Below are 111340 nucleotides of genomic sequence, written 5' to 3'. Positions count from 1 at the left end.
TGCGGGACAGCCGCCATCCCACATAGGCCGCGACGGCCTGCCCGATCGCAATCATAAGCCCGAGGACAACGAAGTCCGTGGGGGTCCAATCGGTCGAATCTTCGGCGTTTGGGAAAAACCAATCGAGCACGGACACATAGGCCAGAAATCCGAAAAACATGATTCCGGCGGCGACGAACGCCACGATCGTCATCGACCAGACGATCTGTTTGTTCAAGCTGCTCTTAACTGAAGTCGCCAAGCCGATATCCTACTCCACGTACGCCACTGAGGAGGCTGCCGGCGCCGGCCAACTCAAGTTTTCGTCGAAGTTTGCTCATGTGACTATCGACCGTCCGGTCGAGGGCATCGCCCTCAGGCAGACATGCATCGACGATCTCGCCCCGTTCGAACGCCCGATTGGGTGAGGCGGCCATATACTCAAGAATTCTGAATTCAGTCCTCGTCAATTGGAGGATGTTCCGGCCCGCAGGGGTCTCGACTGTCGCAATGAACGCGATCGGATCTACGCTCAACCCGCCAACCCGGATCACCTTATTTGCGGAGCTTGCCGTTGTCCGTCGCAGCACCGCTTTGGCTCGCGCGACAACTTCCAACGGATTGAACGGCTTGACCACGTAATCATCTGCCCCGCCACGAAGCGCCTGGAGTTTATCCAGATCGTCTGCAAGGGCCGTTGCCATGATAACCGGCGTATCCCCTCTCTGCCGGATCGCCGCAAGCACGCCATAGCCGTCCATGCGAGGCAGGTTCACATCCAGAACAACGAGATCCGGCCGGAGCCTCTGGTGATGCGACAATCCCGTCTCCCCATCTCCGGCGGAAACCACGCGAAAACCTTCTCGCTCGAAATATCGCTCGAGGATTTCCGAGATTTCAGGCTCGTCTTCGATAATCAGTATGAGTGCGTTGTCCATTGAAAGCTCCTTGGACGCCATCTGATGCAGGGAGGCATAACCGGTCAACAGCTTCCGACGGTTGTGCACGAAGCCTCCACCGAGGCTCCACCAAATCACAACACAGCATCCCCACCCCACATTCCAATCCGATCCACCAAGTCACCACGAACCTTCGACGAAAGCGCAACGCTGCTGGTTGATCGTGCCTGCATGGAAAATTTCATCTTGGCCAGACGATTGATCGTCTTCTGCATTATGGCGGCGATGATTGCTGTCCTTTTTTCCAAAATAGTGATCTGGAGCCACGTTCAGTATGGCACGGACTTTATAAGGGCCTATCCAACCCTCGTGGAAAGCGTACCAGTCGAGAATGTCGGCGGGAACGATCGCCGCCGGGTTCCGCTTTAGGCTTGCTGTTGGCAGGCGCCTATGCCTGTGAGGCGGACCTCCAGCGCCCAGAGCCCTCCAGAACGCCGTCCGGACGCCTCGACCTTCTCACGCTGCTGCCTCTTTATATTCGGAAACCACGCGCTCATTCGGATGCCGGCGCTTCATGATGAGAACGCAAAACACTGGCACGAAAAGCACCGCCAGCACCGTGGCCGAAATCATGCCGCCCATAAGTCCGGTGCCGATTGCGTTCTGCGTTTCGGAGCTGGCACCCTTGGCGATGACCATGGGGACGATGCCGAGCGTGAAGGCTAGGGAGGTCATCACGATAGGCCGCAGCCGAAGGCGGGATGCTTCAACCACAGCGTCCGCCAGGCCTTTTCCATCTTCCTGAAGCTTCCTCGCGAACTCGACGATCAGCACCGCATTCTTGGCGGAAAGACCGATGAGCGTGATCAGCCCGACTTTGAAGAAGATGTCGTTCTCCAATCCCCTTAGATGAACGGCAATGACGGCTCCGAGGATACCCAGAGGCACCACGAGCATGACGGAAAGGGGAATTCTCCAGCTTTCATAGAGAGCCGCCAGGACGAGAAACACGACCAGGAATGACAGGGCGACGAGCATGGGTGCCTGCGCACCGGATTGTCTCTCCTGCAAGGATTGCCCGGTCCATTCGACCGTGAAACCATTTGGCAGCTCAGAGGCAAGCTTTTCCATTTCCTGCATGGCGCTGCCGCTCGAAACACCGGAGGCCGCAGTGCCGGAGATGCTGATCGACGGATATCCATTGTATCGGGTCAGCTGTAACGGAATGGTCGACCATTCCGGGACCACGATCTCGGATAGAGAAACCATCCCGCCGCTATCGTTGCGCACCTGCAGTTTCAGGACATCATCCACCTGCATGCGGCTTGATGCTTCTGCCTGGAGGACAACCTGCTGAAGACGGCCGGAATTCGGAAAGTCGTTGATATAGGTCGAGCCGATCGCGGCGCCGAGCGTCTCGCTGACGGTTGAATACGGAACGCCCAGCGCGCTCGCCTTCTGACGATCGATCCGCAGAGTAACGCTCGAGCCATCCGGCAGGCCATCGACACGGACATCGTTGACCAGCTTGCTCTTGGCCGCCAATTGAACCAGCCGCTCGGAGGCCGCGAGAAGCGCCGCCATGCCGTGGTTGGCACGGTCCTGAAGCCTCAAGGCAAAGCCATCCGTTGCACCCAGTTCATCGATTGCCGGCGGCTTCAAGCTGACGATCTGCCCTTCTTCGGCCGCTGACATCGCTGTCGTCGCGGCGAGGATTTCTTCGTCTACGCTCGATTTGCGTTCATTCCAATCTTTCAACGTCGTGAAGGACATGGCGGTGTTCGTTCCCGAGCCGGAGAAACCGAAGCCCATGATGGTCAAGTTGTTGTCGACGTCCGGCCGGGTCGCGACATGGCGTTCGAACAGATCGACAATCCCCCGGGTCCGCTCGGCCGTCGCCTCAGCCGGAAGCGTAAACGAGGTCATGAAGGAGCCCTGGTCCTCCTCGGGCGTGAACGCCGTCGGAAGAACGTTGTAACCATAGGCGAGTGTCGCAATGATCGCGATATAGGCGAGCATCACCCGGACGCGATTGGAAATCAGGCCGGACACCCACTTGGCATATCGTCCAGTGAGCCGCTCGAAGCCGCGGTTGAACCATGCAAAGAAACCCTGGCGTTCGTGATGGTCTAACGCCATCTGTTTTAACAACGTCGCGCAGAGAGCCGGGGTCAGGCTCAGCGCCAGGAACGCGGAAAACAGGATCGAAACAGCCATGGAGACCGTAAACTGACGGTAGATCGCGCCGACCGAGCCGCTGGCCATGCCCATGGGAAGGAACACGGCCGTCAGCACGAGAGTAATGCCGATCACGGCTCCCGAGATCTCCTTCATGCTCTTGCGGGTGGCATCACGCGCTGACAGGCGTTCGGTTACCATGATCCTCTCGACATTTTCGACAACGACGATCGCGTCGTCGACAATGATGCCGATGGCAAGAACCATGCCGAACATCGTCAGCACATTGATCGAATAGCCGATCGCCAGCATCACCGCGAATGTTCCCAAAAGCGCGATGGGAGCGACGATGGCCGGGATCAGCGTGTACCGGAAATTCTGCAGGAACAGCAGCATGACGACGAAGACGAGAACCATCGCTTCTGCAAGCGTCTGAACCACCTTCTGGATCGACACCTTCACAAAGGGAGCGGTGTCATAGGAGATTGCATAGCTCAGGCCTTGCGGCATGGTGGCCGACAATTCGGATAAGCGGGCGCGCAAGCCTTGCGAGGTGCTGACGGCATTGGCGCCCGGCATGAGCTGGATGGCTGCCGCCGTTGCCGGCTTGCCGCCGTCGAGGATCGAGAAGCTCGTCGTCTGCGATCCGATCTCGATCCTGGCGACATCGCCGAGGGTAAGTTTCGATCCATCCGGCTTCGAGCGCAGAATGATCTGCGCGAACTCCTCCGGCGTCTGCAACTGTCCATTGACGCTCAGCGGAATGCTGACTTTCTGGCCGGGAACAGTGGGCGCCTCGCCAAGCCGGCCCGGAGCGACCTGAACATTCTGCGACTGAATGGCCTGCGTCACCTCGGCCATCGAAATGGAGTAGGAGGACAGCCGAACCGGATCGATCCAGACCCTCATGGCGGCTTCCGACCCGAACGATTGGACCCGGCCGACGCCGGGCACCCGCTTCAATTCCGGCGAAATGTTGCGCACCAGATAATCATCGAGTACCAGCGGGTCGATTTCACCATTGGTCGACTTCAACGAGACGATCATCAGGAAGCCAGACGAGGCTGCCTCGACCGTCAGACCAGCCCGACGAACTTGCTCCGGAAGCCTGGGTTCGATCGCCTTGAGGCGATTCTGCACGTCGACCTGGGCCAGTTCCGGATCGGTCCCCGGCCTGAATGTTATGGTAATGCTGATGCTGCCCGACGAGTCCGACGAGGATTCGAAGTAGAGAACATTCTTTGTGCTCGATAGCTCCCGCTCGATCAGACTCGTGACGCTGTCATTGATCGTCTGCGGGGTCGCCCCGGTATAGCTGGCATAGATGGTGACGCTCGGCGGTGCGATCACCGGAAAGCGGGAGACCGGCAGCTGCGTAATCGAAATGGCCCCGGCAAGCACGATGAAGATTGCAATAACCCAGGCGAAAACCGGCCTGTCGATGAAGAAATTCGGCATTTTCGGCCGCTCCTTAGCTTCTGTTGACGGCAGCAACGGGACGATAAGGAACCGTCTCCAGTTTCACGCCGCCTTGAATGCGGTCGTGGCCGAGCACAACGACCGTCTCGCCGGCCAAAAGGCCATCGACAATCATATATTGACCGTCCACCAGCGAACCGACCTGGACGTTGCGCCGGCTGGCGGTCTTGTCCGCGCCAACTATGATCAATTGCGGTCGTCCGGACGGATCGCGCAGGACTGCTTCCTGCGGTACCGTCAGCGCGTCAGGATGGATGGAACGCGGGACTTTCGCACGAATGTACATGCCGGGCAGCAGCTGCCGGTTCGGATTGGGGACTTCGACACGTATGCCGACGCTGCCGGTGCCGGCATCGACTGACATGTCCGAAAACAACACCTGGCCAGGCTCGTCATAAAGCTTTCCAGCAACCGTAAATATCTGCACGGGAAGTTTGGCCGCGTCGTCGCTTTCCCCGGCCGAAACCAGATCCTCCAGCGCTTCCCGGGTCATCGAGGATTGCCTGATGTCAACATAGACGCGGTCGATTTGCTGGACGACTGCGAGAGGAGTTGTCGCCGAAGACGACGCCAGGCCCCCCTCGCTCATCAAGGCCTGGCCGATCAGTCCGGCAATGGGGCTCCTGATGGACGCATAAGAGAGCTCGAGCTTGCGGCGCGTCAGATTGGCCCTTGCTTCTGCAACATTCGCCTTGGCTTGGGCCAGGGCGGCCGTGGCGTTGTTGAACGATTCAGCGCTCAGGATTTTTTGGGATGACAGCACCTTGGCCCGATCGAACTTGATCTGCGCGTTCAGCAGCTCCGCTTCCATGCGCGCAAGTATCGCCGAGGAAGCTTCGACATCCGCGGAGAAGGGGGCGGCATCGAGCTGGAACAGCGGTTCATTCCGTTCTACTTCCGCTCCCTCGTTGAAGAGCCGTTTCTGAATGATGCCGCTGACCTGGGGGCGTATCTCGGCCGTTCGAAAAGCAGAGACGCGTCCCGGCAATTCGTCGAAGACAACAACTTTCCGCGGCTGAACCGTGAGGACGCTCACGCGCGCCGCCACCTCATTTTCAGGCGGGTTCGCCTGGGCTTGAGCTTGCTCGTCCTTGCAGGCCGAAAGAAAAACGACGGGAACTGTAAGTACAGCGGCGATAAACGAGCGGAACATGCTGCTCATCGAGAGTTTCCATTCAAAATCGTGACAACGCTTTCGCGACCGAACCGCTGATAGGGCGATCGGGTTGGCGTTTTGTGGAGATTTGATTGATGTCCCATGGAGCTCGGGCCCCAAGCGATCAACGCCGGTGATCGCAGTCATCCACGGAGTCTCCACATATCCTCCACAAAGACGCGACAATTGGTGACTACGTCGACAAACGGCAGGTCAGCGGATTGCGTGGCGCGACGAAAGCGATGCGCGGTCAGTCCGGAACTGACTTCGCGGGAATATGAACTGGCGGCAGGTTTTCAAATGAACGGAAACAATGGGCTCACCTTATGAGCCATTCCCAACGGCACTTTCAGAACGCGCTCCGGGCAGCCATGGCCGGCGGATTTTAAATGGTACTTTTCTTCTAACGAAAGATGTCTTCCATGATTGATAAGACGACAGAAAGCCGCACGACAAAATATCCCCTGTCGATTCGGATACTTCATTGGCTGCGTGCCGTGCTGATCATGGGAATGATAGCCTCTGGTTGGTATATGACCAGGCTTCCAGAAAGCGATATGGACGTAGCGTCATTCTTATATCCGAACCACAAGCAATTTGGCGTCCTGATCTGGCTTCTGGCATTGGTGCATCTTGCCCTGCGCTGGCGTTACAAAGCCTCTATGCCCCACACACCTCAAGCCTTGGCTGGCTGGGAAAGAACCCTGTCGCATGTGACGCATCGGCTTATCATCCTGCTGACACTGCTTGTTCCATTGCTCGGCTATTTCATGTCGAGCAGCTTCACGCAAAGCGATGGCGTGCCTTTCTTTTTCATCCCTCACATTCCGGAGCTTTTGCCCAAGAACGACGCCGCGTTCGCCGTCTTCCAAACCCTTCACAGGTATGGCGCCTACCTTCTCCTGGCCTGTATTATCCTTCATGTGGCTGGTGCGCTAAAACATAGGCTACAGCATAGAGGGGCCGAAACGGACGTCCTGCCGCGGATGCTCTAGACAGCTCTCAATAGCGGCGACCCCGCTTAACCCGGCGATACGTCAGGCCCGCCGGCGGCTCTTTGAACCAGGCGGGCAACCACCTCGGTGCGGTTCTGCGCCTGCAGCTTGCGCATTATGTGTTGCAAATGCATCTTGACCGTATGCCCCGACAAATTGAGTTTTCCCGCAATGACCTTGTTCGAGAAGCCACATTGCAACTCTGCGAGGACGTCTGCTTCCCGGGGCGTGAAATCGGCAAGCGCCAGGTACTGCGTCCTGTCATCCAAGCTTTTTTCGGCCTCATTTCTGGCCGGAGGAAGCTCGGTCGAGCCATTTGTGGCGGCTCCCAACAGCTGCGGGAAAAATGTTCCCCCTGCCAGAACGAGACGAAGACCGGCAAGGGCAATATCGACAGCAAGTGAAGTCGAGAAAAAGCCGCGGATACCCATCTTGAGCGCCTGACGGGCTATGATGGCGTCATCCGTACCTGAGAGCAACGTGATAGGAGCCTCAGGAAACCGCGCAGCGATCGCGGCGAGATCATCGCGCAGGCTGGTGCTCTCGACACCCCTGCCGGCCAGATCCAATACAATCAAACGCACCTCAGATCCAAGAGCTCGATCGAGACTCTCGGTCGAGATCAAATCTATTAAGTTCCACCCGGCGAGTTCACGCTCAAGAAGCTTTACAAGGGTCGTGCGTGCCAGTGTCGAATGCTCAATAATGATCACAGTTGGTGCATTGCGCCCCGTACGGCGCTTCGTTCTAGCACTGTCGGACACTTGCGTGCTCCCAGAATATTTGCAACCCAACAACCGCCCATACTATTCCTGTTCTCATTACATGTCATGATAAAAAGCGAGTGTATCGCCAATTCAATAGTCCGACCTCTCACAATAATTCTTATAGTCTATAAGATATCATCGATAGATAACTGTTACCCGCAGATCACGTTGAAGAGCTTGTTCACGATGACATGCCGGTTCGACTTGTTACAGCAGGCTTTCAAGCCTTCGTTGAATTCACGTACGGCAAGTGGGTCAACAAATCTTTCAAAAGCACTGAAAAGGCAATAGATCCTCTACAGAGCCGCCGTGAAAAGAACCATTGAATACAAATAACTTCCGACGGCTATGCTTTGTTCTCACGCCTTTACTCAAAGCAGCAGCAGACCCCGAGAGAAAAACGACAGACGCAAAAAGTAAAAAAAGCACAAGATCTCCGACTACCCGTTATGATTAGTGAAAACTGCGCCCTGATGGTGCATAATCCAGTCGGAATCGCTCTCGGCATTGCTGTCCCGACCGAGAGAGCCGGCCAGAGGTAACGGGCTCTTGCAGCCGACATCAGCGACAATACGGATGAGGTGATGGTGGAATGTTCGCCGCCTAATGAGCCCGTCGTCACGAAGAACGGCCTTGAGCAGTCGAGCCTTGGCAAAGCGAGTGAGGAGCCCATTCGTTCAAGCGTGTCGCGATCCTTCGGATGCGCTTGGCCCACGCTTTAGCTCTACGATTTTCCGCATGTCGTCATCGCAAAACCGCTGAACACTTTTGCGCGACATGGTCTAGCTATGCATGAAGCTCAGAATGTCGTCTACGAGAGCCGAATGGGCGTCGGTGAGGTTGCCGTCTCCGCCGTGGCCCGCGATGCCGGCCAGTTGGAGCGCATGCTGGTCATAGAGAACATGATCGATCTGTTGGGCGTCCACCGTCCCGCCGGCGGGAACGGCAATGTTGATGGGATGGAAATAGCCGAAGTTGACGTCCACCAGGCTGCCGGTCGACGATCCGACCCCGCCACCGCCGCCCGCATGGTTGCCGGTAAAAATCGTATCCGAGGACAGGTTGAAGCCGCCGCCATTGCCGCCGATGCCGGCGATTTGCACAGCGCCTTGGTCGAAAATGACATTGTTTGTCTGATGAGCCTCCGCCGAGCCGCCTGCGGCGCCGATGGCGATGTTGATCGGCGAGAAGATGGCTATACTCACATCGACCATGCTGCCGACGAAATATCCATCGCCGCCGTGTCCCGCATAATTGTCGCCGGTAAATGTGAGCGACGTTCCCGGGCTCAATGACGGGCCATGGCCCGCAGCGTTATGGTCTCCGCCCGAGCCGCCCATGCCGCCCACCTGGGTCGCGCCCTGCAGGAACAGTGCGTTGTTCGATTGCTCTGAGTGTGCCTGCGCGCCAGGGCCCGCAGCCACGGCCGTATTCACGGGTGCAAACAGTGCGACCTCCGTGCTTACGAGTCCACCGTAGAAGACGCCATTGCCACCGGCGCCGGCATGACTGGCGTTGTCGCCACCGCCAAGGGCAATATTGCCACTTCCACCATTCCCGCCTATCCCGGCCATTTCGGTGGGATGCTGATTGATGAGCGCATCGTTGCCCTGGAAAGCGTCGGCACTCGAATGAGGTCCCGCAATAGCGGCGTTGGACGGCATGAAGACGGCCAAGGCGTTGCTGCTGATCACGCCTTCGCTAAATCCATCACCACCGCTCCCGGCTGAATTATAGCTTGGGCCGGAAGCGACATCCAATGGAAGCCAAGTCGGCACCAATGCCAGATGACCCGCAGCCACGGTGGAGGCGAGATGTTGATCGGTGCCCGCCTTGGGCAAGTCTTCCAGTGAGGGACGAGTTTCCGCCATTACCGTCTCCATTCCGCCGTCAACCGCACGTCCACCGAGCATGCGGCGCTACGCAGCCTGAATTGTTCAGGCATTGTGCATCTGAAGTTAAGAAAAGCAGAGCCTGCAATTCGTCTATACCTCGTCGGCTAGTTCTGTAGCCATTTGGCTGTCATGACCGCAGCGTCCGTTGTGCGAGTTTGCAAGCACTCAATCCGCCTTTGGATTAGAGGTCCTTTCTCGCGGTCGAACATAGACGTTTTTTGAGCTTCGACCGGATCCTCGCTGCTAAGCGCAGTCTGATCAGAATTTCGGAAAGCAGACGGGTCGCTTAGGCGGGCGCCACTTCAAGAAAGGCCACCCCTTCGATCGAAGCGTGGGACGTAATCATGTTATCCGCGCAAACCACTTCGTATTAATCCAAAACAACGTTCCGTCGCCTGCAAGTATATATCCGAAGGAACGTCGCCGAATATCTAGATAGTTCACGGATTAAATCGCAGGCAATATTCTCTTGCGGTTGTATTGGCTGGCGGTGACATCTGAATACCCACGCCGTAAAGGGACGCCGTAAAAGGAACACGGACGAAACGAAGTAGAGGAGTGACATCAATGCCTATTCCACAGATATCTGACACGATTCATCTCAACAACCCGGATGCGGGTGACGCGAATGCCGGCAACGGCGGCAATGGCTACAACCACGGGGACATTGACTACAACCCGGTCGCCTATGTCAGCCCCGTGCAAACGGTCGACGGCGCATCGACCCATCTGCACAACGGCGATCACGTTTGGCAGACGGCAGATTGGGACGCCGGGGGTGGCGGAGCCGGTGGCCTCAGCCAGGCCCAGAACGGCTTCCTGGCATCGCTCACCAGCGGCGCCGGCGGTGCGGGCGGAAACGCTCAGTCCAACGGCGATCAAGGCAACACGAGCGGCCATGACACGGCTTCGGTGGCTGCGGCTACGACCGCGACGCAATACACCCAGCTCGTGGCCGATCAGCATGCCAACATCCTGGCAGGCGTCGGCGGCAACGGCGGCAACGGAAACAACGCTCTGGGCGGCGATATCTCGTCGGCATTGGTTCACTCGAATCCCGAAACGACGACAGTGAACAATGACATGGATCATTTCATAAACGCCTTCGGCCATATCGACGTCAGCCATCTCGGTTCATGAACTCAGACCCTGAGGGTCGCCGGTTTCGGCTGGCGGCCCTCCTGGATTGCCAAACCAGCAAGCAGCCTCTTCTTATCAGTATCAAGTACAGCGAGATCTGATAATGACAACGATTTCCATGAAGCCATTGCGCCCGCAGACACAGCTCGTCATTGCGCTCCGGGCTTGTGCCGGAGCCTTCGGGTTTGTCTTCCTCTATAGCTGCGGCTACAATCTCTTTCTTCTCGCGCCGTCCATCTATCTCCTGCAGATCTATGACAGGGTCCTGTCGAGCCGAAGCGCCGACACGCTGCTGATGCTGACGATGATCATCGCCGTCGCCGTACTGGTCGGGTCCATGCTGGATATCGTTCGCAGGGCCGCTCTTTCGCGCATCGGCAGCTGGCTGGACCACAGACTGCGGCCCATGGTGCTCACCGCGTCATTCGAATATGCCACTCGCGCCGATACGGGAGCCGCCACGGAGTGCTACAGGGACCTGGCCGCATTACGCCAGTTTCTCGATTCACCGGCCAGCTCGCTTTTTTTTGACGTTCCCTGGGCGCCCGTATTCCTGCTCCTGCTCTTTCTCGTTCATCCGCTGCTTGGGACCATCGGTCTTCTGAGCGCACTTGCTCTTCTGCTGGCTGCGTTCCTGACCGAACTCGCGACACGAGAGCCGCTTGCCCATGCCAATCTTGCCCTTTCGATGAGCTATCTCAGGTTTGCGACCGCCCTTAAAAACATCGAGATCATCCGGGCAATGGGCATGCAGGATGGCGCAGCGCAGATCGTCTATCGCGATGCGGAAATGGCAAGAAGGGCGCAGGACATCGCGATGCATCGAACGGAGATCATTCTCGGTTTCTCCAAATCGATCCGCACGCTCGCACAGATTCTCATGATGGGATCGGCGACATGGCTGGTGCTCATAAACAGCGGCAGTCCCGGGATCATCTTCGTCGCGAGCCTGCTGCTCGGGCGCGGGCTTGCACCGATCGAGGGCGCGATCGGTGCATGGCGCGCCTTTACGTTTGCGCGCAATGCCTTCAATCGCCTGAACAGAATGCTGATAGCAGTTGCATCGGAACGCGATGGCCGAATGGTGCCGATCCCGGAGCCCAACGGCCTCGTTCTCGACAACGTCAGCTATATCAAGCCATTCGCCAATCGGCCGATATTGACAGGCATCACCTTGCGCCTGGCGCCAGGCGATTGCGTAGCACTCATCGGCCCATCGGGATCGGGAAAATCGACGCTGGGTCGCATCATGGCAGGCGTTGCGCAAGCAACGAGCGGCTGTGTTCTTCTCGGGGGGGTGGATATCTCGGCTCTGCGCCTATGCGGCGGGACCCGCCACGTCGGATACCTGCCGCAGGACATCGAACTCTTCGGCGGAGCAATCAAGGATGTGATCGGCCGGCTGGACGGTGGAGATCCCGGCAAGGCCATCGACGCCGCGAAGCTGGTTGGATTGCACGAAGCGATCATGCGACTACCGCAGGGCTACGAGACCGAAATCGGTGAAGGGGGAAATCTGCTCCTGCGAGCGCAGCGCCAACAGCTGGGACTGGCACGGGCGGCCTATGGAAATCCCTCTCTCATCGTTCTCGACGATCCGAATTCGAGCCTGGATTATGACGGCGAGCGCATGCTGTTCAGGGCGATCGAGCGCATGAAGTCCAGGGGGATGACCGTCGTCATCATAACGCATCGGATGGGGATTCTGCCTGTTACCAACAAGATTGCCATCATGCGTGACGGGGCGGTGACCGCCTTCGGCGACAGCGAGCGGATTTATGAAACCTATCTTCAACCGCCGGCTCGAACAGGAACATAGGGAGGAACGCTGCCGTGACCCTTGTTCAATTGAACGCAACGCGCGCGAGATTTTCAGATTCGTCAGGGACGGGTCAGCAGCTGGCTCAACGGTCGCCGGCGACAACAAGGCTGCAGACCGCCTATTTGCCGGTGATCGAGGCGAAACAACGCGGCCCCGCCGCCCCCTCGCCGATGCCGGGACTCAGAGGTGTCGTTTGGACGGGCAACCTGTTGGTCCTGGTCTTCATCGTCGGATTGGGGATCTGGTCGGTTCTGGCGCCCCTGAAAAGCGCTGCGGTCGCATCGGGCATCATCGAACCGGAATCCAGCCGCAAGACCATTCAGCATCTGGAAGGCGGGATCGTGCGACGAATCCTCGTCCAAAACGGCGATACGGTTGCAGCCGGTCAAATCGTGATAGAACTCGACGATACGAAGTCTCGCTCGGAGCGCGACAGCATTCAAGGGCAACTCTGGGACGCCGAAGGAAGCCGCGCCCGTCTTCTGGCGGAGCAGACGGGTGATGACCACGTCGCCTATCCTGGGAATCTCAGGGCAGCAATGGCCAAATATCCCCTGGTCAGCGCGATTCTGATCGGGCAACAGAAAATCTTCGAAGCTCGCCGCCGGGTCATGCAGGCGGAAATCCAGATCGCCAATGAAAAAATCGCGCAGGTGCGGCAGGAAATCGTCGGACTTGGCGCGCAGAAGGCGGCGCTGGCCGACAGAGCCGCGATCTCGAGCCAGGAACTGGAACAGGTCACGGCTCTCAACGCCAAAGGACTGGAAACAAGGAGCAGGCTTCTCAACCTCCGGAGGAAAAGGCAGACCTTGATGGCCAGCAGGGTCAAGTGGAGGCACAGATCTCCCGCGCCTACCAGATGATCAGCGAGTCACAGGCCGATCTCGCAAAGCTCGAGAGCGACCGGTTGAGCGAGGTCGCCCAAGGCATGCGCGAGACGGAAAGCCGGATCATGCAACTGCGCGAGCGCTTGCGGGCGATCGACGACCAGCTTTCAAGGACCTATATCCGCGCTCCCGAAGATGGAACGATCATGAACCTGCGGGTCCACACACCAGGCGGGGTGATCGGCGCGGGTGAACCGCTGGTCGACCTTCTGCCGGACGCCGATCGCCTTGTCGTGTCTGCCCACGTCAGGCCGGAAGACATCAATCTCGTCCATGCGGGGCTCGAGGCCCAGGTTCACCTTCTTCCATACAATCAGCGGCGCGTTCCGCTCCTGAAAGGCCGGGTCGAATATGTTTCGGCGGACCGTCTCATCGATGCACAGAGCGGCCAGCCCTACTTTGCCGCGACGATCCGGGTAACGGACGAGCGGTTGGCGAAAATGAAGGATGTCGAGCTGATCGCGGGCATGCCCGCGCAGACTCTGATCGAAACGGGCAAAAGCAGCGTGGCGCTCTATGCCGTCAGACCACTCCTCGACAGTTTCAACAGAGCATTTCGCGAGGACTGAGACGGTGATGGGCAAGCGAAAATTCGACGACGACCAGATTACGGGCATTCTGAAGGAACACCAGGCCGGAGTGACGGTAGCGGATGTTTGCCACAAGCACGGCATCAGCGAGCCGACCTTCTATCGGTGGCAATCCCTGAAGTACGGAAATGTCGGTCTTTATGCCAGAAGGGTGAGAGCGCTGGAGGAAGAGAACCAGAAGCTCAAAAAGCTTTTGGCCGAAGCCATGCTCTCCGCGGCAACTCTGAGCGAAATGCTGGCGAAGACATCGAAAGGATGAGACCAAGCCCTCCATCTCTTGTAAAGTCGGGGTTTCGGGAGCCGCATTTTCTCAGTTGGCGATCATGTCTGCCGCTTTCTCAGCGATCATGATAGCTGGCGAATTGGTGTTGCCTGAGACAATGGTGGGCATGACGGAGGCATCAACGACCCTCAGGCCCAAGACACCACGCACGCGCAGTTCCTGATCGACGACAGCATTGTCATCGCTTCCCATCCTGCACGTTCCAACAGGATGAAAAATGGTCGTTGCGATATCCCCCGCCCTTTGGATCAGTTCGTCATCGCTTTGAAACTCGAGGCCCGGCAACATTTCCTTGGGTGCAAACTGCGATATCGCCCTTGTCCGCATCAGCCTGCGCGCGTGACGTATCGATCTTGCGGCAACGATGCGATCTCCCGCGGTCGAGAGATAGTTTGGCCTTATCTCCGGTGCCGCCCGTGCATTCGACCCTGAGATATGCACGGTGCCTCTGCTTTCCGGGCGCAGGTTGCAAACCGACACCGTAACGGCCGGGTAGCGGTGCAGCGGTTCACCGAGCCTGTCTGTGCTGAGTGGCTGGACATGATATTCGAGATCCGCGGTGGCCGAGCTTGGATCGCTCTTTGTAAAGATGCCCAGTTGGCTTGGCGCCATGGACAGCGGGCCGGAGCGGCGAAGTGCATATTCCAGGCCCATGCCGGCGCGTGAAAAGAGGTTGTGGTAGAGCTGGTTCAAAGTCTTCGCGCCTTCGATGCGGAAGACCGTGCGGATCTGAAAGTGATCCTGCAGGTTCTCGCCGACGCCATTCAGCGAATGAATGACGTCAATTCCGGCCGCGTGCAGCACATCGGGCCGGCCGATGCCGGAGAGCTCCAATATCTTCGGTGAATTGATAGCGCCGGCGGAAAGGATGACCTCGCGGTGGGCGCGCGCCTCATGCATCTTGCCGTTCGATCGAAACCGGACGCCAGTGGGGCGCGGCCCTCGAACTGCAGCTTTTCCGTTTCGGCGCCCGTCAAGACCCGCAGATTGGGCCGCTTCATTGCGGGGCGGAGAAACGCCTTGGTGGTATTCCAGCGCAGCCCACCGCGCTGATTCACTTCGAAATAGCCCGAGCCCTCGTTGTCCCCGCAGTTGAAATCGTCCGTCTTCGGGATACTGAGTTCCTCGGCCGCATCTCGAAATGCGTCGAGAACGGGCCATGAGAGGCGCTGGCGCTCCACCCGCCATTCGCCGCCCGCGCCGTTCATCTCAGACCTGATCTGAACTGATGTGCCCCCAATAAATTAAGCCATTTGGAACTGGAATTTTCCACTTATGATCCCTGATGGGAAGAAGAGGAGAATTCGATGAAGGCCTCGAAGTTTTCGGAAGCGCAGATCGCGTTCGTGTTGAAGCAGGCAGAGGATGGAACGCCGATCGGCGAGGTCTGCCGCAAGGCGGGAATTTCGGACGCGACGTTTTACAACTGGCGCAAAAGTACGCCGGCCTGATGCCCTCGGAGATGAAGCTTCTTGGCCAGTTCGAAGAGGTACCGATTTCGCTCATGAACGGCTCATCGGCACCCCCGCCGAGCTGAGCCTTAACCCCGGAAAATTCCAGCTCCTGCCGGCTGAAATCGGAGTGCACTTCAAGTTGCCTAGTCACAACACCGGTACTGGCGGCGCGAAGGGGGAGCAGCACATCGCCTACCCTGGTGAAGCCGAGGATATCGGCTTCGGACACCGCGCAGACCTGAAGTTTCAAATCGCCCGGCGTTATGATTTTCGTAGCACGACGCTTGGGTTGATGGGGGTCAGGCGAACTTTTGATGGAGCGCAGTGCGTGCCCTTCATGTCGCGAGATGCTTTTAAAGAATTCGAACCGGAGTAGGGTCTATTTGAACTCGGCTAGGAAAACTTTTCCAATGGTCGTGTTCGCGTCGGAAGATTACTTGAAGTAGGCGCTGGCGCAATCATCTATGGATGGCATTGGACGACGTCGCATGCGCCGGAATTCGCGTGCCCAATTTGAGACAGCCGTCATCGAGCCTCGCACACCAAATGCGGCACCGACGTCCCCGCCATAGATGATCAAAAATTGAGCAATTGCTGCAGAGTGTACACAGTACTAATCCATCGATGAACCGCTGATAGATAAATCAATGACTTATAATGTGGCACACCTCTTGCACCGCATGTGATGAGTTGGTGGCTAGGGTTCCGGCGCTTTTCTGAAGTGCGGCTGGTCCGAGAGCCACCACCGGTGGGGAGAAATCCCGCCGGGTGCACGGCGGGACAAAAGCCCGGGAGACCTCGTAAGCCAAGGGATTGGTGGCACGATGGTCATTGCCGATCCCTTTTGAAGAAAAGCAGAAGGGGAATTTCAATGCAGACTTTTTCGAAGATTGTTTCCACCACAGCGCTGGCGGTGTCGTTGGCGTTTGGACTCGCTTCCGTTGCGAAGGCTGAAGCGAAGACTGATTTCAAGGTCGCCTGGTCCATATATGTCGGTTGGATGCCTTGGGGCTATGCGGCTGACCACGGCATCGTCAAGAAATGGGCCGACAAATACGGCATCAAGATCGAGGTCACGCAGTTCAACGACTACGTCGAGTCGATGAACCAGTACACGGCAGGCGCATTCGATGCGGTGACGCTGACCAACATGGACGGGTTGTCGATCCCGGCGGCCGGCGGCGTCGATACGACGGCGGTGATCGTCGGTGACTTTTCGAACGGCAACGACGCCGTCATCCTTAAGGACAAGGCGAGCCTGGCCGATATCAAGGGCCAGAACGTCAATCTCGTCGAATTCTCCGTCTCGCACTATCTGCTTGCCCGCGCACTCGAAAGCATCAAGCTGACGGAGCGCGACGTGAAGGTGGTCAACACATCAGACGCGGACATGGTCGCAGCCTACAAGACGCCTGACGTCACAGCCGTCGTCACCTGGAACCCGCTGGTTTCCACCATCCTTGAAGATCCCACGGCCAAGAAGGTCTTCGACAGCTCGCAGGTGCCGGGCGAGATCATCGACCTGATGGTCGCCAATAGCGGCGTACTGAAGGACAATCCGAACTTCGGCAAGGCGCTTGCCGGCATCTGGTATGAGACCGCCGCACTGCTGCGGGCCAACACCGCCGAGGGCAAGGCAGCCCGCGAGGCCATGGGTTCGGCTTCGGGCACCGATCTTGCCGGCTTCGAAGCCCAGCTTGCCGCCACCAAGCTCTTCGACAAGCCGGCCGATGCCGTTGCCTTCACCGCCTCTCCTGGCCTGCCGAAGACCATGGATCTGGTGCGCAACTTCCTGTTCGAGAAGGGCCTGCTCGGCAATGGCGCGCCGTCTGCGGACGTCATCGGCATCGAAATGCCCGACGGCAAGGTGCTGGGCGATACCGCCAACGTGAAGTTGCGCTTCACAGAGACCTACATGAAGGCAGCCGCAGACGGTTCGCTCTGATCGCAACGGAGGCGCGGTTCATCCGAGCCTCCTCCCCTTCATCAGCGGAGCATTTCCCATGCGTTGGATCAACACGAGGCCGAGCCGGGGGCGCAGTTCGCCTTGATGCTGCTGCCCTTCGTGCTGCTCGCCCTTGCCTATGCCTTCGGCTCGGCCGCGCGACTGGCTGATAACGCCAATGACAAGCTTCTGCCGAGCCTTGCCGGCTTTGCCGATGCGATCAACCGCCTGGCCTTCGTCGCCGACCAACGCACCGGCGAGTTCCTGCTCTGGTCGGATACGGGCGCGAGCTTGGTCCGCCTGCTTGCCGGCCTCGGCATTTCGACGACGATTGCGCTGGTTATCGGGATGCTGATTGGCATGCTGCCCTATCTCAGGGCGCTGCTCGCCCCCTTCATCGCCGTCATTTCCATGGTGCCCCCACTGGCGCTGCTGCCAATCCTGTTCATCGTCATGGGCCTTGGCGAGACGTCGAAGATTGCCCTCATCGTCATCGGTGTCGCGCCGACGATGATCCGTGACCTGGCGTTGAAGGCGCTGGAATTGCCGCGTGAGCAGATCGTCAAGGCCGAGACGCTTGGTGGCTCCTCCTGGCAGATCGGCCTGCGTGTCGTGCTGCCGCAGATCCTGCCGCGGCTGATCACCTGCCTCAGATTGCAGCTCGGCCCGGCCTGGCTGTTCCTGATCGCGGCCGAAGCGATCTCTTCTGACTCCGGCCTCGGCTATCGCATCTTCCTCGTCCGCCGCTATCTCTCGATGGATATCATCTTTCCCTATGTCGTCTGGATCACCCTGCTTGCGGTGGTCATGAACGCCCTGCTCGATCGCCTGCGCATCGCCGTCTTCCCCTGGTCGGAGCTGGAGAAGCAGGCATGAGCGAACTGAAGATCGAAAAGGTCTGGAAGGAATATGGCGACCAGATCGTGCTCGAAAACGTGTCCTTGACCGTCGCCTCGCGTGCCTTCGTCGCCCTTGTCGGCCCGTCGGGCTGCGGCAAGACCACCTTCCTGCGCATGCTGCTCGGCCAGGAGCAGCCGACGAAGGGCAAGATCCTGCTCGACGGCGAGCCTCTGCCGTCGGAGCCGGGACCGGACCGCGGCGTCGTCTTCCAGCGCTATTCCGTGTTCCCGCATCTGACGGTGCTCGGCAATGTGCTGCTCGGCAAGGAATTTTCCGCGGCGCGCTACAAGGCCAAGCTTTTCGGCGCTGCGCGCCGCAACGCCATAGAGGAAGCACGCGAACTGATCGCCGACGTTGGACTCGCCGGTTCGGAGAGCAAATATCCGGCGCAGCTTTCCGGGGGCATGCAGCAGCGCCTTGCGCTCGCCCAGGCGCTCATCATGAAGCCGAAGGTGCTGCTGCTCGACGAGCCCTTCGGCGCGCTCGATCCCGGCATTCGCGCCGAAATCCACACGCTGATGAAGCGGCTCTGGCACGAAACGCAGATGACCGTCGTCATGGTCACCCACGACATGCGCGAGGCCTTTACGCTCGCAAGCCGCGTCGTCGCCTTCGAACGTCGCCGCGATCGGCCGGAAGAGAAGGAGCGCTACGGCGCCACCATCACCAAGGATATTTCGATCTGGCCGCCGCGCCTTGCCGGCCAGTCATCGATTTTCAGCCCCGACCGGGACGGCCCGGCCGCTTCGCTGGGGCATGGCCGGGACGACCTGGCATCGTCAGGAGAAATGCCATGATGCATGTGAGACGTGCACCCGAAGAAATCGCTGCCAATCGCGCGCGCTATGAGGAGCATCAAAGGAAGGGCCTGGAATTCGCCCCCAAGGCCCTGCCCGGCCCAAGCCCGCTGCCGGCGCCGGTGATCGATGCCGCCGCTATCATCCACCAGGAAACCGTCCCGGGCGGCTGGTATTGGTCGACGAAGCTTATGCGCGGCGAAGCGATCCGCATCGACCAGGGCGAAGGAAATTCCACCGTGGCGCTCGTCGCCTGGAATGCCGGCGATACGAGCGAGCGGATCAATCTCGTCGATACCGCCAAGGTCCAGTGGACGACGGCGCTCGGCAAGGGGCGTGTGATTTTCTCCGATATGGGCCGCGTCATGTTCTCGATGGCAGAGGATAGTTCCGGCGCCCATGATTGCCTGATGGGCGGCTCGACGGCTGCCTCGAACGCCGCGAAATATCCCGGCGAGAAAACGCGCAACACCCGTGACAACCTGATCCTCGTCGCGGTCAAACTCGGCCTCGACAGGCGCGATATTCCCGGCATCCTCAATCTCTTCGCACCGGTTCGCCTGGCCGAGGCCGGTGGTTTCGGCTGGCAGGGCAAGCGCTCCAACTGCGGCGATTACGTCGAGCTGCGTGCCGAGATGGACATGCTGGTCGGGTTTTCCAACTGCCCGCATCCGCTCGATCCGGACCCCACTTACCAGCCGAAGCCTGTTGTCATCACCCGCTACAAGGCGGCAATCCCTGCGGCCGATGACCTTTGCCGCACGGCAACGGCCGAAGCCGTGCGCGGTTTTGAAAACAATGCCCTGATGCGGACTTGAGGAGAAGACGATGTCCGATTTCATCCAGACCTCGCCTGCCCGCAGCCTGCAGAATGCCGCGCAGGATCATTTCATCGCAGCCGAAGCCCCTTGGTCGGGCCTCGTGCGCAAAGGCCAAACGATCCGCATCGAGGACAGTTTCGGCCAGCAGGCGATCGACACGCTCTTCTACCGTGCCGATGATTTCTCCGAGCGCTATTCCAATCAGGATACGATGCGCATGCAGGGTGCCGCCTATATCGGCATCGGCACGAAGATCATGTCGAATGAAGGCAATGTCATGCTGACCATGACGGCCGACAGCTGCGGCCGCCATGATACGTCCGCCGGCGCCTGCTCCTGCGAGAGCAACACCGTGCGCTTCGGCCACGGTACGAAATACCTTCATGCCTGCCGCGACAATTTCGTGCTCGAAGTCTCGAAACACGGCATGGGAAAGCGCGACATCGTACCGAACATCAATTTTTTCATGAACGTGCCTATCAAACCGAATGGCGAAATGACCATCGTCGACGGCATTTCTGCGCCGGGCGACTATGTCGAACTCATTGCGGAGATGGACGTGCTCTGCGTCATTTCCAACTGCCCGCAGATCAACAATCCCTGCAACGGCTTCGATCCGACGCCGATCCGGGTGCTGATCTGGGATGGCGAGGACTGAGCATGTTCAAGACAGTCCTGATCGCCAACCGGGGCGAAATCGCCATCCGGGTCATCAAAACACTGCGACGAATGGGTATTGCGTCCGTCGCCGTCTATTCCGATGCCGACCGATTCGCCAGGCCCGCCCTGATGGCCGATGAAGCGATCCGCCTTGGGCCGCCGCCTGCAAGCGAAAGCTATCTCAATGTTGATGCCGTGATCGCCGCCTGCAAGGCCACAGGAGCAGAGGCTGTACATCCCGGCTACGGCTTCCTGTCGGAAAATATCGGTTTCGCCGAGCGTCTTGGCGCCGAAGGCATCGCCTTCATCGGGCCACGGCCCGAGCACCTCTCTGCCTTCGGCCTGAAACATACGGCACGCGAACTCGCCAAGGCGAGCGGCGTGCCGCTTTTGCCCGGCACCGGCCTGCTGTCGAATACCGATGAGGCACTCGCGGCGGCAGAAACGATCGGCTATCCCGTCATGCTGAAAAGCACGGCCGGCGGCGGCGGCATCGGCATGCAGCTCTGCGCCGATGCCGAAAGCCTGAAAGCCTCCTTCGAAAGCGTGCAGCGCACCGCGCGAGCAAGTTTCGGGGATGCGCGCGTCTATATCGAGCGTTTCGTGGCAGAAGCCCGCCATGTCGAGGTGCAGATCTTCGGCAATGGCAAAGGCAAGGTCATCGCGCTCGGCGAGCGCGACTGCTCGCTGCAAAGGCGGAACCAGAAGGTGGTCGAGGAGACCCCGCCCCCGGCCTTTCTGCAGCAACCCGCGCCCGCCTGCACAAGGCGGCCGTCGATCTTGGAGCCGCGGTCTCCTACGAATCCGCCGGCACCGTCGAATTCATCTATGATCCCCAGCGTGAGGAATTCTATTTCCTCGAGGTCAACACCCGTCTGCAGGTCGAGCATCCCGTCACCGAAGCCGTTTTCGATATCGACCTCGTCGAATGGATGATCCGTCAGGCTGCGGGTGAGGATGTTCTCTCGGGCGCTGAAGCCCTGCAGGCTAAAGGAGCGGCGATTGAAGTGCGCGTCTATGCCGAGATGCCGCACGCCGATTTCCGACCGAGCGCCGGCCTGCTGACCGAGGTCGTTTTTCCCGAAGACGCGCGTATCGACCGCTGGATCGAGACCGGCACCGAGGTGACGCCCTTCTACGACCCCATGCTCGCCAAGGTGATCGTTTCCGCTGAGGATCGTCCGGCGGCGATCGAAAAGCTGAAGGCGGCCCTTGCGGGAACATCGATATCCGGCATCGAGACCAATCTCGATTATCTCAGGGCCATCGCCGGCTCCAAGCTTCTTGCCAGCGGCAAGGTCGCGACAACAGCATTGCGCGACTTTTCTTTCGTGCCTGACGTTGTCGAGGTCATCGCACCGGGCGCCCAATCCAGCATCCAGGAATTGCCCGGCCGGCTTGGCCTCTGGCATGTCGGTGTGCCGCCGAGCGGCCCGATGGATGAGCGCTCCTTCCGCCATGCAAACCGTCTCGTCGGTAATGGCGACACGGTCGCAGCGCTTGAGCTGACGGTGTCCGGACCTGTGCTAAAATTCCATACCGATACCGTGGTTGCCCTTGCCGGCGCCAGGATGGCGATGAGCGTCGACGGCGAAAAACGGCCGCATGGCGAGGCCGTCACCATCCGCGCCGGCCAGTTCCTCTCGATCGGCGGCATCGAAGGGCCGGGGCAGCGAGCCTATCTCGCCGCGGCCGGCGGTTTTGCCGCTCCCGTCGTTCTCGGCTCGCGTGCTACCTTCGGCCTCGGCCAGTTCGGCGGCAATGCCACCGGCACGCTGAAGACCGGCCATGTCCTTCATCTCGCTCGCCGGGCCGCAACCGAAGCGCCGAAACCGGCGACCGAGCCGGCGGAGCTGAGGCGCGAATGGGAGGTCGGCCTTGTCTACGGTCCGCATGGCGCGCCTGATTTCTTCCAGGACGGCGATATCGAGACGCTGTTCTCGACCAGTTACGAGGTGCATTTCAACAGCGCTCGCACCGGCGTTCGCCTGATCGGCCCCGCGCCGAAATGGGCGCGCAGCGATGGCGGCGAGGCCGGGCTCCATCCGTCCAATCTGCATGACAATGCCTATGCGATCGGCGCGATCGATTTCACCGGCGACATGCCGATCATCCTCGGACCGGATGGGCCAAGCCTCGGCGGCTTCGTTTGCCCGGCGGTCATCGCCCGCGACGAACAGTGGAAGATGGGCCAGTTCAAGCCAGGTGATCGTATCCGCTTTCATCCCGTCACGCGGGCCGAAGATCCGGTTGCCGGCCCGGTCGTGCATCGGGCGAAGGAAGACTCGGGGTCGCCTGTTGTCGGCAAGCGCGACGACGGACCGGTCTCTGTCGTCTACCGCCGCCAGGGAGATGACAATCTGCTCGTCGAATACGGGCCGATGTCGCTCGATATTGCACTGCGGCTCAGGGTGCATCTGCTGATGCAGGCCGTTTCGCGAGCGCGCCTGCCCGGCATCATCGATCTCACGCCCGGCATCCGTTCGCTGCAAATTCATTACGATGGCACGACGCTGACCCGCAAACGCCTGCTCGGCTTGCTGGCCGAGATCGAGGCAAGCCTGCCGGCAGCACAGGATGTCACGGTCCCGAGCCGTATCGTGCATCTGCCGCTTTCCTGGAATGACCCGGATGCGGAACTTGCGATGCGCAAATATCAGGAACTCGTGCGGCCGAACGCGCCCTGGTGCCCCGATAACATCGAGTTCATCCGCCGCATCAACGGGCTGGCGGACGAACAGGCCGTGCGCGACATCGTCTTCAATGCCAACTATCTCGTGCTTGGCCTCGGCGATGTCTATCTCGGTGCGCCGGTGGCAACACCGGTCGATCCGCGCCATAGGCTGGTGACGACGAAATACAATCCGGCCCGCACCTGGACGCCGGAAAATGCCGTCGGTATCGGCGGAGCCTATATGTGCATCTACGGCATGGAGGGTCCCGGCGGCTACCAGCTCTTCGGGCGCACCATCCAGGTCTGGAACACCTGGCGGCAGACACCGGTCTTTGCCAGGGGCAAGCCGTGGCTGCTGGACTTTTTCGATCAGATCCGTTTTTTCCCGGTTGACCATCAGGAATTGGCGGAAGCCCGCAGCGCCTTCCCGCATGGCGGCTATCCCCTCCGGATCGAAGAGGCGGAATTCTCCTACGCCGCCTATGAGAAGGAATTGCAGGCCAATGCCGCCTCGATCGGAAGCTTCAAGGCACGCCAGCAGGCCGCCTTCGATGCCGAGCGCCAGCGCTGGAAGGAGGCGGGCCTGGACAGCTTTGTCACCGACGAAGGCTCCGGCGAAAGCCCGGATGGGGACATTCCTGAAGGCTGCTTCGGCGTTGCCAGCGCCGTGCCCGGCAATATCTGGAAACTGCTGGTCGAACCGGGCGCACCGGTTGCGGCCGGTGATACGCTTGCCATCATCGAATCCATGAAAATGGAAATCAACGTTACCGCACATGCGCCTGGCCGTGTCCGCGACCTGCGCGCCGGCCCCGGACGAAACGTCAAAGCGGGCGATATCATTGTTGTTCTGGAGGAGTGCTGACCCATGCTGCCGACCATTCTTGATCTGACCAGCCTTCGCGCAGCCTATGAGGCCGGCAAAAGCCCGCTCGACGTTATCGAGACCGTTATTGCCCGTCGCGCCGCCTCGGAGGATCCCGCGATTTTCATCACGCCGACGGCCGACGACACATTGCGGGCCGAAGCGCGCGCCCTGATGGAACGCGCACCCGAGCCGAACAGCCTGCCGCTCTGGGGCATTCCCTTCGCGGTAAAGGACAATATCGACGTGGCGGGCCTGCCGACGACAGCTGCCTGCCCTGCTTTTTCCTACCAGCCGGAGAAGGACGCAACCGTCGTTGCGAGGCTGCGGGCCGCAGGCGCAATCGTCATCGGCAAGACCAATCTCGACCAGTTTGCGACCGGCCTCAACGGCACGCGCTCGCCCTATGGCGCGCCGCGCTCGGTCTTCGACAAGAACTATGTGTCGGGCGGATCGAGCTCCGGCTCGGCAGTTGCCGTTGCCTCGGGCTTGGCAAGCTTCGCGCTCGGCACGGACACGGCCGGCTCCGGTCGCGTGCCGGCGGCTTTCAACAATCTCGTCGGCATCAAACCGACACCGGGACTGGTGCCGAATGTCGGGGTGGTGCCTGCCTGCCGCAGCGTCGATGTCGTCACCGTCTTTGCCCCAACGGTCGGCGACGGCGTCGCGATCCGCAAGGTGATGGACGGCTACGATGCCGCCGATCCGTTCTCGCGCAAGGCGGTTGCCGCCAGCCTGCCCGTCTCCGGTCTGCGCATCGGTGTGCTCGACGAAGCCGAGCGGGAATTCTTCGGCAACAGGCAGGTCGAAGCTCTCTATGACGCCGCGATCGAAAGAGCGCGCGCACTCGGCGCCACCATCGTTGCCTTCGACTACGCACCGTTCCGTCAGGCAGCCGAACTCCTCTACAACGGCCCCTGGGTCGCCGAACGGCTGGCGGCGGTGAAGGATTTTCTTGCCACCAATGCCGCCAACTTCGACCCGACGGTTCGCACCATCATCGAGGGAGCAAAAGCCTATGACGCAGTCGACGCTTTCGAAGGCAGATACAAGCTCGAAGCATTGCGTCAAAAGACCCGGAAGGAATGGGAAAAGGCTGATATCCTTATGTTGCCGACCTCGCCGACCACCTATACGGTCGATGAAATGATGGCGGACCCGATCGTCAAGAACAGCCATTTCGGCCGTTATACCAACTTTGCCAACTTGCTCGACTGCGCGGCGATTGCCATACCCGCCGGCTTTGACGCCAGCGGCCATCTGCCTGCGGGTGTGATGCTGGTGGGGCCCGCCTTCACCGACGATGCGATGGCGCCCTTCGCCGACGCCATGCACCGGGCGGCGGAGGCCGGCATGGGCAAGGACCGCAAAGCCGCGCTGCCGGAGGCAAGCCGCGTGATGCCTCCTGCTGATGACTTCGTTCCGATCGTGGTCGTCGGCGCGCATCTGACGGATATGCCGCTGAACCATGAACTGACGCGCGCGGGCGGATACAAGTTGAAAGCAGCCCGGACGGATGGCAGCTACCGGCTCTTTGCCCTCAATGGCACGATCCCGCCCAAGCCGGGGCTCGTGCGAGCTCCGGATTTTTCCGGCAATGGCGTGGAAGTTGAAGTCTGGGCCCTGCCACCGGCGGCATTCGCCCGCTTCGTCCAGAACATTCCGGCTCCGCTCGGTGTGGGCAAGATCACCCTCAATGATGGAACCTGCATCACGGGATTTCTCTGCGAGGGACATGCCGTGGCCGGTGGACGAGAGATCACCGAGTTCGGCGGCTGGCGCAACTATATTAGGGCTACCAGCCCGGCGGCCTGAAGAGAGACGGGATGCGAAAACTTCTGTCAAAGGTGATGCAGCTGGTTCTTGCGGGTCTCATCGCCAGGACCCGCGCGATCTGGGCGGGTAGGCGATAGCGGCAGAGTGCATCTGCCCGTCTTCAGTTCATTGATTTCTGTGCGTCGTTGTCTGGAAACGGTGCACACTTTCATACGGCATGCTCTCATTTCATAAGTCTCCGCGATGAGCAGAGGCGCTAAAGCGCGATAAGGCTTCAATGACCTCCAAAAGGCATCGGTATGGGCGCAAATTGATGCTTTTCGTGCGCGATTATTTTCCCTACTCACTGCTAGATAAGCAATGAGAGGTGCGGCGATGGCGATGCCATTCTACTGGAATGAACTGAACAGCTACGATTTTGCCGGGCTTTCCGCTGACACCACGATCGCCGTGCTTCCCATCGCCTCGACCGAACAGCATGGTCCCCATCTACCTGTTGCAACCGATGTCGCCATCGCCAACGGCATGCTTGCAGAGCTGCGGAAGCAGAAGCCCGCCGATCTCGATTGCCTGGTGCTGCCGACACAGGAGATTGGCAAGGCTAACGAACATATCTACGGTCCTGGAACGCTGTCGCTCGGCGCCGAACTGCTCATTCCGGTCTGGACCGCGATCGGCGCCAAGGTTGCCGAAGCCGGCATCCGCAAGATGGTGATCGTCAATTCGCATGGCGGCAATGTCGATATCATGAGTATCGTCGCGCGGGAGCTGCGCGTGCGCTATGCGATGGCCGTCGTCTCCACGCAATGGGGTCGCTTCGGCCATCCCCAAGGCATGATCAGCGAACATGAACTGAAATACGGCATCCATGGCGGCGAGGTGGAAACGTCGCTCATGCTCTATTTCCGGCCCGATCTGGTACGGATGGACAAGGCTGAGAATTTCACGTCCAAGGCGGAATGGATGCGCGAGCAATCGAAATACATGCAGCCGCTGCCGCCGCATTCGCTGGCCTGGATCGCCCACGACCTCAATCCTCATGGCGTCGTCGGCGACGCATCGCTCGGCACAGCCGAAAAGGGCGAAGCCATCTGCCGCCATCAGGTCAAGGGTTTTGTCGAACTGCTTTATGATCTGAAGAGCTATCCGCTTTCCAATCTTTACGCGAAGTAAAGCCTTGTCGCGAACCGTGGCTCATATCGCGACGGACGTATCCGCCGCGATGTGACCCTTGGCCTGCAGTTCCTGCACCAGGCCGGCCAGTTCGGCGAGCAGATATTCGACGAACAGGCTGGTGGCGGAATCAAGAGGCGCGCGTGCGCGGGCAAAAAGCTTCATCGGCTGGCGGCGTGCATGCGGCTCCGCGATCGGCCGGAAGACCAGTTCGCCCTGCCGGCATTCGTTGATGACATCGAGCGGGTTCAGGATCGTCAGCCCTGCCCCCGATTTGACCAGCTTCTTCAGCATCTCCGATGCGTTGGTTTCGAGCACCGGTTCGACGTGCACGTCGAGGCGCGCCAGGGCCAGATTGATCACCTCACGCAGGCTGGTCCCTTGCTGTGCCAGCACGAGCCGCTCCTGGACGATATCCGCCAGGTTGATCGGACCGGAGCCGATCAGGTGGTGGCCAGGCGGCAGAACCACGCCGATTGGAATGTCGAAACTGCCGAGCGTGCGGATGCCGGGCGTTGCCGGAATATTGAAGCCGAGGCCGATGTCGACCTCGCCTGACAGCACGGGGTTGACCGTCATCGTACCGGCGTCGTTGCGCAATTGCATGAAGACGCGCGGATGCTCCGACTGGAACCGCGCAATGATTTCCGGCAGCGGGCCTGCCGCCAGGCCGACCGTCGTCACCAGCCGCACCTTGCCCGCCTGTTGCATCTTCAGGCTGCGGATGCGCCCCTCCAGCCGCTCGTAATTCTTCAAGACATCGCGAATATGCTCGATGCAGAGTTCGCCCGCCGCCGTCAGGCGCAGACCGCGCGGCAGCCGCTCGAACAGCGGCGCTCCCATTTCCTCTTCCAAAGCGAGAATCTGCCGGTTGATCGCCGAAGACGCCACATTCAGCCGCGCCGCTGCTTTGCGGATCGAGCCCGAGCGTGCGATCTCGTTGATATAGAGAAGTTTTCTGGAGTGCAGCATCACAACCTCGTCGCACAAAAATAAAGCACGCAGCGTAAATTAGGCACAGGCATTCTTTGAGATGCCAAAAAGGCATCGTTGCGCACGAAATTTGATGCTTTTCAAAGAGCAAAGCAATCGCTCCTATGAAGAAAATCGAACGTCGCCTCAGACGTTGCGAATTCAGAAGGGGAACGTCGATCATGTCCAACATATTGAAGCACAGCATCTCTTCCGCCCTTATTGGTCTTGGCGGAATGCTGGCGTGCGTGGCTGGCGCGCACGCGGCCGATAAGGTCAGCTATGGCACCAACTGGCTGGCGCAGGCCGAACATGGCGGCTTCTATCAGGCGGTTGCCGATGGCACTTATGCGAAACACGGCCTCGATGTAACGATCGTCCAGGGAGGCCCGAATGCGGCAAACAGCGCACTGCTGATCTCCGGCAAGATCGATTTCTACATGGGTGGACCGCAAGGCGAGATCTCGGCCGTCGAACAGGGCATTCCGCTCGTCGACGTCGCTGCGATCTTCCAGAAAGATCCACAGGTGCTGATCGCACACCCCGACGCTGGCGTCGAAAAATTCGAAGACCTTGCGAAGCTCAAGACGCTGTTTCTCGGCAAGGATGGCTACCTCACCTATTTCGAATGGATGAAGGCGAACTTCAAAGGCTTCAGGGACGAGCAGTACAAGCCCTACAATTTCAGCCCAGCTCCGTTCCTCGCCGACAAGGAGTCTGCGCAGCAAGGCTACCTCACCTCGGAACCCTATGAGATCCAGAAGCAGGCCGGCTTCGAACCGAAGGTCTTCCTGCTCGCCGATAGCGGCTACTCTCCCTACTCCACGATGATCACCACCACGCAGACGATGATCGACAGCAAGCCCGATGTCGTTCAGCGCTTCGTCGATGCCTCGATCGAAGGCTGGTACAATTATCTCTATGGCGACAACACCAAGGCAAACGAGCTGATCAAGAAAGACAATCCTGAAATGACGGATGGTCAGATCGCCTACTCCATCGCGAAGATGAAAGAATACGGCATCATCGAATCCGGCGACAGCCTGGACAAGGGCATCGGCTGCCTGACGGATGCGCACTACAAGGCATTTTTCGACGAGATGGTGGCGATCAAGGTCTTTAAGCCGGAGACGGACTACGCGAAGGCCTTTACGACGAAATTCGTCTGCAAGGGCACCGGAATGGCGATGAAGAAGTAAGCCCCGACGCCGGCAGTGATCCGCTGTGAACAGTGCGGATCACATTCCCCTGCATGAACGAGACAGGCAATGCCCCCAGCAGAAGCTCAGGCCTTATCCCCGAAAGAGACAAGCAAGCGGCCGTTGGTCGCCATGCAATCGGTTTCGAAAGTCTTCTCCAGCGGAACCGTGGCTCTTTCGAACATGTCGCTGACCGTGGAAAGCGGTGAGTTCATCAGCCTGCTCGGCCCCTCCGGCTGCGGCAAATCGACGGCACTGCGCATTGTCGCCGGGCTCGGTGATGTCACGTCGGGCGCAATCGACTGGCCCAGTTCGCGCATCAATTCCAAGGGTCTTCCGGAGGGGGATATCAGCTTCGTCTTCCAGGAGCCGACGCTCATGCCCTGGAAGAATGTGTTCGACAATGTCTATCTGCCGCTGAAGCTCAAACACATTTCGAAGGCGGCGGCGCATGATCAAATCCTGGATGTGCTGAGCACCGTCGGCCTGCAGGATTTCGCCAAGGCTTACCCACGCGAACTTTCCGGCGGCATGAAGATGCGCGTCTCGATTGCCCGCGCGCTGGTGACGAAGCCGAAACTCCTGCTGATGGATGAGCCCTTCGCGGCGCTCGACGAGATCACCCGCCAGAGACTGAACGACGACGTGCTGCGGCTCTGGAAGACGACAGGCATCACAGTCATCTTCGTCACGCATTCAGTCTTCGAATCCGCCTATCTCTCCAACCGCATCGTCGTGATGAAGGCAAGGCCGGGGCGCGTGCATGCCGATCTTCCGCTGACGGCCAGCCTGGAACGGGACGCGCATTACCGCACCTCGGAAGAATACCGCAAAGCCTGCGAAACGGTCTCTCACTCGCTCATCGGGGCGATCAACTCGGCGGAGGATCATTGATGAGGGACGAAACCGAGGCCTCGCCGCTACTTCTTGCCGGGGCCGCAAGCGCAATGCGCCGCGATCTGGCTCTGCGCATCTGCATCCCTTTCCTGCTGATCGCGTCTCTGATCCTGATCTGGTACGTCTACGTGAAGCTGTCTGGCGTGCCGCCTTACATCCTTCCGGGTCCGGCGGCGGTCGCCAGTGCCTTCGTCACTGACTGGGGCACGCTTGCCCCTGCCCTATGGGTCACCACAAAGATCACCCTCATGTCGCTGGTGCTGGCGCTCGTCGGCGGCGTCGGTTTTGCGATCTTTCTCGTGCAATCCCGCTGGATCGAACTCGCCTTCTATCCGCTCGCGGTTATTCTTCAGGTTACGCCGATCGTGGCGATCTCGCCGCTGATCCTGATCTATGCGCCGTCGACCCAGGTGGCGCTGCTGGTCTGCGCCTTCCTCGTCGCCTTCTTCCCGATCCTTTCGAATATGGTCCAGGGGCTGAAAAGCGTCGATCACAATCTCATCAACCTGTTCGAGCTCTACGGCGCCTCACGCTGGCAGACGTTGCTCTTTCTCAAGCTGCCGGCCGCCCAGCCCTATTTCATGACCGGCCTCAGGATCGGCGGCGGCCTTGCGCTGATTGCCGCCGTCGTCGCGGAATTTGCCGCGGGCTCCGCGGGCGCCGGCTCCGGCCTCGCCTTCCGGCTGCTCGAAGCACAGTACCGGCTCAACATTCCACGCCTCTTTGCGGCGCTGCTGATGCTCTCGCTGCTCGGCGTGGCGATCTTCGCCGTCACCTCCTTCATTTCGTGGCTTGCCCTGCACCGCTGGCACGAGAGCAGCCTGAAACGGGAAAACTGATGACCTACTCCTTCATCTCCCCACCCAATGCCAGCCGCTTCGTGCTGAGCAATGCGACCCTGCCTGCCGCCGCCGTCACCGGTTATGAGGCGCCTGTTGTCGAGGGGCTCGTCAGGGCGGATATCGTCATCGCCGACGGCATGATTTCCGCCCTGCTGGCGCCGGGCGAAGCGCCTATCGAATTGGCGAAATCCGACCTGAAGGAGGGCATGGTCTGGCCCTGCTTCGCCGACATGCATACGCATCTCGACAAGGGCCACATCTGGCCGCGCAACGCCAATCCGGACGGTACTTTCCCGGGAGCGTTGGAGGCCGTGCGCGCAGACCGCGAGGCGAACTGGTCGGCCGCCGACGTGAAGAAGCGCATGGAGTTTTCCCTGCGCTCCGCCTATGCGCACGGCACCAGCCTGATCCGGACCCATCTCGATTCCCTTGCGCCGCAGCATCGCATTTCCTTCGAGGTCTTTGCCGAGATGCGCGATGTCTGGAAGGACAGGATCGCCTTGCAGGCGGTGGCGCTGTTTCCGATGGAAGACATGGCGGACGCGGCCTATTTCGCCGATCTCGTCACCGTGGTCCGCGAAAAGGGCGGGCTGATCGGCGGCGTCACCCGGATGAGCGCCGATCTAGACAGCCAGCTCGACAGGCTGTTCAGCGCCGCGGCCGATAACGGCCTCGATGTCGATCTTCATGTCGACGAGACCGACGATCCGGCTGCGGAAACCCTGAGGGCGATCGCGCAAGCGGTGCTGCGCAATCGCTTCGGCGGCAAGGTGACAGCCGGCCATTGCTGCTCGCTCGCCCGCCAGGACGAGGAAACGGCCAAACGCACGGTCGAACTCGTCGCGCAGGCCGGTCTCGCCATCGTCTCGCTGCCGATGTGCAACATGTATCTGCAGGACCGCTATCCCGGCCGCACACCGCGCTGGCGCGGCGTCACCCTGTTCAAGGAATTGGCGGCGGCCGGCGTCGCCACCGCCGTCGCCTCCGACAATACCCGCGATCCCTTCTATGCCTATGGTGACCTCGACCCGGTGGAGGTGTTCCGCGAGGCGGTCCGCATCCTGCATCTCGATCACCCTCTGGATGCGGCCGCGCGTGTCGTCACCACCTCGCCCGCCGATATTCTCGGCCGGCCGGATATGGGGCGCATCGCCGTCGGCACTGCTGCCGATCTCGTGCTCTTCAGCGCCAGGCGCTGGAGCGAATTTCTTTCCCGTCCGCAGTCCGACCGCGTCGTCCTTCGCCGCGGCAAGGTAATCGACCGCAGCCTACCGGACTATCGTGAACTCGACAGCGTCGTTGGAGCCTGACATGCCGAATTATCAGACGATCAAGAAAGAACTCGAAGGCATCGCCATCGAGGATAATCCGGCGCTGGTGCGCCAGAAGAGCCGCGATTTCTACTGGTATTCGCCGATACTGAAGGCGCAGCTCGACAATGTGACGGCCGATCTCGTCGTCACGCCGACAAACGAAGAAGAGGTCATCCGGACGCTAAAGGTCGCCTTCGCGCATGGCGTGCCGGTCACGCCGCGCGGCGGCGGCACCGGCAATTACGGTCAGGCGATGCCGCTTTCCGGCGGGATCGTGCTGAACCTTGCAGCCATGGATAAGATCAAGGAAATCCATCCCGGCCGGGTGGTCTGCGAGCCGGGTATCATCATTGCCCAGCTCGACAAGCAGACCAAGGCTCATTCCGGCCAGGAGCTTCGGTTCCATCCCTCGACGGCGCAGATGGCGACCGTCGGCGGCTTCATTGCCGGCGGCTCCGGCGGCGTCGGCTCGATCACCTGGGGTGGCTTGCGCGATCTCGGCAATATTCTGCGCCTTCGCGTCGTCACCATGGAGGCCGAGCCGCGCGTGCTCGATCTCACCGGCTGGGATCTGCAGAAGGTGAGCCATGCCTACGGCACCAACGGCGTCATCACCGAGATCGAAATGCCGCTGGCGCCTGCCTATGACTGGGTCGATGTTCTCGTCGGTTACGACGATTTCATGGCCTGCGTGCGCTTTTCGGATGCGCTTGCCAAGTGCAACGGCATCCTCGTCAAGGAGATCGCACCGATCGCAGCGCCGATCCCGCACGACTATTTCACCCGCCATAAGCCCTATATTCGCAAGGGACAGTCTGTTGTGGTGCTGATGATCGCGCCGCATGCGATGGATGCCTTCCTCGCCTTCACCTCAGCCCACAAGGGCGAAGTGATCTTCCGCTCCGACAGGGTCGAGAGCATGAAGGGCATCCCTCATGCCTATGAACTTGCCTGGAATCACACGACGCTGCGCGCGTTGAAAGTCGATCCGGGCTTCACCTATTTGCAGGTCCAGTATCCAGGCCCGGATCACGTGGCCAAGGTCGCCAAGATGGTGGAGATCTTCGGCGAAGAGGTGCCAGGGCATCTCGAATTCATCAAGTTCGACGGGCAGATCCAGTGCTCCGGCCTGCCGCTGGTGCGCTATACCACGGAGGAGCGTCTCGAAGAGATCATCCGGATCCACCAGGATCATGGCTGCCCGATCTTCAATCCGCATCGCTATACGCTGGAGGAAGGCGGCATGAAGCGCACCGACAAGGTGCAGCTCGCCTTCAAGCACGAAACTGACCCGAAGGGGCTTCTGAACCCGGGCAAGATGATCGCCTGGGAGAACCCCGACTTCGATTTCAATGCCGGCAAGAACTATCTCTTCCCCGGCCTTGCGAGCGTCATGGAGGCCTCATGAGAGTTCTCGTGCTGCATTCGCATCCGGTGGAGGAAAGCTACGGCAAGGCGCTCTACAGACAGACGCTGGAAAGCCTGCAAAGGGCCGGCCACGAGGTAGATGCATGCGATCTCTATGCCGAAGATTTCGACCCCATACTCTCCCGGCGCGACCGGCTCGCCTATCATGACTATCCCGGCAACACCGAACTGGTGACATCGTATGTCGAGCGGCTGAAGCGGGCCGAAGGGCTGGTGCTCGTCACGCCGATCTGGAATTTCGGTTTCCCGGCTATATTGAAGGGCTATTTCGACCGCGTCTGGCTTCCGGGCGTCTCCTTCGAACTCGTCGACGGCAAGGTGGAATCGCGGCTACGCCATATCAGGAAGCTCGCGGCCGTGCTGACTTATGGAGCAACGCCATTCCGCGCCTTCGCGGCCGGCAACCCGCCAAAGAAGATCGTCAAGCGGGTTTTGAGGGCGCAGATCAATCCGCTGCGCCCGGTCACCTTCCTTGCTCATTACGACATGAACAGCTGTACGCCCGAAACGCGAGCGCGTTTTCTGGCGAAGGTGAAGACATCGATGGAAAATTTCTGAAGCGCATCGCGCCACCGGACATCACAATACTTTGGCGGCCGTGACTTCGACCTCGACGAGGAATTCCGGCCGGGTGAAACCGCCGACGATGATCAACGTCGAGACGGGCTTGGGGTCCAGCGTATACCGATCGCGCACCGCCATGTAGGATGGGAAATCCTCCCGTTTCGTGACGAAGCCGGAAATGCGGATGACGTCCGCAAAACTCATCTCCGCATCGGCAAGAATGGCTTTGATCGCTTCGAAGCATAGCTCGGCCTGCTTGCCAACATCCTCCGGCACCTCGTCGTCGAGACCAATGCCGAGCTGACCTGAGGTGACGAGCAGCGAAGCGCCCGGCGGCACCAGCAACCCATGATTATAATTTCCGAACGGACGGCGGACTGAGGGCGGATTGAAAATCTTCTTCATCGGCATTTCCTACTCTAAGCGGAACACGACGCGTCATTCCATCCTGTTGGATAACAAGAGCGGAAATGGGTGGATAGCAGTTTCTTCGTCGTGGCTTTCTTCCAGCGGACCCGAGGCGCCGGATTTCAGGCATCGTGCGCGCCCGGCTCCCCGGCGGCTGCAAACACCGCGCTGGCGTCGCTGACCATCTCCACATGGGAATAAGCCGCCTGAGCAGCGGCGGCGCCATCCGCCCGCATGATCGCGGTCACGATCCGGTCGTGTTCCTCATAGGATTTTGCCAGGCGTCCGGGCAGACGGAACTGCGCCCGCCGAAAGGGCGCCAGCCGCGCCCGCGTCTGGGTCACCATCTCGAAAACATGATCGTTGTGCGCGCCGCGATAAAGGCGGGTGTGAAATTCGGTATTGTGCGCGGCATATTCCTCTTCCGCGCCGGTATGCACGAGCCTCATCGATGCCTTGTGCTCCAGCTCCAGCGTGCGCCGCTCATCGACTGTCATGCGCTCGGCAGAGAGCCTAGCGCAGATCGCTTCGAGTTCCGCCATCGCCTCGAACATCGAATGCAGATAGGTTTCGGTCACGTTGGTGACGACGGCGCTGCGGTTTGGCTCTCGGTCGACAAGCCCCATCGCCCCGAGTTCACGAAGGGCCTCACGCACGGGTGTGCGCGACACGTCGAAGCGGGCGGCCAGCGAGACTTCGTCAAGCTTCTCGCCCGGCAGCGTCTGCCCTGTGACGATCATATCGGCAATCGCCCGTACCATCTGTTCGACGGTGGTTCCTGCCCTGATGAGCTCTCTGCGCCTGACCTGCTTCAAGGGGATGATTCTACGTCGTTTCGATTGCATACACATGCACGTTCGGCTGAGCGAAGTCAAATATCAGTATATATAATTGATATAGTTAGCAAAAATGCAATTTCAATGACGCCTTATATTGCATCTCCAGCTTATAACGCAAATATAAGATGGTTTTGTAGGCGATGCATAATTTTTGATCTAATTCCGAGATGAAATTGCATGCACCTTTCATCATCCGATCAAGGATCGTAATTTTATCTCATAGAATCAATACGCTAAAATCTGGCATAACCATTGCATACACTTTTCTGTAACCAATTGAAAACGGCTAAAACCGCCGTAAAGGGAGCATTCCGATGACCAGACTCCTTTCCATGAAACGCCGCCACTTCCTTCAGGCTTCTGCCGCTGCCGCTCTCGCCGGCGCGGCGCCTGGGCTCCTCTCCTCGCGCGCGCTTGCGCAGACGGCTCTGACCGTCGGCTTCATCTATGTCGGCCCCAAGGACGACTATGGCTACAACCAGGCGCACGCCGAGGGCGCCGCTGCCGTCAAGGCGATGCCGGGGATTACCGTCGTCGAAGAGGAGAACGTTCCCGAGACGGTCGATGTTGAGAAGACGATGGAATCGATGATCAATCTCGATGGCGCCACGCTGCTCTTCCCGACCTCCTTCGGCTATTTCGATCCGCACATGCTGGCCATGGCCGCCAAACATCCGGACATCCAGTTCCGCCATTGCGGCGGGCTCTGGCAGGAGGGCAAGCATCCGGCCAATACCGGCTCCTATTTCGGCTATATTTTCCAGGGCCAATATCTGAACGGCATCGCTGCCGGTCACGCGACGAAGAGCAAGAAGATAGGTTTCGTCGCCGCCAAGCCGATCCCGCAGGTGCTGCAGAACATCAATGCCTTCCTGCTCGGCGCGCGCAGCGTCGATCCGACCATCACCTGTCAGGTGATCTTCACCGGCGAATGGTCGCTTGCCGTCAAGGAAGCGGAAGCCACCAACGCGCTGGTCGACCAGGGTGCAGACGTCATCACCTGCCATGTCGACAGCCCGAAGGTGGTGGTCGAAACGGCCGCCGGCCGCGGTGCCTTCGTCTGCGGTTATCACGCCAATCAGAGCCCGCTTGCGCCCGAGAAATACCTCACCGGCGCCGAATGGGCCTGGGGCAACGTCTATAGCGACTTCGTCAAAAAGGCCCAGGCCGGCGAAAAGCTCGGCAACTTCGTGCGCGGCGGCCTCAAGGACGGTTTCGTCAAGATGAGCGCACTCGGCCCTGGCGTTTCCGAGGCGGGCCGCAAGGCATTCGAAACGACACATGCCGAGATGATGAAGGGCGGCTTCTCGGTCTTCAAGGGGCCACTAAAGGACAACAAGGGCAACACCGTCGTCGCGGCCGACAAGAGCTACGCCGAAGACGCGATCGAGCTCGAAAGCATGAACTATCTGGTCGAGGGCGTCGTCGGATCCACGGCGTAAACCACAACAGGGAGAGGCGCCATGTCCGTTCAGGCCAATGATCCCGCAATAACAGTCGCTTCCGGCAAATCAGCCTCGCCGCGTCCCCTGCTCGAATGGGCCGCGCGCAGGGCCGAACCTATCGTTATCGGCCTTGCGGCCATCCTGATCGGTCTCGGGCTCTTCTCTCTCTTCATCCTGGCTGTCGGCAAATCGCCGGCCATGCTCTTCCAGCTCATGTACACCGGCGGCTTCGGCAGCTGGTTTTCCGTACAGAACAGCTTAAGCCGCGCCGCACCCCTTCTCCTGACGGCGCTCTGCGTCGCCCTGCCCGCCCGCCTCGGCCTCGTCATCATCGGCGGGGAAGGAGCAGTCGTGCTGGGCGGCGTTGCCGCCGCAGCCATGGCCATGCCGCTCGTGGGAATGGTGCCTGCTCTGCCCTCTCTTGTTCTTATGGCGATCGCCGCCATGGTGATCGGCGGCGCCTGGATCGGCCTTGCCGGCTTCCTGCGCCACTACCGCGGTGTCAACGAGACCATTTCTTCGTTGCTGCTCTCCTATATCGCCATTGCCCTGATGAACCAATTCGTCGAGGGGCCGCTGCGCGATCCCGCCAGCCTCAACAAACCCTCGACCAAGCCGCTGCCGGCCGACTATATGCTCGGCAATATCCCCGGCATGGATGTGCATTGGGGCCTTGTGATCGGCATCCTCGCCTGCATCCTCTCCTGGATCCTGATCGAAGTGACGAGCTATGGTTTTGCGGCACGGATCGCCGGCGGCAATGTGCGCGCCGCCCAGATCCAAGGTTTGCCGGTCGGCAGGCTGATCGCCGGCTTCACCGCGATCGCCGGCAGCTTCGCCGGGCTTGCCGGCATGATCGAGGTCGTCGCCGTCCAGGGGAGCGCCAATGCCTCGCTCGCCGCGGGTTATGGCTATACCGGCATCCTCGTCGCCTTCCTTGCCCGCCACAATCCGCTGGCGATCATTCCGGTCGCGATCCTGCTCGGTGGCATCGATGCTTCCGGCGGCCTCATCCAGCGCCGCATGGGGCTGCCCGATGCTACCGTACTGGTGCTGCAGGGCACGCTCTTCATCGTCATCCTCTTCTGCGAGACCTTCTACGGCCGCTTCAAGATCTTCAATCCCGACCTCTGGAAAAGGAGCCTCTGATGGAAGAGACGGGCATCGGCATCTGGGGCGTGCCGCTCGCGATCCTGGCGGGCGCCATCCGCGTCTCCACCCCTTTCATCTTCGTCAGCCTCGGCGAGACGATCACCGAACGCTCCGGCCGCATCAATCTCGGCCTGGAGGGCACGCTCGTCTTCGGCGCCATGACGGCCTATGCCGTTGCCGTCATGACCAACTCGCCCTGGCTCGGCGTGCTTGCCGCCATGGCGACCGGCGCCATCTTCGGTCTCGTTCACGGCTGGATCTGCAAATGGCCGAAGGTGAACGACATTGCGATCGGCATTGCGATGATGCAGTTCGGCCTGGGCCTCGCCTTCTTCCTCGGCAAGTCCTTCATTCAGCCGGCCGCGCCGCATCTGCCTGCGATCCCCTTCGGTTTCTGGTCGAGCATGCCGCAAATCCAGGCGGCGCTGAACATCAATGTGCTCTTCATCCTCGGCGCCCTGTTTGCCTTCGCCCTCCGGTGGGCCTTCGGGAATACGCGGGTGGGTCTCATGCTGCGCGTGGTCGGCGACAGCACGGATGCCGCCCGCGCCATGGGCATCAACCCGGATCGGGTGCGTCTGCTTGCCACGGCCGTCGGCGGGTCGCTGGCGGCAATCGGCGGCGCCTATCTCTCACTTTACTATCCGGGATCGTGGAACGAGGGCATTTCTTCCGGGCAAGGCCTGATGGCCGTCGCACTCGTCATCTTCGCCCGCTGGAACCCGGTTGGCTGCTTCCTCGCCGCCCTGCTCTTCGGCGGTGCCGGCGCGCTCGGGCCGGCGCTGCAATCGGTCGGCGTGACCCAGGGCTACTACCTCTTCTATGCGGCCCCTTATGTGCTCACCCTCATCATCATGATCGCGACCTCGTCGCCGACACGTTCGCTCGCCGGTGCGCCGGGCGCGCTGTCGCTGACGAAATGAGGAGGTGGCAACTGCTGTCCAGCCTCGCACTGAAGCGGTCGAACCGACGGAACAACATTCAAACCCGCGGGTGAATAGGAGAAGAAGACGATGGACGCCATGGTCGAAACCAAAGGACACTATATCGACGCCGATCCCTATGCCTGGCCTTATAACGGCGCCCTGCGTCCGGACAATACCGCTCTCATCATCATCGATATGCAGACGGATTTCTGCGGCAAGGGCGGCTATGTCGACCACATGGGATACGACCTCTCGCTGGTCCAGGCGCCCATCGAGCCGATCAAGAACGTTCTGACCGCCATGCGCGCCAAGGGCTATCACATCATCCACACCCGCGAGGGTCATCGACCCGATCTTGCCGACCTGCCGGCCAATAAGCGCTGGCGTTCGCAGCGTATCGGCGCAGGCATCGGCGATCCTGGCCCCTGCGGGCGCATCCTCACTCGCGGCGAACCGGGGTGGGACATCATTCCGGAGCTTTATCCGATCGAGGGCGAGACCATCATCGACAAGCCCGGCAAGGGCTCTTTCTGCGCCACCGATCTGGAACTGATCCTCAACCAGAAGCGTATCGAGAACATCATCCTGACCGGCATCACGACTGATGTCTGCGTGTCCACCACCATGCGCGAGGCGAATGATCGCGGCTTCGAATGCCTGCTTCTGGAGGACTGCTGCGGCGCGACCGATTACGGGAACCATCTCGCTGCGATCAAGATGGTGAAAATGCAGGGTGGCGTCTTCGGCTCCGTTTCCAATTCCAAAACGCTCGTGAGCCAGCTGCCATGAGCACGATCCGCGACACCCCGCTCCCACAACCCGGCAAGGCCGTCGGCATCGACACGATCGACATGACGATGCGTTTTGGCGGTTTCACCGCACTCGACCATGTCTCGATCAAAGTGCCCCCCGGCAGCTTCCACGCCCTGCTCGGCGAGAATGGCGCCGGCAAGTCGACGCTGGTCAAATGCATCATGGGCTTCTATCACGCCACGTCAGGTTCTCTCTCCGTCGATGGCCGCGAAGTGGCGATTGCCTCGCCCAAGGATGCGGCGAGCTACGGCCTCGGCATGGTCTATCAGCACTTCACGCTGGTTCCTTCGTTGACCGGTGCCGAAAACCTCGTCATCAGCCGCGCGGAAGTCCCCGCCATCATCAACTGGGCCAAAGAGCGGAAGGATCTTTCCGCCTTCATGGAGCGCATGCCCTTCAAGATTCCGCTCGACCGGCCGGTGAGCGAGCTTGCCGCCGGCGAGAAGCAGAAGCTGGAGATCGTCAAGCAGCTCTATCTCGGCCGCTCCTTTCTCGTCCTCGATGAGCCGACCTCGGTGCTGACGCCCGCGGAAGCCGACGAGATGCTCGGCCTCGTGCGCGGAATGACCGAGCGTGGCGAACTGACCGTGCTGATGATCTCCCACAAGTTCCACGAGGTGACGAAATTCGCCGATGCCGTCTCGATTCTCCGGCGCGGCAAGCTGGTCGGCACGGGCAAGGTCGGCGAGCTCTCCACCGCAGATATGGCGGCGATGATGATCGGGGACGTCAAGCTCGCCGAACTTGATACCCGTGTTCCCGTCTCCGAGAGCGCCGGGCCGGTGCTTAAGGTCGAACAGGTGAAGGCGCCGGATCGCTCCGGGCTCAAAACCATCGAGATCGACGATCTCATGGTCCGCTCCGGCGAGATCGTCGGCATTGCCGGCATCTCCGGCAATGGCCAGAAGGAGCTGACGGAAATTCTTGCCGGCCAGCGGCCGACCAATGCCGGTCGCGTCAGCGTCAAAGGTAAGGCCTACGGCGCGACCCGCCGCGAGACCCGCAAGAACAATGTCCGCTTCATCCCCGAAGAACCGCTGCAGAATGCCTGCGCCCCGCGCATGACGGTCAGCGAAAATCTCGCCTTTCGGACCTTCGATCTCAAGGTGGACGGCAAGGACGCGATCTGGCTGAACAAGGGCAAGATGAGGAAGCGCGCCACGGCGTTGATTTCCGACTTCAAGGTGAAGACCGCCTCGTCTTCCTCGCCGATTGCCGCGCTTTCCGGCGGCAACGTGCAGCGCGCCGTGCTTGCCCGCGAACTCACAGGCAAGGTGGATCTGCTGATCGTCTCGAACCCATGTTTCGGCCTCGATTTCTCCGCCGTTGCCGAGATCCGAGCCCGTATCATGAAGGCGCGCAATTCTGGAACTGCGGTTTTGCTGCTTTCCGAGGACCTCGACGAGCTGCTTGAGATGTCCGATCGCATCATGGTCATTTCCGAAGGCAGGCTGGTCTACGAGACGCCGGCGCGCTCGGCCGACATCGGCGTGATCGGCGCCCATATGGCGGGGCATCACTGATGGCGGAGATCAACGCAGAACCTTTCGCCTTCCCGGTGAAGCACGACCAGCTCGCCCTCATCGTCATCGACATGCAGCGCGATTTCGCCGAACCCGGCGGCTTCGGCGCCAGCCTCGGCAATGATGTCAGCCGCATCACGAGGATCGTGCCCGATGTCAAACGCCTCATCCACGGCTTTCGCTACGCCGGGCTGCCAGTTATCCACACGATGGAATGCCACAAGCCCGATCTTTCGGATCTGCCGCCGGCAAAACGCAACCGAGGCAACCCCTCGCTCAGGATCGGCGACGAAGGCCCGATGGGCCGTATCCTCGTCGCAGGCGAGCCCGGCACGGCGATCTTGCCGGAGCTCGCTCCGGTCAGAGGCGAAGTGGTTATTGAAAAACCCGGCAAGGGCGCCTTCTATGCGACCGAACTCGGCGAGGTCCTGCAGCAGAAGGGCATCAAACAGCTGGTTTTCGCAGGCGTGACGACCGAAGTCTGCGTGCAGACAACCATGCGCGAGGCGAATGACCGCGGCTATGAGTGCCTGCTCGCCGAGGAGGCGACGGAAAGCTATTTTCCGGAGTTCAAGGCCGCAGCCATTGCGATGATCCGCGCCCAAGGCGCGATCGTCGGCTGGACGGCGCATGTCGACGACATATTGGAAAGCATCGCCCATGCCTGAAACCACCCGCGAACTGCTAACCTCGGGCGGCTGGAAGGATCTGGAATTCGGACCGTTCCGCGATCAGGTCACGATCCACTGGATCCGGCCCTTCGAGGGCGACCAGCCAGGCGTGGCGCTCCTGAAATACGAAGCCGGCGCCGGCGTTCCCCGCCATCGGCATGAGGGGCTGGAAACCATTCTCGTGCTCGACGGCGTCCAATCCGACGAGGCAGGCGACTACGGCCGCGGCAGCTATATCGTCAATGCGCCCGGCACCGAACATTCGGTCTGGAGCGATACGGGCTGTGTCGTGCTCATCCAATGGGACCGGCCAGTGAAAATACTGGAAGAGTGACCTGCCACCGAGACTGCGCGGCTGGGGAATGTTCCAATTGGCCAGGACCGCGCGTTATTTCAAAGCCCACGCGGCATGTCAGCGATGTCTTAACCGGGGACTGCTAACTCTTGCCAACCATTGCAACAACGGCCGCATCATGAGACCAGGATATTTCCGCATCCAGATCTGGCTTCATTGGCTGATTGCCCTTCTCGTCCCGACCCAGTACCTGACCGGCGGCAGTATCGAGCGGACCCATCACGCCGTCCACATGGGAATGACACCCGACCGCTGGGATCTCGTCCAGCACCACCTCCATAATTACCTGGGGATCGGCATCGGCGTTCTGATGGGTTTGCGGCTTGTGGTCCGGCTCCTGTGGCCACCCCTGCCTGACGGGAGACCGGCCTCGGCGGCGCAGGCACTTTCCCGAGCGCTACATCATGCCTTCTACGCCGCCATTATCGGACAAGCGGCAATTGGGTTGGTGGCGAGCTACATCTGGTTCGGTATCGCGCCTTATCACGTCATTGGCTCCAGGATCATCCTAGCGATGGTGGCGCTTCATGTCGCGGCCGCGGCCTGGCACACTCTTGTTCTGCGCGACGAGACCATCGATCGCATGGTCATCGCTCGAAGACCGCCATCAATCGACAACGCCGAGGACGGCCAGCGCGAGGGCGACAAGCACGAGAAGAAAGAACGGCAGCAGCGGTTCGCGCAACCCCGGCAGCAACGGGAAATATCGTCGCGGCCGCGAAGTCTACCAGACACGGGCGTGTCATAGTCGAAACAGCTGCGAGCATTTTATCTCCTGCCGCTGATTCAATCCGGAACGCGGGAGATCCGGTCGACAAACGCATCTGCCGCATGGCGGCGTGAACGGGTTCGTTGCGTCATGGCCACAGAAACGACGCGAATCGCCGGCACCTGTTTCTTCCATTGAAAGCAGGTCGTTGGAACTGTACGCAGGCCGCATGGACAGAATGTACCGAATCGCACTGAGCAGCCTGTTGCTCGTCGTGCGGCTGGCGATTGTGATATCGCTGGTCGGATACAACATGTCCAGCGCCAGCGCCGCCATGCACGGCTCGGCCTTCCCTGAACTAGAGAAGACCGCCTCCGTAGCGGTCTCTGGCGCCGGCGACCATCACATGGTTGAGCCATCGGAGCACAGCCATCACCTTGACGCTTCAACCGATGACGGCGACGCCAAGCTCGTCAAGCAGGAATGCTGCAAGGATTTCTGCGGCGGGTTCGGCATCATCTGTGAAAGCCCCGACGTCGGCGGGCCCATCGTAACCTCGATCCGACAGTTCGTGGACGACCGAACGGCCTTTGGCGAGCTGCCGCCGCTCCACCGCCCTCCGAATATCTGAATAGAGACGCACCCGCTCGATCGGGTCCAGTCGGTCGCCGCCTGCATCCAGGTGGACGCCCCTAGGCTATCTCTTATTCGGAAAATTCATAATGAAACCCTCGCTTTTCGTGGTGGGGCTGCCGCTCGTCATCGGCGGCTGCGCATCCACGCTTCCTCCCGACGTGGTGGCATCTTCCGCCGCGGTCGAACAGCCGACGCCGCGCCCGGTCATCTACCGCTCGCCCGTGTCGGGCTATGTCGCAAGGCAGCCCGTCGATCCCAAGCCGTGGCGTAGACAAAACGATCTGCAGTCTCCCGCAAAAGGAGACGCCTCATGATCAGCCTTAGAAAATTTACCGTCGTTCTGGCGTTCCCGCTGGCGCTGAGCGGCTGTGTCACCGGCGCCGAATATTCCAGCAAGCAAGCAGGCTTCGCTTCCGTTGCCGACAAGACCGCCATCGCGACCGCGAAGCAGACGGTCTGGATCCAGAACCAAAACCAGGCACGGTCGGCTGCCGCTGAGGTCAAAGGCCTGCTCGCACGAAAGAAGGTCCTCGACGCCGAGACGGCCGTCCAGATCGCCCTGCTCAATAACAGGGGTCTCCAGGCCGCCTATGCCGATCTCGGCGACAGTGCGGCCGATGCCTGGCAGTCGACGATGCTCATCAACCCGACCGTTTCCATCGGTACGACAGGTATGGGCACGCCGGAACTGGAGGCGTTCAAGACCATCGAAGGGATGATCACGACGAACATCCTGGCGCTTGCGACGCGGAACCGGGACGTGGCGATCGCGGACACCCGTTTCCGGCAAGCGCAACTGACCGCCGCCGTGAAAACGCTTGGGGTCGCCGCCGATACGCGGCGCGCCTGGATCGGAGCGGTGGCGGCCTGGGAGAATGTCGGGCAGCTGCAGCGCGCCCAGGCGACAGCGGACGCCGCTTCCGAACTTGCGGAAAAACTTGGCGAGACCGGTGCGATGACCAAAGGCGCGCAGGCACGCGAGCATGTGTTCGTCGCCGAGCTCGCCGGAGAGACCGCAAAGGCCCGCCTGGCGGCACGTCTTGCTAAGGAGGAACTGACGCGACTGATGGGTCTCTGGGGATCCGACCTGGACTACCAGGTCCCGAACAGCCTGCCGCCACTGCCCAAGTCCGTCGTCAAACGCGATACCATCGAGGCCGAGGCTCTGAGGAACCGCTTCGACCTTCAGGTGGCGAAGCTCGAACTGGAGGCGACAGCCAAATCCTACGGGCTCACTGAAGCGATGCGCTACGTCACCGATCTCCAAATCCGGACTGGCTTCGAAACGGAACGAGAAATCGAGGACGACGAAAAGACCACCAGAACGACCGGCCAGGTCGAGCTGGAATTCGCGATCCCGATCTTCGATACCGGCAAGGCCCGGATGCGCAAGGCCGAAGTGGCATACATGCGCGCGGCGAACCAGCTGGCGGAAAAGGCCGTCAACGTCCGTTCGGAAGCACGCTCCGCATATGAAGCCTACCGCTCGAACTACGACATCGCGCGGCACTATCGCAACAATGTCGTACCGTTGCGCAGCAAGGTCGAGGAGGAATCCCTGCTGACCTATAACGGCATGATCTCGAACACCTTCGAGCTGCTCACCGACACGCGCGACAAGATCAACTCCATCCTGCTCTCCGTCAACGCCAAGCGCGATTTCTGGCTCGCCGAAGCCAATCTCGCGCCTGTGATCTACGGCGGCGGCGCGACCACCGCGTCGGCAGAGACAGAAGTCGCCGCTGCCTCCGGCAGCAGCGGCGGCGGCCATTGAGAAAGGAACCCATCATGTTCAACAGACGACAACTGTTCGGTGCGAGTGCTGCCCTGCTGGCGGCCGGCGCCTGGACGAAGACCTCGGCGATGGGTCTGCCCGACGCCCCGACAATGGAATCGGCGGACATGCAGCCGCCGCTCCACCCGACCTCCGGCCCGGATTATCAGCCGGTCGTCACCCTCAACGGCTGGACCCTGCCCCACCGGATGAACAATGGCGTCAAGGAGTTCCACCTCGTCGCCGAGCCGGTCGAACGCGAGATGGCCGACGGTATGACCGCCTATCTCTGGGGCTACAACGGCCAGTCTCCGGGTCCGACCATCGAGGCGGTCGAAGGCGACCGGGTGCGCATCTTCGTCACCAACAAGCTGCCCGAGCATACCACGATCCACTGGCACGGCATGATCCTGCCGTCGGGCATGGACGGCGTCGGCGGGCTGACGCAGCCGCATATCCCAGTCGGCAAGACCTATGTCTACGAGTTCGACCTCTTGAAATCGGGCACCTTCATGTACCACCCGCATTCCGACGAGATGGTGCAGATGGCCATGGGCATGATGGGATTCTTCGTCGTCCATCCCAAAGACCCGACGTTCATGCGCGTCGACCGCGACTTCGTCTTCCTGCTCAACGCGTACGACATCGATCCCGGCTCCTACGTGCCGAGGATCATGGAGATGACCGATTTCAACATGTGGTGCTGGAACAGCCGCGTGTTTCCGGACATCAGCCCGCTGGTCGTTTCCAGGAACGACCGCGTGCGGGTGCGGGTCGGCAACCTGACCATGACCAACCATCCGGTTCACATGCATGGCTATGACTTCGAGGTGACATGCACGGATGGCGGATGGGTGCGGCCCGAAGCACGGTGGCCGGAGGTGAGCATCGATATCCCCGTCGGTGCCATGCGCGCCTATGAGTTCGACGCCAAATATCTCGGCGACTGGGCGATCCACTGCCACAAGTCGCATCACACGATGAACGCGATGGGCCACGACATCCCGACCTTCATCGGCGCTGATAAGTCGAAGCTCGCCGAGAAGATCAGAAAGCTTCAGCCGGAATACATGCCCATGGGCACCAAGGGCATGGCCGACATGGGCGAAATGGAAATGCCCATTCCCGAGAACACCGTCCCGATGATGACCGGCTGGGGGCCGCACGGCCCGATCGAGATGGGCGGCATGTTCTCGGTCGTGAAGGTCCGCGAGGGCATCTCGGCGGACGATTACTCCGATCCCGGCTGGTACGAAAACCCGCCCGGAACGCAGGCCTGGGAGTGGACCGGCGAGTTGCCGGACGCGACCAAGGCCAACGACGCGAAGACGCAAATCACGCTGAAGCCGACGAACGGCTGAAGCTCAACATCCAACATCAAAAAAGGATCTAAGCATGAAGAATTATATATTGGCACTGGCACTCGCGGCGCTCGCAACTCCCGCCCTCGCCTCCGGCAACCACGCCGGCGGTCACGGCGAAAAAATTGCGATCGGCGAGCCCGGCGACAAAACGAAGGCAACACAGACGATCCGCGTCACGATGAAGGAGACAGACGACGGCAAGATGCTGTTCATCCCGGCCGTCTTCAACGTCCGCAAGGGCCAGACGGTCAAGATCGCGATCAAGAATGCCGGCACCGTCGACCACGAATTCGTGCTCGATCAGGAAGACAAGATCCTGGAGCACAAGAAGGTGATGGAGAAGTTCCCGGAAATGGAACATGCCGACGCCAATTCGATCCGCCTTCCGGCCGGTCAGTCCGGCGAGATCGTCTGGAAGTTCACCACCGACGGCGAGTTCAAATTCGCCTGCCTGATCCCCGGCCATTATGAAGCCGGCATGCACGGCGATGTCAGCGTCGCCGGGAAGTAACCCTCGATAAAGGAGCCATGAAGATGAAAAACGTAATAATCAAAATCGGTGTCGCCGCCTTGCTCTCCGTCAGCGCGGCCTTTGGAGCGTTTGCCCAGGAACTCACCAAGGGCGTCGTCAACAAGGTCGACGCCAAGGCGCAGAAGGTCACCATCAAGCACGAGGACTTGAAGAACCTCGACATGCCCGCGATGACGATGGTCTTCCGGGTCGAAGATCCGGCTCTGCTCGAAAAGCTGAAGGAAGGTTCGAGCATCGAGTTCGTCGCCGAACGCGTGAACGGCAAGCTGACGGTCACCGAAGTCAAGTAGCTGAACTCCTGCCGCCCGGATCCACGTCCGGGCGGCGGCGAACGAGGAGTAGAGACGATGCACTGGAGAAGCTTCATCGCAATGACGGCATCCGCGCTGGTATTCCCTGGCCAAGGGGCCTTCGCCGCGCCGGCGAAGATGACAGTCTACAAGGACCCGAACTGCGGTTGCTGAGGGCAGCGTCGGTCTCCATCGTTTCGGGCAATGGAGACCATGTCGACGACGACCAACCTGTCTGAACCGATCGAATCGAGGCTTCTCGAATCGTGCGCAAGTTTTGGATAAGATCGGGCAGTCACTTGCTTCGGCAGTGACTTTGTCCATTCGGTGTTTTTTCTTTGTCCCGCCAGCATCGCTTACACTTCGGTTTTCAATGTCGATATCTTTAAATACAGTCTCACTACAGAGTAAATTCCGCAAATACAGTGTTGAAGATCTCATGGCGGACGCCTCCTTCCCTGCAATTCTCCGCGAAGCCGCATCCGAGTTACTGGCAATACACCGCAGAGCGCCCAGAATAGTGCGTTATGTTGCTGACTTGCAGAAGTGGCTGCTCAGCCAGTCGGCGTTGGCATTACATTTTGAGCGGAAGCTCAACCCATCCCGCCCGCCGTTGACCGCTTCCAACCTCGCAAAGTTTCTGATTGAGAACCGCATTGCTAGCCATAACACTGCAGTCGCACATCTGAAGGAGATGGCGTATTACAAATTATTCGAGCCGGTGGAGACGACCGATCGACGCGCTATCCCGTTACAAGCGACTGCTTACGCTGAAACCCTAATTCGGCAATGGTTTGAAGGGCATCTTCGTTCTCTGGACCGGATGGACACGGGAGATCGGTGTCGGCGGTCGGAGGCGGACGAGACGATTTTATATCGCGCCCAGCCGCATATCGCACGTCGGCTGTTTCACGATTCTGCTTGGTATAATCCGCCCGAAAGCATTGCGCTGTTCGTGAGGTCCGAATCCGGAAGCAATATATTGCATGACCTCATGTCGCGTGTGCCCCTGGCACCGGTCTTAGGTGAGCGCACCTGGGTGGGCGATGTCTCTGCACGACTTATGGCGGCCGAATATGTAATTTCCCGCAGTCATGCCGGGAGATTGCTTGCGGCCGCGCAAAATCGAGGCCTACTGGGATGGAAGGCTACCCAAATGAGTGGAGATTGTTGGATTTCCGCGCAATTTGCCCTCGACTACAGACGCTGGCAGGCCTCGAAATTCTCCGTTATTTCAGAGGTTATGGCGAACATCCAGTAGAGTGGAAGTTTTCCAAGCGGCGCCTCCTCAGGGTCGCTGAATCAATGTTCAAAGGGCGGCCGCGCACTATTTCGCCGTCCCTTTCCTCAGACAGACTACCAGAAGTGGTCTCTCGATAGGAGTAGGACTGGAGACATTCCACGTCCCGTTGCCTTCAGGTACCGCTCATTCGGGCTGATGTCGAAGAAATCGACAGATTTCTCGACACCATCGAGATCGATCCCGGATTTAGTGACTTCGTAGGCTGGTGCGAGGCAAACTTGATCCACGTCGCAGTCGTCAGCGATGGCATTGGCCGCTTCATCCACCGTGTACTGTCCCATCATGGCCTTGGACATCTGGACATCATCGCCAACCGGCTATGCCTGGCGAATAGCGGAGATGCAGCTTCAGTTGATGATCGGCGCTAACGTGACATGGACGAGTGACGGCTCTGTGGCTTGGCTGCGGCGCTCAAAAAAAGCCCCGCCGAAACGGGGCAAGTTCTGTAACGACGGATCGCACAGGAGGAACACCCGTGCTTTCCTGCCTCTTTAACGCACGAGGGATCGGCGAGGTTCCGGTACGGTGTTGCACAGAGGATATATTCCGCTAGTCGCACCAGTCATTCCGCTGCTTCGGGCGCCATGTCCTAGCATCGAGACCCTGTACGGCCCGGCATCGAGCGGGCCGAACTGCTTTCAGGCCCCGCCAACATGTTTTTGCTGCTACCAGCGTGCCGCCATGGCAGCAAAAATACCAGGCTTCCGAGCAGGCGAAAAATCAACAAATTATGCAATGAAATCAATGTGGTGCCCAGGACCGGAATCGAACCAGTGACACGCGGATTTTCAATCCGCAGTCGTCCGTTGTTTTCTATAGCGTTTTTCCGCTCATGTCGCATCCATGTTGCAAGTCATGCCAATAGCGAACGCTCGGCTGCAGCAAGCTCGTCGGCATCGTCTCCACGCGGGAAGAGGTGCCCATAGGTGTCCATCGTCATCACGATCGAGGAGTGACCGAGGCGCTCCTGCACGACCTTCGGCGGCAAGCCCAGTCCGCCTTCCTCAGTCCGGTTGATGCACCACGAAGCGTAGAAGTGCCGAAGGCAATGCATGCCTGTGTACTTGGCCTGAACCTCGTCGCCAGTGCCAACCGTCACCCCTGCCCGGAGTTGCGTGGGGATGAGCCCGCGGTTGATGATGTTGGCCAAGGACTCGACGTTGCCCAGTCCGTTCGGGAATACGAGGTGTGTGTCTCTCGCCTCCTCGCGGATCGGGTTGTCTTCATCATCGAGGCTGCCGGTGAGCGGCCTGGGATAGGAGAGCTTCCATTCCTTCAGGGTGTTGATGACCATCGGCGGCGCCGGAATCATGCGCTCGCCGGCTTCCGACTTCGGCCGGCCGATCTCGTTGAACCGGTCAGCGCGCTGATGCACACGGATCTGGCGCTTCTCGAAATCGACGTCGCTCCAGCGCAGCCCACGCAGCTCGGAGGCTCTGAGGCCACAGAACACCGCCGTAAGCAGCAACGGCCGCCAGCGGCCTTCCATGGCCCCTACAATGGCCTTTACTTCCTGCCGGGTCGGGATATCCACGCCGATCTTGAGTTTCCCCTTCTGGCGCTTCTCCTGCTGGCGCTCCTTGCCTTTACGGCGGACGCCACGCATGTCGCGCACGACGTTGCGAGCCACCTTACCGCGCTCCTGGGCGTCAGCCAGAAGCGATCCAAGGCTAACGAGGATCTTCTTCACCATTGCCGGCGATCGATCCTCATGGCGAAGCTTGTCCTCAAATTCGCGCACAGTCGGAATGTTCAGCGCAGAGAGCTTCGTCGCGCCGATGAAGGGAACGATATGGAGCGTCAAGTGCTGCCGGTATTGGTCTAGGGTGGAGCGCTCGAGGCCGGCAGCTTCAGCGCTCTTCAGCCACAAATCGCCGGCCGCCTTGACCGTGATGCTTGCCGCCTCGGCAACGTGAGTCCCGTCGCGAACCTCTACCTTTGCCGTGGAAAGGAAGGCGTCTGCATCCTTCTTGCGATCGAATGTCTTGAGGCGGCGAGTGCCTTGCCCGTCGACGTAGTCAGCAACCCAGGCCTCTTTTTGCTCGCCGGATGCAGTGGTCCATTTGCGCTTGCGGATCGACATTGCCGTGCCTCTCACATGTCATTCGGTGTAACTCACCGGGAATATGTCGCACTATGTCGCAATAAATCCGCTTGTCAAGTCGCTCTCTGCTTCTGGCGTTCTACGGTCTCTGTGAGGTCGTTTCTCTGCGCAATGGCTACCTCGAGCAGACGCTTCGCCATGTCGACAACTTCGGCCGACGGCGCGGCATCGAGGGAAATCAGTATATTGCACAGTGCTTCAATGGTCTTCGCCTGGCCAATGCCCTCCTCTGTTGCCCGCCTAATAACTCGCCTGAAATCCTCGATTAGGTTCATTTGGGAATCGAAAACGCTCTCTAGGCGCAAGTACGCCTCATGTTCCGAGTGGAGTTGCCTCTTCAGTTCCGCGACCTGCGCGCCGTCACCGGCCTCGGAGGCCTCAAGCCTCGCAACAATTTCGGAGTTCACCGATCGCCCGTTGGCCTTGGCTGCAGCCGATATGATCTCTTTCATCTCCTCGGTTAGTCGGAGCTTTAATTGCGGGTCGGCTCGGCCCATCACGCTATCCTTTTTCTGTTAGTGGACCACGTATGCACCACCGAGGTCTTGACATCAAGTACCCACTGGCGTTAGGTGATCACCGTGGTTAACGTGTGGTGCAACCGTGGTTCTTCGAAAGGAAGCCGAATGGAAGAGAAATCTGAAAAGAAACTGGATCTAGTCTGGGGCGGCGCTGAGATTGCACAGATCATTGGACGGAGCCGTCGCCAGACATTTCACATGCTGGAGACCGGCCAATTGCCTGCCAAAAAGGTTGGTGATCGATGGGTCGCCGACCGCAGCAAGCTCATCGCATTTTTCACGGAGGCCGCATGAGCACGGCCCTTCAGAAAGCAAAAGGCCCGGCAGAGGCGGCAACCTCTCCGGACCATGGTTCAATCATTCCGACAAAGGAAAAGAAAATGAACACATGTCACGATAGCACCGGCGTGGTGTCAACGCCAGCCCTCTCACGCCGCGGGTTTCTCGGAGTTCTGACCGCGGCCGCCGTCCCATCAACTGCTGTTGTGGTGGAGGCCAAGGCATTCGACTGGAATGCCTTCTTCGACCAGGCAACCCCGGCCGAACTTGCCAGCTTCCACGCAAAGGCTCTCACCGAGGCGATGGCAAAGGCGCATCCGGATCTGTCGTGGCGCCATGTCATCGACCATAAGGTTCGCTTCGTTCTCGTCGTGGGCGACGAACGGCCGGCATCCCAAGCGGCTCGGGAGGAGTTGGCATGAGCAAGCAACTTCTGCAGTCTCGCGAACGCCTGGAGGCGAAAATAGAGGAGCTTATAGATCTCCTCGACCTCCTCGACGGCGATCCCGATCTCGAGCCCGACAATGACAATGAGCCCTCGCTTGGGGCTACTGAAAACATATCACAGTCGGACTGGTACCTGCCTATCTCGGCCGAAGCGTGCGACACCGAACTGGAAAACGAGCACTACGAGGACGGCGGCGACACTGAACCGAACGGGGATGAGCTCGATACCAACTACACAGCAGATGAAGGAGGCTACACATGGCATTAACCCCTCCCGAGCATCAGCACTCCGAGGCCGTCGTCCAGGCGGCCCAGTGGCTGGCTGAGCAGGCTCCGGCGCCGCAGCCGATCATTCCCGCCATTCGAGAGCGCTTCGGCCTCTCAGCATTGGAGGCATGCGAAGCGGCGGCACTCTCCAACAAGTTCCGCATCTATCGAAAGGCGCACGGATGAGCAGCAGGTTCAAGCGTAAGGGTAAGGCGAAGTTCGTCATGATCGACGGCTACATCATGCGCTCCGCCGCATGGGATGCCCTTACGCCCGTCGATCGAGCTGCCTACTTGTTCTTCAAGTGGAAGTTCGACGGCTTGAACAACGGCCGGCTGGCCCTCGGTTGTCGAGAGCTGGCCGCCGGCATACATGTCAGCAAGAACACGGCGAACCGCAGCCTCGACAATCTAGAGGGCAAAGGCTTCATTGCCAGAACCAAGTTGAGCGGATTCAACATCAAAAACAGGGTAGCCACAGAGTGGCGGTTAACCGAGTACCCTTGTGGTGTCACCGGCGAATTGCCGACCAAAGAATTCATGAAGTGGGCACCCGATGAAGAATCTACGGTCCCACCTGAGGGACGCACAGTCCCACCTGAGGGACAGAAGAGACCCCAAAGGAAGGTGAAATATGGCTGACAGTCCCATGTCAGATACCGTCAGGCTGATTTTCAACCTCTCACAGTCCCACCTGAGGGACACATATAGTATTACCATGGAGGCATCGAATGCGTGACATCAACCTTCCCCTCTTCGCCTGGCAGCCACCTTGTAAGATCGTAGCCTTCCCGATGACTGCTCGCGTAGGCAAGATCCGGGATGTCGCCCGAAAGCTCGCCAGCAAAACCACAGACAGGCATGCGGATCACTACGTCTCTCTCATCACAGAGGGGCTGCAGATCCAGTTGAGCAAGGTCGGCATTCCCGAGCACGACCAGGATGAGCAGATCGGCGCTTTCTGGTCGGCCGTCAATCAGGAAGTGGCAAGGCTCTCCTGTCGTGGCACCGGCAATAATCCGAGGGGAGCAGCCTGATCAATCGTTTCGGGTAGAATAAAGATGGTTGAGGCGGCGGATCGCTGCAATCGCGTCGTCCTCGCCGACAGAGAACATTCTCGCCATATCGACCCACGCCGGTTTGCCTTCGAAGTTATCCATGATGGTCCAGCGGTCATTCTTTTCTTTCCAAAGCGAATATCGCGGATCCAGCAGGCTATCTTGGATGCTCATACATTCCTCAAATATTCAAAACGGCCTCGGATCAAAACCGAGGCCTTCTTTTTCTCGCGGTAGGCAATGCGCTAAGGCTGCTGCCGGCCAGGAAGGTCGTAGTCCTCGCGCTTGCGCCAATAGCGATTGCCCCTGCTCCAGACAACATCATCGCCCGAAAGCTTGTTAAACGCAGTGAGCACCGGCTTAGCGATGCCGACATTGCCGGCTGCGTTGATCGTGACGAAGTCCTCTCCGAACTTCGAGGCGATCTCTGATGCCGCCACGTCTTGATAGAGAGCCCCGTCGGCGCTGAGACGCTCCATCATCCATGCGGCAACGTCAGCCGCGGTAGCCGTCATTTCTTCGGCTCTTCCTTCGGGGCCTCAAGCGCTTCGACAGGGTACTGAGATTTCTCTGCCTTAGCCCCGGCGAACCAAGAGCAATAAACACGGCCACGTTCTTCCTCAGAGACCACAGTCATCTTGGGCCCCCCAGATTTCAGTACGACGATGTCACCAATTTTGAATGCCATTTTCCGAATCCCTCCACGTTGAGGCGTCGACGGTATTGGGTTGTATTTCGACTGACAAGAGCAACCAAGAAAGACTCGCGGTCTCCTCACCCAATTTCCCCAGCCTACGCCGATATTTTTGCGTCGCCGGGTTTATGCTGATCGAGGTTTACTCATTTGCTTCCACAAATCGCCGTGACGCGCGGATAATTTATCCGCTTGTCGTTCTGTATCATGCTGTTATTGTTGAATAATTTTACGCGTGTCGCAACAATGTTGCGAATAGGCGTGCTGCATGATAGCTTCCGAGCGAAGTGAATGGTTCGACGGAAGACACTCAGACATGGCCGAAGGAAGCCCAGCAGTAGCCAAGGCAAAGCCGCAAGCTCAGTCGCGCATTGGCAACGGTAAGGCGCTGCTCGACGGCGTCGACGGGCGATCGGCCACAATGCGGCGCTACCGTGAGATCTTGGCGCAGCTTAAAGCCGACCTAGGCGACAGCCCTTCTGAAGCCATGATGATGCTCCTGCGCCGTGCCACGACCCTCGCGGTGTGGTGCGAGGGAGAGGAGGCAAAGCTCGCGAAGGGTGAGGATATCTCCATCGGCGAGTTCACCTCTACCGTCAACGCGCTGCGTCGGCTGCTGAGCGACATCGGCTTGCAGCGCAAGGCCAAGGACATCACACCAACGCTCAAGAGCTACCTTGCCGATACGTATAGCGGGGAAGCGGCGTGACCTCATCCAAGCTGCTTTCCATCACCATCGACAAGGCGCTGCGCGACCAGAAGCTTCTCGGCGCTGCGCTTGGTGCTTCCCCCAGTTGGGACACATGGATTGCGATCCTTCGTGCGGCCTTCGGGCTCGATCTGAGCGCAGAGGAGCTAGAGGCATTCGGAAGGGTGGCCGGGGGGCGTGACGTTCCTCACCAGCGCGTCAGAGAGCTTTGGGCCATCATCGGGCGTCGTTCCGGCAAGTCGCGCGTAGCGGCTGCTCTGGCCTCCTACATCGCGGCCTTCACCGATCATAGTTCCCGCCTGGCGCCGGGTGAGGTCGGCACGATCCTTGTGCTTGCTGCCTCCCGCATTCAGGCGGCGTCCGTGTTCAACTACATCCGGGCATTCTTCGACCAGAGCCCCATCCTCCGGAACATGGTGGAGAACGTCTCCAATGACGAGATCCGGCTGCAGGGCAACATCGCCATCTCGGTCCATACGAACAACTACAGGACCGTGCGCGGTCGCACCCTGCTTGCTGCCATCTTCGACGAGGTAGGCTTCTGGCGGGACGAGACGACGTCACTGCCTGACGTGGAGACCTATCGAGCGGTCTTGCCTGCCCTGGCCACCACGAACGGGATGCTGATCGGGATCAGTTCACCCTATGCGCAGCGTGGCTTGCTCTTCACCAAGCATCAGAGCAGCTTCGGGATCAACGATGGCGCGGTGCTGGTGGTGCAGGCCGGCACACAGGTTTTCAATCCGACGATCGACGCCACCGTGATCGAGGATGCCCGCCGTGACGATCCGGAATCGGCGATGGCGGAGTGGGATGCTCAGTTCCGCGGCGACTTGTCGACGTTCATTGATCGGGCGGTGGTAGAGCGCTGCGTCGATCCTGGCGTGAAAGAGCGCCCCTACGTCAAGACCTTCAAGTATGTGGCTTTCTGTGACCCATCGGGCGGCGTGCACGACTCCATGACGCTGTCTGTGGCTCACAGGGAGGGCGACATGCAGGTTTTGGACTGCGTGCGCGAAGTGAAGCCCCCGTTCGCGCCGGCCGATGTTGTTGGCGAGTTCGTCAAGCTGCTGGGCGTTTACCGGATCACGAGCGTGACCGGCGACAGGTATGCCGGAACCTGGGTTTCTGACGCCTTCCGGCTGCACGGCATCCGATATGTGCCTGCCGAACGGTCGCGCTCTGAAATCTACCTCGATGCCCTGCCCTCGATGATGGCGGGGACGGCCATGCTGCTCGATCTGCCACGGTTGGTCGGCCAGATCTCACAGCTCGAGCGCAGGACAACCCGCAACGGCAAGGATTCCGTCGATCACATGCGCGGCGCCTCTGACGACGTGGCGAACGCCGCGCTTGGTGCTCTGGTGCATGTGCCGTCCACGCGCAGGGCCGAACAACTCGGGCGCGGGTTTTCGAATCCAGTCGTCAATTTGGGCCATGAGAACATGAAAAACCGACGCGTCAGCAATGGAGGTCGCCGTTGACAGAAGCTTTGACCACTGACGCGGCGCCTGTGGTGCCAGACTGGGAAGGCAGACAGCGCATTGCCGCTGATCGCCTTGATGAGCTTCGCAGAGAGCGCGGCGTTGCCAAGCTGGAGGGGAAAGCCTTCGACAGCCGGCAGATCGTCGAGGCGGAAGCGGATCTGGACGCCATTGCCGCGGCACAGGTCGAGGCCGAGCGTCGTCGACGTGAAGAGCAAGAAGCGACTGCACGGGCGAGAAGGGTCGAACTGAGGGCACACATCATCGAAGTCCTTGATGCGCGCTCCAAGGCCATCACAGAGGCAGAGCTAGCCGTCTATAAGCTTGCGTCCGCCCTGGAGCAGTTGCTTGCCACCAGCAAGGACGTTTCCCGCACCATGCAGGCCCTCGGGCTCAACGCGCCGATGAGCATGGATGAGAACGGCGTCAAACTGCGTGCAAGCCTGCGGATGGCGGCCATCCTCGGTCCCGTTTGCGGCAGTTCCTTCGGCCGGATCTCCTTTCCGGTCGCGCGCGGCCCTCACCTGGCAGACGGAACGAGCCTTCTGGATAGCTGGCACGATTCCGACGCCCTGAAAATCGCCTCCGACATTTCGAAGGTCATCACTCCGGAGAACAACCATGAATGATACCGTCGCTCTTTCCAGCTCGGATTTGCGCAAGCGCCTGCGTGTCGATCCGAACGCCGTCACCATCAATTCTCAGGGGTTCAGCTTCCGGGAGATTTTCGCCCGCCTGCCTTCCGGCGTGATTGCGGACGATCTGAAGGAACCGGAGATCTGGAAGAACGTGCAGCTGAGCAACAAGGCGCTGCGGAAGTTCGACCGGGTTATCGTCGTCTCCTTCGATGAAAGCTGGCTGGCGGAAGCCTACGTCGAGAATGCCGACAGCGAAATGGCCCTGCTGGCGAAACCCCGCATCGTCAGTTTCTCCGAACGAACGGAAAAGCTGTTCTCCGATGGCACCTATTCCGTGCGCTGGACTGGCGCAGGCTATGACGTCATCCGCCTTCGCGACGAAGCGAAGATGACCGACACCTTTGCAAATTCACCATTGGCCGAAAGGGCGCTCGCGAACCTTTATCCGCGCCGCGTCTAACCGCCATGGGCCGTCCCGAAGCCTCATAGGGATGGCCCACCTCTTATCCGGAGCCCGTGAATGTCGAACGAACTGGTAAGGTCCGAAAGCAGCTCCAGCCCGGTGGCAGACGCTGGCGTTTCTATGCCCATCGCGGAGGATCGTTTCCGCACCTATTCCCCGGCTCGTAAGGCCGAGATCGAGCGCATCCGCGATACCGACATCGATCGATATTTTGCGGAAGGCCTGGATCGAGAACTCCTCGCCATGATGCGGGAGGATACCGGTGAAGCCGGTCCTACCGATCCAATGGCGGTCGAGGTAAGTCGCAATCAAATGATGGAAACGCCAGAGGGCGCAAGGTTCGTGATGGATATGGAGCGCCTTGGCGGCTTCAAAACGCAACTACATCGGCTTCAGGGGGCCGTTGGTGGCATGGTGCGGGATCTGGGCGATGCGCGCGCCCAGCGAGTCTTTATGGAGCGCTTCGATCGTTCGTTTCCCGAACCTCTTCGCTACCAGATTTATAGCCAGCTGGTTATGGGACCGCCTTCCTTCGTCGTTCCAGTTACCGCCGACAAGGTGAAGGAATTTGCCGTGGGCGATCCTGGGCGCGAGTTGGTGCGGGAGTGGGGTTCCGATGCGCCGGAGACGATCGCCACGATCTGGAAGCGGGTCGACAATCTCAAGGCCGCCATTGGCGCGGCCGGTATGGAAGTCTTCAAGGATTGGTTCAACAGCCTGGAAATCCCGCACATGAAACGGGTTCTCCAGTTCATTGCGACGGGAAGGTAAGGGCTTATGGGAAGCGTCCAAGTTGATCGAATTGATGGCCTTTCCTCTGCTGCCGCCATCAAAGGGCCATGTCGAGTAGCGACGACGGCGAACATATCGCTATACGCACAGCAGACAATTGACGGGGTAGCAGTCGTCACTGGCGACCGCGTGCTTGTGAAGAATCAGACAGCGGCATCTGAAAACGGCATATGGGTCTGCGATACCGGGCCGTGGCGCCGGTCGAAGGACTTCTCAAGAACCAATGACGTCGTGAAGGGCACGCAGGTCGCCATCACGGATGGCACCGTCAGCGGCGGCTATATCTATTCCCTGATGACGGACAACCCGATCGTCGTCGGGGTGACGTCGATCGTGTTTGATGTCGCGACGAGCGTTGCGGCGGCAGCGGCTTTCGCACAGGAAGCATCTGACCAAGCCGACCGGGCAGAAGCAGCCGCCAATCTGGCGCTGAATAACTGGGGGCATATCGCCGGGGCCGGCAACGGGATCATCACCGATATCCCGCTTGCGGCAAACCCCGGCACTGTCGCCAACACCATCGTCAATTTCGACGGCATCCTGCAGATGAAGTCGACCTATGTGCTGGTTGACATCCTCGGCGTCACAAACATTCGCTTCATCTTCAACGGGCTTTCGGACTGCGCGATCTACGCGCCAAACGGCGAGCTATTCGCCAACGATAACCTCATCAATAGCTGCGCCATGCTTGGCGGCGCGGCACCTCTTGGCGGCTCGCTTATCCGCATCGGCCAAGGCATGTGCCACCTCATCGGGAATATCGGCCGACGTGCCCTGAACAGCCCAGGCATCGCTTACGTCACCGGCATTCAATGGGATGGCGCAACGCTGGCCACGCGCAAAGCGGCCGATAACGACTTCTTCTCATACAGCGGCGCCGCCGAGACAGGGACCAAATAACATGCCCGCATATCACTCTCTCTACGGCCGCAAGTTCGGCGTCGAGCCCTCGACCGGTGGCCTTGTCTCCGACGACGGCACCAAGACGGCGACTGCATCGGGAACCGGCGGCACCAGCACCGCGACTCTGAGCAAGACACAGGGCAAGGTCACTACTGCGGCGCTCACCACCGCAGCGGGCGCAACCCATGTCCTGACCCTGACCAATTCCAAGATCGCCGCCGGCGATACGGTTCTCGTCACCGTCGGCAAGGGTACGGCCACTACTGGCACGCCAAAGGTCGCCGACGTCACGCCTGGCGCCGGCTCTGTGGTCATTACCATCCAGAACATCCATCCTTCAGCGGCTTTCAATGGCACGTTGGTGATCGGCTATCTCATCGTGAAGGCATAGGGCTATGGCCGGAACCTATGAAATCTTTGCCGTAGGCCGATGCATGGGCGGCCTTGTTCCGGAGAGCACGACACTGCAGGCCGATGCGACAGCCGAAATTCTGCCGGGCAATATCGTTGCGGTCGTGCTCGATGCGCGCGGCCCATTTCAAGAGCTGCGCGGCATGCTTGACACGCACGGCTCCATCGGCGTGATCAAACTCTACCTCGGCAAAACCGAGACCGCTGCCGGCGAGGAGGTTTTCCTGCTCGGCCAATTGAACCCGCCGCTTGTGTTCGCGGTTCCGATGGCGAGCCTGCTGGCAATGCACCGCATCGTCGCCCGGGTCTGCGAAGAACCGCCGCCAGAAGATGAGACGGAAGAGGCAAAGGCGGTCCTCGCCGCCCAGCTCGACCTGATGTCGCCATTTCTCTGCGAATCCGAACCGGTGGCGCCCGTTGGACCGGACTGGCGCCCCGTCGATCTCGATGCCCTTATCCGAAGCACAGAACGACTGGAGCAAGTCGATGCATAAGCTTCCCACATTCCATTGCGGCGCTCTGGAGACGTTCTCAGGGCCAGCAATCGCCACTCTGAGCGACATCATCAACCTTCCGCTCAAGGCTCGAGATGCAGCCATGGAAGGCGAGGTCCCACAGACAGCCGGCGATCTGCTGAACCTCCTTTTGAACAACACGCCATACATCAACCTGGCCTATGTCCGGCCGGCGCTCGACATCCTATTCATCAGCTCACTGCGCAACTGGGCGAGCCCTGGCTACCTCCACCGGCAGCAAAGGGACAGGCTTAAGAAATATGGGCAGCGTTCGGTGCTACCCGTATATCGAGGGATAGAGAAGCTGCTGTCATGATCGCTTCCAGTCCTCCCACAGATGACAAGAATAGATGGGCTGGCGCCGACTAATCGATTTCTGTTATATGTTCTTTCGCGACCACGGATGAACTGGCGCGAAGGGATCGGCCGGCCTTACGAGGTTCGGCCTTTCTTTTGCCCATGAGGACACACACCGTGGCAGACCTTCGCGCGATCACCGAGCACCTGGCATCAAGCCGCTTCCGCTTCCTGACAGATCTCCAGATAGGCGGCCTTCGACGGCAGCACGGGGCATCTCGGGACGAGATCAGATCAGCCGCAATCATGGCAGACCGGCTCCGGAGACAGCGCCAATTAGAAGAAGGCAGGAATACCTTCACCGTTGCCCCTCAGATCAGCCTGGACGCGCCGATCGTTCTTCAGGCCCCGCCGAAGGGAACTAATCGCCGTCGGCACGCTCCTGGATTTTAGCCTTCGCCTCGCTGATCGCTTGTGCCGCGTTCCTCTTGGCTCGGACAATCGCAGCTGCAGAATTCAGGAATCCCTCTGACGCCGCGCGACTGATCTTCCTGTATTTCGAGCAGACGAATATCAACGCAAAAAGGACGACGATCCCGATAACGGCGAATTCGATCCGCTGCTGCAGCATCTCTTCATGATGCTTCTGCATCTGCATTGCGCTGGCAATGAATTCCTCGTCGCTTAGGCCGTTACCCTGAGGGTTCGGTATGAAATTGAATGCCACGGCGTTATCCCCCAGCCGAATTTCGACTGCAGATAGTAAGCAGGGCTTTGAGCTGGCGGCAAGAAGTCGCCGGAAGCATGTCGCATTTCATGTCGCGTGGATTTGCGGTTAGCCTTTTGTATCCACTGAAATTGCTAGGAAATCAGTTGCAACACGATGCGACATGAAAACCGAAGAAATCGGTTTAGGGCTATCGAACAACTACCTGAATTTGCTTGAGATTTTAATGGTGCCCAGGACCGGAATCGAACCAGTGACACGCGGATTTTCAATCCGCTGCTCTACCAACTGAGCTACCTGGGCTAACCTGCTTCGCGAAGGTGCTTTTAAGGAAAGTACCGCGGGGCCTTGGTTCGCCCCGGAAGCGAGCGGGGTTATAGCATCTTGTTCGCTCATGGCAAGCGTCAAATGACTCTTTTTTGACGGTCTCGCCAGTTTTACGGATTCATGAGGAAAAATAAGAGCTTCGCGGGCGGGACGCCCTAGTTTTCTTCGTCCGGAAAATCGGCCTTGGTCTCGTCGTCGGCAACGGGAATGGCGTAGGAACCGGTCAGCCAGCGGGAGAGATCGACCTCGCGGCAGCGATTGGAGCAGAAGGGGTAGTGTTCCCGGCTGGAGGGTTTGCCGCATTCGGGGCATGGGCGCGTCTTGCGCAGCGGCTCGACCTTGGCGGCTGCTTTCTTGTCTTCAGGCATATCGGTCCGTCCTATGGAATCGGCCGTCGAGCTCAGCCCTCGGCCCACCGGCTATGCACATCGAAGCCTTCGCCGGTCAGAAGGAGAATGGTTTCATAAAGCGGCAGGCCGACGACATTGGTGTAGGAACCCACCATCTTCTGCACGAAAGTGCCGGCGAGACCCTGGATGCCATAGGCGCCTGCCTTGCCGCGCCACTGGCCGGAGGCCAGGTAGTTCTCGATCTCGAAGCCGGAGAGCCGCTTGAAGCGCACTTTGGTCTCGACGATCTTCTGGCGAATCTTGCGATCCGGCGTCACCAGGCAAACGCCGGTGTAGACCAGATGGTTGCGTCCCGACAGGAGATGCAGCGAACTCAAGGCCTCATCGGCGAATTCCGCCTTGCCGAGAATGCGCCGGCCGACCGCCACCACGGTGTCGGCCGAGAGAATATAGCTGCCCTTCCAGGTGATATCGCCCTTGATCGCGGCAAGGGCGGCCTCGGCCTTCTCGGCAGAAAGCCGTCGGGCGAGCGAGCGCGGATGCTCCGACTTCTTCGGCGTCTCGTCGATATCCATCGGCATCAGGCGTGAAGGCTCGATGCCGGCCTGGTTGAGCAGGTCGACGCGACGGGGCGAGCCCGAGGCCAGAATGAGCTTGTATTTCAGCGCCATGAAACCTCGACCATCGGCAGACGGGAGAAAACCCCTTGCAGGACCTTAGGCAAGCTTACTTGAAACGGTAGGTGATGCGGCCCTTGGTCAGGTCATAGGGCGTCATTTCCACAAGCACCTTGTCGCCGGCGAGAACGCGGATGCGATTCTTGCGCATGCGGCCGGCGGTATGAGCGATGATCTCATGCTCGTTTTCAAGCTTCACGCGGAACGTCGCATTCGGCAGAAGTTCGGTGACGATTCCCGGGAATTCGAGGACTTCTTCTTTCGGCATATAGTGGTTTTCTTCCTGTGGGTTGAACAGGCAGCGCAGCGCGCGCCTTCAAAATTTGCGCGGAAACTACACAATCAAGGCGGGTTTGTGAACCTTGTTGATCAGGCTTTCCTTTATTTGTTTTCACGCCGATTGCGCGGCGATGCCTTTCCTTTTGAGTAGCCGGCTTTCGATGAGGCCAATCAGGTGATTGCGGACCTCGCGGTAGCTCTCCAGAATCTGCTCGCGCGTTCCGCTGACGACGGTCGGATCCATCGTCGGCCAATAGACGACATCGACCGCATTCGACCGGGTCAGCTCGAGTGCTGCATGGTGGGCCTGCGGCGAAAGCGTGATGATCAAGTCGAAATAATCATCCTCGAGATCGTCCAGCGTCTGCGGCTGGCGTCGCCCGAGGGAAAGTCCTATCTCCTCGAGCACGACATCCACGAAGGGATCGCGCTCGCCGGCGCGAACGCCGGCGGAGCGTATATAGGTATTGGCCGGCAGAATGCTACGGGCGATCGCTTCGGCCATCGGTGAGCGGATGGCATTCAGCCCACACATGAAGAGAATGGCTCCCGGCCTTTTTCCATCCTCGACATCGACGGCGAGCTCCATGGCCGTCACCCGCGCCAGTGGAGCACGCAGACCAGCGTAAAAAGGCGCCGGGCGGTGTCGAAATCGATCTCGATCTTACCGGCCAGCCGGTCTTTCAGCGTCTGCGAACCTTCATTGTGGATGCCGCGCCGGCCCATATCAATCGCCTCGATGCGGCTCGGCGTCGCCGAACGGATCGCTTCGTAATAGCTCTCGCAGATCATGAAATAGTCTTTCACGATCCGCCGGAAGGGCGTGAGCGACAGGATATGGGTGGCGACATCGCCCCCCTCCTCCGTGGTGATACCGAAAACCAGCTTCGAATCGACCAGCGAGATGCTCAGCCGGTAAGGTCCGCCGGCATGGCCGAGCGGCTCGAAGCTGTTTTCCTCGATCAGATCGAAGATGGCGACGGCGCGTTCGTGCTCGACATCGGGCGTCGAACGGCCGATCGTATCGTCGAGAACGACGTCGCAAAGCCGGAAATCGCCCTTCGCCATGCCCTCACCTTTCGAGGTTGAGGCGGATCGCGACCGATCGCGCATGGGCATCCAGGCCTTCGGAAACTGCGAGCGCGATCGCCGCCGGTCCGAGGCTGCGCAATTGCTGCGGGCCGAGGCGCAGGATCGAGGTGCGCTTCACGAAATCCAGGACGGAAAGGCCGGACGAGAAGCGCGCCGAGCGCGCCGTCGGCAGCACATGGTTCGAACCGCCGACATAATCGCCGATCACCTCGGGCGTATGGGCGCCGATGAAGATCGCGCCGGCATTGCGGATGCCGTCGAGCAGACGATCCGGATCGGCGACGGCAAGTTCGAGATGCTCGGCGGCGATGCGATTGGCGAGCGGAATGGCCTGTTTCAGATCGGAAACCAGGATGACTGCGCCGAAATCGCGCCAGCTTGCCGCCGCCGTCTCGGCGCGGTTCAGCGTCTTCAGCTGGCGTTCGACCGCCTGCTCCACCGCCTTGCCGAATGCAGCATCGTCGGTGATCAGGATCGCCTGGGCGCTGACATCGTGTTCGGCCTGCGCCAGAAGGTCGGCGGCGATCCAATCGGGATTGTTGTCCTTGTCCGCAATGACGAGCACCTCCGAGGGGCCGGCGATCATGTCGATGCCGACGGTGCCGAACACATGGCGCTTGGCGGCGGCGACATACGCATTGCCGGGGCCGGTGATCTTGGCGACAGGCGCGATCGTCTCGGTGCCATAGGCGAGAGCGGCGATCGCCTGGGCGCCGCCGACCCGATAGATCTCGGTGACGCCGACGAGCCTGGCGGCAGCGAGCACTGCCGGATTGACCGCGCCGCCGGTGGCGGGAACGGCGATGACGATGCGTTCGACGCCGGCGACCTTGGCCGGAACAGCATTCATCAACACAGAGCTCGGGTAACTCGCGGTGCCGCCCGGAACGTAGAGGCCGACTGCCTCGATCGCCGTCCAGCGCGAGCCGAGGCCGACGCCCATGGCGTCCTCGTAGATATCGTCCTTCGGCATTTGCCGGCGATGGTGGGACTCGATGCGGAGTGCCGCGAGCTTCAATGCGCCCAGCACTTCCGCAGGCACCGCCTCGACGGCGGCGTCGATCTCCTCAGGCGTGACGCGCATCGGCACGGTTGCGAAATCAATGCCGTCGAATTTCAGCGAATATTCGGCCAGCGCCGCATCGCCACGGGCTCTGACGTCATTGATGATGGCGCGAACGACCGAGTTCACGTCCTCGGAGACTTCGCGCTTCGTCGTCAGAAAGGCTGCGAAATGCTGCTCGAAACCTTCCGATGCCTGATCCAACCAGATTGCCAAGACCGATATTCCTTCTCAACTCGAAACCGCGACGTTCAACCTTCAGGCAGTAAGCGCGTCAGGGATGGCGAGGCTTTGATGTCGCCGCCCAGGCGCCGCCGATATCAGCCATCTGGATCTCGATGCACTCGACATCGAGCGCAATCGAGGCTGTGCCCGACAGCGACAGCTCGATCGTCCCCTCCGGCCCCTCGCCCTTCTTCTCGAAACGCACGGCCAGCAGCGACAGAACCTCGTCGCGCTTGCCGCGGTCGATACCGAGCGAGCGGACGGCAAGCACACGCTTGAAGACAAGGGCCGCACGGCGACGCTCGAAACCTCTGCGCTTGCGCGCGGCACTTTCCCAGACGAAACGATTGACGGCAAGGGCGAACTGAGCGTCGCGCGGCGACCAATCGATATCGCCGACCTTGAAGACGCTGTCCTGCATATGCGCCGAAATGATCGCAAGATCCTCGTCATCGAGTGCAACAAGCTTCAGATCGGTCATTTAATCTCATCCCAGCGGGCACCGCCGGATTGGCGGTGCGTCAGAGAAGGGAAATAAGATGCTGCGCGCAATTACGCAACCGGGATGAGCAGAGCTTACTCGCTGATGCGCTCGACGACCGCACCGCAACGGGTCAGCTTTTCCTCGAGCCGCTCGAAACCGCGGTCGAGGTGGTAAACGCGGGAGACCGTGGTTTCGCCCTCGGCCGCAAGGCCGGCGATGACGAGCGAAACGGAGGCGCGCAGATCGGTCGCCATGACGGGTGCGCCGCGCAGGCGCTCGACACCCTCGATCTTCGCCGTCTGGCCGGAGAGCGAGATCCTGGCGCCAAGGCGGGCCAGCTCCTGCACGTGCATGAAACGGTTTTCGAAGATGGTCTCGGTGACATGCGAAATGCCGGAAGAGCGGGTCATCAGCGCCATGAACTGCGCCTGCAGGTCAGTCGGGAAACCGGGGAAGGGATCGGTGACGATATCGACCGGCTTGATGCCGGCGCCATTGCGCCTGACGCGCATGCCGTTGTTGGTGGCGGAAATGTCGGCGCCGGCGCGGCGAAGTGTTTCCAATGCTGTGTCGAGCAGCGCCACATCGGTATTTTCGAGCACGACGTCGCCGCCGGCCATGGCGACCGCCATGGCGTAGGTGCCGGTCTCGATACGATCCGGCAGGACGCGGTGACGGGCGCCGGAGAGCGAGGTGACGCCTTCGATGGTGATGGTCGCCGTGCCGGCGCCGGTGATCTTGGCGCCCATGGCGTTCAGGCAGTTGGCGAGATCGACGACTTCGGGCTCGCGGGCGGCATTGCCGATAACAGTCGTGCCGCGGGCAAGGGTCGCGGCCATCATCAGCACGTGGGTCGCGCCGACGGACACCTTCGGGAAGGTGTAGCGTGCGCCGATCAGGCCGCCGTCAGGCGCCTTGGCATTGATGTAACCTGCATCAATTTCCATCGTCGCGCCGAGCGCGGTCAGGCCCTCGATGAAGAGATCGACCGGACGCGTGCCGATGGCGCAGCCGCCCGGCAGCGATACGCGGCAATGGCCCTCGCGCGCCAGAAGCGGGCCGATGACCCAGAAGGAGGCGCGCATCTTCGAGACCAGCTCATAAGAAGCAGTCGTATCGACGATGGTGCGGCAGGTGAAATGGATCGTGCGCGCATAGGAATCTTCCTGGCGTTCACGGCGGCCGTTGACGGCAACGTCGACGCCGTGATTGCCGAGGATGCGCATCAGGAGCTCGACATCAGCCAGATGCGGGACGTTTTCGAGCGTCAGCGTATCGCTGGTCAGAAGCGAGGCGATCATCAGCGGCAGTGCGGCATTCTTGGCGCCGGAAATCGGAATGATGCCATTCAGCTCATTACCGCCGACAATTCTGATACGATCCATGTGCGCTTACTTCCTGAAAGTTCTGCCTTGAAAGAAGGAGTGGAGTGTTTAGGGGAAATTTCGAGACGCTTCAATTCGTCCCGGACGGAACATTACGATTCGTCCATTTTTGCGGCGGGCAGCCCATTTGTCTCGTCGGCCTGGCCGGAACGGCGGGCGCGCACCTGCTGTTTGCGTCGCCCCAGATTTTCCCTGAGCTTTTCGGCGGCGCGCTCGCGGCGCAGTTTCGCCTGTGCCTCGATCGCCTCTTTGCGGCTCTTCTGGCCGGTTTCGGTCTTTTCGTTCATACGCCAGGATTAACCGAATTCGCGCCGATCCAAAAGTCCCTTGGCTCTCAATCCACGCGAAGTTGGAATTTGCGGCTTGCGCTTGTCGTCAAGCTGTGGCAATAGCCGCCCCGTTCCCGCAATTGAGCCGCCCCGCTCAGCGCGGATCTGGTCCTGCTGCCGTAGCTCAGTGGTAGAGCACACCCTTGGTAAGGGTGAGGTCGGTGGTTCAATCCCACTCGGCAGCACCAGTTTTCTCTAGGAAGCAATCTATTCCAGGAACGTTCCGCCACCCCAGCCACGGGAATGATCCGTTGGCTTCTCCGATCGTCCGTGAGAAGACGCCGCCCTGGGATCGTTCATCGGCGCAGGTTTCCCTGTCGCGGAAGTTGACCTGAGCCGCCCCCTAACTTACAACCCCCGATAGATAGTGATATTGAGACCTCATTCCAGCCGGGGAACAGATCTTTGCGCCACATCAAGGAATATGACGGCTTGCGAGGACTGATGGCCCTTTGGGTGCTTGTCGGACATTGGGCGGCGACGATCTATATTCAGTTTCCGTGGCCGGCAAACTTGGGAAATGCATACGCGGTAGATGTTTTCGTGATCCTGAGCGGATTTGCCATTGCAACGCTGGTCGAGCGGAAGCGAGAGACCTACGGAATTTATATCACTCGCCGAGTATTGCGGATATTTCCTGTCTATTGGTTCTATCTGGCTATCTCCATAGCCTTGGCGTGGGTCAGCGTCGACATGTGGACCAATGCCGCAGGCGGCGAGGCGACCTCCAATCGATTGCAGATCTCAATTGCCGCGCTTGACAATTTCTGGCCAAACGTCATCAGCCACGTCGTCGCCCTGCATGGCGCCGTCCCCAGAAACATGGTGCCGAATGGAGAGTATGCTTTTCTCGGGCAGGCATGGAGCATTTCGCTCGAATGGCAGTTTTATCTGATTGCGCCTTTGGTGATCGCCTTGGGCGTGCGCGCCGCAAGCAGTTTCAAAGCCGGCCTGGTCCTCGTTCTCGGGCTGTTTGTGCTTTCGTATATCAGCCCCCGGTTTCCGTATAGTTTCATCGGCCGATATTCCGCGTTCTTTGCCATCGGCATTGCGACATATTTCCTGGTGAATGTCGGCATCCCCTTCCTAACCCAGCGCAGGATCGTCATAGCGCCAATTGCGATGCTCATAGTCACGGCATTGATATTGCTTCAATTGCCGTCCGTACTGCCGGTTTCGATCTGGATCGTCGCTACCGCTTCCGTTCTGGTCCCAAGCCAGTTTGGCCTTTCCGCGATAGCCGGGCTCCTCAGATGGAAACCCGTTCAGGCTTTGGGGCAGATGTCCTATTCCGTTTACCTCTCGCACATGGCTGTGCTCGTCTTGGCAATGCTCGTTCTTGAAAAGGCCGGGATCACATCGACCTATCTTCATGCTGCCCTGTTGTTGATCATCACGTTGGCCGGCACCCTCATCATATCGATCGCCTCCTATAACTTCATCGAAGTCCCATTTCAGCGGCTGGGCCGAAATCTCGCGACGCGGCCCCAAGCAGCTGAATGAAATCCCGCTGATTTAGCTGCAGCAGAACCGTCGTCATCGCATTCATCTTTGAAATTGCAGTCATTCCAGATTGAAAGACCGGCGGCAGCGAACGCCCTGCAGCAATCACAGCGCGCCAATGAGTAGCGGACGACGACTCAGTCGGCTCTTGCATCGTGATCCCAAAATGCCGATCAGAGTGATGGTGGTCCGCTTTGCCCTTTTTTCGGAAATTGGCATTTCGCTCCATCAGCAATAATCGATTCACCATTGTTGACGGCAAAAATCACGCTAGAATGCCTATTATGGCGGGGACTCCCCCAATAACAGGGAGGTGCCGCACCCCGTGTTTCTGTCGACAATCTTGGAGGAGTATCGATGGCAACTGAACGATGGAACAGCCCTGTCACGGTCGGTTTCGAAGGCGCCGATGCGCGAACGGTCAATGGGCCGTTCGATGCGCTGAAATGCCTGGCAGATCTCTGGCCGAGTTCGCGCGGGCTTCGTTACATCAAGGCCCGCAGTACCTGCCGGGCAGCGCTCGACGGGCGCAAGAGCGTGGAAGAGGCGAGAGCCGAATTCCTGGCGGCGGCCGAAGAGGCGAAGCTGAGGCTGCATTAGTGCCTTCCTGCCGATAGCGCGTGCCGGAACGATACGATGCGTTGATTTTCACTTAACCCTGCAATGAATTCGTGCGGGGTTTTGGCGCAAGAGGCGTTGCGCCCGGTGGAACGGCATCAATAGAAGACGTCCAGCCATCATGATGATGGTCAGAGGCTCGTCACCTCTGCGGGAACGCAGGCGAGCCTCGTCCGAGCAAGCCCGGATATTTTCAGCAGGCTGACGCCTCCTCACTTTCCACCTCGATATAACCGACACCGATGATCGTACCATCAGCCGCTCGGATGAAGGACGGCAAATACTGGGGCTCTGCCGGCGTGCAGGCGGCGGTCCCGGTATATTCGTTGAGGGCGATCTGGTCCTTCGGCAAGGCCGAATAATCCGTGCCGGTCGTTTCCAGCGAGGCATAGGCGGCGCCGGCAAAGACGCCGCAACCCAATATCAGGGTCGTTGCCCGGAGGCGAAGAAGCCACTGCATGACGGTCTCCAGCGTTTCGATCCGGCATGTCAACACCCAGGCCGCACTTTGGTTCCCTTGCTCCGGCGCAGGAATGTGTGAGCGATATCGCCGAAGACCGAGGTCAACGCTCTTGGCGGAAGCCCCGGCAGTTTCCATATTTGGTAGCAGTCGAAAGAGGATAACGACGATGAAAGCGTTTCTGCCCGCCCTGTTTGCCGGAGCGTTGCTCGCCGCCTGCTCCTCGGCCGATACGCCGCCCTTAGAGCCCATTCCCGGCAGCATCACCTATGGCGGCCAGCCGCGCACGAAGCTCACCAAGTCGCCGATCGGCAGCGCCGTCCACCACCAATTCTACAACGAGACAGGCCAGCGTGTGGAGGAAACCTATATCCTTCAGCCGGATCGCAGCCTGAAACTGGTGCGGCGCGTGGTCGGTCCGGATTTTCCCAATTGAGGTTCTCGTATCGCTTGACAGCAGCAGCGATCGCGAACATTCAAGGAACATCTAATTTTTCCGCAGTGATTCTGCGGGAGCCCGACCGGACGGCTGGATGTATCTCGAAAAGCTCAATCCCCAGCAGCGCATGGCCGTCGAGCACGGCACGCTCACCGACGGCAGCCATATTGCCGGGCCGCTGCTGGTCATTGCCGGGGCCGGCTCGGGCAAGACGAATACCTTAGCGCATCGGGTCGCCCATCTCATCGTCAAGGGCGCCGATCCGCGCCGCATCCTGCTGATGACCTTCTCACGCCGGGCGGCGGCCGAGATGGCGCGGCGTGTCGAGCGCATTTGCCGCGACGTTCTCGGTACCAATGCCGGCGTCATGGCGGACGCGCTTTCCTGGTCGGGCACCTTCCACGGCATCGGCGCGCGGCTGCTGCGTGATTATGCTCAACAAATCGGCCTCGATCCCGATTTCACCATTCATGACCGGGAAGACAGCGCCGACCTGATGAACCTCATCCGGCACGACCTCGGCTTCTCCAAGACGGAAAGCCGCTTTCCGGCCAAGGGCACCTGCCTTGCCATTTATTCCAGGGCGGTGAACTCCGAGACTGCGCTGGATCTCGTGCTGCGCGACGCCTTTCCCTGGTGCGCGGCCTGGGAGACACAGCTGCGCGAGCTTTTCGCGTGTTACGTCGAGGCGAAGCAGAGCCAGAACGTGCTCGATTATGACGATCTGCTGCTCTACTGGGCGCAGATGGTCGGCGAGACTGTCATTGCCGAGGATATCGGCAGCCGCTTCGATCACGTGCTCGTCGACGAATACCAGGACACCAACCGGCTGCAGGCCTCGATCCTGCTGGCGCTGAAGCCCGAAGGCCGGGGGCTGACCGTCGTCGGCGACGACGCGCAGTCGATCTACTCGTTCCGCGCCGCGACGGTGCGGAATATTCTCGACTTTCCCGCCGCCTTCAGCCCGGCAGCCAATATCGTCACGCTCGACCGCAATTATCGCTCGACGCAGCCGATCCTGGCGGCGGCCAATGCGGTTATCGATCTCGCCTCGGAGCGCTTCACCAAAAACCTCTGGACCGAGCGACAATCGTCCGAGCGGCCGCGCCTCGTCACGGTGCGGGACGAGGCCGAGCAGGCGCGCTATGTCGCCGACAAAGTGCTCGACAATCGCGAGGAAGGCCTCAAGCTCAAGCAGCAGGCCGTGCTCTTCCGCGCCTCGCATCACAGCGGGCCGCTGGAAGTGGAGCTGACCCGGCGCAACATTCCGTTCGTCAAATTCGGCGGACTGAAGTTTCTCGACAGCGCGCATGTGAAAGACATGCTGGCCGCTCTGCGTTTCGCGCAGAACCCGCGCGACCGGGTGGCGGGCTTCCGGCTGATGCAGATCCTGCCGGGCGTCGGGCCGTCGACGGCGCAGAAGGCGCTCGACCTGATGGCCGAGGATGCGAGCCCGCTTTCGGCTCTTGCCGCCATGCCGGCGCCGCCGCGCTCGGGCGAGGACTGGACCGCGTTCGTTTCGATGCTGCAGGAGATGAAGGCAGGCAAGGCAGGCTGGCCGGCGGAAATCGGCCTGGCGCGAGAATGGTACGCGCCGCATCTGGAACGGCTGCATGAGGATGCGTCGACACGGCAGGCCGATCTCTTACAGCTCGAGCAGATTGCCGGCGGGTATTCCTCGCGCGAGCGTTTCCTCACCGAACTCACCCTCGATCCGCCGGATGCCACGAGCGACCAGGCGGGTGTGCCGCTGCTCGACGAAGACTATCTCATTCTGTCGACCATCCACTCGGCCAAGGGCCAGGAGTGGACGCGGGTCTTCATGCTGAACGTCGTCGACGGCTGCATTCCAAATGATCTCGCCGTCGGCACCACCGCCGAGATCGAGGAGGAGCGCCGCCTGCTCTATGTGGCGATGACGCGCGCCAGGGACGGTCTCGACCTCGTCGTGCCACAGCGCTTCTTCACCTATGGCCAGAATTCGCAGGGCGATCGGCACGTCTATGCCTCACGAAGCCGCTTCATTCCCGCGACGCTCTTACAGTTCTTTGAGGCCTGCAGTTGGCCGCAGGCTAAGTCGGAGACCGCCGCTCAGGCGCAGGCCCGGCAGGTGCGCATCGATGTCGGCGCCCGCATGCGCGGTATGTGGCGATAGCTTACAGCAGCGCCTCAGAGTGAAAGCGGCGGCTCAGCCGGTTTCAGGAAACGTTCGACCGTTGCCGCCTGCACGGCTTCGACTGACGAGGGCAACCATTTCGGATTGCGATCCTTGTCGATGACGGCGGCGCGGATGCCCTCGAAAAAATCCGGATTATCGAGCATCTGCAGGCAGGCGCCGAGTTCGCGATCGAGACATTCGGCAAGCGAGGCGCTGCGTCTGCCGGCTCTCAGCAGCCGCAAAGCGAGCTTCAGGCTGGTCGGCGAACGCGTCAGCAGCACCCGGCGTGTCTCGGCGGCGAATTCGCCCTCCTCCGCCGCCAGCGCAGTCAGGATCTCCTCAACGCTGTCGAAACGAAATGCGCGGTCGATCGTCGCCGCGTTCTGCCGCAGCCGGCTTTCTCCGTCGGGCTCGGAAAATGCCCGCAACACGGCATCGACATCGCTCGACGCGCTGCCGAGCGGCAAGGTTGATAGTGTATGGATCACTTCATCCAGCCGCGACGAAGCGATCCGAAGGTCGGCCAGGCGGGCGTGGATCGCGTCGGCCGCGCCAATATCGAGCCCGGTCAGACCGAGCCATGTTCCGGCCTCGCCGGGGGCGCGCGGCAGCAGCCAGGTGGCGCCGATATCGGGGACATAGCCGATGCCGGTTTCGGGCATGGCAAGGCGCGTTCGTTCGGTGACGATGCGGTGGCGGCCGTGCGACGAGAGGCCGACACCGCCGCCCATGGTGATTCCATCCATCAGCGCGACGTAGGGTTTGGGATAGAGGGCAATCATATGGTTGAGGCGAAATTCCTCACGCCAGAAGGTTCCGGCAAGGCCATCGCCTGCGCGCGCGCTCTCATGCAGGGCGCGGATGTCGCCGCCGGCGCAGAGGCCGCGTTCGCCCTCTCCCGTCATCACGACGCTCGCCATCTCGGGGTCATCGGCGAAAGCGTCAAGGGCCTCGGCGATCGCGCCGATCATCGGCAGCGTCAGGCTGTTCAGCGCCCGCGGCCGGTTGAGCCGGATGATGCCGGCGGTGCCCCGCCGCTCGATGATGACTTCGCTTGGCCGTTCGCCGTCCTGCATGGTTCACCTCCGCTGTTGCGACCATGAATAGACGAGGACGCACCGCCGCTCCAGTCGATTTGCGGTAGGCCAAGACCGATTGTCAGGCAGAGCGCGGATTGCGGGCGGAAGCGGCGCCATCGCATCTGGCCGCATATTCGATGGCGAGTTCCAGCGGCAGCGGCCGGGAGAAATGATAGCCTTGCGCCAGACGAACGCCCATCGCCTTCAATCCCTCGGCGATCTCCTCGCTTTCGACGCCCTCGGCGACGGATGCGATGCCGAGATTCTGACAGAGACTGGCGACGGAGCGAGTGATGTTCATGCAACGGGCGTCGCGATCGAAATTCATCACGAAACCCTTGTCGATCTTCAGCTTGTCGAAGTCGAGACGATGGATATGGCTGAGACTTGAAAAGCCGGTGCCGAAATCGTCGAGCGCAATCGAAATCCCCGCAGCGCGCAACATGGTGATGACCCGGTCGGCGGTGTCGAAATCGGAAAGCAGCGCCGTTTCGGTAATCTCGAATTCGATGCGCCTGGGATCGACGCCCGAGCGGGTGATCATGGCGAGCAGAGCCATCGAGGTCTCATGATCGCAGATATCGCGCGCCGAAAGGTTGAAGGACAGCCTGAGATGTTTCGGCATGATCGACAGCGCTTCGAGCGCCTGGGCGAACAGAATGCGCGTCATTCGGCCGATGACGGCCGTGCGTTCGGCGGCGGGAATGAAGGCTTCAGGGCTGATGCGGCCGAAGCGGGCGCTGTCCCAGCGGGCCAGCGCCTCGTAACCGACGACGCGGCCGCTCTGCAACTCGACGATCGGCTGATAATCGAGCTTCAATTCACTGGCGAAGTCGTTCGCCTGGAGTTCGAGTTCGATCAGATGGCGCTGCGTCAGGATCTTCTCGTGATCGGCTGAGAAAAACTCGACGCCACTGCTGCGCTTGCTCTTGACCTGGTAGAGGGCGAAATCCGCCTTCTCGTAGAGGTCTTCGGCCGTGTATTTGCCAATGTCGGGATAGACGATGCCGCAGGAACCGAAAACGCGAACCGAGCCGTCGGGGATCTCGTAGGGATCGCGGACAGCGGCGCAGAGCGCCTGGCCGAGATCGGCAATCGCGTTGCGCGTCATCGAACAAGGGAAGATGATACCGAATTCATCGCCGCCGAGGCGGGAAACGACGCCCTCCTCGCCGACCAGCGCGGTGAACCGGCGAGCCGTCTCCTTGAGCACGAGATCGCCAGCGGCATGACCGAAGACGTCGTTGACGGGCTTGAAGCCGTCGAGATCGATAATGCCGATGACGGGTGGCACGGACGGGTTCTTCTCCAGCCGTTTCTCCAGCGAGAGAAAGAAGCTGCGGCGATTGGCAAGGCCGGTCAACTGATCCTGCAGCGCGTTGCGGCTGTTGACGAGGTTCAGCTCTTCGGCTTCCGCGCGCTTCTGTTCGAGCTCCTCGGTCAATTGCACGAGCCCGACGAAATTCTGGAAATAGCTGTTGATCACCCTGAGAAAGGGCAGGATCAGGAAAGCCCCGCTGACGGCGGTCGCCACGAAAACGGGATTGCCCGAGAACATGAAGGTCGCGATCATGGCCGAAAAGGTGATGACGGTGGTGATCGCCGCCGCCATCGGCAGATGCATCAGGCAGAAGATGCAGGAAATGCCCGTCACGACAAGGAAATAGGCAATCTGACCTTGCTGAGAAGCATCGCCATATTGGTAAAGCGCGATGGCCCAGCCACCGAAGGCGGCGGCCAGCATGCAGGCGCCAGATATGGTGACTTTCATCAGCCTGTAGGCCCGCTCGGCGGTGACGTTTTCCTTGCCTCTGATTTCCCACCAGCAGAGACGGAAAACGCAGACGATGCTGAGGCCGACAGGGATATAGAGCGAGAGCCAGAGAGGAGCGGATCTGAGGTGGGTAACCGCCACCGCAAGGGCGTTGATGACCAGCAGGACATAAAGAATGGGAATCTGGGACGACAGGGCCTGGAACTGCGCCACCAGAAACGTCGGATTGTCCTTTTGCAGCCGCAGTGCGGCCAGGAAGTTCTTCATGTTCTCTTTTCCGTCGGCCCAGAGCCAGCCAGGGAAAGCCTGATGTTTCCTTGTTCACGTCATGTCATGCGGACCCCGCCGAAGCGGGAATGAAAAATGCACCGATGCGCCGGAACGCCGTTCAGAAGGAAGCGGCGGCGAGCGCCCGATGGATGCTGTGCAGATCGTCGACATTCCTGTTCGACAGGAGCAGTTCCCAATCGAGCGAGCTCTGGACGATGGTTTCCAGCGAATCGTAACGGGGTTTCCAGTCGAGCACCTGCCGGGCGAGCGAAGCGTCCGCAACGACGCTTGCCGAATCGCCGGCGCGGCGTGGCGCCATGTGGATCTTGAAGGAATGCCCGTGCAGGCGCGTGACCATGTTCAGCACATCGAGCACGGAATAGCCGCTGCCATAGCCGCAATTGGCAACGAGCGAGCCCTCGTTTCTACGCAGGTGCTGAAGCGCTTTCAGATGTGCATCGACAAGATCGGTGACATGGATGTAGTCGCGCACGCCGGTGCCGTCATGCGTGGGATAGTCGATGCCATAAACATGGACACTGTCGCGCGTGCCGAGCGCGGCCTCGCAGGCAACCTTGATGAGATGCGTGGCGCCCGAAGTCGACTGGCCGGTACGGTGATGCGGATCGGCGCCGGCGACGTTGAAGTAACGAAGCGCAACATAGTTGAAGTCATAGGCGGCGGCGGCGTCGCGCAGCATGAATTCGGTCATCAGCTTCGATTGACCGTAAGGGTTTTCGGGATTGAGGGAGGCCGTCTCCTTCACCGGCAGGTCCGACTTCTGCTGGCCATAGACGGCCGCGGTCGAGGAGAAGACGAAGTTGCGGATGCCAGCCTTGATCGAAGCGCTCAGAAGTGCCCGGGTCTTGCCTGAGTTGTTGTCGTAATAGGAAAGCGGATCGGCCACCGAGACCGGGACGACGGCGGACCCGGCGAAATGGATGATCGCCTCGATGTCGTTTTCGATGAAGATCTTCTTCAGGATGTCGGGATCGGCAATGTCGCCGAGATAAAAACGTGCTGCCGGCGCCACCGCCCAGCGAAAGCCCGTGGAGAGGCGATCGAGCACGACCACGTCCTCGCCCGCATCGAGCAATGACCAAACCATGTGACTGCCGATATATCCGGCTCCGCCCGTCACCAAAACCGCCATGTCACGCATCCCTGCTTTCGTTTTTATAGGCAGGGGCATCAGGCGCCGGTTTTTCTTTCCAATCTTCTTATCGGATGGCCGTTTGGGAGCCTTTGAACGAGTATGTTTGGAGTCGTGGTTAGAGGCTGATTTCGGCCTTTGCTAGAGTTTTATCGATCTTACGATTCCGGCACGAAATCGACGTTCCGGCGACCACGACAGGTCCTGGGGCCAATGTTTCTCAGCGCTTGAGGATATAGTCGCAGAGACGCTCGGCGGCGATGGCCACCTGCGCGGGATCGCGCAGAAAACAGGCGCGCAGGAAGAGTTCGCCGCCGGCGCCAAAGGCGGTTCCGGGAGCAAGTCCAACGCCTGTCTTGTCGACGATGTCGATGGCGGCGCTACGGCTATCGGTGACGCCGTCGATCTTCAGGAAGGCATAGAGCGCGCCGTCCGGCTTCAGCGTCTCGACGCGATTGGTGGCAACAAGCGCATCGCAGAGAATATCGCGGGAGCGGGCGGCCTTGGCGATATTGGCCCGCACGAAATCGTCGCCGTCATCGAGGGCTGCGACGGCGCCCTTCTGCATGAACTGCGCCACTCCGGATGTCGAATACTGGACGAGGTTTTCGAGCACCTGCCCCATCGCAGGGGGTGCTACGATCCAGCCGATGCGCCAGCCGGTCATCGACCAGTTCTTCGAGAAGGAATTGACGAAGATGATCTTGTCGTCAGACTCCATGACGTCGAGGAAGGAGGGCGCGCGGCCGCCGGCAAAAAAATAGAGGGCGTAGATTTCATCCGCCATGATCCAGAGATCATGTTTACGGGCGAGTGCCAGGATGGCCTCGAGATCCTGTCTTGTCGCTGTCCAGCCTGTCGGGTTCGACGGCGTGTTGATGAAAATGCCCTTGGTCTTCGGCGTGATCGCGGCTTCGATACGGTCGAGATCGACCGCCCACTTACCGCCTTCGAACTCCAGCTTAACGCCGACGGAGCGCGCACCCGATATTTCGAGAGCGGCGGCGATATTCGGCCAGGCCGGCGTGAGATAGACGAATTCATCGCCCGGCGAGGTCAGCGTCTGCACGGCGATCTGGATCGCCTGCATGCCGGAGCCGGTGACGTAGAAATGCTCGACCGGCAGCCGGACGGCGAAATGCCTGTGGTAATAATCGGAAAGCGCTCGGCGCAGCTCCGGAATGCCGCGCTGCCATGTATAGAAGGTCTCACCGGCGGCAAGCGCATCCATCGCCGCCTTGCTGATGAAATCCGGCGTGGGCAGATCGCCTTCGCCGACCCAGAGCGGCAGCAGACCTTCGCGGCCGCGGGCATAATTGACGACTTCGACGATCCCGCTTTCGGGCGCCGCTATGGCGCGCGGGCTGAGGCTGCTTACGATCGACATGCATATCTCCGGTTTCCGTCTTCATAGAGGATTTGCGCGCGCAAATCCCATGATAACAAGTGATGGCATATCGATTTTCGTGATGAATGAGCCCGCCCGACAGCGGGCCAAAGCCCGCTCAGACGACCGGGCGCTTCGCCAGGAGATCGCGGATCTCCGTCAAGAGTTGAACGTCTGCGGGCGGTGGGGGCAGCTCTTCCGGTGCGGCCTTTTCCTGACGCTCGACTTGGGCACGCAAGGTGTTCACGCCCTTGACCATCAGGAAGATGATCCAGGCAAGAATCAGGAAATTGATGAGAACGGTGAAGAAGCTGCCATAGGCAAAAACCGCTCCCTGGGCGCGGGCGGCAGCAAGGCTCGGCTCGGTGACCTTCGAAGAAAGCGGAATGAAATAATTGGAAAAATCGAAGCCGCCGAAAACGGCGCCGACGATCGGCATGATGATATCGTCGACAAGCGACTTGACGATGCCGCCAAAGGCGCCGCCAATGATGACGCCGACTGCAAGATCCATGACATTGCCGCGGGCGATAAAGGCCTTGAACTCATTGAGCATCGGATCCGTCTCCCTTCGATACATTCAAAGATATGCAATTGTTTTTATTAGCTACATCTTCACCGCATTTAATCAATCGGAAATCGCAATTATCCGCCGCGGTCTTCGGCGTCTTTGACTTAATGCCTAGACGGCCAGGAATTTTCAACGTCCCTGAAATGACTTAAGCTCGGCCATGTTGCGGGAGGTCCCGGCGGATTTCCGCTGGCGGAGGGTCAATGCTTCCAGGCTGGGTCATATTCGCGTCTGCCTTCGGCTATCTGCTCTTGCTTTTCGCCGTGGCAAGCTATGGCGATCGCAAGAACCGCAGCCCCGGTGCGCTGCAAGGCGGATGGCCCGTGGTCTATGCGCTCAGCCTCGCGATCTACTGCACGTCCTGGACCTATTTCGGCAGCGTCGGCCTTGCCGCACAACGCGGACTGGAATTTGCCGGCATCTATATCGGCCCCATCCTCGTTTTCACGCTCGGCATGCCGCTGCTTCGCCGCATCATAGAGCTTGCCAAGGCGGAGAAACTGACTTCGGTCGCCGATTTCGTCGCCGCGCGCTATGGCAAGAACCCGACGGTTGCGACGATCGTGGCACTGATCTCGCTGATCGGCACCATCCCCTATATCGCGCTCCAGCTGAAGGCGATCTCGAGCACCGTCAGCGCCATGGTCAACCCATCCGACTACGGCATCGGCAGCGGCAACCTCTACTTCCTCGACCTGCCGCTCATCGCGACGCTGGTGCTCGCCTGCTTTGCCATCATGTTCGGGACGCGGCATACGGATGCGACGGAACATCAGGACGGACTCATTCTCGCGGTCTCGATGGAGTCCGTGGTCAAGCTCGTCGCCTTCCTGACGGCCGGCGTCTGCGTCATCTGGTTTCTCTTCGACGGGCCGACCGACCTTTGGCAGAAGACGGTCGACAACGCGCTTGTTATGTCGGCGCTCAATTACCATACGCCGATCAGCCGCTGGATTACCCTGATCATCCTGTCGGCCTTCGCAATCATCATGCTGCCGCGGCAATTCCACGTAACCGTCGTCGAAAACCGGACGCCGAAACAGCTGAAGCTCGCGGGCTTTCTCTTTCCCACCTATCTCGTCGCCATCAATCTTTTCGTACTGCCGGTGGCGATCGGCGGTCTCCTCACCTTCGGGGGCACCGGCAATGCCGATTTCTACATGCTGTCGCTGCCGCTGGCCGGTCAGATGCCCGTGGTTTCCCTGATCACCTTCATCGGCGGCTTTTCCGCCGCCACGGCAATGGTCATCGTCGATTCCGTGGCTCTGTCGATCATGGTGTCGAACGACATCATCATGCCGATCTTCCTCAGGCGCAAACTCGCCGGCCGCGCCAGCCAGCGCGATGATTTCGCCAAAACCCTGCTCAACATCCGCCGCAGCGCCATCTTCGCCGTGCTGCTTTTCGGCTATGCCTATTACCGCTCGACAGACAGCACCGCCGGCCTTGCCTCGATCGGTCTTCTGTCATTCGCCGCGATCGCGCAGATCGCCCCTGCGCTCATCGGCGGCCTGATCTGGCGGCGGGCGAATGCGCGCGGCGCGATCCTCGGGCTGACCTCCGGCTTCGTCACCTGGATCTATCTGCTGTTCCTGCCCTCGCTCGGAGGTCCCGATTACTCGCATGTTGCAAGCGCCGTGCTCGGCTTCATCCTCCCGGGCTCGACGCTGTTCACCGCCCCCGACGCCGATCCGTTGGTCAATGCGACGGTCATGAGCCTGCTCGTCAACACAGCCTTCTTCATCGTCGGCTCGCTCACCCGCAATGCCAGACCGCTGGAACGCATCCAGGCCGGCATTTTCGTCAAGCGGCACTCGCGCTCGCAATTCGCCACGCGCGGCTGGAAGACCCGCATCAGCGTCGGCGATCTCAAGGCGGCGATCTCGCGCTATCTCGGCGAAGAACGCATGCAGCGCTCGCTGACGACCTACGAGCAAAGTTCCGGCCGCAAGCTGGAGGACGAGCAGCCGGCCGACATGGCGCTCATCCACTTCAGCGAACAGTTGCTCGGCAGCGCCATCGGCTCATCCTCGGCCCGCCTCGTGTTGTCCCTGATCCTTCAGAAGATCGAGGACGCCTCGTCAGACACCGCCTGGCTGCTCGACCAGGCAAGCGAAGCGCTGCAATATAACCAGGACATGCTGCAGACCGCCCTTTCGCAAATGGACCAGGGCATTGCCGTCTTCGACAGTTCCAACCGGCTAACGATCTGGAATCGGCGCTTCCGGCAATTACTTGATCTGCCGGAAAATGCCGGCCAGGTCGGTTTTCCGCTTTCCGACATCGTCACCATCCTCAGCCGGCGCGGAGATATTGCGCCCGGCGACCTCAATCAGACGGTGCGGCATTTCCTGACCCTCGACAAACCTTTCGCGCTGGTACTCGGCGGCGGTGAGCGGATCATCGAAGTACGCTCCAACGCCATGCCCGACAAGGGTATCGTCGCGACCTTCACCGACATTACGCAGCGCGTGAGCGCCGACCAGGCGCTGAAACAGGCGAACGAGACGCTGGAGCAGCGTGTGGCCGAGCGCACCGCCGAGCTTACCCGCGTCAACCATGAGCTTGCCGAAGCGCGCGCTGCCGCCGACGAGGCGAATATCGGCAAGACGCGCTTTTTCGCAGCCGCCGGCCACGACATCCTGCAGCCGCTCAACGCAGCCAGGCTTTACTCCTCCGCACTGGTCGAGCGCATGGCGCAATCCGACAACAGCCCGATCGTGCGCAACATCGATTCCGCGCTTGAATCGGTCGAAACCATTCTTGGCGCGGTGCTCGATATTTCGAGGCTGGATACAGGCGCGATGCGGCCGCGGCTTGCCGCCGTCGCGCTCTCCGACCTGTTGGAGCGCATCAAGACCGATTTCGCCCCGATCGCCCGCGAGAAACAGCTGAAGCTCGTGGTTATGCCGACGTCGCTGCGTGTGCGCTCAGACCCGAACCTTCTGCGGAGGCTGGTGCAGAACCTCGTTTCCAACGCCATCAAATATACGATCACCGGCAAGGTGCTCGTCGGCGCGCGGCGGCGCGGCAATCAGGTGATCATCCAGGTGATCGATTCCGGCATCGGCATTCCACCCTCGAAATTCCGCACCGTTTTCAAGGAATTCGCGCGTCTGGACGAAGGAGCGAAAACCGCTTCCGGTCTCGGACTCGGCCTGTCGATCGTCGACCGCATTGCCCGCGTGCTCAACCATCCGGTCGAACTGCACTCGACGCATGGCAAGGGCACGGAATTCCGCATCGCGATGCCGCTCGACGTTTCACGCCCCGCCGGAGCGGCGGTGACTGTCGCGCCCGCCGAACGGCCGGGACAGCCGCTGAAAGGGCTGAAGATCCTCTGCGTCGACAACGAGCCGAATATCCTCGAAGGCATGCGGCTCTTGATCAGCGGCTGGGGCTGCGAGGTCGAGGCGCTGGATTGCCTCGCCGACGTCATGGCTATCGACGGGCGCGGCGGGCCGCCGGATCTCGCCATCGCCGACTATCATCTCGGCGACGGCACCGGCATTGCGGCGATCCTGCATCTGCGCCGGCAGTTCGGCGCCGATATCCCTGCCCTGCTGGTCACCGCCGACCGCACGCCCGAGGTGCGCAGCGAGGCCGAGCGGCACGGCATCGCCGTTCAGCACAAGCCGGTGCGGCCGGCGGCGCTGCGCGCCTACATCACCCAGATTTCCGGCCTCAAGCGTGCGGCTGCGGAATAGGAGGCCAGCCTCAGTCTGTGAGGTTCATGACGCGCGAGACGAGATCGCGCACGCGCGCTGCATCGGGCACGTCTCCGAATAGGATACGGTACATGATCGGCGCCACGACCTGGTCCATCACGAGATCAACGTCCGGAAAGGTCGTGCCGCGAGCCTTCGCCCGGTCGGCGATGACAACGATCTGCTGGCGCGTATATTCGCAGCATTTGCAGGCATTTGCACCGGTTTGCGCCGCCAGCACGTCGCGAATCATTTCGCGTCCCGGCCCCGAGGACATTTCCTCGGCATATTGCTCCGCCCAGGCTTCGAGATCGGCCTTGCCGCTGCCGGCATCGATCGGCTGCATATCCGGCCGCAACCGCTCGACGGCGACGTCGGCCAGAAGCTCCTGCAGGTCACCCCAACGGCGATAGATTGTCGATGGCGTCACCCCCGCCTTGCCGGCGATCAGCGGGATCGTCACCTCGGCACGGTTCATCTCGGTCAACAAATCGCGAGTGGCCTTGTGCACCGATGCCTGAACCCGGGCACTTCTGCCGCCCGGACGGAGTTTCTCTTTCGCTGCCATGCAATCCGACTTTCGCCCCCTGACCTCATGGTTCAAAATCTTTGACAGAACCATTAATGCAAATAATTTGCTTTTACAAAATGACTGCTCTACATAGGCTAACGCAATGGCTTAGCTTTTAGAGAGCTTTTATATATGTTCACAGCAGCCAAATCCACCGAGAATTCGCAGCGCTCCTCGATCGGCTTCCATGCGCTGACGCTCGCCACCTTCTTCGGAGCCTCCTCGGTGCCGACGCCGCTCTACCGGATCTACCAGGAGAACTTCTCCATCTCGCCGGTGCTGATCACCGTCATCTTTGCCGTCTATGCCTTCGCGCTGCTGGCGGCGCTGCTGACCGCGGGCTCGATCTCCGATCATCTCGGCCGCAAACCGGTGATCTTTTTCGCTCTCCTGCTCGAAATCGTCGCCATGGCCCTCTTCGTCGTCGCCAGCGGTCCCGGCTGGCTGATCGCGGCGCGGATCGTCCAGGGCCTAGCTACCGGGATCGCCGGCGCCTCGCTCGGAGCAGCCCTCGTCGACATCGACAGGGCGAAGGGACAGATCGTCAATTCGATCGCGCCGCTTTCCGGCATGGCGATCGGCGCGATCGGCACCAGCGCGTTGATCCAGTATGGCCCCTTCCCGATGCATCTCGTCTATGCGCTGCTGCTCGTCGCCTTCGCGCTGCTGGCGGCCGCCATCTGGCTGACGCGTGAGAGCGGCGGCAGGCGGCCGGGAGCGCTCGGCTCGCTGGTGCCGCGGGTCGCCATTCCACCGCAGGCGAAACGGCCGCTCTCCCTGGTGACGCCGATCAATATCGCCAATTGGACACTCGGCGGGTTCTACCTTTCACTGGTCCCCTCATTGGTCGCCAAAACGACCGGCAGCGGAGCGCCGCTGGTGGGCGGAGCCGTCGTAGCAGCACTGACGGCGAGCGGGGCGATCGCCGTCTGCTTCAGACGCAACAAGACGGCAACGGCCAATCTCAGCTTTGGCGTAGCGGCCAAGACGCTCGGCATTCTGACGGTCGTTGCCGGTGTTCATTTCGCCAACGTGCCGCTGCTTCTCATCGGCACCGTTTTCACCGGCGCCGGCTTCGGCACCAATTTCCTGGGATCGATCGGCACGATCATGCCGCTTGCCAAGCCGGACGAGCGGGCCGGGCTGCTTTCCGCCTTCTATATTCAGAGCTACCTCGCCTTCAGCCTGCCGGCGATTCTTGCCGGGTTCCTGGCGAAATCGGCCGGTTATGCGCTGACGACGGATATTTATGCGAGCGCGATCCTGCTTCTGATGGGCATCGGGATCGTGGCGGTCCGCGCCGGCAAGGGAAAGACGGCGGAAAACGCCGCCTGATATCAGAGGGGTTTTACGGCTGGAGGTCGACCAGTGCGCGGCCGCTGCCATCCATCGCGAAAGGCACGGAGGCATGCTGGTGGGCGACCATCCAGCGGCCGTCCTGCTTGACCAGGCCAAGGGTCTGGCGGAACCACAGATCGACCTTTGTGCCGTCCGTCTTGGTCCCCGTCATGCGCGTGAGGCCGCTCCAGAAAGCGACGTCCTCGCCGACTGTCAATTTTGCGTCGCGCACATCGCCGCCGATCGGGCCTTCCCAGGTATCGAACCAGGCCTGCAGCCCAGCCTTGTCCTTGCCCTTGTAGACGAGCGGCGGCGCCAGTGAAAACTCGACCGAATCCTCGGCTTCGTAGGAAAGCGCATCCTCGGCGTTCTTTTCCCCCAGCGCCTTGGCCCGCATCATCAGCATAGCGATGATCGCCTCTTCCTCGAGCCTGGCATTCGCTTTGTCTTTCATGGCCGTTCTCCTTTTCCGTTATGGACAGAGGACGAGCGGAAGGAGGACATTCCGACAATGATGCATTCCGTTTTGCATAAATTCGGATGCAAACTGCGCACTTCGCCCGAATTGCTTCAGAGATAACTCGTCACTTCAGGCTCGTTCCACCAAGCATCGTGTCTGCCGTCGAAATAACGGACGGGCAAGGCAGCCAGTTCCTCAGGGGTGATATCGTCGAGGCAGGCGACGTTGATCGAGACATAGGCGCCGCCGATCGCTTCGATATAACCGTCGCCAAAGGCGGGGACGCCGCAGGTGCGGCAAAAGCGGTGATGGCCGCTCTTCGTGTTGAACTGATAATCGGCCATGACAGCCTCGTCGCACATCAGGCGGAAATCCTCCGGCTTGACGTTGGCGCCCCAATAACGCCGCTTGGAGCAGATCGAGCAATTGCAGCGGCCGGTGCCTGCTTCAAGGTCGATATCCACTTCGTAGCGAACATTGCCGCAATGGCAGCTTCCCTTGTAGGTCTTCTTCATCGCGCCTTCCTCCTTCGACGTTGCATCGGGTTGCCGGATATGACAATATGTTGTCATTATGGATGAGATACATAATCGACAACATGTTGTCAAACCAAATCGACCCGAACGGACAATGGAAGGTGATGTCTTTTCCACTTTCGCGATCACGGCGCTACGCCTCGCCGGTCATCTGACGGCAGCCGGAGACCGGCTCGCGAAGCCCGCGGGGCAAACGAGCGCACGTTGGCAGGTGCTGGCCGCGGCAAGGCGCGGCGACATGTCTGTCGCCCAGATTGCCCGCGCACTCGGCCTCGCCCGCCAAGGCGTGCAGCGGCTTGCCGACATCCTGGAGAGTGAGGGGCTGATCGCCTATGCCGACAACCCTCAGCATCAGCGCGCCAAGCTGGTGCGGCTGACGGCGGAAGGGGGTGCACGGCTCGGGGCGATCGAGATCGCTCAAGCGGGATGGGCAAACGAGTTGGGCGCTGCGTTTACAACAGCCGAGCTCGACGCTGCATGCGCGGTGATGATGCGGGTGATGCAGATGCTGGAGGGTGACGAGGCGGCGAGCGGTTGAGCAAGAGCTCGCCGATGCGCCGCGGCGGAAGTAATCTCTTTGAGGTCGTGCCTGGGGTACCCCCAGGCACGACGGCAAAATAGCCAGCCTAAGCCGCCTGCCCCATCTTCGCATAGGGATCGAACCGCCCATAGAACGTCTCGCCCTTGGCGACCATCTCCTTCAGGAGCGGCGTCGGCTTGAAGTGACTTCCGTAAGCCCCCGCTAACTTTTCAGCCACTTCCACGAAAGCCTTCACCCCCATCCCGTCGATATAAGAGAGCGCCCCGCCGGTATAGGGCGCGAAGCCGAAGCCGAGGATCGAGCCGACATCCGCCTCGCGCGGGTCGGTGACGATGCCTTCTTCCATCGTGCGGGCGGCTTCCAGCGCGATAGTGACGAGGAAGCGTTGCTTCAGAACAGCAATGTCGACCTCATCCGCCTTCTTCTGAGGGTAGAAGCTCTTAAGGTCGGGCCAGAGGGATTTCTTTGCCGGTTTCGGCGGGTAATCGTAGAAGCCCTTGGAATTCTTGCGGCCGAAGCGGCCTTCCTTCTCCACCATGCGGGAGATGAGGTCCATGTGCCTGGGGTCGATGGCCTTCTCGCCGAGATCGGCGACGGTGGCCTTGAGGATCTTCAGCGAGAGATCGATGGCGACCTCGTCATTGAGCGCCAGCGGCCCCACGGGCATGCCGGCCATCTTGGCGGCATTCTCGATCATGGCAGGCGGCACGCCCTCGATCAGCATGTCGTAGCTTTCCGACATGTAGCGCAGCACGCAGCGATTGACGAAGAAGCCGCGGGTGTCGTTGACGACGATCGGTGTCTTCTTGATGGCCGCGACATAATCGAGAGCGACAGCCAGCGCTTTGTCGCCGGTTTCGGCTCCGAGGATGACCTCGGTCAGCATCATCTTCTCGACCGGCGAGAAGAAGTGGATGCCGATGAAATCGGTAGGCCGTTTTGAATTCTTCGCAAGCCCCGTGATCGGCAGGGTCGATGTGTTGGAGGCGAAGATCGCCCCTTCCGGCAGCACCGCTTCGACTGCCTCGACAACAGCCTTCTTCACCTCGCGATCCTCGAACACCGCCTCGATGACGAGATTGGCATTGGCGAGATCGGCATATTCGGCCGAGGGCGTGATGCGGGAGAGAAGGGCCGCTCCTTCATCATGCGTAAGGCGCCCCTTACTGATTGAATCCTTGACGAGCCCTTCGGATACGGCTTTGCCCTTGGCGGCCGCTTCGATGTCGCGGTCTATCAGCGTCACCGGAATGCCCGCGGCGGCCGTGACATAGGCGATCGAGGCGCCCATGAAGCCGGCGCCGACGACGCCGACATGCTTCAGCTCGGTCTTCGGGATGCCGGCCGGGCGACGGGCGCCCTTGCCGAGTTCCTGCATGGAGATGAACAGCGAGCGGATCATCGAGAAGGCTTCGCGGGTCTGCAGCACCTCGGTGAAATAACGCTGCTCGATCTTGAGCCCTGTGTCGAACGGCACCTGCAGGCCTTCATAGACGCATTTCAGGATGGCGAGCGCTGCCGGATAATTGCCCGAGGTCTCGCGGCGCAGGATCGCCGGGGCGGCCGGCCAGAGCTGGGCCGAAGCCGGTGTCCAGATGCCGCCGCCCGGCGCCTTGTAGCCCTTCTCGTCCCAGGGGGCAACCGGCTTCAGGCCATCCTTGATCATCTGCTTGGCGGCGGGGATCAGTTGATCCGGCTCGACCACCTGATGCACGAGGTTCATCGCCTTGGCGCGGGCGCCGCTCAGCGACTGGCCCGTCGTCATCATCTGCAGGGCGTCCTGGGCATTCGCGAGGCGCGGCACGCGCTGGGTGCCGCCGGCGCCGGGGAAGATGCCGACCTTGACCTCAGGCAGAGCGATCTTGACGCTCTTGGCATTGGAGGCGACGCGGCCGTGGCAGGCGAGCGACAGTTCGAAGGCGCCGCCCATGCAAGTGCCGTTGATCGCCGACACCCAGGGCTTGCCCGAGGTTTCGAGCTTGCGGAACAGGCCGCTCATGCGCCCGACCAGACCGAAGAGGGTCTGCACCGCCATCTCCGGGCTCTTTGCCTTCTCCTCCTGATAGGAGCTGAACATCGATTTGATCATCGAGAGATCGGCGCCGCCGGAGAAAGAGGATTTGCCTGACGTGAAGACGACACCCTTGACGGCGGCGTCAGCGGTCGTGGCGTCGATGATGGCGTTGAGTTCGGCCATCACCTCCGCGGTGAAGACGTTCATCGATTTTCCGGGCATGTCCCAGGTGACAAGAGCGATGCCGTCGGCGTCGGTTTCGAGCGTGAAATTGGTGTAGGTCATTGGGTTCCTCCCCGATCAGGCCGGCAAATGGCTGCGCTGCGCGTCGACGGTCTTCGTCTTTTCTGTAACGACATCGCCGGTATGTTTGGTCTGCGACGGCTCGAAAAGCACAATCCAGCATTCCTGCTGCGCCACCGGGTTATGCTCGACGCCTTTCGGTACCACATGAAAATCACCGGCCTTCAGATGCACAGGCGGGCGGTCGCGATATTCGATGGTAAGCGCTCCCTTCCAGATGAGGAAAAGCTCGTCCTCGTCGCGGTGGGAATGCCAGGCGAGCTGGCCCTGGATCTTGGCGAGCTTGACGCTCTGGCCATTGAGATCGGCGATGACGCGGGGCGACCAGTGCTCGGTGACCTCGGCATACTCGGTTTCGATCGTGCCGGTGTTGAAGCTCATCGTCAGACCCTTTCGATAACCGTTGCCGTGCCCATGCCGGCGCCGATGCAGAGCGTGACCAGCGCGGTGTTGAGGTTGCGGCGTTCAAGTTCGTCCAGCACGGTGCCGAGGATCATCGCGCCGGTGGCGCCGAGCGGGTGGCCCATGGCGATGGCGCCGCCATTGACGTTGATCTTGGCGTGGTCGATGTCGAAGGCCTGCATGTAACGCAGCACCACGGCGGCAAAAGCCTCGTTCAGTTCGAAGAGATCGATGTCGGAAAGGCTCATGCCTGTGCGCTTCAACAGCTTCTCGGTCACGTCGACGGGACCGGTCAGCATCAGGGCCGGGTCGGAGCCGATATTGGCGAAGGCCTTGATGCGGCCACGCGGCTTCAGCCCCATGCTCTCACCGCCTGCCTTGGAGCCCAAGAGCACCGCAGCGGCGCCATCGACGATGCCGGAGGAATTGCCGGCGTGATGGACATAGTTGATGCGTTCGATCTCGGGATGGGCCTGGATGCCGACCGCCTCGAAGCCGCCCATCTCGCCCGGCATCTGGAAGGACGGATTGAGGGAGGCAAGCGCCTGCATATCGGTGCCGGGGCGCATATGCTCGTCCTTATCAAGGATCGTCAGGCCGTTCTGGTCCTTGACCGGGACGACGGACTTGTCGAACCAGCCCTGCTCCCAGGCATGGGCAGCGCGCTTCTGGCTTTCGACGGCGTAGGCGTCGACATCGGTCCTGTTGAAACCGTATTTGGTGGCGATGAGATCGGCCGAGACGCCCTGCGGCATGAAAAAGGCCGGGAAATTCACCGAAGGGTCCATGAACCAAGCGCCGCCGGACATGCCGAGGCCGACGCGCGACATGCTCTCCACACCGCCCGCGATGACGATATCGTCAGCCCCTTGGGCAATCTTGCCGGCGGCGAAATTGACAGCATCGAGGCCGGAGGCGCAGAAGCGGGAGATCTGCATGCCGGGCGCTTTCGTCGAATATCCGGCTTCGAAGGCGGCCGCCTTCGGGATGACCGCGCCGGCATCCATGACCGGATCGACGCAGCCCATGATGATGTCGTCGACCGTTTGCGTATCGAGCCCGTTGCGGTCGCGGATCGCTTCCAGCGTCTTGGCCGCGAGGCGGACGGAAGGCACCTCGTGCAGGGCGCCGTCCTTCTTGCCGCGGCCGCGCGGCGTGCGGACGTGATCGTAAATGAAAACCTCGGTCATTGTCTCGTCTCCTTGGCGGCGCCGACGCGCCTTCAAAATCTGCGAAGACCAAATAGCCCTTCGTGTAAACTCAGGGCGTTCGGCGCTCGAAACAATTCACCGGATCGTTTCGTCGGCTGCGCCGACCGCTTCTCGTCCCCACCCTCCCCACAAGGGGGAGGGAGAACCGGCTCAAAACGCTTCCGCAGCCAGTTCCATAATCGTGTCGGCACCGGCTTCGATGCGGGCTTTGCGCAGCGCGGTTTCCGGCATGATGCGCTCCATGAAAAATTTCGCCGTGATCAGCTTGTTCTTCAGATAATCCTCGCGGTCTCCACCACCGGAAGCAAGCCCGTCCTCGGCGGCTTTCGCCATTTTCGCCCACATATAGCCGAGAACGACGAGGCCGAAGAGGTGCATGTAATCGGTCGAGCCGGCGCCGGCATTGTCGGGCTTGGCCATAGCATTCTGCATGAACCACATGGTCGCGCCCTGGACGTCGTTCAAGCCTTTCTTCAGGTGCTTGGTGAAGAAGGAGAGTTTCTCGTTGCTGCGGTTCTCCTCGCAGAAATCGCCGATCTCCTTGAACAGCGCCATGGCGGCGCGGCCGCCGTTCAGGGCGAGCTTGCGGCCGACGAGATCGAGCGCCTGAATGCCGTTGGCGCCTTCGTAGATCATGGCGATGCGGGCATCACGGACATACTGGCTCATGCCGTGTTCTTCGATATAGCCATGACCGCCGAAGACCTGCTGGGCCATGACGGTGTGATCGAAGCCCTTGTCGGTCATCACACCCTTGAGGATCGGGGTGACGAGGCCGAGAATGTCGTCGGCCGTCTGGCGCTCCTTCTCGTCGGTGGCGCGGTGGGCGATATCGGACTTGAGCGCGGTCCAGAGCAGGAAGGCGCGGCCGGCCTCGTTGAAGGCGCGGATGATCATCAGCGACCGGCGGATATCCGGATGGACGATGATCGGATCGGCCTTCTTGTCCGGTGCTTTAACGCCGGAGAGCGCGCGGCCCTGGATACGGTCGCGGGCATAGCTGGCGGCGTTCTGATAGGCGATCTCGGAAATGGCAATGCCCTGCAGACCAACCATAAGGCGGGCCTCATTCATCATCACGAACATGGCATTGAGGCCGCGGTTTTCGGCGCCGATCAGGAAGCCCGTCGCCTCGTCGTAGTTCATGACGCAGGTGGCGTTGCCGTGGATGCCCATCTTGTGCTCGATCGCACCACAGGAGACGGCATTGCGAGCGCCGGGTTCGCCGTCCTTGCCGACCAGAAATTTCGGAACGATGAACAGCGAGATGCCCTTGGTGCCCTCGGGCGCACCCTCGATGCGGGCAAGCACCAGATGCACGATATTGTCGGTCAGGTCGTGCTCACCGGCGGAGATGAAGATCTTTTGGCCTGATATCTTGTAGCTGCCGTCTGCCTGCGGCACCGCCTTGGTGCGCAGCATGCCGAGATCGGTGCCGCAATGCGGCTCGGTCAGGTTCATGGTGCCGGACCAGGAGCCATCGACCATCTTCGGCAGATAGGTTTTCTTCTGCTCGTCGGTACCGTGTACGAGGATCGCGGCGATCGCGCCCTGCGTCAGGCCGGGATACATCATCAGCGACATGTTGGCGGCGGAAGTATATTCGCCGACGGCGGTATGCAGTGTATAGGGAAGCCCCTGCCCGCCGAATTCCTCCGGCACGGCAAGGCCGATCCAGCCGCCATCGCGATAGGCTTTGTAAGCTTCCTTGAAGCCCTTCGGCGTTGAGACGCTGGCGTCTTCGTGGCGGGTGCAGCCTTCCTGATCGCCGGAATAATTCAGCGGAAAGAGAGCCTCCTCGGCAACCCTTCCGGCCTCGCCGAGGATCGCTTCGATCATATCGGGCGTTGCCTCGGCAAAACCCGGCAGATTGTTGTAGCGTTCGAGGCCCAGCACGTCGTTCAGGACGAAGAGCGTATCGTTCACCGGGGCCTTGTAGACTGGCATCTCTCAAATTCCTCCCATTCGGCTGACCGGATCGCGCCGGCCTTGGGCATTGTCTTACAAAATATTGACGTTTGCGTAAACGTCAAATTCTGCATCTTTGCCAGCTTTTGTGAAAAATTTCTCAGAGCCTGAATCCGGACGATGAGACATCGAAGGGAAGAGACGCCATCTCCCCTTTCTTGTCCATCGTGGAGCGTCGTATAAGAGCAGACGTCTTTCTATCCGCAATGGCTGCAACGCTTCAGGAGACCGCCGGCATGATCAGTTTCGAGGCGATAAGGCAGCGGGCGGAAGAGCGTAAAGGCGGAGCGGCCGCGCTGCAGGCAATGCTCGATAAGCACCGGCCGGATCACGACCGGCTGCGGGCCATACCCGACGACCGCATCCTCGCGGACATGACGCGGCGCGTCTTTTATAGCGGCTTCGTCCAGAAGGTGATCGATGCGAAATGGCCGGGCTTCGAAGCGGCGTTTTCCGGTTTCGATCCGGCCATGCTGAATATCGCGCCTGATGACTATTGGCATGAGCTGACATCGGACGAACGGATCATCCGCAACGGCGCAAAGATCATGTCGGTTCGCGCCAATGCCGCCTTCATAAGAGAACTGGCGAGGGAATATGGCAGCGCCGGTGCCTTCTTCGCCGACTGGCCAAGGGAGGATCAGATCGGCCTTCTAGACCTGCTGAGCAAGCGCGGCAGCCGGCTCGGCGGCATGACCGGACAATATTTCCTGCGTGGCATCGGCCGCGACAGCTTTGTCGCCACGATCGACGTGCTCGCCTGCCTGAGATCGGCCGGCGTGCCGCTTTCCCTCTCCGGCGCGACGAAGAAGGATCAGCAGCTGATCCAGCAGGCCTTCAACGATTGGGCCGATGAGACGGGCCTTTCCTTCATCCATCTCTCGCGCATCAGCGCTTATTCGATCGATGCGGCGCAACCGCACTGAAATTCCACGCGGAGGTGGCGCAAGCCGTTCGGGCTTCCTACGTCTTTCGGACGATCGACCGAGGAAAACATCATGACCGACTTTCCCTATGGCAGCGCGCTCATCGTCGGCGCAGGTTCCGGCATCAGCGCATCGCTCGCCAGGCAATTATCGGCGCAGGGCGTCAAAGTCGGGCTTGCCGCCCGCAATATCGAAAAGCTCCAGACTTTGGCCGAGGAGACCGGCGCCAGCACCTTTACGTCAGATGTTTCTGAGCCTGAGAGCGTCGCGGCTCTGTTCGAAGAGGCCGCGAGCGCAATCGGCGGGCCCGACGTGGTGATCTTCAATGCCAGCGCTCGTCTCCGCGGCCCGCTCGCCGAACTCGATCCCGCGGACGTCGAGAAGGCGATCGCGACTTCCGCTTTCGGCGGTTTTCTGGTGGTGCAGCAGGCGGCGCAGCGAATGATACCACGCCGCAGCGGCGCGATCCTGCTGACCGGAGCATCGGCCAGCGTGAAGGGTTTTGCCCAATCGGCGCCCTTCGCGATGGGCAAGTTCGCGCTGCGCGGCCTTGCCCAGAGTGCTGCCCGCGAACTCGGGCCGATGGGCATCCATGTCGCGCACTTCGTCATCGATGGCGCGGTGCGCTCGCTGACCCGGCCCGACCGCGCCGACAAGCCTGACGGCACGCTCTCGCCGGATGCGATCGCCCAGACCTATATCGACGTGCTTCGCCAGCACCGTAGCGCATGGTCGCTGGAGGTCGAGGTCCGGCCATGGACCGAGGACTTCTGAGCCCCAGCCGAGAGGCAACTTTCGCAGTTGCGTCGAACGGGCTATGTTTCCTCGCCGAAGCTGGCTGTGAGGAACCCGATGCCGCGATTGGACCACGTCACCATCGAAACACGCGATGCGCCCAGGATGATCAGCTTTCTGGAGACACTGCTCGGCGTCAAAGAAGGCTATCGGCCACCCTTCGCCTCGCGCGGCCACTGGCTCTATCTGGATGAACGCCCGGTCATCCATCTCCTCCTGACATCACGCGGCACCGATTTTCCACCCGGCATCTTCAACCATGTTGCCTTCAGCCTTTACGAATTCGAGCCAGCGCTGGAGCGCATCAAGGCGAGCGGCTATCGCTACGAATATAACGATATTCCCGACACCGATCTCGGCCAGATCTTTGTCTACGGGCCGGAGCGCGTGAAAATCGAGCTGCAATATCCGCGGCCCACCTGAGCGCTACCTGCCGTCCGATCCGAGTAATTCGACAGCAATTGCCGGCGAAAACGGCCTATTGAACGCAAACGTTAAAAAATTCTCATCGACATTAACGGCTTGTTTACCACGTTTCGTGAAAGGTGCGGATTGAGCAGTAGTGATCAGCATTCATTTTTCTCAGTCTCGCGTTTCTAAGAATGCCGCTACATCGTTCAGCTTGAGGAAAGTCTAATTGACTAACGTCTTGTGAATGGTGCGCTCCGGTCCGCGTGAAAACGCGGCAGCAGAGGGAAAAGCCACGGATCGAGCTCTGACGAGAGGTCGAGCAGTCGAAGCGAGCAAAAAGATGAACGGATCGCGATCAAATCCTTCCCGACAGTCCGACAGGACATCGCTCGATGCGCTGAACCGCACGATCGAAGGGCTGGAGGCGCGGATCGAAGGGCTGATGGGCAGCGGGCGCGACCAGCGGCCGCGCGCTGCAACGGCCGAGCGCGATCCTTACACGAGCTCCTATGCACCACGTCCCGCAAGAGCGCCGATCGAGCCGCGGCCGGATCCGCTCGCCGAAATCCGGCAGCGCCAGCGGGCACTGGAAGCAGGCCGCGAGCGGCCGTTTGCGGCACGCGAGCAGCCCCCCCAGTTTCGTGAACCCGCGCCGCGCGCCACAGCGCCCACCCCGGCGCCAGGCTTTCGGGCCGGCGACGACACGATGACGGAGATCGCCCAAGCGCTCGTCAACCTCAGACAGGATCTGAAGCGTGATATTTCCGAGGGCGTCACCCGCGAGATGAACGCGCTGCGCGCAGAGCTGCGCGAGATCAAGGCCAATGCCGGGGACGGCCGTTTCGCCGACGACATCCGCGCCGACATGGGCCGCCTTGCCCAAAGCATCACACAGCTGACCGGCCGCTCGGATGGCCCGGAGGCCGCCGGCCTGCGTCAGGATTTCGAGGAACTGCGTTCGCTGATGGATGGGCTGGCGCGCGAGGATTCGCTGCGCCACATGGAAAATCGATGGGACGGTTTCGAGAGCCGGCTTGCCGCGCTCGATACCGAGGGGCTGCAGGAAGAGCTGGTTTCGCTCGCCTACCGGCTCGACGACATCAAGCGCCATATCGGCGGCATGGGTGAAAGCCCGGCCGTTCGGGCGCTGGAAGACAAGCTCATTTCCATCGCCACGGCGATGGAGCAGTTCGGCAATCTCATCCAGCCGCACGACCGGATCATGTCCGAACAGTTCGCCGCCATGGACATGCGGCTTGACGAGATCAGCCGGGCGATCGCCGCCAGCGGACGCGCGGCCGCGGCCAACGATCCGGCGCTGATGCAGCGCCTGGAAAGCCGGCTTTCGGCCCTCGCCGATCAGATCGACCTGATGAGCCATGACGCGGCCAGCCGCGCGACGCCGGCCGACGACCTGGCAATGCGCCTGGAGGCGCTGACGTCGCGCGTCGAGGAACTGACGAAGGCAGAAGCGACATCGCGGCTCGACGAGCGGCTGGAACATCTTTCCTATCTCCTGGAGCGGACGCAGAAGGCAGCCCCCCAGCCCGACCTCACGGGCGCGCTTTCCGACATTTCCCGCAAGATCGACGCGCTGGAAAATGGGGCCGTCAACGACGTGCTGGCGCAGCGGCTCGACTATCTCGCCCGACGCATCGACGAGATGGCCTATCAGCAGCCGGCACCTGCGGCGACGATCGACGACGGCGCTTTCCGGCGCCTCGAAGGACGGCTGAGCGACATTGCCGCCCGGTTGGAGGAGAGCACATCGGCGCCGCCGACCGATCCGCGGGCGCTGAGGAACCTCGAAGACCAGATCGCCAATCTTTCGGCCTTGATGAGTGAGCCGCGCGAAAGCGCTCAGATACCCGCCGATCTCGACCGGCGCATGGGCGCGATCGAAGATTATATGGCGACAAGCGACGAATATATCATCGAGGCTGCCCGGCAGGCGGCGGAAGCCGTCGTCGAAGCCTATTCGCGCAATGGCAGCCTCCAGGGCGCCGTGCCCGCCGCCGACATGTCGGCGTTAACAGCGCTGGCCGAGGACCTGCGGCATCTCGAGGATATCACCCGCGACAGCGAAGAGCGCACGCACAAGACCTTCAAGGCGCTGCACGAGACGCTGGTTCACATTGCCGACCGCCTCGACGGCATGGAAGAGCGGGGCCGGCCGAGTGCCCAGATGCCGGTGGCCGATGTCGATTTCGATGTCGATCCCTATGCGCTGATGGTGGCGGAAGCGGGCCGGGCACAGGACGCTGCCCCGACAGCAAAGGCCTCTCCCGTCATTCGCACCGCCGAAGTCGCAACGGAATCCAGCATCCCGGCGCAGGCCGCGGCCATGAGCGGAGCGAGCGCGATCGCCATCGAAGCCGCGACGCGGTCGCCGGAAGCCGCGATGCCGGGAGCAGCACCGGCAAAGGTCAGCCTGCTTGCCAGCCTCGGCAAACGGTTGCTGCCCGGCAAGAAAACCGAGAGCAAGGCAACCGAACGCGCGGTTATCGATCCGGCACCGTCGATCGATCCCGCAGACGTGGTGCCGACGGATGCGGCAAACGAACTGCTCGAACCGGGCTCAGGCGCGCCTGACGTGAAGAAGATCCTCGAGCGGGTGCGCGCCAGCCAGAGTGCGGCGCGCGGCAAACCTGCCGGCGAAACCGATCGCGCCGACTACATTGCCGCTGCCCGCCGTGCGGCGCAGGCCGCCGCCATGGAGGTGGACGCCAATCCGAAGCAGGCAACCATCAAGGCCGAGAAGAAGAGCATCAAAACCGACAAGGCCGTCAAGACTTCCGACAAGACGGGCAAGACCAGCGCCTTTTCGCGCTACCGGCGGCCGATCCTGCTGGCAGTCGGCGCCGTGCTGCTCGCCATCATGGCCTTTCCGCTTGCCCGCACGCTGACGAGCGGCGAACGCGCGCCACAATCGCCGGCGGAAGTCTCGGCGCTGACGGGAGCAACGGAAAATCCTGCGCCGGCAATGCTCGAAGCAATGCCCGCACAGCAGGCTGCCGGCACTGCCGAAACGAACGCTCCCGCAGCCGAGACAATAGCTCCCGCCGCGGAACAGGCACAACCGGATGCCGCACCCCCGGTGGCTGGCGAACATCTGACCGACGCGACGCCGCTCGATGGCGAAGGTGCTGCGACCCTCGCCGCGCCCGGCGCGGCTGGCGCAACACAGGAGACGTCAGGCTTCGTTCCCAACGCGCCCACCACCGCACCGCAGGCCGGAATCACCATTCCCGATACAGTGCAGCCGAAATCGCTTGCCGATGCGGCGCGCAGCGGCGATACGCTCGCGCTGTTCGAGATCGGCGCGCGCTATTCAGACGGCCGAAACGGCGTGACCGTCGACCAGAAGCAGGCGGCAAGCTGGTATCAGCTTTCGGCCGACAAGGGCTTTGCGCCGGCACAATACCGGCTCGGCAGCATGTACGAGAAGGGCAACGGCGTCGAACGCGACATCAACAAGGCGAAGGGCTTCTACGAACAGGCGGCGAACCAGGGCAATGCCAGTGCGATGCACAATCTGGCCGTTCTCTATGCCTCCGGCGCTCTCGGCCAGCAGGATTATGCAACGGCCGCCTCATGGTTCACGAAGGCCGCAAACCTCGGCATCACCGACAGCCAGTTCAACCTCGCGATCCTCTGCGCACGCGGCAACGGAGTTCCGGTGGATCTCGAAGAGTCCTACAAGTGGTTCGCAATCGCCGCCAAGGCTGGCGACAAGGACGCGGCACAGAAGCGCGACGAAGTGGCTAACGCCATGAAACCCGACCAGCTCGAACGGGCGCGCGCGAAAGCCGATCTCTGGAAGCCGGAGCCGCTCGATCATCGTACGAACGGCATCGACATCCCGGACGAATGGGCAGGCACGGGCGCAAAGACGGCGACCGTCGACATGAAGAAGGCGATCCGCAACATCCAGGCGATCCTCAACAATAACGGCTTCGACGCCGGAGTGCCGGACGGCGAAATGGGCGCGAAGACCGTTGCTGCGATCAAGAGCTTCCAGAAATCGGTCGGCCAGGAGCCGGACGGCAAGGTGACCGATGCGACCGTGAAGGCGCTGCTCGAACGCAATAAACAGGGCACGAAGGCAATCTAGAAAAGGCTTCGCGGCAAGCTTTCTTCGATTTTGCCGCCGCCTGTCACAATACCTGAAAAAAGCCGGATTATGCGGGACATATCGATCCGCGCATCCGGCGAATCTTCTGCCGGACCTCCATCGCTCATCAGGGGCCCGATCGAAAGCCTCTGGCAACGATTTCACAGTATGGTGCGCATTCGAACGGGGACGTGACAAAAGCCGCCCGGCAGGCGCGGTTATCATTCGGGGTCGGTTGTGACAATCTATCTGCCCATTGCAGAATTGTCGGTGAACATCTTCATCATTCTCGGCATGGGAGCGGCCGTCGGATTCCTGTCAGGAATGTTCGGCGTCGGCGGCGGCTTTCTTATTACTCCGCTCTTGATCTTCTACAACATTCCTCCCGTCGTCGCGGTCGCGACCGGCGCCAACCAGGTTGTGGCCTCGTCCATTTCAGGCGCGATCACGCACTTCCGGCGCGGTACGCTCGACGTCAAGCTCGGCACGGTGCTATTGGTCGGCGGTCTGACGGGCGCCACGGTCGGCATCTGGATCTTTTCGCTTTTGCGACGGGTGGGACAGCTCGATCTCATCATCTCGCTGATGTACGTTATCTTCCTCGGCACCGTCGGCGGGCTGATGCTGCTCGAAAGCATCAATGCCATGCGGCGGGCCGCCCGCAACGAACCGCCCGCGCCGCGCAAGCCCGGCCACCAGCACTGGGTGCACAAGCTGCCGCTCAAGGTACGTTTCAAAAAATCGAAGATCTATCTCAGCGTCATCCCGATCGTCGCGCTCGGATTCGCGATCGGCATCCTCACCTCGATCATGGGCGTCGGCGGCGGCTTCATCATGGTGCCGGCGATGATCTACCTGCTGCGTATCCCGACCAATGTCGTCGTCGGCACTTCGCTGTTCCAGATCATCTTCGTCACCGCCTATACAACGATCGTGCAGGCGGCGACGAATTTTTCCGTCGATATCGTGCTCGCCTTCATCCTGATGGTGGCAGGCGTCATCGGGGCGCAATACGGCGTGCGTGTCGGCCAGAAACTGCGCGGCGAGCAGCTGCGCGCACTCCTCGGCCTGCTTGTGCTCGCCGTCGGCTTGCGCCTTGCGGTCGCGCTGGTGGTGACGCCGGCCGACGTCTATTCGGTCGTGATGGGAGCGGGCAACTGATGCGCCTGCTTGCCGCCTTCATCCTATTTCTTTGCCTGCTGCCGATCAGTGCCGGAGCGCAATGGCTGCCCGGACAGGCGACGGAAGCCGTACGTGAAGGGCTGGAGATCGGCACATCGACCAGCGAAATCGCCATCACATCAGATTTCCGCGGCGCAGACCTGACGATCTTCGGGGCTTTGTCGAACACCGACCAGCTGCTGCTCGCCATCGGCCAGTATGACGTGGTCGTGGTGCTGGAAGGGCCGCGTGAGGATGCGACGGTGCGCAAGAAGGAGCGCGTCTTCGGCATCTGGGTGAACAGGCGCTCGATGACCTTCGAAGCGGTGCCGCATTCCTATTCGATGTCGAGTTCACGCGGGATAGACGACCTGACGACCCCGCTCGAACTGACCGATCAGGGGATCGGCATCGATCACATTCCGCTGACCCCGGTCGGCTTCGTCGGCGACGGCAGCAATCTCGGCGAATTCCGCCAGGCTTTCCTGCGGCTGCAACAATCGGGCGCACTTTACGACCGCAATCCGAGCGGGGTGCGGTTCGTTTCCTCCAACCTCTTCAAGGCGAGTCTGCGCCTGCCGGCCAACATCCCGAACGGTGTGCATACGGTGCGCGCCTATCTCTTCAAGAGCGGCAATTTCATCACCGAAAAATCGCTGCCGCTGCGCGTCATCAAGACCGGCATCGAGCAGACGATCACCGATGCGGCGCATAACCAGCCGATCCTGTACGGCTGCGCGGCCGTGCTGCTTGCCGTCATCACCGGCTGGAGCGCCAGCCTGATCTTCCGCAAGGACTGATCCTATCTCTCATGTCCTCAAGAAGGCGAGGCGCTCATCGATGCGAACCGGCGCAACTTCCTGAATATCGGCGGTGACCACGCCTTCCGCCACAAAGGGATCTTCCTGAATCCGAATTTCCAGATCGGCGCGTGACGTGTTGTGGGCGACGACGGCTCCTCCCGCACTCGGCTGAAGGCCGCCGACGAGGAGAAACACGCCATCATCGAAGCCACGCTTGATCCAGGCGCTATGTCCTTCCATCAGGACAGGGGCTTTGGCCTTGCCGGCGGCGAACTTCAGGGTAACGAAAAACATCCGGGAACTCCCTTAGGAAGGCTGTACAGGAACGATTTCAGAGAAGGCGGTTGATTTAGGCAGCCGCGCTGCTAGCCACGTAGAGATATTTTCCACCTCACGGCGAACGAAGGTTTCGTCGCGATATGCGGCGGCGAGTGCAGCAACACCCTGACTCCACATCAGGACGTGCATGGCGAGCGCATCGGCATCAGCCTCGCGGCCGACCGCAATGAACTGGCGTGAGAGCCAATGACGAAACAGATCGAAAATCTCGGCTGCCCGGCCCCTGGCGATGTGATCGAGCTTGGCGAGTTCGCCACAGAGCGTGCCGACCGGGCAGCCATAAGCCATGATCTTTGCCTGGTTCACGATTAGGAGTTGGACGAAACTGAGAATTCGCTCACCAGGAGCCTCGGATTTGGCCTCCCATGCCTCGAGCATCGATTTGGTTTTAGCCAGACGATGGGTGATCACCGCGTCAAGAAGCTCGTCCTTGGTCCGGAAGTGGTAGTAAAAGTTACCCCGAGACAACTCGACCACTGCAGCGATGTCAGCAAAGGACGTCGCCTCAAAGCCTCTCTGGTAAAAGAGCCTATCGGCGGCTTCGACGATCTGCTGTCGCGTGACCGCAGCAACCAATTCCTTCCTCCTTATCTTTTCTTCAAGCGCCAGCGGTAAACACCTAGGACATTTGACCTAAAAACTCATTAGGACAATCGACCTAGAACAGTCAAGTGCGCATGCTGGACTTTGGACAAACAAGCCGCCTAAAAACCGCTTGCATTCCGCTATCAGATTGCCTATATGGAACCAGTTTCATATCGCAACCAGTTAACGCATGACGCTGGAGGAGGATGGAATGAGGAAGCTTGTTGTCTGGAATCTGATGACGCTCGATGGTTATTTCGAAGGGACGAAGCCGTGGGATATCGACTTCCACAATTTCGCCTGGGGGCCGGAGTTGCGGCAATATGCCGAACGGTTCGGCGAGGAAGGCGATCTCCTGGTCTTCGGCCGCAAGACTTACGACGGCATGGCCTCCTACTGGCCGACCGCCGAGAGCGAAGACAAGATCAAGGCCTATATGAACGGCATCGCCAAGATTGCCGTGTCGCGGACCATGACCGATCCCGGCTGGAATAATGCCCGCGTCGTCAGCGATCCGATCCCCGAGTTGACGAAGCTGAAGCAGGAAAGCGGCAAGACGATCTTCATCTTCGGCAGCGCCGAGCTTTCCGACAGCCTGCTGAAAGCAGGCCTCATCGATGAAATCAGGGTCTGCGTCGTGCCAGTGATCCTCGGCGGCGGCAATCCGCTTTTCAAGCCTACAGAGAGCCAGGCGCCTTTGAAACTCATCGATTCCTCGACGACGCAAAGCGGTGCGGTGATCCTGCGATACGAACCCGTCAAGGTGTAGCGAGTTGTGGTCACGGCTGTTGGTCTTCCCGCGTGGTCCCTTCAGAAAAATTCGAATTCGACTAAAAACCGGTTTTTAACATTTACGAGTTAGTAATCTCTCGGAAACGAGAGGTTTTGTTATGCGTACTCGTATCGTTTTGACGGCCGTGGGTCTCACGCTGCTTGCGGGCTGTGCGACGGCGCCGAAGCAGACGAGGAACATTTGCGCCGTTTTCGATCAGCGCGAGGGGCTTTTCTCCAGCTGGCAGAGTGCTGCCGAGCGGACGCAGAAGAAATACGGCGTGCCCGTGCCGATCCTGATGGCGACGATGTACACCGAATCCGGCTTCCAGCCCTATGCGCGGCCGCCGCGCACCAGGCTGTTCGGCTTCATTCCCTGGACCCGGCCTTCGACGGCCTACGGCTATTCACAGGCGCTCGACGGCACATGGGATCATTATCAGTCGCAAACGGGGAACTGGGCGGCGCGCCGCACGAACTTCGCCGACGCGATCGATTTCATCGGCTGGTATCACTATCAGAACAGTGCGGACACCGGCATTCCGTTGAACGACGCCTATAATCTCTATCTCGCCTATTATTCCGGGCCGACCGGATATAAGCGCGGCGACTGGCGTTCGAACGGGCAATTGCAGCAGACCGCGCAGCGCTTTGCGAGGATGGCAGGCACATATCAGCAGCAATTGCAGGGGTGTGATTGAGCGTATTCAAGGGCGCGCCATGCTGTCCTTGAAATAGCGGGGCGCTATCCTCGCAAATTCCCATACCGGACCGAATAAATCCGGTCTCGACCCAACAGATGCGCCACCAGCGAGGCTTTGTCGAACAGGCCCTTCATCGCCTGATGGCCGAGATCCAGGCCGCCGCTCATCACGCCGAAGGCAGGCATGAGGAGGCGAGCGCCGTCGGTGGCGAAACAGGGGCGTCGGACGGATCTTTCGCGCCGGCGAACGGTCGCCGACGGATGCAGGTGGCCAGCGATTTCGCCTTTCTGCAGGCCATCCCTCGGCTCGTGGCGAAACGTCAGGCCGGCATAATGCATCTCATCGACGGACACGCCCGGCAGATCGACGATGCCGTCAGGATCGTGGTTGCCATTGATCCAGATCCATTCCCGGCCGCGCGCCATCGCGACGATCAGAGCGCGGAAATTTTCGGGCAGATGCTCCGAACCGATACGATCGTGGAAATTATCGCCGAGCGAAATGACGAGCTTCGGATCATAACGCGAGATGACGGCGGAGAGCACCGTCAGAGTCGCCAGCGTATCGTAAGGCGGCAGCATCATGCCACGACGGGCGAAGGCTGCCCCCTTTTCCAGATGCAGGTCGGAGACCACGAGCAGGCCGGCATCCGGAAGATAGAGAGCGCCGAGCGGATCGCAGACGGCGGCAATGCCGTTCACCGATGTCTCGATGCCCGGTATCGCGGCCAATGCTGAAATGTCGCGCGCGAGCGCCAGGCGGTTCATCACTGTCGTCGTTTCCAAATTCGTCAAGCCAAGGCTTCGGCGATCAGATCGTCCGCCGCCTCGGCGAGCAGCGCATCATGGGCCTCGCCGGGCACCGCTTCCCGTCCGATTTCCAGCATCACCGGCACGGCGAGCGGAGAAATATGGTCGAGGGCGCGGTGCGTGATGTGGCCCTTGATTCGCATCAGCATATCGCCAAGACGGCGAATATCCAAAAGCCCGGTGGCTGCATCCTGCCGCGTCGCCTGCAGCAGGATGTGATCCGGCTCGTGGCTGCGCAGCACGTCGTAGATCAGATCGGCGGAGACGGTGATCTGGCGGCCGCTCTTTTCCTTGCCCGGATGGCGGCGCTCGATCAAGCCTGCAATCACTGCGCAATTGCGGAAGGTGCGCTTCAGCAGGAAGGATTCGTCGAGCCAGGCCTCGAGATCGTCGCCGAGCATATCCTCGTCGAAGAGGTCGGAGAGGCTGAGACGGCCGTTGCCGATCATCAGCCCCATATCCTCGAGGCCCCAGACGGCAAGGGAGTAATCGGTGGCGACGAAACCGAGCGGTTTGGCGCCCGCCCGCTCCAGCCGGCGGGTGAGTAGCATTCCGAGCGTCTGGTGGGCGAGGCGGCCCTCGAAGGGATAGGCGACCATATAGCCGCGGCTACCGCGCGGGAAGGTTTCGATCAGGAATTCGTCGCGCTTCGGCAGCATCGACTTGTCTTTCTGCAGCGACAGCCAGTCGCGCACCTGATCGGGCAGATGGCGCCAGCGATCGGGATCGGCGATCATCGCCCGCACCTGCTCGGCGAGATAGGTCGACAGCGGAAACTTGCCACCAGCATAGGACGGAATCTTCGGATCGAGGGAAAAGGCCTGCGAGGCCAGACATTCGTTTTCGCGGATGCCCTCGAAGCGCAGCACCTTGCCGGAGAAGATGAAGGTGTCTCCCTGCGACAGTTGCTCGAGAAAATATTCCTCAACCTTCCCCAGAGTGGCGCCGCCGCGGCCGATCCGGCCGCCCTCGCCGCGCTTGACCATGCGGATGTTCAGCATCGGGCTTTCGACAATGGTGCCGAGGTTGAGGCGATATTGCTGAGCGACCGCCGGGTGGGAAACGCGCCAGCGCCCCTCCTTCGTCTTGCGGATGCGGGCGTAGCGCTCGTAGGTCCTGAGCGCATAGCCGCCGGTCGCCACGAAATCGACGACACGCTCGAAGATCTCCCAGGTGAGATCGGCATAGGGCGAGGCGCTGGTGACTTCGTCGTAGAGCTCCAGCATGTCGAAAGGTTCGGCGCAGGCCATGCCGAGCACGTGCTGGGCAAGCACGTCGAGCGCGCCACGCCCGACGGGCGGGGTATCCTGCGCGCCGATGTAATTGGCGTCGAGCGCAGCCTGGCACTCCATGACTTCGAAACGGTTGGCGGGCACGAGGATCGCCTTCGAGGGCTCGTCCATGCGGTGATTGGCGCGGCCGATGCGCTGGGCAAGGCGCGAGGCGCCCTTCGGCGCGCCGACATGGATGACGAGATCGACATCGCCCCAGTCGATGCCAAGATCGAGCGTGGAGGTGGCGACGACGGCGCGCAGCCGGTTTTCGGCCATCGCCGCCTCAACCTTGCGGCGCTGGGCAACATCGAGCGAGCCGTGGTGGAGGGCGATCGGCAGATTATCGTCATTGATCGTCCAGAGTTCCTGGAAGAGCATTTCCGCCTGGCTGCGGGTATTGACGAAAAGCAGCGTCGTCTTGTGCTCGAGGAGCTTGGTGTAGACATCGGGAATGGCATATTTGGCGGAGTGGCCCGCCCAGGGAATGTGCTCCTCGGTCGACAAGATGGAGATGTCAGGCTTGGCGCCGCCTTCGACGACAACGAGGCCGGCATGATGCTCCCTGCCGTCTTCCTGGGCAACCAGCCATTTCTGCAGGTCCATCGGCTCCGCCACTGTCGCCGATAGGCCGATGGTCTTCAGTTCAGGGGCAAGGCGGCGCAGGCGGGCAAGGCCGAGCGACAGCATATGGCCGCGCTTGGAGGTGACGAGTGAATGCAGTTCGTCGAGGACGACATATTTCAGGTCCTTGAAGAAGCGCTCGGCCTCCCGGTTCGCCAGAAGCAGAGCGACCTGCTCGGGCGTCGTCAGCAGAATATCCGGCGGATTGAGCTTCTGGCGCTGTCGCTCGGCGTTCGGCGTATCACCGGTTCGGTTCTCGACCGTAACGGGCAGGTCCATCTCCTCGACCGGCTTCATAAGGTTGCGCTCGATATCGATCGCCAGCGCCTTCAGCGGCGACACATAGAGCGTGTGGATACCGATGAAGGCGGAGCCAGGCGGGATTCGGCCGCGGCGAGTGAGATCGGTGAGCGACGGCAGGAAACCGGCGAGCGTCTTGCCGGCGCCGGTCGGCGCGATCAGCAGCGTGCTTTCACCCGCCTCGGCGCGGGAAAGCAGTTCCAGCTGATGGGCGCGCGGACGCCAGCCCTTTTCCGCAAACCAGCGGGTAAAGGCGGCAGGCAGCAGGGCGCGGGCTTCGGAATCGATCTGGTCCACATGCTGAAGGTAGCGAAAGCCCAGGGAAAAAGAAGAGCGGCCATCGCCTCACACGGCGATATAGCGGTCCTTGCGGTGATTGATGGCAATCGCGAGGTTGAGCACGACCGCGCCGAGCACGGAGCAGGCGATGATGAAGGGGCTGGCGACGAAGAAGGAGAGCGCCAAGATGACAAGGTCGAAGCCGAGCTGAACGAGGCCGGCGCGCCAGCCGAGACGATCCTGGATATAGAGGGCGAGAATGCCGATGCCGCCGAGGCTGGCGCGATGGCGGAAGAGCGCCAGCATGCCGGCGCCGATGACGAGGCCGCCGAACAGCGCCCCGGCGATAGGGTTGACATGAGTGATGCCGATAAAGCCCGGCACGAATTCGGACAGGATCGAGGTCAGCGCGATGGCGGCGAACGTCTTGATGGTGAAGGCCGGCCCCAATCGGCGAAAGGCAAGATAATAAAAGGGCAGGTTCACGGCAAAGAAGCAGAGGCCGAAGCTGAAGCCCGTCGCATAATGGGCGAGAAAGGCAAGACCGGCCGTGCCGCCGGCAAGCAGCCCCGCGCCCGACAGAAGCGAGACGCCAAGCACGGCGAGCATGCTGCCGGCGACGATGCCCTGCGCATCGTCGAACGGCGAATGGCGATCGGCGCTGGAATTCAGAAGGCCTGCGAAGGCGTTGGATGCCATGATGTTCCCCTGTCGGCTTTTTCCGTCTTCTATCCCGCGCGGGGATAAAGGCAAGCAGCAAGGCGCCTCTTGACAGTCGCCTTAATCGTGGATATTTTTTATCCACGAATTAGGAGGCCGTGCGTATGAAAATGAGCGATGGGGTCGAGCAGGCCATTCACAGCGTCGCAATGCTGTCCGGCCTTTCCGAAGGCGGCGTGCTTTCGGCGGCGGCACTGGCGGAATTCCATGGCGTTTCGACGAGCTACCTGCTCAAACATCTGCAGGCGCTCTCGGGCGCCGGCATCCTCGATACCGTACCCGGGCCGAAGGGCGGCTATCGGCTGGCGAAGACGCCGGCGGAGATTTCGCTGCTCGACATCCTGCTTGCGGTCGAAGGACCGGCGCCGGCCTTTCGCTGTGCCGAAATCCGCCAGCGCGGACCAAACCCGGTCTCCGATCGTTTCTTCGCCAAGCCCTGCAACATCAGCGCGGCGATGCTCCGAGCTGAACGGGTTTACCGGGCGGAACTTGCCAAGACCAGCATTGCCGATCTCGGCATCGAACTGCATGCCCTCGACGACGGATCGATCGCAGCCCGGGGCTGCGCTTTCCTTGAAATCCACGAACGCAAGACGGCTCGCTGAGCCCCAACCAAGGAGAAAGACAATGCAACCACGTTTCAACTTCGCGAAAGCCGCCCCCGATGCCTACAAGGCCATCGCCGCACTCGAGCAATATGTCCAGTCCTCTGGTCTGGAGCGCCGCTTCATCCACCTGATCAAGCTGCGCGCTTCGCAGATCAACGGCTGCGCCTATTGCGTCGACATGCATGTGAAGGAAGCCCGCCACGATGGCCTCAGCGAACAATGGATCAACCTGATGTGCGTCTGGCGGGAATCGCCGGTTTATGACGCCCGCGAACGCGCACTGCTCGGTTGGGTCGATGCGGTAACGAACATCGCTAAGACAGGCGCACCGGATGCCGACTACGAGGCGCTGAAGGCGCATTTCTCCGAGAAGGAGATGACTGAGATTACGGTGGCGATCGGCGCGATCAATATCTGGAACCGGCTTGCCGTCGGCTTCCGCTCGCAGCATCCTATCGATAAGGTAACGAAGGCCGCGTGATATATCCGCTTACGGGGAAACCATCCCGGCGACCGACCCGAAAATCTCGGGTCGGTTGAATAATCGGTCACTCATTGTCCGTAGTGGCTCGCATGGCAATGGCGTCAAACCTATTGCCGGAGAGATCGACGCCGTTGAGGAGGTCTCGAACGACTTTCGCAATTTCCTCTGCGGAAGCACCCTTGGCGTATTCTTCCTGCATGCGGCGTCTTACAAGTTTTTCCAAATCTGACATGGCTCACCTCATCAAATCCGGCGCGAGAAGAAGTGTCGCGCCGGGGTGGATCAGAGGCAAGTTACGTTTTGTTTAGAATGGGTTACGGATTTGTAAGGTTACAGTGCGATGTAGCGATCAGCCCGGTGATTGATCGCGACGAAGAGATTGAGCACGATAGCGCCGAGCACCGAATAGAATACGACGGGCGGGGTGGTGACGAAGAAGGCGGCGGCGAGCACGCACATGTCGATGGCGAGCTGGACGAGGCCGGCGCGGATGCCGAAGCGCTCCTGCAGATAGATGCCAAGAATGCCGACGCCGCCGAGGCTGGCGCGGTGGCGATAGAGCGCCAGCAGGCCGAAGCCGAGCAGCAGGCCGCCGAGGAGGGCCGCCCAGGCCGGATGAATGCTCGAAATCGAAAAGAAGCGCGACTGCACATCGGCAAGCACCGACGTCAGGCCGATGGCGATGAAGGTCTTGATCGTGAAGGCCATGCCGAGACGCTTCCACGAGAGATAGAAGAACGGCAGGTTGAGCAGGAAGAAGGCGAGGCCGAAATTGATGCCGAAGGCATAATGCAGGAGGAAGGCCACGCCGGCCGTGCTGCCTGTGAGAAGGCCGGCGCTGGCAAGCACGTAGAGGCCGAGCGCCGCGACAAGGCTGCCGGAGAAGATGCCCTGCACATCCTCGATGGGAGTGTGGCGCGTCGCGCTCGTGTTCCAGACGCCAAGGGCATTGATGAGCTGTGTCATGTCGTCGGTCTCCAAGGCGGACAAGTTCAGGACCGCCCGGAGAAGGCCCGGACGTTGCGGATTTTTTTCACTATGGAATGAGCCGGAGCGCCCGGCGTTTTATCGCTACGCTCCCTGCGGATAGCCGTGCAATATCAAGCTTTTCCGGTTTCGATCAAGCGAAATAGGTAAGCGTTACTGACCTATTCAAAAATCGCAAGAAATATTCGTTCATACCGGTTTGCGCGCAAGGAACAGAATGCCGGAAACCGAGTTCCCGCCATCTTTGCGAATGAACGTCTTGACGAGCTTGAGGATTTCGAGGCCGTGACGGGCGAGCAGCAGCCTGACATAAGTCTCCGAATGGGCATAACGCAGCGACGGGGCGAGATGGAAGCTTTCGCCTTCCCCCGCATCCTCGACCGAAAAGGCGATGTCGGCGCCAGCGGCGGCGAGTTCTCCGACGATGGCAAAGACGCTCTCGAGATTGCCGAGATACATCAGGACATCGGCTGCCGTCACGAGATCGGCGCGGTGGCGCGCCGCGTCGGCAAAGATACCCGAACCATCGGGCGCCAGCGAAAGATCGGCTTGGGCGAGACTGTCATAGACATCTTTCTCGGCGGCCTTCGTCAACATGTTCTGCGAGAGGTCGAAGCCTTCGAGGCGGCCGACGCCAGCGCGGATTTCAGGACCAAGCAGACCGGTGCCGCAGCCGAGATCGACGGCGAGTTCGTAGCGCCTGCCGGTGGAGGCAACAAGCGCCGCGAGCTTCCGCGGGACGGAATAATCGAGTTTTTCGACGAGTGCGGTTTCGAAACGATCGGCATAATCGTCGAAAAGGCGTTCGACATAGCGGCTCGGCGGCTGATCGGGAACAGCGCTATCGCCGAGAAGGGCGAGCTTGAGGGCCGCACCGAAGATATCATCGGGATCGAGGGCAAGCGTCCTTCGATAGGCCTCGATCGCTGCTTCGCCCCTGCCCGCCTTTTCCAGATAGGTGGCGAGACGATACCAGCCGGCGGCCCAGGCGGGTGCGAGTTCGAGCGCCTGCTCCATTAGCTCGGCGGCGGCTTCCGGCTCACCCCCCTCTTCGAGCATCCTGGCATAATCGGCGCGGCGGTCGGCGATGACGTCGCCTGAGGAAAGCTGGTGGGGCTGCATGACGGACCTATTGTTTCGCTGGCATTTGGCGGCGGTCACAAAAAAACTCAAGTCCTATCTCAGAGGCGAAACAGCCAATTCCGGAAAGGGCTTGCAGGCGCCGCGCCGCAACCTTATTCCAGGGGCAAACAGGAGATGGCGCATGTCCGATCAGGTGAACAAGTTCCTCGGCGATTCGCTCGGCCGCACACTGGTAAAGCTTATCGTGGTGTCGCTGATCGTCGGCTTTGTCATGACCGTTTTCGGCCTGACGCCCTGGAACATCATCTATGGGTTCCGCGACTTCATCCTGGAGATCTGGCATCGGGGTTTCGCAGCACTCGGACGCGTCGGCGACTATCTCATCCTCGGCGCGACGATCGTCATCCCGCTCTTCGTCATCCTTCGTCTTTTCAGCTATCGCCGGTAACATGACATCCATCCATCTTTCCAGGCGCGGCCTGCTGCGCCTTTCCGGACTTGCCTTTGCCGCCGGCATCGCAGGCTGCACCACGACCCCGCGGATCGCCGGCACGCCTTCGAACGGCGAGGACGAGACGGCGAGCGTATTGCCGCTCGTCAATCAGCTCAGGGCGAAAAACGGGCTGCCGCCGCTTGCTATCGATCCGGCGGCGCAGACCGCCGCTCTCTTCCAGGCGAAACGCATGGCGAGCGCCGGCAAGATGGCCCATGTCATGGGCATGACCGACAGTTTCGGCGCGCGCGTCAAGGCGAGCGGCGTCCGGCTGCCGGCAGCGGAAAACATCGCGTCGGGCCAGCAGAGCGTCGATGACGTGGTGACGGCCTGGATCAATTCGCCGCATCATCTGGAAAACATGCTCGGTCGTTATGACGGCCTCGGCGTCGCCGTCGCGCATAATGCATCTTCCAGAAACCTGCCTTATTGGGCCATGGTGCTTTCCAGCTGAAGTGATTCTGCCTCCCAAGCATGTCGCGCAAAAGTGTGCCGCGGTTTTGCGGCAACGACATGCGTAAGACAAGAACCTAAAGTGCTGGGAGCGAACCTGAAAGATCGCGACGCGCTTTAGACGAGGCCGGTATGGATACGCGCAGCAACAGTCACTCTCTCGCCTTCGACGTCACGCACCGGCTGGTGCTCTCGATCGCCATCCCGATGACGCTCGGCTTCATGACGACGCCGCTTCTCGGGCTGACGAGCACCGCCGTCGTCGGCCATATGGGCGATCCGGAGGCGCTGGCGGGGTTGGCGATCGGCGCCATGCTCTTCGATCTCATCTTGGGTAGTTTCAACTTCCTGCGCGCCTCGACGACGGGACTGACGGCGCAGGCCTATGGCCGGCGGGACCAGCATGAACAACAGGCCGTTTTCTGGCGGGCACTGATTTCCGCGCTCGGCTGCGGCTTGGCGCTGCTCTGTCTTTCGCCGCTCTTGATGGCGGCCGGCTTGAGACTGATGGGCGCCGAAGGGGCGATCGCCGAGGCGACCAGCACTTA

At 60.6% G+C, this 111340-nt stretch carries 112 protein-coding genes, 2 tRNA genes, 8 pseudogenes and 1 riboswitch (2 of these 123 only partly in view); of the genes and pseudogenes, 74 read left to right on the top strand and 48 right to left on the bottom strand.

The features are described from left to right. Both NE852_RS03620 and NE852_RS03615 read right to left on the bottom strand, forming a co-directional pair. A protein-coding gene (locus NE852_RS03620) for an ATP-binding protein (protein ID WP_052034544.1) crosses the window boundary here: on the bottom strand, nucleotides 1–241 show its beginning. Its footprint begins 818 nt before the window's first position; 241 of the gene's 1059 nt are visible here — the first part of the coding sequence; it begins with the start codon at nucleotides 239–241; the stop codon falls past the left edge of the window. Further along, nucleotides 225–917 (bottom strand): response regulator, encoded by a 693-nt coding sequence (locus tag NE852_RS03615; protein WP_037170822.1) that lies wholly within the window; start codon nucleotides 915–917, stop codon nucleotides 225–227. Before NE852_RS03615 ends, NE852_RS03620 begins: the two co-directional genes overlap by 17 nt. A gap of 24 nt (nucleotides 918–941) precedes the next feature. Between NE852_RS03615 and NE852_RS03610 the strand changes: the two genes are divergently transcribed. Further along, complete coding sequence (locus NE852_RS03610) at nucleotides 942–1307, top strand: hypothetical protein (protein ID WP_128623504.1); 366 nt, start codon at nucleotides 942–944, stop codon at nucleotides 1305–1307. An 87-nt stretch (nucleotides 1308–1394) separates the two neighbouring features. Here NE852_RS03610 and NE852_RS03605 read toward each other — a convergent pair whose 3' ends face one another. Together NE852_RS03605 and NE852_RS03600 are read right to left on the bottom strand one after the other, a co-directional pair. Continuing rightward, nucleotides 1395–4514, bottom strand: a complete 3120-nt coding sequence (locus tag NE852_RS03605; protein WP_008524026.1) for a multidrug efflux RND transporter permease subunit — start codon at nucleotides 4512–4514, stop codon at nucleotides 1395–1397. Nucleotides 4515–4527: 13 nt separating this feature from the next. Then, nucleotides 4528–5838, bottom strand: a complete 1311-nt coding sequence (locus tag NE852_RS03600; RefSeq protein WP_245270538.1) for an efflux RND transporter periplasmic adaptor subunit — start codon at nucleotides 5836–5838, stop codon at nucleotides 4528–4530. 275 nt (nucleotides 5839–6113) lie between these two features. Here NE852_RS03600 and NE852_RS03595 point away from each other — a divergent pair, with 275 nt between their 5' ends. Beyond that, nucleotides 6114–6686, top strand: a complete 573-nt coding sequence (locus NE852_RS03595; RefSeq protein ID WP_008524029.1) for a cytochrome b — start codon at nucleotides 6114–6116, stop codon at nucleotides 6684–6686. A 26-nt stretch (nucleotides 6687–6712) separates the two neighbouring features. Here NE852_RS03595 and NE852_RS03590 read toward each other — a convergent pair whose 3' ends face one another. Continuing rightward, entirely contained in the window at nucleotides 6713–7450 is a 738-nt protein-coding gene (locus NE852_RS03590) for a response regulator transcription factor (RefSeq protein ID WP_205621926.1), read from the bottom strand. A 785-nt stretch (nucleotides 7451–8235) separates the two neighbouring features. Further along, complete coding sequence (locus tag NE852_RS03585) at nucleotides 8236–9324, bottom strand: hypothetical protein (protein WP_008524033.1); 1089 nt, start codon at nucleotides 9322–9324, stop codon at nucleotides 8236–8238. Between the two features lie 591 nt (nucleotides 9325–9915). Between NE852_RS03585 and NE852_RS03580 the strand changes: the two genes are divergently transcribed. The 4 genes and pseudogenes from NE852_RS03580 to NE852_RS03565 form a co-directional block, all read left to right on the top strand. Beyond that, entirely contained in the window at nucleotides 9916–10488 is a 573-nt protein-coding gene (locus NE852_RS03580; protein ID WP_008524034.1) for a hypothetical protein, read from the top strand. A gap of 103 nt (nucleotides 10489–10591) precedes the next feature. After that, entirely contained in the window at nucleotides 10592–12307 is a 1716-nt protein-coding gene (locus tag NE852_RS03575; RefSeq protein WP_008524035.1) for a type I secretion system permease/ATPase, read from the top strand. Nucleotides 12308–12321: 14 nt separating this feature from the next. Then, nucleotides 12322–13766 (top strand): annotated as a pseudogene (locus tag NE852_RS03570) (HlyD family type I secretion periplasmic adaptor subunit). Between the two features lie 7 nt (nucleotides 13767–13773). Continuing rightward, nucleotides 13774–14031: pseudogene (locus NE852_RS03565) on the top strand (transposase); the annotation flags it as partial. Nucleotides 14032–14097: 66 nt separating this feature from the next. Here the strand turns inward: NE852_RS03565 and NE852_RS03560 are convergent. After that, a pseudogene (locus tag NE852_RS03560) lies at nucleotides 14098–15287 on the bottom strand (GMC family oxidoreductase); the annotation flags it as partial. A gap of 90 nt (nucleotides 15288–15377) precedes the next feature. Here NE852_RS03560 and NE852_RS03555 point away from each other — a divergent pair. The 10 genes and pseudogenes from NE852_RS03555 to NE852_RS03510 form a co-directional block, all read left to right on the top strand. Continuing rightward, a pseudogene (locus NE852_RS03555) lies at nucleotides 15378–15559 on the top strand (transposase); the annotation flags it as partial. A 92-nt stretch (nucleotides 15560–15651) separates the two neighbouring features. Then, nucleotides 15652–15900, top strand: a complete 249-nt coding sequence (locus NE852_RS32705) for a hypothetical protein (protein WP_008524048.1) — start codon at nucleotides 15652–15654, stop codon at nucleotides 15898–15900. 310 nt (nucleotides 15901–16210) lie between these two features. After that, a riboswitch (guanidine-I (ykkC/yxkD leader) is annotated at nucleotides 16211–16321 on the top strand. Nucleotides 16322–16395: 74 nt separating this feature from the next. Continuing rightward, nucleotides 16396–17469 carry a putative urea ABC transporter substrate-binding protein gene (locus NE852_RS03545; RefSeq protein ID WP_258156197.1) on the top strand — a complete coding sequence of 358 codons (1074 nt, stop codon included), beginning with the start codon at nucleotides 16396–16398 and terminating at the stop codon, nucleotides 17467–17469. A 58-nt stretch (nucleotides 17470–17527) separates the two neighbouring features. Then, a pseudogene (locus NE852_RS03540) lies at nucleotides 17528–18345 on the top strand (ABC transporter permease). After that, nucleotides 18342–19166, top strand: coding sequence for an ABC transporter ATP-binding protein (locus tag NE852_RS03535; protein ID WP_008524064.1), 825 nt, complete (start codon nucleotides 18342–18344; stop codon nucleotides 19164–19166). Before NE852_RS03540 ends, NE852_RS03535 begins: the two are co-directional and overlap by 4 nt. Further along, a complete protein-coding gene (locus NE852_RS03530) occupies nucleotides 19163–19984 on the top strand; it encodes an urea amidolyase associated protein UAAP1 (RefSeq protein WP_008524065.1) in 822 nt (273 codons plus the stop codon). Before NE852_RS03535 ends, NE852_RS03530 begins: the two co-directional genes overlap by 4 nt. Before the next feature lie 10 nt (nucleotides 19985–19994). Beyond that, a complete protein-coding gene (locus NE852_RS03525; RefSeq protein WP_008524067.1) occupies nucleotides 19995–20645 on the top strand; it encodes an urea amidolyase associated protein UAAP2 in 651 nt (216 codons plus the stop codon). A gap of 2 nt (nucleotides 20646–20647) precedes the next feature. Continuing rightward, nucleotides 20648–24186 (top strand): annotated as a pseudogene (gene uca / locus NE852_RS03520) (urea carboxylase). Between the two features lie 3 nt (nucleotides 24187–24189). Further along, nucleotides 24190–26001 (top strand): allophanate hydrolase, encoded by a 1812-nt coding sequence (atzF, locus tag NE852_RS03515; protein WP_008524081.1) that lies wholly within the window; start codon nucleotides 24190–24192, stop codon nucleotides 25999–26001. Between the two features lie 336 nt (nucleotides 26002–26337). After that, nucleotides 26338–27135 carry a creatininase family protein gene (locus NE852_RS03510; RefSeq protein WP_008524083.1) on the top strand — a complete coding sequence of 266 codons (798 nt, stop codon included), beginning with the start codon at nucleotides 26338–26340 and terminating at the stop codon, nucleotides 27133–27135. Between the two features lie 21 nt (nucleotides 27136–27156). Here the strand turns inward: NE852_RS03510 and NE852_RS03505 are convergent, their stop codons facing one another. After that, complete coding sequence (locus NE852_RS03505) at nucleotides 27157–28107, bottom strand: LysR family transcriptional regulator (RefSeq protein ID WP_008524085.1); 951 nt, start codon at nucleotides 28105–28107, stop codon at nucleotides 27157–27159. 182 nt (nucleotides 28108–28289) lie between these two features. On the opposite strand from NE852_RS03505, the gene NE852_RS03500 reads away from it, so the two are divergent. From NE852_RS03500 to NE852_RS03475, 6 genes are all read left to right on the top strand, one after another. Then, entirely contained in the window at nucleotides 28290–29306 is a 1017-nt protein-coding gene (locus NE852_RS03500; RefSeq protein WP_037170833.1) for an ABC transporter substrate-binding protein, read from the top strand. A 69-nt stretch (nucleotides 29307–29375) separates the two neighbouring features. Further along, nucleotides 29376–30200 (top strand): ABC transporter ATP-binding protein, encoded by an 825-nt coding sequence (locus NE852_RS03495; protein ID WP_008524097.1) that lies wholly within the window; start codon nucleotides 29376–29378, stop codon nucleotides 30198–30200. Then, the gene (locus NE852_RS03490) at nucleotides 30200–31042 is read left to right on the top strand and encodes an ABC transporter permease (RefSeq protein ID WP_008524099.1); all 843 of its coding nucleotides are present in this window, start codon (nucleotides 30200–30202) and stop codon (nucleotides 31040–31042) included. The genes NE852_RS03495 and NE852_RS03490 overlap by 1 nt, the downstream gene beginning before the upstream one ends. Next, a complete protein-coding gene (locus tag NE852_RS03485) occupies nucleotides 31042–32355 on the top strand; it encodes a cytosine deaminase (protein WP_008524102.1) in 1314 nt (437 codons plus the stop codon). Before NE852_RS03490 ends, NE852_RS03485 begins: the two co-directional genes overlap by 1 nt. Nucleotide 32356: 1 nt before the next feature. After that, on the top strand, nucleotides 32357–33766 hold the full coding sequence (locus tag NE852_RS03480; protein WP_008524103.1) for an FAD-binding oxidoreductase: 1410 nt from the start codon (nucleotides 32357–32359) through the stop codon (nucleotides 33764–33766). Further along, entirely contained in the window at nucleotides 33763–34344 is a 582-nt protein-coding gene (locus NE852_RS03475; RefSeq protein WP_008524105.1) for an NAD(P)H-dependent oxidoreductase, read from the top strand. The genes NE852_RS03480 and NE852_RS03475 overlap by 4 nt, the downstream gene beginning before the upstream one ends. Nucleotides 34345–34365: 21 nt before the next feature. On the opposite strand, the gene NE852_RS03470 is transcribed toward NE852_RS03475, so the two are convergent. Then, nucleotides 34366–34755 carry a RidA family protein gene (locus NE852_RS03470; RefSeq protein ID WP_008524108.1) on the bottom strand — a complete coding sequence of 130 codons (390 nt, stop codon included), beginning with the start codon at nucleotides 34753–34755 and terminating at the stop codon, nucleotides 34366–34368. A gap of 125 nt (nucleotides 34756–34880) precedes the next feature. Beyond that, nucleotides 34881–35573: a GntR family transcriptional regulator gene (locus tag NE852_RS03465; protein WP_008524110.1), complete on the bottom strand. Its 693-nt coding sequence runs from the start codon at nucleotides 35571–35573 to the stop codon at nucleotides 34881–34883. A 338-nt stretch (nucleotides 35574–35911) separates the two neighbouring features. Here NE852_RS03465 and NE852_RS03460 point away from each other — a divergent pair, with 338 nt between their 5' ends. From NE852_RS03460 to NE852_RS03385, 16 genes and pseudogenes are all read left to right on the top strand, one after another. Continuing rightward, a complete protein-coding gene (locus NE852_RS03460; RefSeq protein WP_008524111.1) occupies nucleotides 35912–37039 on the top strand; it encodes a BMP family ABC transporter substrate-binding protein in 1128 nt (375 codons plus the stop codon). Nucleotides 37040–37060: 21 nt separating this feature from the next. Then, nucleotides 37061–38191 (top strand): ABC transporter permease, encoded by a 1131-nt coding sequence (locus tag NE852_RS03455; RefSeq protein WP_008524112.1) that lies wholly within the window; start codon nucleotides 37061–37063, stop codon nucleotides 38189–38191. Continuing rightward, a complete protein-coding gene (locus NE852_RS03450) occupies nucleotides 38191–39117 on the top strand; it encodes an ABC transporter permease (protein WP_008524114.1) in 927 nt (308 codons plus the stop codon). Before NE852_RS03455 ends, NE852_RS03450 begins: the two co-directional genes overlap by 1 nt. Nucleotides 39118–39207: 90 nt before the next feature. Next, complete coding sequence (locus NE852_RS03445) at nucleotides 39208–39909, top strand: cysteine hydrolase family protein (protein WP_008524117.1); 702 nt, start codon at nucleotides 39208–39210, stop codon at nucleotides 39907–39909. Continuing rightward, complete coding sequence (locus tag NE852_RS03440; protein ID WP_008524118.1) at nucleotides 39906–41456, top strand: ABC transporter ATP-binding protein; 1551 nt, start codon at nucleotides 39906–39908, stop codon at nucleotides 41454–41456. Before NE852_RS03445 ends, NE852_RS03440 begins: the two co-directional genes overlap by 4 nt. Beyond that, complete coding sequence (locus NE852_RS03435) at nucleotides 41456–42124, top strand: cysteine hydrolase family protein (RefSeq protein ID WP_008524119.1); 669 nt, start codon at nucleotides 41456–41458, stop codon at nucleotides 42122–42124. The genes NE852_RS03440 and NE852_RS03435 overlap by 1 nt, the downstream gene beginning before the upstream one ends. Beyond that, nucleotides 42117–42461 carry a cupin domain-containing protein gene (locus tag NE852_RS03430; RefSeq protein WP_008524120.1) on the top strand — a complete coding sequence of 115 codons (345 nt, stop codon included), beginning with the start codon at nucleotides 42117–42119 and terminating at the stop codon, nucleotides 42459–42461. The genes NE852_RS03435 and NE852_RS03430 overlap by 8 nt, the downstream gene beginning before the upstream one ends. 139 nt (nucleotides 42462–42600) lie before the next feature. After that, a pseudogene (locus NE852_RS03425) lies at nucleotides 42601–43101 on the top strand (cytochrome b); the annotation flags it as partial. A 328-nt stretch (nucleotides 43102–43429) separates the two neighbouring features. Continuing rightward, complete coding sequence (locus NE852_RS03420) at nucleotides 43430–43822, top strand: hypothetical protein (protein ID WP_008524125.1); 393 nt, start codon at nucleotides 43430–43432, stop codon at nucleotides 43820–43822. Nucleotides 43823–43913: 91 nt separating this feature from the next. Further along, complete coding sequence (locus NE852_RS03415) at nucleotides 43914–44141, top strand: hypothetical protein (protein WP_258156196.1); 228 nt, start codon at nucleotides 43914–43916, stop codon at nucleotides 44139–44141. Then, nucleotides 44138–45601 (top strand): TolC family protein, encoded by a 1464-nt coding sequence (locus NE852_RS03410; RefSeq protein WP_258156195.1) that lies wholly within the window; start codon nucleotides 44138–44140, stop codon nucleotides 45599–45601. The genes NE852_RS03415 and NE852_RS03410 overlap by 4 nt, the downstream gene beginning before the upstream one ends. 14 nt (nucleotides 45602–45615) lie before the next feature. Further along, on the top strand, nucleotides 45616–46962 hold the full coding sequence (locus NE852_RS03405; RefSeq protein WP_008524137.1) for a multicopper oxidase family protein: 1347 nt from the start codon (nucleotides 45616–45618) through the stop codon (nucleotides 46960–46962). Between the two features lie 34 nt (nucleotides 46963–46996). Next, complete coding sequence (locus tag NE852_RS03400) at nucleotides 46997–47476, top strand: plastocyanin/azurin family copper-binding protein (RefSeq protein WP_258156194.1); 480 nt, start codon at nucleotides 46997–46999, stop codon at nucleotides 47474–47476. Nucleotides 47477–47499: 23 nt separating this feature from the next. After that, the gene (locus NE852_RS03395) at nucleotides 47500–47787 is read left to right on the top strand and encodes a copper-binding protein (protein ID WP_037170836.1); all 288 of its coding nucleotides are present in this window, start codon (nucleotides 47500–47502) and stop codon (nucleotides 47785–47787) included. A gap of 57 nt (nucleotides 47788–47844) precedes the next feature. Beyond that, nucleotides 47845–47958, top strand: a pseudogene (locus NE852_RS03390) (DUF411 domain-containing protein); the annotation flags it as partial. A 268-nt stretch (nucleotides 47959–48226) separates the two neighbouring features. After that, nucleotides 48227–49048: a hypothetical protein gene (locus tag NE852_RS03385; protein ID WP_008524140.1), complete on the top strand. Its 822-nt coding sequence runs from the start codon at nucleotides 48227–48229 to the stop codon at nucleotides 49046–49048. Between the two features lie 95 nt (nucleotides 49049–49143). On the opposite strand, the gene NE852_RS03380 is transcribed toward NE852_RS03385, so the two are convergent. The 3 genes from NE852_RS03380 to NE852_RS03370 form a co-directional block, all read right to left on the bottom strand. After that, nucleotides 49144–49386: a hypothetical protein gene (locus tag NE852_RS03380; RefSeq protein ID WP_008524141.1), complete on the bottom strand. Its 243-nt coding sequence runs from the start codon at nucleotides 49384–49386 to the stop codon at nucleotides 49144–49146. Nucleotides 49387–49943: 557 nt separating this feature from the next. After that, on the bottom strand, nucleotides 49944–51173 hold the full coding sequence (locus NE852_RS03375; protein ID WP_008524142.1) for a site-specific integrase: 1230 nt from the start codon (nucleotides 51171–51173) through the stop codon (nucleotides 49944–49946). Nucleotides 51174–51247: 74 nt separating this feature from the next. Then, the gene (locus NE852_RS03370) at nucleotides 51248–51691 is read right to left on the bottom strand and encodes an Arc family DNA-binding protein (protein ID WP_008524143.1); all 444 of its coding nucleotides are present in this window, start codon (nucleotides 51689–51691) and stop codon (nucleotides 51248–51250) included. Between the two features lie 129 nt (nucleotides 51692–51820). Here NE852_RS03370 and NE852_RS03365 point away from each other — a divergent pair, with 129 nt between their 5' ends. From NE852_RS03365 to NE852_RS03340, 6 genes are all read left to right on the top strand, one after another. Continuing rightward, nucleotides 51821–52009, top strand: a complete 189-nt coding sequence (locus NE852_RS03365) for a hypothetical protein (protein ID WP_008524144.1) — start codon at nucleotides 51821–51823, stop codon at nucleotides 52007–52009. An 86-nt stretch (nucleotides 52010–52095) separates the two neighbouring features. After that, on the top strand, nucleotides 52096–52416 hold the full coding sequence (locus tag NE852_RS03360) for a hypothetical protein (protein WP_052034547.1): 321 nt from the start codon (nucleotides 52096–52098) through the stop codon (nucleotides 52414–52416). Beyond that, on the top strand, nucleotides 52413–52709 hold the full coding sequence (locus NE852_RS03355; protein WP_008524146.1) for a hypothetical protein: 297 nt from the start codon (nucleotides 52413–52415) through the stop codon (nucleotides 52707–52709). The genes NE852_RS03360 and NE852_RS03355 overlap by 4 nt, the downstream gene beginning before the upstream one ends. Next, a complete protein-coding gene (locus tag NE852_RS03350) occupies nucleotides 52700–52894 on the top strand; it encodes a hypothetical protein (RefSeq protein WP_008524147.1) in 195 nt (64 codons plus the stop codon). The genes NE852_RS03355 and NE852_RS03350 overlap by 10 nt, the downstream gene beginning before the upstream one ends. A 38-nt stretch (nucleotides 52895–52932) precedes the next feature. Next, entirely contained in the window at nucleotides 52933–53349 is a 417-nt protein-coding gene (locus tag NE852_RS03345; RefSeq protein WP_245270540.1) for a MarR family transcriptional regulator, read from the top strand. 89 nt (nucleotides 53350–53438) lie between these two features. Beyond that, the gene (locus tag NE852_RS03340; protein ID WP_008524149.1) at nucleotides 53439–53744 is read left to right on the top strand and encodes a DUF6074 family protein; all 306 of its coding nucleotides are present in this window, start codon (nucleotides 53439–53441) and stop codon (nucleotides 53742–53744) included. On the opposite strand, the gene NE852_RS03335 is transcribed toward NE852_RS03340, so the two are convergent. The 3 genes from NE852_RS03335 to NE852_RS03325 all read right to left on the bottom strand — a co-directional run bounded on the left by NE852_RS03335 (nucleotide 53745) and on the right by NE852_RS03325 (nucleotide 54453). Beyond that, nucleotides 53745–53939, bottom strand: coding sequence for a hypothetical protein (locus tag NE852_RS03335; RefSeq protein WP_008524150.1), 195 nt, complete (start codon nucleotides 53937–53939; stop codon nucleotides 53745–53747). It lies immediately after the preceding gene. A 71-nt stretch (nucleotides 53940–54010) separates the two neighbouring features. Beyond that, nucleotides 54011–54280 (bottom strand): DUF6953 family protein, encoded by a 270-nt coding sequence (locus NE852_RS03330; RefSeq protein WP_008524151.1) that lies wholly within the window; start codon nucleotides 54278–54280, stop codon nucleotides 54011–54013. After that, nucleotides 54277–54453 (bottom strand): YodC family protein, encoded by a 177-nt coding sequence (locus NE852_RS03325; RefSeq protein WP_008524152.1) that lies wholly within the window; start codon nucleotides 54451–54453, stop codon nucleotides 54277–54279. The genes NE852_RS03330 and NE852_RS03325 overlap by 4 nt, the downstream gene beginning before the upstream one ends. A 322-nt stretch (nucleotides 54454–54775) precedes the next feature. Between NE852_RS03325 and NE852_RS03320 the strand changes: the two genes are divergently transcribed. The 9 genes from NE852_RS03320 (at nucleotide 54776) to NE852_RS03280 (ending at nucleotide 60690) form a co-directional block, all read left to right on the top strand. Continuing rightward, nucleotides 54776–55168 carry a hypothetical protein gene (locus tag NE852_RS03320; RefSeq protein WP_008524153.1) on the top strand — a complete coding sequence of 131 codons (393 nt, stop codon included), beginning with the start codon at nucleotides 54776–54778 and terminating at the stop codon, nucleotides 55166–55168. After that, entirely contained in the window at nucleotides 55165–56652 is a 1488-nt protein-coding gene (locus NE852_RS03315) for a terminase (protein WP_008524154.1), read from the top strand. Before NE852_RS03320 ends, NE852_RS03315 begins: the two co-directional genes overlap by 4 nt. Next, on the top strand, nucleotides 56649–57281 hold the full coding sequence (locus NE852_RS03310; RefSeq protein ID WP_008524155.1) for a hypothetical protein: 633 nt from the start codon (nucleotides 56649–56651) through the stop codon (nucleotides 57279–57281). Before NE852_RS03315 ends, NE852_RS03310 begins: the two co-directional genes overlap by 4 nt. Continuing rightward, entirely contained in the window at nucleotides 57274–57750 is a 477-nt protein-coding gene (locus NE852_RS03305) for a hypothetical protein (protein WP_008524156.1), read from the top strand. Before NE852_RS03310 ends, NE852_RS03305 begins: the two co-directional genes overlap by 8 nt. Before the next feature lie 60 nt (nucleotides 57751–57810). Then, on the top strand, nucleotides 57811–58524 hold the full coding sequence (locus NE852_RS03300) for a hypothetical protein (protein ID WP_008524157.1): 714 nt from the start codon (nucleotides 57811–57813) through the stop codon (nucleotides 58522–58524). A gap of 150 nt (nucleotides 58525–58674) precedes the next feature. Next, nucleotides 58675–59445, top strand: coding sequence for a hypothetical protein (locus NE852_RS03295; RefSeq protein WP_052034546.1), 771 nt, complete (start codon nucleotides 58675–58677; stop codon nucleotides 59443–59445). A gap of 1 nt (nucleotide 59446) precedes the next feature. Further along, the gene (locus tag NE852_RS03290) at nucleotides 59447–59839 is read left to right on the top strand and encodes a hypothetical protein (protein ID WP_008524159.1); all 393 of its coding nucleotides are present in this window, start codon (nucleotides 59447–59449) and stop codon (nucleotides 59837–59839) included. Nucleotides 59840–59843: 4 nt separating this feature from the next. Next, complete coding sequence (locus NE852_RS03285; protein ID WP_008524160.1) at nucleotides 59844–60353, top strand: hypothetical protein; 510 nt, start codon at nucleotides 59844–59846, stop codon at nucleotides 60351–60353. Next, nucleotides 60346–60690, top strand: a complete 345-nt coding sequence (locus NE852_RS03280) for a hypothetical protein (protein ID WP_008524161.1) — start codon at nucleotides 60346–60348, stop codon at nucleotides 60688–60690. The genes NE852_RS03285 and NE852_RS03280 overlap by 8 nt, the downstream gene beginning before the upstream one ends. A 402-nt stretch (nucleotides 60691–61092) precedes the next feature. Here the strand turns inward: NE852_RS03280 and NE852_RS03275 are convergent, their stop codons facing one another. The 11 genes from NE852_RS03275 to NE852_RS03225 all read right to left on the bottom strand — a co-directional run bounded on the left by NE852_RS03275 (nucleotide 61093) and on the right by NE852_RS03225 (nucleotide 67567). Further along, on the bottom strand, nucleotides 61093–61398 hold the full coding sequence (locus NE852_RS03275) for a hypothetical protein (protein WP_008524162.1): 306 nt from the start codon (nucleotides 61396–61398) through the stop codon (nucleotides 61093–61095). 227 nt (nucleotides 61399–61625) lie between these two features. After that, a tRNA-Phe gene (locus NE852_RS03270) sits at nucleotides 61626–61701 on the bottom strand. 179 nt (nucleotides 61702–61880) lie between these two features. Further along, a complete protein-coding gene (yacG, locus tag NE852_RS03265) occupies nucleotides 61881–62093 on the bottom strand; it encodes a DNA gyrase inhibitor YacG (RefSeq protein ID WP_008524163.1) in 213 nt (70 codons plus the stop codon). Nucleotides 62094–62125: 32 nt separating this feature from the next. After that, nucleotides 62126–62746 carry a Maf-like protein gene (locus NE852_RS03260; protein ID WP_008524164.1) on the bottom strand — a complete coding sequence of 207 codons (621 nt, stop codon included), beginning with the start codon at nucleotides 62744–62746 and terminating at the stop codon, nucleotides 62126–62128. Between the two features lie 55 nt (nucleotides 62747–62801). Then, a complete protein-coding gene (gene infA, locus NE852_RS03255; RefSeq protein ID WP_003545338.1) occupies nucleotides 62802–63020 on the bottom strand; it encodes a translation initiation factor IF-1 in 219 nt (72 codons plus the stop codon). Between the two features lie 123 nt (nucleotides 63021–63143). Next, nucleotides 63144–63620 (bottom strand): low molecular weight phosphatase family protein, encoded by a 477-nt coding sequence (locus tag NE852_RS03250; RefSeq protein WP_008524165.1) that lies wholly within the window; start codon nucleotides 63618–63620, stop codon nucleotides 63144–63146. 5 nt (nucleotides 63621–63625) lie between these two features. Next, nucleotides 63626–64099, bottom strand: coding sequence for a UPF0262 family protein (locus tag NE852_RS03245; RefSeq protein ID WP_008524166.1), 474 nt, complete (start codon nucleotides 64097–64099; stop codon nucleotides 63626–63628). A gap of 4 nt (nucleotides 64100–64103) precedes the next feature. Next, nucleotides 64104–65402, bottom strand: coding sequence for a histidinol dehydrogenase (gene hisD, locus NE852_RS03240; protein ID WP_008524167.1), 1299 nt, complete (start codon nucleotides 65400–65402; stop codon nucleotides 64104–64106). Nucleotides 65403–65460: 58 nt separating this feature from the next. Then, complete coding sequence (locus NE852_RS03235; protein WP_008524168.1) at nucleotides 65461–65892, bottom strand: DUF2948 family protein; 432 nt, start codon at nucleotides 65890–65892, stop codon at nucleotides 65461–65463. Nucleotides 65893–65987: 95 nt separating this feature from the next. Continuing rightward, nucleotides 65988–67280, bottom strand: a complete 1293-nt coding sequence (gene murA / locus NE852_RS03230) for a UDP-N-acetylglucosamine 1-carboxyvinyltransferase (RefSeq protein ID WP_008524169.1) — start codon at nucleotides 67278–67280, stop codon at nucleotides 65988–65990. Nucleotides 67281–67372: 92 nt separating this feature from the next. Continuing rightward, nucleotides 67373–67567, bottom strand: coding sequence for a hypothetical protein (locus tag NE852_RS03225; protein ID WP_008524170.1), 195 nt, complete (start codon nucleotides 67565–67567; stop codon nucleotides 67373–67375). A 155-nt stretch (nucleotides 67568–67722) separates the two neighbouring features. Here NE852_RS03225 and NE852_RS03220 point away from each other — a divergent pair. From NE852_RS03220 to NE852_RS03210, 3 genes are all read left to right on the top strand, one after another. After that, nucleotides 67723–67797, top strand: a tRNA-Thr gene (locus NE852_RS03220). A 217-nt stretch (nucleotides 67798–68014) separates the two neighbouring features. Further along, a complete protein-coding gene (locus NE852_RS03215; protein ID WP_008524171.1) occupies nucleotides 68015–69112 on the top strand; it encodes an acyltransferase in 1098 nt (365 codons plus the stop codon). A 357-nt stretch (nucleotides 69113–69469) separates the two neighbouring features. Further along, nucleotides 69470–69712, top strand: coding sequence for a DUF982 domain-containing protein (locus NE852_RS03210; RefSeq protein WP_008524172.1), 243 nt, complete (start codon nucleotides 69470–69472; stop codon nucleotides 69710–69712). Between the two features lie 211 nt (nucleotides 69713–69923). On the opposite strand, the gene NE852_RS03205 is transcribed toward NE852_RS03210, so the two are convergent. Next, the gene (locus tag NE852_RS03205; protein ID WP_008524173.1) at nucleotides 69924–70190 is read right to left on the bottom strand and encodes a hypothetical protein; all 267 of its coding nucleotides are present in this window, start codon (nucleotides 70188–70190) and stop codon (nucleotides 69924–69926) included. 169 nt (nucleotides 70191–70359) lie between these two features. Between NE852_RS03205 and NE852_RS03200 the strand changes: the two genes are divergently transcribed. Both NE852_RS03200 and NE852_RS03195 read left to right on the top strand, forming a co-directional pair. Continuing rightward, the gene (locus NE852_RS03200; protein WP_008524174.1) at nucleotides 70360–70626 is read left to right on the top strand and encodes a hypothetical protein; all 267 of its coding nucleotides are present in this window, start codon (nucleotides 70360–70362) and stop codon (nucleotides 70624–70626) included. A 97-nt stretch (nucleotides 70627–70723) separates the two neighbouring features. Further along, complete coding sequence (locus tag NE852_RS03195) at nucleotides 70724–72784, top strand: ATP-dependent helicase (RefSeq protein WP_258156193.1); 2061 nt, start codon at nucleotides 70724–70726, stop codon at nucleotides 72782–72784. A gap of 14 nt (nucleotides 72785–72798) precedes the next feature. Here NE852_RS03195 and NE852_RS03190 read toward each other — a convergent pair whose 3' ends face one another. The 5 genes from NE852_RS03190 to mscL all read right to left on the bottom strand — a co-directional run bounded on the left by NE852_RS03190 (nucleotide 72799) and on the right by mscL (nucleotide 79006). Beyond that, entirely contained in the window at nucleotides 72799–73863 is a 1065-nt protein-coding gene (locus NE852_RS03190) for an enoyl-CoA hydratase/isomerase family protein (RefSeq protein WP_008524175.1), read from the bottom strand. A gap of 82 nt (nucleotides 73864–73945) precedes the next feature. Further along, the gene (locus NE852_RS03185) at nucleotides 73946–75907 is read right to left on the bottom strand and encodes a bifunctional diguanylate cyclase/phosphodiesterase (protein WP_258156192.1); all 1962 of its coding nucleotides are present in this window, start codon (nucleotides 75905–75907) and stop codon (nucleotides 73946–73948) included. Between the two features lie 121 nt (nucleotides 75908–76028). Then, on the bottom strand, nucleotides 76029–77063 hold the full coding sequence (gene galE / locus NE852_RS03180; RefSeq protein WP_008524177.1) for a UDP-glucose 4-epimerase GalE: 1035 nt from the start codon (nucleotides 77061–77063) through the stop codon (nucleotides 76029–76031). A 220-nt stretch (nucleotides 77064–77283) separates the two neighbouring features. Then, complete coding sequence (locus NE852_RS03175) at nucleotides 77284–78450, bottom strand: pyridoxal phosphate-dependent aminotransferase (protein ID WP_258156191.1); 1167 nt, start codon at nucleotides 78448–78450, stop codon at nucleotides 77284–77286. Nucleotides 78451–78568: 118 nt separating this feature from the next. Beyond that, entirely contained in the window at nucleotides 78569–79006 is a 438-nt protein-coding gene (gene mscL, locus NE852_RS03170) for a large conductance mechanosensitive channel protein MscL (RefSeq protein WP_258156190.1), read from the bottom strand. A gap of 218 nt (nucleotides 79007–79224) precedes the next feature. On the opposite strand from mscL, the gene NE852_RS03165 reads away from it, so the two are divergent. Continuing rightward, nucleotides 79225–82728, top strand: coding sequence for a hybrid sensor histidine kinase/response regulator (locus NE852_RS03165; protein WP_008524180.1), 3504 nt, complete (start codon nucleotides 79225–79227; stop codon nucleotides 82726–82728). A gap of 10 nt (nucleotides 82729–82738) precedes the next feature. On the opposite strand, the gene NE852_RS03160 is transcribed toward NE852_RS03165, so the two are convergent. Continuing rightward, nucleotides 82739–83296 (bottom strand): TetR/AcrR family transcriptional regulator, encoded by a 558-nt coding sequence (locus NE852_RS03160; protein ID WP_008524181.1) that lies wholly within the window; start codon nucleotides 83294–83296, stop codon nucleotides 82739–82741. Nucleotides 83297–83431: 135 nt separating this feature from the next. Here NE852_RS03160 and NE852_RS03155 point away from each other — a divergent pair, with 135 nt between their 5' ends. Next, nucleotides 83432–84634: an MFS transporter gene (locus NE852_RS03155; RefSeq protein WP_008524182.1), complete on the top strand. Its 1203-nt coding sequence runs from the start codon at nucleotides 83432–83434 to the stop codon at nucleotides 84632–84634. Nucleotides 84635–84647: 13 nt separating this feature from the next. On the opposite strand, the gene NE852_RS03150 is transcribed toward NE852_RS03155, so the two are convergent. Next, the gene (locus NE852_RS03150) at nucleotides 84648–85091 is read right to left on the bottom strand and encodes a nuclear transport factor 2 family protein (protein WP_008524183.1); all 444 of its coding nucleotides are present in this window, start codon (nucleotides 85089–85091) and stop codon (nucleotides 84648–84650) included. 116 nt (nucleotides 85092–85207) lie between these two features. Beyond that, entirely contained in the window at nucleotides 85208–85612 is a 405-nt protein-coding gene (locus NE852_RS03145; RefSeq protein ID WP_008524184.1) for a GFA family protein, read from the bottom strand. Between the two features lie 115 nt (nucleotides 85613–85727). Here NE852_RS03145 and NE852_RS03140 point away from each other — a divergent pair, with 115 nt between their 5' ends. After that, nucleotides 85728–86171: a MarR family winged helix-turn-helix transcriptional regulator gene (locus NE852_RS03140; RefSeq protein WP_008524185.1), complete on the top strand. Its 444-nt coding sequence runs from the start codon at nucleotides 85728–85730 to the stop codon at nucleotides 86169–86171. 88 nt (nucleotides 86172–86259) lie between these two features. Here the strand turns inward: NE852_RS03140 and NE852_RS03135 are convergent, their stop codons facing one another. The 4 genes from NE852_RS03135 to NE852_RS03120 all read right to left on the bottom strand — a co-directional run bounded on the left by NE852_RS03135 (nucleotide 86260) and on the right by NE852_RS03120 (nucleotide 92051). Then, nucleotides 86260–88473, bottom strand: coding sequence for a 3-hydroxyacyl-CoA dehydrogenase NAD-binding domain-containing protein (locus NE852_RS03135; protein WP_258156189.1), 2214 nt, complete (start codon nucleotides 88471–88473; stop codon nucleotides 86260–86262). Between the two features lie 15 nt (nucleotides 88474–88488). Beyond that, complete coding sequence (locus NE852_RS03130; protein ID WP_008524187.1) at nucleotides 88489–88872, bottom strand: cupin domain-containing protein; 384 nt, start codon at nucleotides 88870–88872, stop codon at nucleotides 88489–88491. A 2-nt stretch (nucleotides 88873–88874) separates the two neighbouring features. Continuing rightward, nucleotides 88875–90083, bottom strand: a complete 1209-nt coding sequence (locus tag NE852_RS03125) for an acetyl-CoA C-acetyltransferase (RefSeq protein ID WP_008524188.1) — start codon at nucleotides 90081–90083, stop codon at nucleotides 88875–88877. Between the two features lie 171 nt (nucleotides 90084–90254). Then, the gene (locus NE852_RS03120; RefSeq protein ID WP_258156188.1) at nucleotides 90255–92051 is read right to left on the bottom strand and encodes an acyl-CoA dehydrogenase C-terminal domain-containing protein; all 1797 of its coding nucleotides are present in this window, start codon (nucleotides 92049–92051) and stop codon (nucleotides 90255–90257) included. Between the two features lie 257 nt (nucleotides 92052–92308). On the opposite strand from NE852_RS03120, the gene NE852_RS03115 reads away from it, so the two are divergent. The 6 genes from NE852_RS03115 to NE852_RS03090 all read left to right on the top strand — a co-directional run bounded on the left by NE852_RS03115 (nucleotide 92309) and on the right by NE852_RS03090 (nucleotide 100279). Beyond that, nucleotides 92309–92998, top strand: a complete 690-nt coding sequence (locus NE852_RS03115) for a DNA-3-methyladenine glycosylase I (RefSeq protein ID WP_037170847.1) — start codon at nucleotides 92309–92311, stop codon at nucleotides 92996–92998. A gap of 72 nt (nucleotides 92999–93070) precedes the next feature. Next, nucleotides 93071–93772 carry an SDR family NAD(P)-dependent oxidoreductase gene (locus NE852_RS03110; protein ID WP_008524191.1) on the top strand — a complete coding sequence of 234 codons (702 nt, stop codon included), beginning with the start codon at nucleotides 93071–93073 and terminating at the stop codon, nucleotides 93770–93772. A gap of 78 nt (nucleotides 93773–93850) precedes the next feature. Continuing rightward, nucleotides 93851–94216: a VOC family protein gene (locus NE852_RS03105; RefSeq protein WP_037170849.1), complete on the top strand. Its 366-nt coding sequence runs from the start codon at nucleotides 93851–93853 to the stop codon at nucleotides 94214–94216. Between the two features lie 328 nt (nucleotides 94217–94544). Continuing rightward, on the top strand, nucleotides 94545–98318 hold the full coding sequence (locus NE852_RS03100; RefSeq protein ID WP_008524193.1) for an SEL1-like repeat protein: 3774 nt from the start codon (nucleotides 94545–94547) through the stop codon (nucleotides 98316–98318). A 237-nt stretch (nucleotides 98319–98555) separates the two neighbouring features. Next, a complete protein-coding gene (locus NE852_RS03095) occupies nucleotides 98556–99479 on the top strand; it encodes a sulfite exporter TauE/SafE family protein (RefSeq protein ID WP_008524194.1) in 924 nt (307 codons plus the stop codon). Beyond that, nucleotides 99479–100279 (top strand): TIGR02186 family protein, encoded by an 801-nt coding sequence (locus tag NE852_RS03090; protein ID WP_008524195.1) that lies wholly within the window; start codon nucleotides 99479–99481, stop codon nucleotides 100277–100279. The genes NE852_RS03095 and NE852_RS03090 overlap by 1 nt, the downstream gene beginning before the upstream one ends. Nucleotides 100280–100288: 9 nt before the next feature. Here NE852_RS03090 and NE852_RS03085 read toward each other — a convergent pair whose 3' ends face one another. Next, nucleotides 100289–100576 (bottom strand): YciI family protein, encoded by a 288-nt coding sequence (locus NE852_RS03085; RefSeq protein WP_008524196.1) that lies wholly within the window; start codon nucleotides 100574–100576, stop codon nucleotides 100289–100291. Between the two features lie 12 nt (nucleotides 100577–100588). Next, nucleotides 100589–101197, bottom strand: a complete 609-nt coding sequence (locus NE852_RS03080; protein WP_008524197.1) for a TetR/AcrR family transcriptional regulator — start codon at nucleotides 101195–101197, stop codon at nucleotides 100589–100591. A gap of 220 nt (nucleotides 101198–101417) precedes the next feature. Here NE852_RS03080 and NE852_RS03075 point away from each other — a divergent pair, with 220 nt between their 5' ends. Then, nucleotides 101418–101975 carry a dihydrofolate reductase family protein gene (locus NE852_RS03075; protein ID WP_258156187.1) on the top strand — a complete coding sequence of 186 codons (558 nt, stop codon included), beginning with the start codon at nucleotides 101418–101420 and terminating at the stop codon, nucleotides 101973–101975. A gap of 121 nt (nucleotides 101976–102096) precedes the next feature. Continuing rightward, complete coding sequence (locus NE852_RS03070) at nucleotides 102097–102678, top strand: transglycosylase SLT domain-containing protein (RefSeq protein ID WP_008524199.1); 582 nt, start codon at nucleotides 102097–102099, stop codon at nucleotides 102676–102678. Nucleotides 102679–102722: 44 nt separating this feature from the next. Here NE852_RS03070 and pdeM read toward each other — a convergent pair whose 3' ends face one another. Genes pdeM through NE852_RS03055 form a run of 3 tightly spaced genes read right to left on the bottom strand, consistent with a single transcriptional unit; the run spans nucleotide 102723 to nucleotide 106663 of the window. Beyond that, the gene (gene pdeM / locus NE852_RS03065) at nucleotides 102723–103448 is read right to left on the bottom strand and encodes a ligase-associated DNA damage response endonuclease PdeM (protein WP_258156723.1); all 726 of its coding nucleotides are present in this window, start codon (nucleotides 103446–103448) and stop codon (nucleotides 102723–102725) included. Nucleotides 103449–103471: 23 nt separating this feature from the next. Continuing rightward, nucleotides 103472–105982, bottom strand: a complete 2511-nt coding sequence (locus tag NE852_RS03060; protein WP_008524202.1) for a ligase-associated DNA damage response DEXH box helicase — start codon at nucleotides 105980–105982, stop codon at nucleotides 103472–103474. A 48-nt stretch (nucleotides 105983–106030) separates the two neighbouring features. Further along, complete coding sequence (locus NE852_RS03055) at nucleotides 106031–106663, bottom strand: YitT family protein (RefSeq protein WP_008524203.1); 633 nt, start codon at nucleotides 106661–106663, stop codon at nucleotides 106031–106033. A 125-nt stretch (nucleotides 106664–106788) separates the two neighbouring features. Between NE852_RS03055 and NE852_RS03050 the strand changes: the two genes are divergently transcribed. Both NE852_RS03050 and NE852_RS03045 read left to right on the top strand, forming a co-directional pair. After that, a complete protein-coding gene (locus NE852_RS03050; RefSeq protein WP_008524204.1) occupies nucleotides 106789–107289 on the top strand; it encodes an Rrf2 family transcriptional regulator in 501 nt (166 codons plus the stop codon). 22 nt (nucleotides 107290–107311) lie between these two features. Continuing rightward, nucleotides 107312–107773 carry a carboxymuconolactone decarboxylase family protein gene (locus tag NE852_RS03045; RefSeq protein ID WP_008524205.1) on the top strand — a complete coding sequence of 154 codons (462 nt, stop codon included), beginning with the start codon at nucleotides 107312–107314 and terminating at the stop codon, nucleotides 107771–107773. Between the two features lie 67 nt (nucleotides 107774–107840). Here NE852_RS03045 and NE852_RS03040 read toward each other — a convergent pair whose 3' ends face one another. The 3 genes from NE852_RS03040 to NE852_RS03030 form a co-directional block, all read right to left on the bottom strand. After that, the gene (locus NE852_RS03040; RefSeq protein ID WP_164841414.1) at nucleotides 107841–108008 is read right to left on the bottom strand and encodes a hypothetical protein; all 168 of its coding nucleotides are present in this window, start codon (nucleotides 108006–108008) and stop codon (nucleotides 107841–107843) included. 98 nt (nucleotides 108009–108106) lie between these two features. Then, nucleotides 108107–108742, bottom strand: coding sequence for a YitT family protein (locus NE852_RS03035; protein WP_008524207.1), 636 nt, complete (start codon nucleotides 108740–108742; stop codon nucleotides 108107–108109). Nucleotides 108743–108952: 210 nt separating this feature from the next. Then, complete coding sequence (locus NE852_RS03030) at nucleotides 108953–109885, bottom strand: class I SAM-dependent methyltransferase (RefSeq protein ID WP_008524208.1); 933 nt, start codon at nucleotides 109883–109885, stop codon at nucleotides 108953–108955. A gap of 142 nt (nucleotides 109886–110027) precedes the next feature. Here NE852_RS03030 and NE852_RS03025 point away from each other — a divergent pair, with 142 nt between their 5' ends. From NE852_RS03025 to NE852_RS03015, 3 genes are all read left to right on the top strand, one after another. Continuing rightward, a complete protein-coding gene (locus tag NE852_RS03025) occupies nucleotides 110028–110294 on the top strand; it encodes a DUF6460 domain-containing protein (RefSeq protein ID WP_008524209.1) in 267 nt (88 codons plus the stop codon). A gap of 1 nt (nucleotide 110295) precedes the next feature. Beyond that, complete coding sequence (locus tag NE852_RS03020; protein WP_258156186.1) at nucleotides 110296–110793, top strand: CAP domain-containing protein; 498 nt, start codon at nucleotides 110296–110298, stop codon at nucleotides 110791–110793. Between the two features lie 131 nt (nucleotides 110794–110924). Further along, a protein-coding gene (locus NE852_RS03015) for an MATE family efflux transporter (RefSeq protein WP_008524216.1) crosses the window boundary here: on the top strand, nucleotides 110925–111340 show its 5' end (the start). Its footprint extends 928 nt past the window's final position; 416 of the gene's 1344 nt are visible here — the first part of the coding sequence; its start codon is at nucleotides 110925–110927; the stop codon falls past the right edge of the window.

The sequence above is a fragment of the Rhizobium sp. Pop5 genome, assembly GCF_024721175.1.
GTDB lineage: Bacteria > Pseudomonadota > Alphaproteobacteria > Rhizobiales > Rhizobiaceae > Rhizobium.
Note: the sequence above shows the minus strand (reverse complement) of the source record. Positions and strands in the feature narration are given on the sequence as shown.

What these genes read in the sequence shown, in the direction of transcription:
- pdeM (WP_258156723.1), bottom strand. Translation starts at nt 103,448, where the DNA reads ATGAACCGCCTGGCGCTCGCGCGCGACATTTCAGCATTGGCCGCGATA.
- NE852_RS03205 (WP_008524173.1), bottom strand. Translation starts at nt 70,190, where the DNA reads ATGCAGTGGCTTCTTCGCCTCCGGGCAACGACCCTGATATTGGGTTGC.
- NE852_RS03075 (WP_258156187.1), top strand. Translation starts at nt 101,418, where the DNA reads ATGAGGAAGCTTGTTGTCTGGAATCTGATGACGCTCGATGGTTATTTC.
- NE852_RS03320 (WP_008524153.1), top strand. Translation starts at nt 54,776, where the DNA reads ATGGCCGAAGGAAGCCCAGCAGTAGCCAAGGCAAAGCCGCAAGCTCAG.
- NE852_RS03450 (WP_008524114.1), top strand. Translation starts at nt 38,191, where the DNA reads ATGGAAGAGACGGGCATCGGCATCTGGGGCGTGCCGCTCGCGATCCTG.
- NE852_RS03035 (WP_008524207.1), bottom strand. Translation starts at nt 108,742, where the DNA reads ATGACACAGCTCATCAATGCCCTTGGCGTCTGGAACACGAGCGCGACG.
- NE852_RS03130 (WP_008524187.1), bottom strand. Translation starts at nt 88,872, where the DNA reads ATGAGCTTCAACACCGGCACGATCGAAACCGAGTATGCCGAGGTCACC.
- NE852_RS03440 (WP_008524118.1), top strand. Translation starts at nt 39,906, where the DNA reads ATGAGCACGATCCGCGACACCCCGCTCCCACAACCCGGCAAGGCCGTC.
- NE852_RS03365 (WP_008524144.1), top strand. Translation starts at nt 51,821, where the DNA reads ATGGAAGAGAAATCTGAAAAGAAACTGGATCTAGTCTGGGGCGGCGCT.
- NE852_RS03175 (WP_258156191.1), bottom strand. Translation starts at nt 78,450, where the DNA reads ATGTCGATCGTAAGCAGCCTCAGCCCGCGCGCCATAGCGGCGCCCGAA.
- NE852_RS03595 (WP_008524029.1), top strand. Translation starts at nt 6,114, where the DNA reads ATGATTGATAAGACGACAGAAAGCCGCACGACAAAATATCCCCTGTCG.
- NE852_RS03575 (WP_008524035.1), top strand. Translation starts at nt 10,592, where the DNA reads ATGACAACGATTTCCATGAAGCCATTGCGCCCGCAGACACAGCTCGTC.
- NE852_RS03110 (WP_008524191.1), top strand. Translation starts at nt 93,071, where the DNA reads ATGACCGACTTTCCCTATGGCAGCGCGCTCATCGTCGGCGCAGGTTCC.
- NE852_RS03385 (WP_008524140.1), top strand. Translation starts at nt 48,227, where the DNA reads ATGGCGGACGCCTCCTTCCCTGCAATTCTCCGCGAAGCCGCATCCGAG.
- NE852_RS03165 (WP_008524180.1), top strand. Translation starts at nt 79,225, where the DNA reads ATGCTTCCAGGCTGGGTCATATTCGCGTCTGCCTTCGGCTATCTGCTC.
- NE852_RS03375 (WP_008524142.1), bottom strand. Translation starts at nt 51,173, where the DNA reads ATGTCGATCCGCAAGCGCAAATGGACCACTGCATCCGGCGAGCAAAAA.
- NE852_RS03410 (WP_258156195.1), top strand. Translation starts at nt 44,138, where the DNA reads ATGATCAGCCTTAGAAAATTTACCGTCGTTCTGGCGTTCCCGCTGGCG.
- NE852_RS03430 (WP_008524120.1), top strand. Translation starts at nt 42,117, where the DNA reads ATGCCTGAAACCACCCGCGAACTGCTAACCTCGGGCGGCTGGAAGGAT.
- NE852_RS03245 (WP_008524166.1), bottom strand. Translation starts at nt 64,099, where the DNA reads ATGGCGAAGGGCGATTTCCGGCTTTGCGACGTCGTTCTCGACGATACG.
- NE852_RS03090 (WP_008524195.1), top strand. Translation starts at nt 99,479, where the DNA reads ATGCGCCTGCTTGCCGCCTTCATCCTATTTCTTTGCCTGCTGCCGATC.
- NE852_RS03395 (WP_037170836.1), top strand. Translation starts at nt 47,500, where the DNA reads ATGAAAAACGTAATAATCAAAATCGGTGTCGCCGCCTTGCTCTCCGTC.
- NE852_RS03190 (WP_008524175.1), bottom strand. Translation starts at nt 73,863, where the DNA reads ATGCAGGACGGCGAACGGCCAAGCGAAGTCATCATCGAGCGGCGGGGC.
- NE852_RS03400 (WP_258156194.1), top strand. Translation starts at nt 46,997, where the DNA reads ATGAAGAATTATATATTGGCACTGGCACTCGCGGCGCTCGCAACTCCC.
- NE852_RS03525 (WP_008524067.1), top strand. Translation starts at nt 19,995, where the DNA reads ATGTCCGATTTCATCCAGACCTCGCCTGCCCGCAGCCTGCAGAATGCC.
- NE852_RS03195 (WP_258156193.1), top strand. Translation starts at nt 70,724, where the DNA reads ATGTATCTCGAAAAGCTCAATCCCCAGCAGCGCATGGCCGTCGAGCAC.
- NE852_RS03285 (WP_008524160.1), top strand. Translation starts at nt 59,844, where the DNA reads ATGGCCGGAACCTATGAAATCTTTGCCGTAGGCCGATGCATGGGCGGC.
- NE852_RS03485 (WP_008524102.1), top strand. Translation starts at nt 31,042, where the DNA reads ATGACCTACTCCTTCATCTCCCCACCCAATGCCAGCCGCTTCGTGCTG.
- NE852_RS03030 (WP_008524208.1), bottom strand. Translation starts at nt 109,885, where the DNA reads ATGCAGCCCCACCAGCTTTCCTCAGGCGACGTCATCGCCGACCGCCGC.
- NE852_RS03350 (WP_008524147.1), top strand. Translation starts at nt 52,700, where the DNA reads ATGGCATTAACCCCTCCCGAGCATCAGCACTCCGAGGCCGTCGTCCAG.
- NE852_RS03135 (WP_258156189.1), bottom strand. Translation starts at nt 88,473, where the DNA reads ATGACCTACACCAATTTCACGCTCGAAACCGACGCCGACGGCATCGCT.
- galE (WP_008524177.1), bottom strand. Translation starts at nt 77,063, where the DNA reads ATGGCGGTTTTGGTGACGGGCGGAGCCGGATATATCGGCAGTCACATG.
- NE852_RS03355 (WP_008524146.1), top strand. Translation starts at nt 52,413, where the DNA reads ATGAGCAAGCAACTTCTGCAGTCTCGCGAACGCCTGGAGGCGAAAATA.
- NE852_RS03370 (WP_008524143.1), bottom strand. Translation starts at nt 51,691, where the DNA reads ATGGGCCGAGCCGACCCGCAATTAAAGCTCCGACTAACCGAGGAGATG.
- NE852_RS03260 (WP_008524164.1), bottom strand. Translation starts at nt 62,746, where the DNA reads ATGGCGCTGAAATACAAGCTCATTCTGGCCTCGGGCTCGCCCCGTCGC.
- NE852_RS03600 (WP_245270538.1), bottom strand. Translation starts at nt 5,838, where the DNA reads ATGACTGCGATCACCGGCGTTGATCGCTTGGGGCCCGAGCTCCATGGG.
- NE852_RS03185 (WP_258156192.1), bottom strand. Translation starts at nt 75,907, where the DNA reads ATGAAGAACTTCCTGGCCGCACTGCGGCTGCAAAAGGACAATCCGACG.
- NE852_RS03325 (WP_008524152.1), bottom strand. Translation starts at nt 54,453, where the DNA reads ATGGCATTCAAAATTGGTGACATCGTCGTACTGAAATCTGGGGGGCCC.
- NE852_RS03200 (WP_008524174.1), top strand. Translation starts at nt 70,360, where the DNA reads ATGAAAGCGTTTCTGCCCGCCCTGTTTGCCGGAGCGTTGCTCGCCGCC.
- yacG (WP_008524163.1), bottom strand. Translation starts at nt 62,093, where the DNA reads ATGCCTGAAGACAAGAAAGCAGCCGCCAAGGTCGAGCCGCTGCGCAAG.
- NE852_RS03475 (WP_008524105.1), top strand. Translation starts at nt 33,763, where the DNA reads ATGAGAGTTCTCGTGCTGCATTCGCATCCGGTGGAGGAAAGCTACGGC.
- atzF (WP_008524081.1), top strand. Translation starts at nt 24,190, where the DNA reads ATGCTGCCGACCATTCTTGATCTGACCAGCCTTCGCGCAGCCTATGAG.
- NE852_RS03460 (WP_008524111.1), top strand. Translation starts at nt 35,912, where the DNA reads ATGACCAGACTCCTTTCCATGAAACGCCGCCACTTCCTTCAGGCTTCT.
- NE852_RS03490 (WP_008524099.1), top strand. Translation starts at nt 30,200, where the DNA reads ATGAGGGACGAAACCGAGGCCTCGCCGCTACTTCTTGCCGGGGCCGCA.
- NE852_RS03120 (WP_258156188.1), bottom strand. Translation starts at nt 92,051, where the DNA reads ATGCCAGTCTACAAGGCCCCGGTGAACGATACGCTCTTCGTCCTGAAC.
- NE852_RS03020 (WP_258156186.1), top strand. Translation starts at nt 110,296, where the DNA reads ATGACATCCATCCATCTTTCCAGGCGCGGCCTGCTGCGCCTTTCCGGA.
- NE852_RS03435 (WP_008524119.1), top strand. Translation starts at nt 41,456, where the DNA reads ATGGCGGAGATCAACGCAGAACCTTTCGCCTTCCCGGTGAAGCACGAC.
- NE852_RS03340 (WP_008524149.1), top strand. Translation starts at nt 53,439, where the DNA reads ATGCGTGACATCAACCTTCCCCTCTTCGCCTGGCAGCCACCTTGTAAG.
- NE852_RS03545 (WP_258156197.1), top strand. Translation starts at nt 16,396, where the DNA reads ATGCAGACTTTTTCGAAGATTGTTTCCACCACAGCGCTGGCGGTGTCG.
- NE852_RS03105 (WP_037170849.1), top strand. Translation starts at nt 93,851, where the DNA reads ATGCCGCGATTGGACCACGTCACCATCGAAACACGCGATGCGCCCAGG.
- NE852_RS03050 (WP_008524204.1), top strand. Translation starts at nt 106,789, where the DNA reads ATGAAAATGAGCGATGGGGTCGAGCAGGCCATTCACAGCGTCGCAATG.
- mscL (WP_258156190.1), bottom strand. Translation starts at nt 79,006, where the DNA reads ATGCTCAATGAGTTCAAGGCCTTTATCGCCCGCGGCAATGTCATGGAT.
- NE852_RS03235 (WP_008524168.1), bottom strand. Translation starts at nt 65,892, where the DNA reads ATGACCGATCTGAAGCTTGTTGCACTCGATGACGAGGATCTTGCGATC.
- murA (WP_008524169.1), bottom strand. Translation starts at nt 67,280, where the DNA reads ATGGATCGTATCAGAATTGTCGGCGGTAATGAGCTGAATGGCATCATT.
- NE852_RS03070 (WP_008524199.1), top strand. Translation starts at nt 102,097, where the DNA reads ATGCGTACTCGTATCGTTTTGACGGCCGTGGGTCTCACGCTGCTTGCG.
- NE852_RS03225 (WP_008524170.1), bottom strand. Translation starts at nt 67,567, where the DNA reads ATGAACGAAAAGACCGAAACCGGCCAGAAGAGCCGCAAAGAGGCGATC.
- NE852_RS03145 (WP_008524184.1), bottom strand. Translation starts at nt 85,612, where the DNA reads ATGAAGAAGACCTACAAGGGAAGCTGCCATTGCGGCAATGTTCGCTAC.
- NE852_RS03445 (WP_008524117.1), top strand. Translation starts at nt 39,208, where the DNA reads ATGGACGCCATGGTCGAAACCAAAGGACACTATATCGACGCCGATCCC.
- NE852_RS03085 (WP_008524196.1), bottom strand. Translation starts at nt 100,576, where the DNA reads ATGTTTTTCGTTACCCTGAAGTTCGCCGCCGGCAAGGCCAAAGCCCCT.
- NE852_RS03155 (WP_008524182.1), top strand. Translation starts at nt 83,432, where the DNA reads ATGTTCACAGCAGCCAAATCCACCGAGAATTCGCAGCGCTCCTCGATC.
- infA (WP_003545338.1), bottom strand. Translation starts at nt 63,020, where the DNA reads ATGCCGAAAGAAGAAGTCCTCGAATTCCCGGGAATCGTCACCGAACTT.
- NE852_RS03100 (WP_008524193.1), top strand. Translation starts at nt 94,545, where the DNA reads ATGAACGGATCGCGATCAAATCCTTCCCGACAGTCCGACAGGACATCG.
- NE852_RS03055 (WP_008524203.1), bottom strand. Translation starts at nt 106,663, where the DNA reads ATGGCATCCAACGCCTTCGCAGGCCTTCTGAATTCCAGCGCCGATCGC.
- NE852_RS03290 (WP_008524159.1), top strand. Translation starts at nt 59,447, where the DNA reads ATGCCCGCATATCACTCTCTCTACGGCCGCAAGTTCGGCGTCGAGCCC.
- NE852_RS03210 (WP_008524172.1), top strand. Translation starts at nt 69,470, where the DNA reads ATGGCAACTGAACGATGGAACAGCCCTGTCACGGTCGGTTTCGAAGGC.
- NE852_RS03140 (WP_008524185.1), top strand. Translation starts at nt 85,728, where the DNA reads ATGGAAGGTGATGTCTTTTCCACTTTCGCGATCACGGCGCTACGCCTC.
- NE852_RS03150 (WP_008524183.1), bottom strand. Translation starts at nt 85,091, where the DNA reads ATGAAAGACAAAGCGAATGCCAGGCTCGAGGAAGAGGCGATCATCGCT.
- NE852_RS03125 (WP_008524188.1), bottom strand. Translation starts at nt 90,083, where the DNA reads ATGACCGAGGTTTTCATTTACGATCACGTCCGCACGCCGCGCGGCCGC.
- NE852_RS03500 (WP_037170833.1), top strand. Translation starts at nt 28,290, where the DNA reads ATGTCCAACATATTGAAGCACAGCATCTCTTCCGCCCTTATTGGTCTT.
- NE852_RS03160 (WP_008524181.1), bottom strand. Translation starts at nt 83,296, where the DNA reads ATGGCAGCGAAAGAGAAACTCCGTCCGGGCGGCAGAAGTGCCCGGGTT.
- NE852_RS03470 (WP_008524108.1), bottom strand. Translation starts at nt 34,755, where the DNA reads ATGAAGAAGATTTTCAATCCGCCCTCAGTCCGCCGTCCGTTCGGAAAT.
- NE852_RS03480 (WP_008524103.1), top strand. Translation starts at nt 32,357, where the DNA reads ATGCCGAATTATCAGACGATCAAGAAAGAACTCGAAGGCATCGCCATC.
- NE852_RS03330 (WP_008524151.1), bottom strand. Translation starts at nt 54,280, where the DNA reads ATGACGGCTACCGCGGCTGACGTTGCCGCATGGATGATGGAGCGTCTC.
- NE852_RS03585 (WP_008524033.1), bottom strand. Translation starts at nt 9,324, where the DNA reads ATGGCGGAAACTCGTCCCTCACTGGAAGACTTGCCCAAGGCGGGCACC.
- NE852_RS03040 (WP_164841414.1), bottom strand. Translation starts at nt 108,008, where the DNA reads ATGTCAGATTTGGAAAAACTTGTAAGACGCCGCATGCAGGAAGAATAC.
- NE852_RS03615 (WP_037170822.1), bottom strand. Translation starts at nt 917, where the DNA reads ATGGACAACGCACTCATACTGATTATCGAAGACGAGCCTGAAATCTCG.
- NE852_RS03580 (WP_008524034.1), top strand. Translation starts at nt 9,916, where the DNA reads ATGCCTATTCCACAGATATCTGACACGATTCATCTCAACAACCCGGAT.
- NE852_RS03495 (WP_008524097.1), top strand. Translation starts at nt 29,376, where the DNA reads ATGCCCCCAGCAGAAGCTCAGGCCTTATCCCCGAAAGAGACAAGCAAG.
- NE852_RS03605 (WP_008524026.1), bottom strand. Translation starts at nt 4,514, where the DNA reads ATGCCGAATTTCTTCATCGACAGGCCGGTTTTCGCCTGGGTTATTGCA.
- NE852_RS03280 (WP_008524161.1), top strand. Translation starts at nt 60,346, where the DNA reads ATGCATAAGCTTCCCACATTCCATTGCGGCGCTCTGGAGACGTTCTCA.
- NE852_RS03115 (WP_037170847.1), top strand. Translation starts at nt 92,309, where the DNA reads ATGATCAGTTTCGAGGCGATAAGGCAGCGGGCGGAAGAGCGTAAAGGC.
- NE852_RS03510 (WP_008524083.1), top strand. Translation starts at nt 26,338, where the DNA reads ATGGCGATGCCATTCTACTGGAATGAACTGAACAGCTACGATTTTGCC.
- NE852_RS03455 (WP_008524112.1), top strand. Translation starts at nt 37,061, where the DNA reads ATGTCCGTTCAGGCCAATGATCCCGCAATAACAGTCGCTTCCGGCAAA.
- NE852_RS03045 (WP_008524205.1), top strand. Translation starts at nt 107,312, where the DNA reads ATGCAACCACGTTTCAACTTCGCGAAAGCCGCCCCCGATGCCTACAAG.
- NE852_RS03250 (WP_008524165.1), bottom strand. Translation starts at nt 63,620, where the DNA reads ATGGAGCTCGCCGTCGATGTCGAGGATGGAAAAAGGCCGGGAGCCATT.
- NE852_RS03420 (WP_008524125.1), top strand. Translation starts at nt 43,430, where the DNA reads ATGTACCGAATCGCACTGAGCAGCCTGTTGCTCGTCGTGCGGCTGGCG.
- NE852_RS03505 (WP_008524085.1), bottom strand. Translation starts at nt 28,107, where the DNA reads ATGCTGCACTCCAGAAAACTTCTCTATATCAACGAGATCGCACGCTCG.
- NE852_RS03405 (WP_008524137.1), top strand. Translation starts at nt 45,616, where the DNA reads ATGTTCAACAGACGACAACTGTTCGGTGCGAGTGCTGCCCTGCTGGCG.
- NE852_RS03610 (WP_128623504.1), top strand. Translation starts at nt 942, where the DNA reads ATGCAGGGAGGCATAACCGGTCAACAGCTTCCGACGGTTGTGCACGAA.
- NE852_RS03345 (WP_245270540.1), top strand. Translation starts at nt 52,933, where the DNA reads ATGATCGACGGCTACATCATGCGCTCCGCCGCATGGGATGCCCTTACG.
- NE852_RS03415 (WP_258156196.1), top strand. Translation starts at nt 43,914, where the DNA reads ATGAAACCCTCGCTTTTCGTGGTGGGGCTGCCGCTCGTCATCGGCGGC.
- NE852_RS03360 (WP_052034547.1), top strand. Translation starts at nt 52,096, where the DNA reads ATGAACACATGTCACGATAGCACCGGCGTGGTGTCAACGCCAGCCCTC.
- NE852_RS03335 (WP_008524150.1), bottom strand. Translation starts at nt 53,939, where the DNA reads ATGAGCATCCAAGATAGCCTGCTGGATCCGCGATATTCGCTTTGGAAA.
- NE852_RS03305 (WP_008524156.1), top strand. Translation starts at nt 57,274, where the DNA reads ATGAATGATACCGTCGCTCTTTCCAGCTCGGATTTGCGCAAGCGCCTG.
- NE852_RS03380 (WP_008524141.1), bottom strand. Translation starts at nt 49,386, where the DNA reads ATGTCCAAGGCCATGATGGGACAGTACACGGTGGATGAAGCGGCCAAT.
- NE852_RS03300 (WP_008524157.1), top strand. Translation starts at nt 57,811, where the DNA reads ATGTCGAACGAACTGGTAAGGTCCGAAAGCAGCTCCAGCCCGGTGGCA.
- NE852_RS03530 (WP_008524065.1), top strand. Translation starts at nt 19,163, where the DNA reads ATGATGCATGTGAGACGTGCACCCGAAGAAATCGCTGCCAATCGCGCG.
- NE852_RS03025 (WP_008524209.1), top strand. Translation starts at nt 110,028, where the DNA reads ATGTCCGATCAGGTGAACAAGTTCCTCGGCGATTCGCTCGGCCGCACA.
- NE852_RS03535 (WP_008524064.1), top strand. Translation starts at nt 18,342, where the DNA reads ATGAGCGAACTGAAGATCGAAAAGGTCTGGAAGGAATATGGCGACCAG.